This is a genomic window from Nitrosopumilus zosterae, from assembly GCF_025998175.1.
In the GTDB taxonomy this organism is placed as follows: domain Archaea; phylum Thermoproteota; class Nitrososphaeria; order Nitrososphaerales; family Nitrosopumilaceae; genus Nitrosopumilus; species Nitrosopumilus zosterae.
Map to the genome: position 1 here is coordinate 1,540,414 of NZ_AP026695.1, position 115,343 is coordinate 1,655,756.

Here is a 115,343-nt window from a genome sequence, read left to right on the forward strand (position 1 = left end):
CATAGTTCCCATACCCTCGATCTATTAGTTTAAGGTACGTAGATGGCATAACGCATGAAGGAGTACCATCATTTTTTTGGATCAAAAGATGTCCAGATTTACATAAAACAGAATCAGGATCTGCGTATTTTTTCCATTGATGGTGTGGCGACATGTTTTGCTGAGCAAAAGAATTTTCAAAAACAACAGAAATGCTAAAAACAATCAAAAGAACAAAAAATAATTTGAAATTCAACAGAAAGAGTTAGAGACATATTCATAAAAAGTAATCGTATAAAATCACAAATGTTAAAAACTTAAGCAATTTTTCGCTCAACTAATTTTCCATGACCAATCTTTCCAATAACCTCAAAATTTTCTGCAATAATTTCTCCCCTAACAATGGTCTTTACAGGCCATCCTTTTAGATTTCTTCCCTCATATACAATATAATCAGAGAATCCACCAAACAAATCTGAAGTTACTTTTTTTTCTTTTTTCAAATCAATCATGGTTATATCTGCATCAGAATTTTTTTCCAGGGTTCCTTTTTGCGGATACATTCCAAATATTTGAGCAGCGTTTTGACTAGTGAATTTTACAAACTGTTCTAGAGTTATTTTATTTTGATTAACTCCATCATTAAGTAATATTGGAAGAGACGTTCCAATTCCGGGAAACCCTGCAAGTGCATCCCACACATCAGTTCCACCTAGTTTTAGTTTGAGTTGATTTGCCACATGATCAGTGCCAATTGTATTTATGAAATTCTTTGACAATGCATTCCAAACCGCTTTAGAATCTTTTTCGGTTCGTATTGGAGGCATAACTTTTGCAAGATATCCATTTTGTTTTTCATAAGATAATGTAAGATAATGAGGGCATGTTTCAACATAAATTTTAGTTCCTAATTTTCTCTCTTCTTCAATTTGTGCTAATGCTCGCTCAGATCCAATGTGAACAAAGTAAATCACACAACCATAATCTCGTCCAAATTTTGAGACAGTTTTGATTGCTTTTGCCTCATATTCAGGAGAGCGACTCTCAGACCAGGCATGCAATCCGTCTTGGTTTTTCTCTTTTGCAGTTTTAATTCCACATCCACATGATTCATAGTCTTCAGCATGAACTAATACGGGACAACCAAGTGATGCAGCAGTCTTTACTGTTTGTTCGACGATTTTATCTGTGACATTTACCTCAGATTCAACTAGATGCGTAGAGTCTGGCAACATATCCATGTATACATGACCAATTTCACCTCCAAGATTCATGTAAATTTTAAAAGACGTGATTCCTTTATTTACACACAAGTTCATCTCATTGATTTGTTCCTGTGTAAAAATCGAAGCATGAATTGCATAATCGACATAGTGATTTTTAGATGCAGCATCAAGCTGTGCTTGCAATGACTTGCTGAACGGATCTCCCAGTCGAAGCATCCTCATCATGGTTGTTATTCCGCCTATAGCTGCTGCATGAGACTCAGTTTTTGCAGCTTCATTAATTGGAGAGTAAACACCATAATGAACATGAGGATCAATCGGACCTGGAACTGAAATCAATCCATTGCCATTAATTTTTTCATCACACGCAGGAGTATCATGAGTGAATCCAATAATTTTTCCTTCATCAATTATGATGTTTTTGTCAACCATTCCCTGAGGCAAAATAATGTGAGTGTCTGTAATCACAGTATCATACGTCATCTGAAAACATTATTCTTTGCAGTCTATTATGCGTTGAGAAAATGAATAAAAGTACAGCTCAAAGAGGTATTACGTTGGGCCGGTGATTTAGGGGTATAATGCCTCGTTCGCAACGAGGATGTCGAGGGTTCGATTCTCTCCCGGTCCACCATTACTTAATTAAATTTCTCGTGAACTAAGGTTTGTACTTAATCTGTTAAATTAGCAGGCATTGAAATTATTGGTTTTGCAAATATACGACAATAGAGAAATATTCCTAAAATCTCTACTTGTTCTACTAGTAAAATAAAATACAAATGCTCTAACCATCCTCCTGAAAACTCATTCATTATAGCATATGTAATTGAAAATGCATAATCAAATGTAGAATAAAGTCGATTATCAGAATCATAAATTATTTTAATATTTTTTAGATTATTTGGAGTTATTTGTTCAAAGTCATTTTTTAAAACAATTGCATCATAAAATAGAGCCTTGTCCTCAGAAAAAACAGATTCCCCCCGTTCCATGAAAAACATGGTACTGCCAAAATACAACAAAGATAGAACAGATATTCCAATTACAAATTTGCCAGTCTTTCCAAAAATTGTTTTTTTCATCTGTTTTTCAAAAATAATCCCAATTCTTCCCAGCTTCCCTTTTTTAATTAAAATCAGTAAAATAATACCTAACCCAGAAACAAGTCCAAAATTACCTATCCACTGATCAGAAACATATTCCACAAAAAGCAATCTTAGAGGCAAAAATACCCCTAAAAGAAATCCGATCACAATTAGCTTTTCTTTAAAGTCACCTTTGCCCATAACCCTAACCCAGATACAATAGAGACTCATTCGGTTAAAACATTTCTAATAAAGTATATTCCAGATGTCTGTCAATCGTGATTTTGGTTTTAAAATCATTTTATGATAAATAAAACTTGTCAATTCAAAATCAAAAAAAATATAGTGTGGTCATAATAATTTCATAGTCATTCATCCATAAACATAATATTAAAAAAATTTTTGAATGTACAAAAGAAATTATTTGCAACCAGTAAAAATAGAATGTCTTCATCATAGGTATAAAAACAAACGGTGTACTAGAGGAATAATTTGAGTCAACATGAAAAGAAACGAATGAGAAAAAATAACTATCTCTTATTTTTACGATACGGAATTGAAATACACTTACTACAAAGATAAGATGGATCGGTGAGGAGATTAATACTAGCTTGTAGGTTATCTTTTGATTTACAGCACATACAAAATTTTTCTTTTGTTACTTTCTTTTTTTTCACTTTCATACTTTAACTCTCTTTTCATAATAATCTGCCCTTTAGCATTCATATGAACTCATTATTCGATACTGTTACCTCATCGTATCATACTAATATTAATTGAAACTCTCACCAAGTAACTTTCCTTTATTTCTTAGTTGTCAACATTGTTAGAATAGTATCAATCTCTTTTTGATCATAATCTTTGATTTTCTTTAGTTCATAAGTATAGGTTGATGGATTTGTCTTTATTTGTTCTAACACAATTTCTTGCAATTTGTAAAGCTCTTTGCGAGTATGTTTTGATGTGGCAAGATATCTTTCATCATATTCAAATATTGGAGATTTTTGGTTTTCCATGTCTTTTCTTAATAAAAAAATAAAAAAAGGTTTTGGTCTCCTACCAAATAGATTGTAGCACAGCTACAAGCTTAACTTTATCATTACCATAGATTGGTGTGTAAGCTACTGGAGATGGATAATCTTGTTGTATTGTTGTAGAACTTACTGTTTGTTGGAATGTACCATAATTGTGTACTAACCCATCATTACTGTTAGTAATGTAAGGAGTAAAATTCACATTTGCACCATTAGCACCATTTGCTAGGTAATATTGATACCAAGTGTGTGCATAATCAGCACCCCATGAGCCTACCAAAGCTTGAGAAAATCCATTTGGGTCTGCACTGGTGATTGTATCCCAGTTACCGTTTGCAGTTCCATAGAATCCCCATAGTTTGTAGTCAAAACCTACTTTGACTTTGACAGCATCATCACAAGAAGGACAAAATGACTGAATGGATTCAGAAGTTTCTTCGGGAGTATCATATTGTCTTTCTTCCTTAATGACCTCAAACTGTTCTTCAGTGTACAATCCTACAGAATTAAGAATTACCAAAAGGCGCTCTAACTGCTTTTGCATTCTATCTATTTTGTTAGGATTTTGTTCTGTCTCTAGTTGTTCCATGAGAGCAGTAGCTTTGTTGGCTATTTTTTCTACATATTCCTTGTCGACTTCTTCTGCAACTGCATAATTCATTCCAGAGAAAGGAAGGATCATTGCAGCAATCAAAGAAGCAAACAATATTGTTTTGATTGTTTTTGTAGTCATTACTAATCCCAAGTTTGGAAATTGCTAATAAGACAAACGCACTACATGGTACGTACTGATCAGTACGTAATATTTTTAAGCTAACAAATGTGTCTGTTGTATTTTAACAGAATTGAGATCTTCACTTGCCAGAATTCTTTTTTTGCAAAATAAAATTCCCTCAGCAGAAAGATGTATTGAACTTGCATGTTTAAGATCAACACCTAATTCAAATTCAACAAAGCCCATCTTTGTGTGAAGCCATTTAAGATAACGCATGCAGCTTGTGTATTTCAGTCCAGATTTTGACGTAATCTGAGATTTCTTTAGCGAACCATTCTCATAAAAAGCAAGCATGATTCTCTCAACTACGGACCAATTTATGATATCCATTTCTTTGATATTAGAGTTGATTTTTTGATCCATTTCTTATCCTCCCAGAGTATTATTTTCATATTTTTGAGCATATAAAACATTACTGATGCGTTCTATGTACTACAATGATTTGCAAGGATCATCATATAGGAGAGGGGTAATTTTATAATCAGATAATCAGATTTTGTCCGATCTGAAATATACAATAAAATCGTATCCATAATTTTAAGATATTTATATACTCATAATGTCATATTCTAAGAATTAAATAAAAGATTTATGTGAAAATAATTGCTTTGCTGGAATTCAGATGCAAGACATGTGGCGTGACTTTGACCAGTGAGGGGTTTCTGAGAAGGCATTGCAAAGTGGTGCATAAAGAAAACAATGATTCTTGTTTTTAACAAAATAACGAGTGGTGAGAAACAAATATTTCACTTAGACATTTTTCCAATTATTTTAGGCATATACTATATCCAGAAATTAATTTAATATGATTATATTCTAAAGGATCACTTTTTATTTCAATTTGCTAATCACAGCCTATGGCTGAAGTTAGTACTACTAAAAATTTTAGAGCATTTCTCCATCATTTAGATCGAGAAATTAATGCAACAAAACCCTATAGATATTTAGTAATTGAAGCATTACTCAATTCATACCCAAATCCATTATTGAAGAAAAATATTTCAGATTATCTACGAAATAATCTAAAAACAAATGAACCATTTGAACATTATAACATTTGGTCTCAATTAACTGATAAGGATGAGTTAATAGTTGAAACTGAAAATGGATTTAAACTTAATATTGAAAACATATCAAATAATGAAAAAAATAGTTTGTTAAAAATTTGTATGAAAAGAATTTCAAATGTGGACACGGACTATAAACAAAATCTAAAACAACCTCAAGCATTTTCTACACCTAGTATAAATAATTATAATTTAACTCAACCAGATAGAAATATTTCCAGAATTGGATACTATTTAGTTCGTTTTAGAAATAACAGTATAAGATATGGTGATTTTACCAAATTAGATAAAATTCAAAAACACAGTTTGAATTTGTCCAGAAATAAAATGAAACATTTCAAAATTAATGATAATAATAGAAATCTAGCAATTCTGTACGATACCAAAGCAAGTCAAATTAGAATTTGGGGAAGGGCTGAAATGGTACAAAAGTCACAATTTTCTCATACAACACCAAATATTACATTTAAAAATTTTGAACCACTTTTACAAAAAGATGGAATAATTATTCCAAAATGGCTTTTACAACATGATAAGAGAGAATCTATGTTTGGAAATAAACCTATTCTAGTAATTAATAAAAATGATTTTGATCGAATATTAAATTCTGCTGTGGAACAAGAAGATCTTTTTCCAACAGACAATACTTCTGATTCAGATCAATCAAGAAAAACAAATATAGAAAATTCTAAAGATGGTAAAGCAGTTACTTCAGAATCACAAATGAATGATTCAACTGCAAATGTGTTTGAAGATGGAGATGGTAATGAGTTTATAGAACAAATAAAACATTTAGAAAATATACCATTAGAAATACCTAATAAAGAAGTATTAGAGAATGGTATTAAAGAAATTCAAAAAAGTCTTTTAATTGACTCAAAAACAATAAAAGAAATTGTTATTCATTTAACTAGCGGACGTAATATTTTACTTGCAGGCCCTGTAGGAACTGGAAAAACACATCTTTCTAAATTAATTCCTAAAATATTTTGGCAAAAAGAAGGAAAAGGATTCGATGTTAAAGTATACACTGCATCAAATGAATGGAATGTAAGTGATGTAATTGGAGGAATTGTGCCACGTATGCAAAACGGAAAACCAATAGTGAAAATTCAACGTGGTTGTGTTACTGATACAATTAAACGAAATTGGGACAATAAAATTTTTGGGAATCAATCTCCATTTCGTGGAACATGGTTAATAATCGATGAATTTAATCGTGCTGATATTGACAAATCATTTGGGCAATTATTTACATCGCTAGAATCAAAAGTTCTTCGTGTACTTGATGATAAAAACCCCACATTAATTGAAATGCAAATCCCTCTCGATTATAGGATAATAGGAACACTAAATACATCAGACAAGCATTATTTATTCAAATTATCTGATGCATTAAAAAGAAGATTTGCATATATTGAAGTAAAAACACCATTACGAAAGGATGCTGAACATGAAATTTATTTTGCGCTATCAAGAGCACTTGATGAACTTCCTTCTGATGTTTCATCATTAATACAATTAAATTCAAATGAAGAGAAAGTTAGCAACGAACAATCCAATAATCAATTATATTTGGCAATAAGAAGTGCATATGAAATTCTATCGTTTGTTAGAATTATAAAAGATATGGGAACAGCAATTCTAAAATCAATTTATCAATCTATGTTGATTGGAACACAAATCAGCGGATATGACAATTCCATTTTAGACATATCCTTATGTGGAATTATAATACCACAATTAGAAAAAATTGAAGCTACAAATATTGAAGTTTTGTTACAATTTTGTTTTGATGATGTACATAGTTTCTTCCATAGAAAATATGATGGTACAGATGATGAAGATCGACAAAAATATGTAGAAGAATTTGAATTTTATTTGAAATATCTTCAAATCTCAGAGATTGAAAAATTAAAACAAGGTTTTTCAAGAAAAAACCTATCAAAAGAAAATTGGGATAGGATATTAGATAAATGGAGAATACAAAAATCAAAAAATCAAATTCCAAAAGATCTACCGTTATTTAGAGATGCGTTAAAAGAACTGAAAAAAACATTTGAATTTTTATGAACAGATTAGAAATAATTAAAGAAATTCATGATTTAACAATAAAAGAAAAGAAAAAGAAAATTCGTGAACAAATTAGAGGTAGATTAATTAATAAAAATTTCATAAATTCAGAAAAATCATTTTTTGACGAGTGGGGCAAATCTGAAAACAAAGTTACAGGAGAACAATGGCATCAATTTGTAAGATTAGCAACAAATTTTGATGAATTTATGTATATGTTTCAAAGAGTGAATTGTCTTGTATCACGTTATAGAAAATCCACAGATGGGTATTTTAAAGCAAAATTTCAATCAGGGATAGCTGAATTACCGGATAGATCTTCAGAATTACAACAGATTTTTACTTTTAGTCGAGAATATTTTGAAATATATAAAAAAATTATTAATCGAATGAATTTTGGACAAAATAAAATTGATTTTACTGGAGCAATTAGAGGGAAAATAAATTGGAGTGAAACAATAAAAAATTCATATACAAATTTTCCTTCATCGTTTAAAACTTATGAATGGAAAAGAAAATTTGATGTGCCAGAGAATGTATTATTGGTTTGGATTTGTATTTGGTTAAATAAACAAATTGAAAAATTATTACAAGAAAATTTTAAAGATCCATTAGATTTTGATGAAATAAAAAAATTAAAAGAAATATCTCTTAATTGTAAAAAAATTATTAAGTTTTTTCCATTTCAAGAAGTAATACAAACGGTAAGAGATAACTTTAGTTTAGATATAAAAAGTAAAAAAATACATGTGTTAGAATTAGAAATTAAAAATAGAATTAAAGAGGGACATATAGAAAATGAATCCTATTCAAAACTTCTAAAATGGTTTAGAAAAGTTAAAGGATTTAATTTTCCAAATATAAGAAAGAAAGACAGATCAGGTAAATTTCTTCGTGAAGCAACTAAAAATATTGATGAAATGTATGAAATATGGATATTTTTTGAGATATTGCATTATTTTACTAAATATGTAGATGTGAAACTTGAATTAAATTCAATGCCTCACTTCCTTCAATTTACTCTAAATCATCAGGAAGTGAAATTATATTATGAAAAAACTTTTGTTGAAGATGAAAGTTTTGCATGGGTAAATACACATGAGCCAGATTTTACAATTCAAACAAACCAAGAAATAATTGGCGTATTAGACGCAAAGAATTATAATTTTCCAGATGAAGATGCACCAAAAAACAAAATCTTAGCATACATGACTAATTTAGGAACTGGTTATGGCGGTATAATATGGCCTAAAGATTCAATGGAGTATATTTTTCCTAGAAATAATAAATCAGATTCTACAAAATATCATAAAAATCTCAAACTTGTGTTTTATTCATTAAATCCTAATACCATTATGAATCAAACAAATATTCTAGAAACAGTTTTAGAAAAAATTTATTTGGAAATTAGAAATAGATTAGAATCTGCAACAAAATGTCCAAAATGTGGAATAGTTGCAATAGGTAATTCAGAGATAGAACGATTATTTGGATACAGAAAAATGGGTGAAATCACCAGAGTTCAGTCATGGTGTAGAGAGTGCAGAAGTTTATAATTCAAATTATTGTATAATGAGATTAAAAAAATGAAATTTCAATTAACAAGAACCTCATTACTATCTCTTCTGCAACAGATAAGGTACCACTAAAATCCAAAATTACATCTTTTATTTTCTGGAATTTTACATTTTTTTAAACTCTGCTTTTTTTCAGGTTTGATATTAGAGAGAATTTACATTCTATAAAATATTAGGTTTAGTTACGCATAATTTTTACGTTTGAGTATTTGTTGTGTAAAAAGTGTTCAAAATGAAAAAATTGGCTAAAGAAAATTGTATATAATAATCTTAAATAGAATAAAGATATAGATTATTGTTTAGAGATCACCTATTTGTTAAAACTTTATGAGAGAATCAATTCACACATAAAACTGATAGTACAAAGCAGTTACAAACCGTAAAAGATTTGTCAATAATACTAAAGGTTGTCAATTCGGAAGTTGTTCATTTTGTATATTCAAAGGAAGATCCAAGGGAGTAAGTTCATGTTTGATTGTTCTAATTTCATATATACAATTTTGTAGTATTTGTTCCAATTGTTCTAGTTTTTTGTAATGTTCTTTTCTTAATTTACGGCGTGTTTCTTCAGATTTGTAGACATTATAATCTGTGTTGAATCTATGTCCACACTTACTACATTGCCCATCACTTCGTCTACAAGGGAATATCCATGCACATACAGGACATTGAACATTTCGTTTTTGTCTATCAAGATGATACCACATTCCACCCATGATAAAGATAACAATATAATAATTAAAAAATATTACTATATAACAAAAAATGGCAAATATTAAACTAATAAAAATATTATTATCTACCTAAGAATGTTTTTCATGCCTAATTAAAGATAAAAATTTAGTTATACACCTAACAAAGCGACAAACAGAGAATTTTTAAGCAAGGAAGAAGAGTAATAGTAAAGTGAGACCGGAGGGAATTTCGCCCTCAACTAATCCTCCGTCAATGGATTGCTTTGTAATTAAGCTACGGCCTCACTTTATTCTCACTTAACTAGTATTTATGTATATAAATTAAAAGAATGATCGTATATTTTAGCAAATTAATGAATTTAGGCATAAAATTTACTTGAAAAATGAAAAACATCATAAATAATCTGATCGACAATGTTTTATGTATGAAGAATATAATATGTATTGGAGGATAAAGTAAGAATAAATTACAAACCAAGAAATGAGTGAAAAAAAAGAAAAATCAAACCCCAAAATGGGAAAACGCTCTAAAGAGCATTTATTTCCGCGTGACACGTTAAAACGATCCTTAAACGTATCACACGCAATATGGGAACAGAATGGTGGGAATCCTTTCAACATTTTAGACTTAGCACCACAAGTAGGGTACTCACCAAATAGTAGTGGATTTCGAGTATTATTAGCATCGTCATTCAGATACGGATTAACGGAAGGCAGTCACATTACTAAAATTATTTCACTTACAAATCTAGGCAAATCTATTGTAGCACCATTAGAACAAACAGATGTTGGAAGTATGTTACGACAGGCTTTGTTACATAACGATTTGTTTGCAAAAGTATACAAACATTTTGACGGAAAACCCATACCAAAAAAAGAAGTTCTTCGAAATACGCTAGTACATGATCCTTCAATGGGCGGATTTGGGATTCCAAGAGAAGATGTAGAGTCATTCATAGACATATTCATACAAAATATAATAGATTATAATTTAGAACAAGATATTCGTGGTACAAATTATTTAAGATTAGACAAACTCAGTACGTCAAACAATATAGAAAGTGAAGATAAAGACATGCAAGATGTAGAATTTGAAGAAGAAGATGAAGAAAACAAAGAACAAAAACCAATAATTAAAGAACAGAAATTATCAGAAACAGAAACACCAAAAGTATTCATCTCACATAGCAAAAACAAGAAAATTTTAGAGCAAATTAAACAAATGTTACAGTTTGGAAAATTCGAATATGAGATTGCAATAGAAACAGAAACAACAGCTATTCCAATTCCTGAAAAAATTTTTGGTTTGATGCGAGAATGCACTTGTGCAGTGATAAATGTAAGTGCTGATGAATCAGAGAGAAAAGAAGATGGGAGTTATGGAGTAAATCCAAATGTCTTAATAGAAATAGGAGCAGCATTTCTAAGATATGATAAAAGAGTAATTTTATTGGTAGATAAAAAGGTAAAACTTCCCAGCAATTTACAAGGATTGTATCAAACATATTATGAAGGTAATGAGTTAAGTTGGGACACAGCTATGAAATTACAAGAATCATTGTCAAAGTTCAGAGACAATAAAACTAATGCAAAGATTGAATGAAAAAAGTAAATCACATACGTAATCGAAAAAGAGATGCCACATACCGTATCAATTCATCATTATACCTTTAATTTTTCTTTGAAAATCTTTCTGGGTTCTTTTTCCATACCATTTCTTCAAGGTTTCAGTGCCTTCATGTGACATTTCAGCAACCAGATTGTAATTGTAATCAGTTGCAATAAGCCACATTTGGATTCCAAAATGCCTAAAACCGTAATTGGCTCTGAAATAAAGTCCAAAATCTGATTTTTTAAAACCTATCATAGACAGGATTTTTTTGAAAAACTTGTTATCCCTAGCTACCGAACTAGTCAAAATTTTATCATATGTTTTAAATTCAAATTTAGTATCATTATCTTCCCAAAACAGATATTTTTTTCCTTGTGATACTCGTGTATTGTAAAATTGTTCTAATGGTTCAACAAATTCAGGATCCAAAATGTATTTATCAAAATCATCATGGGTTTTGTTTTCATGGACTTCAATGTGACATATTCTTCTAACGTAAGTGTAGATCTTATCACCTCTAAATTTTGCATATGATATAACTTTTTCATCAGTTAATTTTACACCATCTGTGCCTTCTACATATTCAACTATCTGGTCAATGAAATCCATTTTTGCCAATTCAATCAAGTAAACTGTAGAGGGTCGAACAAAAGTCCATGTCTTGACGCCAAATTTTAGATAATCTTCAATAGAGTAATGTTTTAACAGTAATTTTTTTGCTTGTACAATTTGTTCTGGTGTGATATGCAAGTCTGAGGATTTTTCTTTTGGTTTTTGTCCACTAATTCTTAATTTGATTCCCTCATCTTTGCTAATTTCTATCCCCAATCCATATTTTAGAGCGTGTCTTATTGCCTGTCTGTTTGACCAGCTAGGTTCACCATCAACAACATCATAATTGGCAACATCTATCAATGCATTAACCATATTTGGAATGATTTCTTTCCAATTTTCTTTGGTAATGTTATCAGGATGTATTTTGAATTTGGGTGTTACAAAACCCAATACAATTCTGGCAAATCGTGTCTGATTTTTATATTCAAATTTTGAATGATTGTTTCTAGTCCAATTTTTGAATAATTCAGTCTTGAAAATTTCATATTCTGAGCGTAACTGTTTTTGAATTGTGACAATTGTGTTTTTTTGCCCTGTTAATTGGTAATAGTTGGATCCAGCAACTTTGACAATTAATCCTTCATTTCGCATTGGATATAGATGATTTCTTGAAAATGCTTCTCTTGTTTGATGAAAGTGTTTTGATAATTCAGTAGGGGTATGTGGTTTTTTTAGAATTTTTAAAATTTCATTTCTAATATCGGCTTTTGAGATTATTACTCTACTCTTTCTTGAATGAGTAAGAGGAATTTTTGTACTTAGATCACTGTACAATCATCCCAACCCCTACTAGTGGGACTGAGATTAATCTCATAATTGTATATGAAAAGATTTTGACTCTTTCCCACTTGTTTTCTCAACAAAAAATGATAATCATGCAAGTTTTAAAATCTTACTGAAAAACGGTATCAGCAAAATGATAATCAGGCATCAATATAGGTAAAATTTGTAGAAATCGGTCAACGTATTACTTGATTCAAAACTTTCATGGAATCAGTGTCCGACAGTAGGAAGCCAAAATGAATTTGTTGAGAAAACATAGGGAATCCATACCATCGGACATTATTTTCATGACTTCATTTCTATAAAAAATGATGGATCATGTCATTTGACATGAAAAAGGCAATATCATGAGGCTTTCATTTTTTGAAAATGGTTTCCATTTTCATTTTTTCAAGTGTATGAACTATTTTGTGAGTTCACATTTTTCATTTGAATGAGCGTGTAATAATAAAAAATGATTATTTTTCAAAAGTGTGGGCTCATGAAAAAAATGGTTACAAAATGGAACGTAAAATGAGATTTTTGGTACATTTAATGGAGTGAAAAAACGTGGGAATGAAATATTTCGTGAACATTCACAAATGAAATCATTTTGTTAACATCACGCTATATGTCACGTTTTATGTCACGTTTTGTGCCTAAAAGACAGCAAAAAAGTGTTTCCAGAAACTATTATACATAAATAAAAAATATAATTATCATGGAAGTTTTTGACGGCAAAAAAGCTGCACAGGATTACATGTCAAAACATACTTTGGCGTTTTCAACTCCAGAACTAACTCTAATGAGATTTGCATTTTGGTTAGGTGATTCAGTACCAGATCCAAAAAACGAAGGAAAGGGAATTCCAAGAATGATGACATATTTGACTGAACAAGATTTTCAACCAGTACTTATTGATGATGATAAATACGAACCATCTGGTGCAGTTAGAAGTTCAGCAAGTGTTGGAAATGCGTACAAGGAAGTAAAAACAGATGGAAAGTTTTGTTCAGAATGCGGTACTAGTCTATCTGCTACGGCAAAGTTCTGTCCAGAATGCGGTACAACACAATAAACAGAAAATAATTTTTTGACTAGTTTTATGCTTTAGTTCCACACTTTGTGCAAAACTTTGCATTTGGTCTTAGATCAGCACCACATGAAGAACATCCATTCTCACTATGAGGAGTAGTTCGTCTTGGCATTAAAGATGGATCAGGTGAAGGCAAGGTTCCAACATCTCCAAACGCCTCTTTTGCAGAAACAATTCCTGGTGGACCACCACCTACTGGGTTTTGTGCAGTTCCTGCTCTTGGTGGCACCCCCATTCCTCCTGCCATCATACCAGGATTTCCCATGCCAGGCATCAAACCGGGAGACTGTGTAGTTCCAGAACCAGAACCCATTGATTTTTTCATTTCAAATATTACTTTGATTGCAAGAAATTCTAATGCAGAATATGCAACAGTGTAATCACCTAATTTTTGAAAGAATTCTTTGTCGCTGAGTTGTCCTTTTTTGTACATGTTGTTTGTATCTAGAAATGATTCGTAATAGCCCTGTGATTCATCAAACAGACTCTGCAGTTTATCAAACAGCATGTTTAGCGTATCGACTTCACCAAATGACATATTCTCACTTCATTTTTGGAATATTAATTACTTTAGGATCAAAAAAGAGGAAAACGTGTTTGAGTTTATGCAAGTGCTCTATCAATCATATTTTTGTATGATTCTTTAGAAGCTGCACCTACTTGTTGGCTTACTATTTCACCTTTGTTAAGGAGGATTAAGGTTGGAATACTAAAGACATTGTATTTAGATGCCAATTCATTGGCCTCATCAACATTAACCTTGACAAATTTAACTTTGCCATCATAGTCATTAGCCAATTCTTCAACTACTGGACCTACCATTCTACATGGACCACACCATTCGGCCCAAAAGTCTACAAATACAGGAATGTCAGAGTTTATCACATCGACTTCCCATGATTTTGCATCTGAAATTTGAGTAATTCCCATTGTAATGTTGGTGGGTCAAACGTACCTAAAAATGTTCACCAGAATTAACACCATATTTTTTGTTGTACAATAAAATTTCATATATACTTAAATGACGTTTTGGTAAAATCCAGATATGAGTTCAGAACAAAGATTAAAGAAATTACGAGGTTCTGGAGGCTATGTTATGGCCACAGTTACAGATGAACAGCAGATGAAAGGCAATCTAGGCGGTCCTGATCTGTTTTTAGCTCCAATCGGAAGATTAGAAGCTGAAAGAATTACTAAACATTTTTGCAATACTTGTGAAAAAGAATTTGAAGGTTCTCCAAAAATAGAATTTGAAAATCCTAATGAAGAAGTTGCAGAAAATCTTGTTCTATATGAAAAAGGACAATACATTTGCAATGCATGTAATGCATCAATTGCAGAATATAGAGAATTTAGAAAACAGGATGAGTCAGGTGAAGTCGGAGTTGCAAAACCAATTGAGCCATCTACTCAAAACATTCCACAACAAGTTGCAGAACCAACAATTCAAACTCCACAAGAAACAGTAACGCAACCAGGTCCAACAACTTCAGTTAGCTCAATTGAAGGAAGAGTAGTATATGATGAAAATGCAAACAAGATTGGTAATGCAAAACAGGTGGGAATTGACTCTACACAATCGATGGTTCTAGTAATTACAAAAAATGATGGTACTGAAGGAAGTATTCCATGGAGCAATATCAAAAAAGTTGGAGAGATTATTTTATTAGGAAATCCAGAAGAGAAATCACAGCCTGGAAAGTGTTCTAATTGTGGGTTTGGCAACAAAGAAGGGTCTAAGTTTTGTGAAGAATGTGGAACAAAGATCTAGTTAGTAAATGTAATCAATGATATTAAGGAGATAATGGAATTGGCAAAAAAATCCATTTCAAAAGGAATCATCAAGGATATCATCATTGTAGGCGTTGGAGTTTTAGTTATTTGGATAGGGCTTCAAGTCGCATTTGGAACACAAAATCCATTTTATGTGGTTGCAAGCGGAAGCATGATTCCAGTTTTACAAGTATATGATGTGTTAATTGTACAAGGACATGAACCATTTGAAGACATCGAGGTAGGCGATATCATTGTGTTTAATCGGCCATCTGATCACAATCGAGTTATTGTTCATAGAGTTGCATCAATAATTGATGATGATCCTAAAACAGTTAGAACTAAAGGTGATGCAAATCCTGCATCGATTCCAGGTACAGATTTTCCAATTACAGAAGAAGAATACATAGGAAAGGTTGCATACACAATCCCCCAAGTAGGATATGTAACACAATTACTAAAACCACCTATTAACTATGTCATAATTGCAGTCGTAATTGGAATAATGGTTGTAAAACAGATGACAAAGAAAAAAAGTGAAAAAGAGTTTACATTTACTGATCCGTTAGATTCAGAAAAAACAGATACCATTGAAGAATTATCAGACATTGATAAAATAGAAAAAGATTCGGAAAATTCTAAACACATGGAAAAATCTAAAGATGTAGAAAGATTGGAAGATTCTGAATATTTAGAAGAAATGGAAGAGGTAGAAAAAGAAATGAAAGACATAGATGAATCCATTGAGGATTCAGTTGAAAAAAAGAAAGACAGGGAATAGAAAAGATCTATTAGAAATCAGGCAAACAGGTTCACATATGCTTTTGAAAAGCAATAGATCGTCCTGTCTGCTTGGTGATATTATTACGTAAAATTTACTAAAAAAGGATCCTCAGAAATCATCAGTTTCAAGAGTAGAATCATTTATGAATTAGCACAAAAAAAATTGCTCATTGAAATACCTAGCTGTTTTTTCAATATTGCTTTTATTTGGTTCAGCATTTGCACAGACCCCTTTTCGTGATACAGCAGGATTGACAAAGAATGGAATAGAATGGTGTGAAGAAAACTATCAATTGTACAAGATTATGGGAAAAGATTTTTTTGAACATCATAAACATTCAATTGAATCAAGATTATGTGGAAATCTTTACAATGATGACTTGTGGGCATATTCCGAACATGATAGGTATCAAAAATTAATTGAACAAAGTAGAATGTACTACAATTTAGAAATCCAAGAAAGTGTTGAAGAGTCTAAAGAGGGAATTGTAGATACAAATCCTGTAAATGTAAAAGAGATCCCACAAGAGATAGAGCAACAAAAAAAGGAGCAACAGCAAAAAGAACTAAATGAATCAAACATAGAATCAAAATCAGAGGAAGTAATTATTGAATCGCCACAAATTGAAGAGGTGAATTCCGAAGGCGGCGGTTGCCTTATTGCAACTGCAACATATGGGACTGAATTAGCGCCACAAGTTCAATTACTCAGAGAAATTAGAGACAATCAATTGATGAATACCCACTCAGGCGCATCATTTATGGCAGGATTCAACCAATTCTACTATTCATTCTCACCAATAGTTGCAGACATGGAAAGAGAGAATCCAGTGTTCAAAGAAGCAGTGAAGATTGGAATCACCCCATTGCTGTCATCACTAGTTATTTTATCACATGCTGAGTCTGAATCAGAGGTCTTGGGATATGGGATAGACGTGATTTTGATGAACGTGGGAATGTATTTTGTAGCACCGGCCTTATTGTTTTATGGATTTCAAAAAAGAAAAGATCAGATTTAAAATAATTTTCTAAAGAACAGAGTCTTTAGTTTTGAATACTCGCTTAAAGTATTCAGATGGTTCATGTGGTTCTTCAACGTCATTTTTAATTCCTGCCAAATTCTTTGCAAGATTCTTTTTGTATCCTATTTGCATCTGTCTCTGAATTTGGATTCTTTGGGCTTGAGGAGAACCCGCACCATGCATGGATTCTGTAAGATATCCAACTGCATTTCTACCAAGAGTCATATTCTCAATTAATCTAAGTATTCTCATTCTATTTTCAACATCAACACCTTTTCTTCCTGCTAGGTATTTTTTGAGTAATGGTCCTGCTTCTGGATGTCTAAAGTCTTTTTCAGATGGAAGAGTAACTACTAAGCCACCTGCAATATCTTGTGCAAGTCTACTAATTTCGTATGGGAATCTAGTAACATTATGTTTACAAACTTGTGCAAGCATATCGTCATTAAGGTAAACGCCAGATTTCATCTTATATCCTTGATGAGAAGATGCAATTCCGGCAGCAAAGATTGTCTCATTTAGATGAGTCATCTCAATAATTTTGTCTTTGATATGAGATACTTTTGGAACTCCATTATAATCTGCAATTGTGGCTGCAGCACCAATTAGTACATCGCCAAGTCCTGTTTTACACACATAACTACGTCTATGATAACAAGTAAAACGCTCTATAAGCATGGATGCAAATTCAAATTCTCCATTCATGAAAACTTTATCCCATGGAATAAAGACTCTATCTAAAATGATTAATGCTTCTTGTCCACCAAATTTTGAGTTACCATCATCAATATCACCTTCTTCCATACTTCTAGTGTCACAAGATTGTCTACCATAGATGTAAGTAACTCCTTTTGCGTCTGCCGGAATTGCGCCTACAATTGCCCAATCTTTATCATTTTCTGTCAATCTAATTGTCGGCATCAAAATAATCCAGTGTGAGTTAATACAACCAGTTTGGTGTGCTTTTGCACCAGACACATAAACTCCTTTTTCATCACTATCTACAATTCTTGTGAATAGATCAGGATCATCTTGTTCTGCAGGTCCTTTGCTTCTATCACCTTTAGGATCAGTCATAGCACCACCGATTACAAGATTTTCTTTTTGAACCATCTTTACAAATTCTAAAAATCTTTCATGATAATTTGTTCCGTGTTTTTCATCAATTTCAAATGTAGTAGAGTGTAAAGAATTCAATGCATCCATTCCAACGCATCTCTGGAAACATGTTCCAGTGTTTTGTCCAAGTTTTCTTTGCATTTTATTTTGTAAAACTAAATCTTGTGCACTTTCTGCAATGTGTAAAAATCGGTTAACTCTCAATCCAGTAAGAGATGAATCAGCAGATGCCAATTCTTCTTCACGTACTGCAAGGTCATAAGTTTCTGCAACCGCATTAATTGATGGCCTAATCATGGGATGGTCTACTGGTTCTTTTACCAGTTCTCCAAAAAGGTAAATTTTGAGATCACGGCCTCTAAGACTTTCGATGTAATCATCGCCCGTTCTAATAGTCTTCAAGACGTTTGCCATCTAAGATTATTCAGTCCTATGTTGTATAAATATTCTAAAATGTAAGAATAATTTTTAGGAATGACTGCGATCAGAGTCCTATTCGGACATCAAGAATACGGCAACCCTTTCCTTTTTCCATGACTAAAACAGGATTCATGTCTAATTCTTTGATCTCTTTAAAGTCGGAAACGAGTTGGGATAATCTCTGAATGCATTCAGAGAGTTTTGCGATATCAGATGGTTTTTCACCTCTAACACCTTGCAGAAGTTTTTGAGTCTTAATTGACGCTATCATATCATCTGCTTCTAAATCAGTAACTGGTGCAAGTTTGAATGTAACATCTTTCAGAACTTCAACATAGATTCCTCCCATTCCAAGCATAATTACTGGACCAAAGCCAGGTTCTAGTTTTGAGCCTATGATTAGTTCTTTGCCGCCTTTTACCATCTCTACTATCAAAACACCTTTGATCTCGGCATTCTTGTTGTATTTTTTAGCATTTTTGATAATTGTTTTGAATGCATCTTTAATTTCTTCATCATTTGTGAGATTTATCTGAACACCACCAGCATCAGACTTGTGAATGATCTGTGGTGATGCAATTTTCATAACAACAGGATAGCCAATCTTCTTTGCAATTCTTACTGCTTCTGTTTCATTTTTAGCTAATGCACTTTGAGGTAAAGGTAAGCCATATGCTTTGAGAACTTCCTGTCCTTCTTCTTCTAGAAGATTAGGCCTCTTTTCTTTTTTTACCTTGTCAAAGATCTTTTTTGCTTTATCTTTGTTTACTTTGAATTTAGTAATTTTTCCATTTGGAGACTTGATCCAATTAGAAAACCTAATCATTGCAGAAAGTGTTCTTATTGCACCTTCTGCATACGTGTAATATGGAACATTGCCCTCAGCTAGAATTTCTCTATTAGTAATTCCTTCATCCAGTCCCATTAAACTTGCAAGCATTGTTTTTTTGTATTTCTTTGACATTTCAACAATGACTTCGGCAAGCTTGTCATAGTTGAGAGTGCCAGAAGGAGTACACATTGAGATAACAGAACCAACTTTTGGGTGTTTTAGTACACGATCCAAAACATTACGGAATCGATTAAAATCTGCATCTCCAACAATGTCAACAGGATTTCTTGAGCTTCCCCAAGGCGGAATTACCTCATCAATTTTTTTTCTAACACTAGTAATATCTGCCATCTTAATTTTCATTTTAGAGCATGCATCAGTTGAAATTATTGCAGGGCCACCTGCATTTGATACTATGACAAGATCACCTCTTGCTGGCAGGGGTTGTTTAGAAAACGCAGTGGCATAATCAAAGAGTTCTTCCATGGTGTCAACTCTGAGAGCACCAGATTGTTTTAGTAAAGCATCATAGATCTCATCTGAACCCATCAAGGCTCCAGTATGAGACATTGCAGCCTTTGCACCTTCTGGACTACGTCCAGATTTGAGCACAAGCACTGGTTTTTTGAGTTTTTTAGTGATATTTTTACAAACTTTAAGGAATTCCTGACCATCCCCCATATCTTCAAGATACATAACTATGACTTCGGTTTGTTTGTGGTTTGCGAGAATTTTTAGAACATCAACTTCGCTCATTGCAGCTTTATTTCCAAGGCTTACAACGGCCGAAAAACCAATTCCCTGAGCACTAGCATCTTCAACTAGTGCTGCACATATTGCTCCACTTTGAGATACAAGTGCAATTTTTCCAGACTTTGGTGTAACTTTAAGAAATGTAGAATTCATCATTGTCTTTGGATCAAGATTCATCACACCAAGACAGTTAGGTCCAATGACATGAATGTCATATTTTTTAGCAATATCTTTTAGTTCCTGTTCTCGTTTTGCCCCTTCTTCATCGACTTCTTTGAAACCTGCCGTGATGATAATTACTCCTTTGATTTTCTTTTTACCACATTCTTCTAACACCGGTGCTACCAATGTATTTTTAATTACAATTACTGCAAGATCAATTGGTTTAGGAACATCTAAGACACTTTTGTATGCTTTTTTGTAAAATACTGTTTCTCTTGTTGGACTAATTGGATAAACTGAACCTTTGAAACCATTCATAATATTAGATGTGATTGTAGCACCTACACTTCCTCTTTTGTCAGATGCCCCTATGACGGCAATTGATTTTGGTGATAAAATTACAGATTCTACCATGATTAATTGAGTCTAAGGATTTTCCATAATAAAGTTATTCATGGATATTGCTGATCTCTATGTTTTTAGCTTCCCAACATCTTTCCAGCTAGATTCTCTTTTCGTGGAACCCATTGAATTGAAAGATTAGAGAATTTTCCCATGACACTCCAAGCTTCACGTGCAAGATCCCGTAGTTGTTCGTTATTTATTGCAAATTCATGGTTTAATTGATTAACGGTATTTTTAGAATCACTAAAAATTTTAATTTCTTCATCAGAATCTACAAATTTGTTTAATGCAGATATTATTGCCATATATTCAGCCTGATTATTTGTAATTTCTGGTTTTTTTTCATAAAATGATTCTCCAGTTTCTTTAACAAAAAATCCAAAGCCACCATTTGGACCTCCAGATCCATCTACATAAACACTAATTCCCATCTTTGTACAACCTCGTTATCTTCACACTTAGATTAACTACTAACATGTAAATTATTGTTGATATTCCTTGGGATGTAAATGAGGCCAAGTAAGGATCATAGTTAATCGTCAGAAAATAATATTGCAGAACCCACCTAACAACAGTATAAACAACTTCTGCAATTCCAAGTGATGTCACTAGTTTTTTGAGATCATGTTTTAATTTTGCAGTGTCAGTCCTGCCAGACGCTAAACGATATTTTTTTCGATTATCAAAATAAAATAACATGCTAAAAACTGAAAAATAAATAACATAATCTGTAATTGTGGTAAAGGTTGTGTTAAGGTAAGCAGTTTGTTCAGACAAAATTTGTGCAATTATTGCAGAAATTATGATTGACGCTGCAAACGCAATTAGAATATTTTTATTAAGTTTGAGATATTCGTGTAACACATTTTTGTATTTTGGTTGTTACAATTAAACTCAATCTAAAGTAATCTTGAGAAATATCAATAATCCTGCAAGTTCTGCAATTCCCACTCCTAACATGTATGGAAATATATCATGAGAGAAAATTTCTTCCATTGAAAAATATGCCAAAGAACCAATTACATTATGTAAAAATAACATCCCTGCAACTACAATCATTCCTAAAGGAAGTTGTGCCCGTGTCTTACTGTACATATTTCCAAATATTGCAATTAAAATTCCCAATATCCCCATATTTGCAATTGAAACAATAGATAAGATTAGAGAAGTTGTTTCCATTTAGACAAAAACACCTCTTGAGCTTTTATTTACTTTTGTCCAATTTTGCTTCAATTTCTTCAAATGTTTCCATGTTTACTTCAAGAAAATTAGAGATAAAGTAGGCAACTCCATATTTTTCTCCAACTTTACTAATCATATTATTTTTTTCAAGAACCTTAATGTGATGCTGAATTGCTTTATAATCCAAATTCATCTCTTTTGCCAGCTGATTTGTATTGAATGGTTTTTCTTTTAATTTTGAAATAATTTTTAATCTATTTAATCCTCCACGTGAACCTGCAAAAACAAACCAAAGCAGTCTTTTTGCATCAGGATCATTTGCCATAACTTGTGAATTTCTTCTTGTTTACTACTAAAAGGTATTTTGAGATTAAATCAAAATAGAAACTATAAAAAACATAATCAAGCAAATTTCAGTGAGATACATGATGTTAAATTATGATGCACCGTTATACAGGCCCCCATCAGAAGCTAGATCATTAATTTTTCAAGTAACGTTAGGCTGTTCATTTAACGAATGTTCTTTTTGTGATATGTATAGATCAAAAGAGTATTCTGAAAGACCATGGGATGATGTCAAAGCTGAAATTGACATGATGGCAAAATACCTTCCAGACACTAGACGGGTATTTCTTGCAGATGGTGATGCATTAAATCTTGATTCTGGATATATGGTAAAAATTGTAAGATACATTAGAGAGAAATTTGCAAACATTGAAAGAATTTCTTGTTATGCAATGCCAATGAATATTCTAAAGAAAACATCAGAAGAACTAAAGAAAATGAATGAAGCTGGATTAGATATGTTCTACTTGGGAATTGAAAGCGGATCAGATATTGTTTTAAAAAAAGTAACAAAGGGAGCTGTTGCAAAAACAATCATCAAGTCTGTTAATAAAGCAAAAGAAGCAGGATATGTAATGTCATGCATGGTAATTTTGGGGTTAGGAGGAAAAAAATACTCAAAAGAACACATCAAAGGAACTGCAGAAGTAATTAGTGCATGCTCACCCAATTATGTAGGCGCACTTACACTTTATTTAGAAAATGGAATAAAACAAGAATTTCTTGACAAGTATAATGGAGAATTTATAAGAATTAATGATGATGAATCGTTAGATGAGCTTCATGACTTGATCAGTCAGATAGAAACAAAAGATGAAATTATTTTCAGAGCAAATCATGGTTCAAACGCATATACAATCAAAGGCACTTTTCCCCAAGACAAACAAGAAATGATGGATAAAGTAGAATGGATGAAGCAACATCCAGAAATTATGCGTCCACAAGGTTTACGTGGATTCTAAATTAAATTCTCTTGATTAAGATAAACAACTTTGAATATCTTTACGGAATAATCTCCTTCAAATATTTTAGTTGTATGGCCTTTATCAGAATTTAGAACTCTGAATTTGTATTCATAAATACCATCATCTCCAATATCAGTCTGTGCAAAATGAACTGCATGATTATTCTTGAAGATTTGAATTATTACAGGATAGCCTTCAACATGATTTGCAACTTTTCCTTCAACAAATCCCCAAGGCAGTTTATTTGCTTGAGGAGCATGAAAGAATATGGTTGATTTTTCAAGTCCTATCATTGAATTAATTGGAATTATTTCAGTTTGTGGTTCATGTGTATGATTATTTATCATGATTTGACCAGAATGGGGATGAGCAAAAGCTGAATCTGCTGAAAATGACAAAAGAATGCTCAAAGTCAAAATGCTTAAAAAAATAACAAACTTGTTCATAGCAAATCTACCATTAAAGTGATTTAAGAATTTTTAGATTAAAGATCTTCAATGATAGATTTTAGATGTTCTGGAAGTTCTGGAAGTTCTGTGTGACTCTCATTGTTTTGGAGATTTTCAGGACCTATTCTTCTAACTCGTTGGGTTCCAATAAGAGTGTCAATATTTCTTTGAATATCTTTTTCAGGTAGGATATTCTTTAGTTTTTCAAGTACGATTTCCTCATTTTCAAATTTTTTAATTACATATTGTACAAGAATGGTTTTTTCTTCTGAGGAGAATTCAGTCATGTTTTTGCCATGTGTATTATGGCTAAGAATCTTTGGTTGGTAAAAGATAGTTAAAATACGATGGGCTGTAAATTAACCTGATTGGTAAGTAAGTTACAACTAATTTCAAATGTGCTCACTTTGAAACGATATGCCGCAATTGCAATAATTAGTGGCACAGGATTAGGAATAATCTATTATTTTTTGACAATGTCAATGTTACCATCTCATCTAGACATTACAATGGAGATAATGCCATCTTATATCATAACATCAGTTGGATTAACCATTACAATTTCTGCTTTGGCTGGAATTAATTTTGCAATGATGGCATTTAAGATGAAAAGAATGAAGATGATGAATTCGGTAAAAGGCAATTCTTCATCGATTGTAGGCGGAGTATTTGCAGCATTTACACCTGGTTGTCCTGCATGTACTGCGCCACTGGCAGTTGTTTTAGGTGCAATAGGAGGATTATCACTATTTCCAATGCAAGGATTAGAATTGAAATTTGTTTCAGTAGGGGTTTTAATTTTCTCGATCTTTTGGATTGCAAGAGGACTTCAAAGTAAAAGTTGTTGCAAGATAGGATGAATGAACATAGTTATTTTGCATCATTGAAGAACAAAGAATTTTTGATTCTAGAAAAATTGTGTGATGAATCAATATCTCCGACTGAAAAGGAGAGAATGGAAAAAGAGATTAGACACATTCGCTTAGAGATTAAGAAATTAGAATGAATGTTTTTGAAAAATACTTATCATAACAATTATTCTAAAGAATTTAGTTAAATATGGACAAACTCTAAAACGTGCATGAAAAAATCACTCTACATGAATATTTTAGTTCCTCTTGATGGCTCAAAGTATTCGGAAAAAGCCCTTATCCATGCATGTGAAATGGCAAAGAATTACCAATCTCGTTTGATACTTGTGTATGTTGTTGAGAAATCAATTCCAATTAATCTTTTAGATAGAAAAGAATATCTTGAAATTCTAAGAAAGTTTGGAAATAAAGTTTTGACTAAAGGAAAAGAAACAGCCACTAAACGTGGTGTTGATTCAAAAATTGTTATGAAAGAAGGGAATGTTTCATCCGAGATCATAAAACTTGCAAAAAAAGAACAGTGCAATATGATAATTGTTGGAAGTAAAGGGCTTGGTTCAGCAGCAAGATTATTTCTTGGGAGTGTTTCAAACAAACTTGCAAATAATTCTACTTGTTCTATCCTAATTGTGAAATAGGTAGTTTTTAAAAAATTATTTTACTATCATTACAGGCACAGATGATTTGTGAACAACGTAATTTGATACACTGCCGAAAAATTTTTCCTTGATACCACTCATCCCCCTTGTTCCAAGGATTATAATGTCAAAATTCAAGGATTCGGCAAATTTGACGATTTTAGATCCAGGATCGCCAAAATCTATCTTTCTCTCAAATAAAATTCCATTTTTCGCACAAAGTATCTTAGCAGATTCCATCATATTGTCTGCAGCTAGCAAAACAGGTTTTTCTGGATAACTCAAATGATGATATTTTTTTGGAATATTTGATATTACATTCATTCCTACTAGTTTAGTATCACAATTTCTTGCCAAGGAAATTGCCATTGAAAGTGCTCGTTGGGAATTTTGGGATCCATCCAAGGCAACTAAAATTTTCTTAATTTGTTTCTTTATCATTTATTTTTACCAAATGCACCCTGATGATCACTTAGGCAACACGTACATTGTTTTGTATAGCACTCATCAGTTTTTTCATGTCCACAAGAACCACAGTGACAGAACATATCATCTCGCATAATTTCATATTATTTTCTTGATAGTTAAACTAATTCCAAGTTATCATTATTGAAAATTAACGTATTTATGATAATTTTACTGAAATCATGTAACAAACTGAAATCGATCTTCTTTGTAGCCTTTTTGTAGTTTTCCTTCGATAGGAATTTTATTTCCACAAAACTGACAACAGTTGTTTTTATCAAGATGCCAACCTCTTATGCTAAACCCATAACGATTTACGACTATTTTATTACATTCAGAACAATACGTATGTTCCCACTTGTGTCCGGGAACATTTCCAAGATAGACATATTTCAATCCTTGATCTTTTGCAATTTGATAATGTTTTTCCAAAGTTTCTACAGGTGTGCTAGGATATTCCATCATTTTGTAGTCAGGATGAAATCGTAAAAAGTGAATTGGCATCTCTGGTCCAAACTCATCATAGATGAATTTTGAGAGTTTTTTTGCATGCGTTAAATCATCGCCAACTTTGGGAACAATTAGATCAGTTATTTCAATGTGGATTTTTGTCTTATCGCGAATTTCTAACAATGTATCAAAAATGGGCTGAGGATCAGGAATGCCAATGAATTTTCGTGTGAATTCTTTCTCTGCACTTCCTTTAAAATCAACAGTGATTCCATCAAGAAATTCATTCATCATGGATACTGATTCAGGAGTATCATATCCATTTGAGACAAAAACGTTGAAGAGTCCCTTTTTTCTTGCAGCAATACCACAATCACGTGCAAATTCAATGAATATTGACGGTTCATTATACGTATATGCAATTCCATGAGCACCATATTTTACAGCAGTATTTGCAACATCTTGAGGGGTCATATCAATTCCCTCAACTTTGCGTCGTTGACTGATATCAGAATTTTGGCAATATCTGCAGAGCCAATTGCATCCGGTTGTTGCAATAGAGTATACTTTGCTACCAGGGAAATAATGTATCAATGGTTTCTTTTCAATAGGATCAACATGACCTGAAATTACTTTTCCATATGCATATAGATGTAGTTTTCCATTTTCATTTCCTCGTATTCCACATAAACCGATTTGTCCCTTTCCAATTTCACAGTATCTAGCACAAGCAGTGCACTTTACCTTATCATTTGGAAGTTTTTCATATAGTTCAGCTTCTTTTCCGAGTATTGTCGTCATGTTTTTTATTGTGTTTTTACGTATTTAACAAGTATGAAGAATATCAGAAATTTTACAGATGAGGATGGAAAAGAGTTAGTCAAAACTGCCAGAAAAGCAGTTGCTGAATATTTGAAAAATAAATCAAAGATTGCTGATTCGGATTTTCATTCAAGGTTTAATTTTGAATCAGGAGTTTTTGTGACAATTAACAAAAAAGATTCTTTACGGGGCTGTATTGGTTATCCTATTCCAATCAAAAAATTATCTTATGGATTAATTGATGCTGCAATTTCTGCCGCAACGCAAGATCCTCGTTTTACACCAGTAAGCACTGATGAATTAGACAAAATTGTTTTTGAGGTAACAGTGCTTACTCCCCCAGTTGAAATCAAGGTAGATGATCCTTTGGAGTACCTATCCATCATCAAAGTAGGAAGAGACGGACTGATAGTAGAAAATTCATACTCTTCGGGTTTACTTTTACCTCAGGTTCCAACAGAATATGGTTGGGATGTAGAAGAATTTCTACAACATACATGTGAAAAAGCTGGCATAAACAAAGACTCATGGAAAGAAGGCTCAACTAAGATATCCATATTTGAAGGCGTGATATTCAAAGAAGAGTCGCCTAATGGAAAAATAGTTCGAGAATCAACTAACAATTTTTTATAAAATAAGGCATAAGTCCTAACATGATAAGAGAACCAGTTGTTGCTGGACAGTTTTACCCAGATACAAAAAAGGAGTTAGAAAAGATGATAGAATATTGTATTGAACACAAGTTTGGCCCTGGAAAACAAATCAAAGAATCAGCTGAGAAAATATTTGGGATTGTTTGTCCCCATGCAGGATATGTGTATTCTGGTCCCACAGCATGTCATTCCTACAAAGCAATATCATCACAAAAACCAGAGCTTGCAATAATTATCGGACCAAATCATTTTGGGATAGGAAAAAATGCTGCCACAATGATAGATGCAAAATGGGAGACTCCATTAGGTTTGATAGAAGTAGATTCACAGGCATCTCAAGAAGCTGTAAAAAACTCCAATGTCATCGAGATAGACAATTACTCTCATTCACAAGATCACAGCTTAGAAGTACAGGTTCCAATGTTACAATCAATTCTTACTAATGAGTTTAAGATTCTCCCAATAATTTTACTTGAACAAAATCTGCAAACAGCTACAGATGTAGGAAACGTAGTATCAGAAATTGCAAAAAAAAGAAATACAATAATTGTTGCATCATCAGATTTTACTCATTATGAGGAAAATTCTTTTGCACATCGTCAAGATAAAGCCCTAATTGAGCCAATTTTAGATTTGGATGTCGATAGGTTTTATCAAGTGTTAATGGAGAAAAGAGTGTCTGCGTGTGGATATGGGGCTATCGCGTCTGCAATGATTGCATGTAAAAATTTAGGTGCAACCAGAGGAGAACTTCTTAGTTATGCAACAAGTGGAGATGTTTCTGGAGATACAGACTCTGTTGTTGGGTATGGTGCCATAAAATTTGTTTAACAAAAATAACTAGAATCCAATGAGATAAAATCAGAAAATGTTTTTAATTCAAATTTTTTGTAAATGATAAACCAGATTGTTCGAATCCTAATTTCTTGTAGAATTTATGGGATTCCTTACGTTTATTGCCAGATTCGAGCCTAATTCTATGACATTTTTTCTCTTTTGCAATAGATATACAAGAATTGATTAGTTTTTTTCCAATTCCTTGATTTTGAAATTTCTCTCGAACGATTAATTCTGGAATGTATAATTCTCTGCTAGTTTGGTTAAGTCTTGATAGTAATACAATACTCACCATACCAATAATTTCAACACCATCAAATTCTGCTACGAGTATTTTTTTATCAGTGTCATCTATGTATTGCTTTACTAATTTTCTAAATGACTCTATTTCAGAATCTTTTTGTGGTCTTGGACGTCCAAGCTCATATAACAATCCAAGAATAACAGGTATGTCTTTAGCCATAGATTCTCGGATAACTACATTTTCCACGAATAGTTTTTCTCACCATACTTTAAGAATAGTTTGATTCTAAAGATAAAGTTGGAGAACAATGGATGAAATTACATCACATACAATTTTAGCAATATTAATTATTGCCGCAGTTGGAATCTTTGTCGGCTCTAGAATTTGGATGCTTTTTAGGAAATAAAATACATAGTTAGAATTAGGACAACATACCAATCATTAAGTCGATAGATTTAACGACATATTTTAGTTTGAAAATTAATAATTTCAGTATTAAACTAATTTAGTTTTTAATTTAAATAACTATGTACTAATTTTAGCTTCAGTATATTGTTCAGCTAGAGAAAGTAACTCATCTACCCCAAGTGGTTTTGAAATTACTTTGATCAGTCCTTCTTTTACTGCCTGTTGATTCTTTGGTTCAAGTTGAGAGTATCCTGTAACAATTACTACTTTGGCGTTTTTATCAATCTCTTTGATTTGTTTGAAGGCTTCATATCCATCAAGTATAGGCATATCCCCATCCATTATTACTAGAGAGGGATTTGTATCTTTGAATTTTTCAACTGCTTCTTGCCCATTATTTGCTGTTTGAAGATCATATCCATGTAATTCTAAAATTTCTTTATAGATTGAAATCAAATCTGTATCATCTTCTACCAACAAAATAATACTATTCATGCTAAAATAATATGCTCATACTTTGCTATTAAAGACTACGTTTGTTATAATAATCACAAACAATTTTCGGTTATTTTAAATAAAAAATTGAGCCTAAATGAGATTAGCATTTTATGCAAAATACAACTTTATACATTCACATAGTAGGTAATTTCCAGAGGATTGGACTTGAGCAATAGTAATTTTTTATCAAAATCAACAATAAACTATAGAAGAACTTTATTTGTTTTAATTACAATTTTAGTTGCAATTACTATCATATATCAATCAAGATCATTTCTTAATGATTCTCAATTCAGTTGGATTTCAATTCCAACATATGTTATTCTTCCAGGAATACTTACTGTATATTCTACAGTTCTTGCAATAAAATTATTCAAGCAAAGACATTTTCAGGCAAAAGCATTTTTTTTCTTTGCATTAGGTGCAGCATCATGGTTTATAGCTGAGCAAATTTGGCAAGCTTATGATCATATTTGGGAAGGCGAGCCATTTCCATCTGAAGCAGATATTTTTTATGTTGCATCATATCCGTTTATCACTGCATTTTTGTTTCTTTCAATTAAGCCGATAATCAGTTCAATAAGCAGAAACGTTTGGTTGTTTGCAATTGCTTTGTCTTTCTCTTTTTTGATTCCATCTCTCTTAGTATCATATAATGATATTTCAGGAGAAGATTCTTTTGCAGTATCAATTGCTCTTACATATCCAATATTAGCATCAATTAAATTAGTTCCAGCAATTATTGGCATACTATTTCTTACCAAAAAAGGTGCAAATTTTTCTTGGATGCTTCTTTTATTTGGACTAATAACTTATAGTGTATCAGACACATTTTTTCTTTTTGCAGAGCTTGATGGGTCCTATTTTGATGGGCATACAGTGGATTTGATGTATGTCTATAGTTTTCTCTTGTTAATTTTTGCTCTTCATGTACGTTTAAGGATTGCAAAATTACCTGAAAATGAAAAACAGGCAATGTTTTTTTCAGAAAACATACAATTTGAAACTATCAAACAATTTGTAATTCCCTTAACGTTGGCTATTGTTTGTTTGGTTACCATCATATCACTAATCAATGTAGTGTTCATTCAAGAAAATAAGGAGATATCAACCCAAAATCTAATGCTTGGTATTGTTGCAATGTTGGGTGTTTTTGTTATAATTGTTTTAACTATCAACAAAAATCTTTCACAATTAGTTAAAATGAGAACCGATGAACTTGTAAAGCAAAAAAATAATCTTGAGAATATAGTAGAAGAAAAAACCCACAAGTTGTTAAAATCTGAGCGTCTTTCTGCAATTGGGGAGCTATCAGGGCGCCTGGCACATGATTTGAGGAACCCATTATCGGTCATGAAAATGTCTGTAGATTTGATAAATCAAAGTCCGCATGATACAAAAATTTCAGATTCCAAGGTAATAGAGCGATTAGATTTGATTAAGAAGAGTATTGACAGGATATCTCATCAGGTTGATGAAGTTCTAGGTTTTGTTAGAAATTCTCCAATAAAATTAAGTTCCATTTCTCTATCAGAACTTGTTGAAAATTCAACAACAAAAATTAATGTTCCAAAAGATATAGAAATTAAATTTAATAAGAATAATTTAAAAATTAAATGTGATCCAATCAAACTAGAAGCTGTTGTCATCAATCTTATTGTAAATGCGATTCAAGAGATGCCTAAAGGAGGAAGCGTTGAGATAAAAACATATGAAGAAAAAGACAATGTGATTTTAGAATTTATTGATTCAGGTAAAGGAATACCAGATAAATATCTGGATAAAGTCTTTGAACCGTTATTTACAACAAAACAAAAAGGAACCGGTTTGGGATTGGCAAGCTGTAAAAATATTGTAGAGCAACATCTGGGTAAAATTTCTGTAAAAAATGATCCTACAACATTTACCGTAATAATACCAAAGGGATTAGTTGAAGAAACTTCTAAAATTAAAAATAAATTACAATTTTCTTAAAAGAGTAAATCGAGATTTATCAGGTTCTATGTCTTCATGCATATCAACATTGCTTACAACTCGGACATTATAGTTCAGCCATCTTTTATACACATTTCTAAATTTCTGATTTTCATCTATCTGTTTTTCTGTTTCTTCAAATTTCTCACAATTCATAATGTATTTTCTTGCGACTCTGTACATTTCTGCAATTCCCTTATCCAAGGTATCATCATCTAAATAATTCAATAATTGATGCGTAAAAACAAAATCGATTGAGGAGTCCTCAAAGGGCAAATCAGTAATGCTTGCTTTCTTAAAACTTGCAAATGAGATTTTTGATTTTGCCATTTTCAATGCATTGTCATTTAGATCAACTCCGTGAATTTGAAAACTTTTAGGAAACAATCTCAAATCAATTCCAGTACCGCATCCAATCTCAAGGACACTTGTACAATTCAAGGAAGTGACCAAATCTCTAGTGTATTTTGCAAATTCTTCATTGAATTTTGCTTCATTTTCATCGGCGTACTTGTCCCAAAATTCCTTATTGTAACTCATAAATTCATTCAAACAAAAGCCGTATTTGTTACTAATTGTTCAGTGCTGACATTTGCACGGGACAAGTTGTGTGTCAAAAGTACAATCATGCGGACCATCTGATCTTCCTTGTGTGGGGATTTCTTTCATACAATCATCATGACGACCCTTTCTGCAAAACCAACAGATTTCAGGAGTGTCACCATTATCGCACGAATCCATGGTTTCTACTCATTTTTGCTGGTAAAAAACTTCATGGAAAATTAAATAAATGTTAACCAAGGCAAGAATCTCTCATCTTTTCCCATTACCACATCAGAGAAGGATTTTTGAAGTGCTTTTGTGATGTTACCCATCTTCCCGTTTCCTATCTTTACTTGATCTATTTGAGTTACTGATTTTACTTCAGCTGCAGTGCCTGTCATGAAAATTTCATCAGCTGTATAAAGATCATCTCTTTCAAGATCTCTCTCAATTACAAATCCACTATTTTCTTCAATAATTTGAATAACACTGTCTCTTGTAATTCCTTCTAATCCTCCTGCTGAAAGTGGAGGTGTTTGAATGATATCATCTTTTACAACAAATATGTTTTCAGCACTTCCTTCAGCAACTTTCCCATGTGAGTTTAACATTATTGCTTCATCATAACCATTATCCAATGCTTCCATTCTTGCAAGTGCAGCATTTGCATAATTTGATGCAGCTTTTGCTTGCATTGGTTGAGATCTAGAATCAATTTTCACCCAGCTTGACATTTTACATTTTGCTCCAGAGAATTTACCTGCTTTTGATTCACCCATTTTCCATTCCCAACAAGCAATAGAGACATCTACTTTGTTCTCAGTAGGAGTTAACCCCATTGTTCCATATCCATAGTATGCTAATGGTCGAATGTATGATTCTTTGAGTCCACTAGCTTTCACAGTTTTAATTATTGCATCAGAAATTTCTTTTTTTGTAAATTGCATTTTCATTGAATATAGTTTTGCAGATTTGAATAGTCTGTCAACATGTTCAGGTAATCGAAATATTGCAGAACCACTAGGTGTATCATAACATCGGATTCCCTCAAATATCGAGGTGGAATAGTGCAATGCATGAGTCAATACATGGACTTTGGCATCTTTGAAGGGCACTAATTTTCCATTCATCCATATTTTGCCAACCTCTTTCATAGGAGTCGAAAAAAACACTGCTAATTTAAAGAATTAACTTTCGACAAAGATTTTGGTCAAATCTGCAAACTAAATATCTAGCAAAAGACAAATTATACCATGGAATGGATGTTAGGTTTTGTCGCTATCGCTCTTTTAGTGATAGGATTGGTGGGTCAGGCTTTTGAGATGAGAAAAATCAGATTAACAACATACAAAGATGAAGATTTAGGCTCGACAAATATTTTCATGAATAAAAAAAATCTAAAATGGTATATCGTTTTGGGCATAGGAATTGTTTTGTGGTACGTAGCTGAGCGTATGTAAATTATCTATATAGATCAGCTCTATATACTAGAAATTGTAACATATAGTATCGCGTGTTTAGGGTAACGCCCGGACTGAATCTAGATAATGGTCCAAGAACAAACCCTCGATGGCGCTTACAGGTGTAAAAACCCGTACGCCACACTTTCACTAAATAAAATTAATTTTTGAAATCTCTTGATGAATTGCTTTTATTGCTTTTCTTATGTTGTCATCAGCATCTTCTACAACAATTATAATTCGTGAAGTTTCTTCTTGTGCATCCATATTCAAAATATTTAATCCTGCATCACCAATCTTTGCACTAGTTCTTGATGCAACTTGTTGAACTCGCCACATTTCATCACCAATCAATGTAATCACTCCTCGATTGTATGTAATGGTTGCAAGAGAATCAAATCCTAACAAGTATTTTTCATTTCTTTTTACATAATCACCATCCAAGAATAAAATTCTAGAGAACTCTATTCCGTCTTTGGTAAATGGGGACAGCATTACAAATTCACTGTAACGCTTATCTTTTTCCAGAGATGTCAATAACTTTTGGATTAAATTAGTTTCAATTCGAAAGATTGCGCAATTTTCTTTTCCTGTAACTATTTTGATCGGATGTCCTTTTTGTTCATCTAATATCCTCTTTATTGTAGTGGTTTTTTCGGGATCATTCATGTTTGTAATAATTATTGGAATGTCCACCCCATTTTCTACAATCTCTTTAATTGCTATAGGATCTAAAATTTTCATTCCAAACATACCTGCTAGTCTTGCTTCATTGTATGACAATTGTAGAACTTGGGACAGATTAGACTCTACAATTTTTGGATCTGCAGAAACCACTGCGCTATCTTTCTCAAAATCTATACTAGTTTCGTATATTTTATGAAATAATATTCCAAGATCTGCTGCAGTCCTATCTGAACCGCCACGCTCGTATGTAGTTGTAACGTTTTTAATTGTTTTTCCAATAAATCCTCCCATAGTAACTACTTCGTTTTGTTCTACTAATAGCGCAATTTTATCCATATTTTCTCTGGATTTTGAGGCAAGAAAATTGGTAGATTCTATGTTGTTATCTGTAATTATTGGCCAGTCATCAAAATCTACAGAATCAGATTTGATGCCATTGCTTTTTAGAACATAGTTCATTACATGAGACATCAATATTTCACCTGAAAATGCCAGAGCCCTAGAACGAACTTCATCTACAAATTCTTTAGCATTTAGTGCATCATCAAGTGCTTTGCTGGCCTTTTTTAGATTCAAATCAATAGTATTTTTGCAAGCATCCATATTTTCAGGATTTACCAATTGAAGGATTTTGTCATAAGTAGATTTCACAATATCTAAAGAAGGACTTTGTCCATTTTCTGCATTTTTTCCCTGCTCCAAAATTACATCGGTAAGCGAGCGTGTTTTTCCATTATGTGTTGTTAGCGGTGCTGAAAAAACTGCAATTACCTTTGAATCTTTTTTCAAATTGTTGATGCGGTTGATTATTTCTGGAATCAGCATACCATCAGGACCAATTGCACTCCCACCAAATTTGGCAACGACTAGTTTAGTCATGGTACTTTATCAAAAATCAGGGGCCTTCTATTAAGCATTTGATTGTTTGATTAATTTTTCAATGATATTTGATGCAGTTTTTGCACCATTTGTGTTTGTTTGTTTTCTCTTTGCTTCTAGTTTTTCTAAAATTAATGTGTCTAATCTTTGGAGATCATCAAAAACATATCCTTGTTCTAGAGCATTATCTTCTTGTTCAAAATGACCTTTAATTGGAATAAATATTGCAGGTGTGCCGTAAGCATTTGCCTCATCTATTGTGGATTTACCAGCTAGTGAGATTAAAAGATCTGCTGCAAAAATTATTTCATGCAAGTTATCTACAAATCCTAAATTTCGGACATTTTCAAATTTTTTAGTAACTGCAGGACCAGAGACTAGAACAATTTTGATGTCTTGATTTATTTTTGAAATAGACTCTAATGCTTTTTCAATTAGAAATATCCCAGCATCTGTTCCTCCAATGGAAACAACAATTGTTTTTTTCTCAAATAGGAATTTTTCTCGTAATTTCTCTCTTGAAAAAGCGGTGGTTCTAACTATGGGTCCTACTCTTTTGATATTATCAGAATCATCTCCATTTTCAGGAAGAATCACTAAATCGCATTTTTTACTTATTTCTTGCATTGATTTGTTCATTTTTTTCTCAATTAGTGATGCTAATCCTTTTGTAAAATGAGTCTCCAAGATATCGGTGACCAGTATGGTAGGGATTTTCATTGTTTGAGCAACGGTCAATGATGCAAAATCCTCATCACTGATGACCAAAGTTGGATTGTCATCTTGCAGAATCTTCTGTGAAATATTTTTACATTCTTTGTAATAATTGTAATAACTCCACAACCATTTTGCTGGATTCTTTAGAGTTCCATTTTCAACAATAAATGAAGGTGGATTGTATACATCTTGAACTTTAAAATTCAAATTTTTTAGAATTTCAGCTGCTACACCGCCTGTAACAAAATTTGTGGAAATGTTTTCAAAATTATTTACAATTGCAATATCTCTAGTCACATGACCTAATCCAATAGGGCTAGAAAAAAAATTGCAGACATTCATGAGATTCTTATTTTTTCATCAAATTTGTAGATTCTCACATGTCTCAAAGTTTAAATGGTTTTTAACAAGGTAGGTTTCTGGGCTCATAGTCCAGGTCGGTTATGACGTCGCCCTTACACGGCGAAGATCCGGGGTTCAAATCCCCGTGGGCCCATTTTTGTCCCCAAAATGATGGTTGTCCCATATGGATCTATTTAATTCACAGAACATCAGGCTTAAAATCATTATAATTATTCTCAATCATAGCTAAATCTAATATAGTATAATGATATGAATGTCATACTATGGATATGATAAATTACAAGGTACTGATAGCAGATGATTCAGCGTTTATGAGAACATTACTGTCAAAAATTTTTCAACATACAACAGGAGTGGGAGAAATCGTTCAGGTAAACAATGGTGAAGAGGCTCTAAAAGCATACAAGGTACAAAAACCAGATCTGGTGACAATGGATATAGACATGCCAGAGATGGATGGAATTGAGGCTGCAAAACTGATTAAACAGTATGATTCAAAAGCAAAGATAGTGATAGTTTCATCATCAGATAAGAAGAATACAAGAGATGAAGCAGAAAAAATCGGAGTTTTTGGATACATAAGAAAACCGTTTGATCGCTTAGAGATAAAGAGAATAATTGATGATTTATCAAAAGAATAGAACTCATCGAATTTTAGTATATTAGAAATGATTACACATGATAATCTAATCTTTGAATATATTTTCAATATATTGTAAAATGAAAATTATGATTAGTGATTCACGAGAAATGAATTCATCAGATAGTGGGGCAGTATTACAAAAAATTATGCTATACTAAGAGATCTTAAAACTTGATCCAGTTTGATCAGCGAACAAGGTTTTTCCATTATTTTAGATACATTAAATGGTTTAATTTTTTGTCTATTTTTTTCAGTATAATGTCCAGTCAATATGATGACTTTGGCATCAGGATTAATTTTTTTGATGTTTTCGAGACCATAAATTCCATCATAGTTAGGCATCGATAGATCCAATAAAACTACGTCTGGGCGGTATTCTTCATACAATTGAACTGCTTCTAATCCATTATGACCGCATCCTAAAATATTGAATCCCTTCATTTGAAGAAAGTCAGTTAGTGAATCAAGTAAATCATCATTGTCATCCACTACTACAACCGAATTATTCATTATAATTGAAAGAAATCAAAATTTCATATAGGTATGAGTATGTATTTTTTAAGACACATTTTTGGCAAATGAGATAATATAAGTATCAGATTAACAATTACTATAAGAAATGGAAGACGAGGTAGATTTTGAGAAATGTGCGGATCCATTGATGATCATACTAAATTCATTAGAATTGATTAAACTCCAATATGATGGAGTGATGGATGATGGAATCAAGGCTTATCTTAATCGCATAGATAAATCTGCACAAAAAATTGAACGTTTACTGCAAGAATTGAAAACAAAACACAAAATTTACAATTAAAAAAGTACAAAAATTTTCTAAAATTAATCTAAAATATTGAGAATTCAAGATGGGATGTATTGCAATCATAATCCAGGTAACAACTCCCTCAAAACTATGATGACTTTTATTTGGTAATGAGGTAATCCTTTCATGGAAACTAATATTGGGATTTCCTCTGATAATGCAAAAAACATCGTTGATATTTTGAACAGACTTTTAGCCGATGAGTACGTGTTGTATACCAAAACAAGAAACTATCATTGGAATGTCGTAGGAATGCAATTCAATGATCTTCACAAGTTCTTTGAATCGCAATACGGTGAACTAGATGGAATTATTGACGAGGTTGCTGAGAGAGGCAGGTCTTTGGGTGGAAAGACAAAAGCAACTCTTTCTGAGTTTATTGGAAATAGCAGAATCAAGGAACAACCAGACACATTCCCAGAAGCACAAACAATGCTGAGAAATCTTCTAGTTGATCACGAATCAGTCATTCAAACATTAAGAAAAGATCTTGAGACATGTACAAAATTGGGTGACGCAGGAACTTCTGATTTTCTCACAGGGCTTATGGAACAACATGAAAAGATGGCTTGGATGTTAAGATCATTCCTTGAATAATCTTTTTTTATTTTTTAACCATCAGCAAAACGGCATCCAATTACACATAACATTTCTGGCAATGTATGTTACATCAATGTTTTATGATTTGAACACAAGCATCCCACCTGGATTAGATTTAATTTTTATTTCAGAATAATGAAACGCAGAGCAAAATAGTTTTAAAAACAGCTTCTGAATGCACTTATTTCAATAAAAAAATAGAAAAAAAGAGTTAGACTCTTAGATTGATTCTAGATTTTGCAGTAATTGCAATAATGCTTGTGATTGCAACAACTAGTACCATCATAGCTATTGTTCCAAATTCTGGTACAACAGTTCCAATGGTTTTCATTTTAGCTTGAATTGCATCAATCTGGGCATTAACTTCTGATATTGGTTCACCATTTCGAATCATACCTCGGAGTTCTTCACGCAACATTACTTCAACTTCTTCCATCAACTCTCGCTGACCAAGTTCAATCAAAGGTGCCTCAAGAAACTCATAGTTATCAAGATATGCCTTTGTGGCAAGACTTAATGCCAAATCAGTATCTCCTTTTGCATATTCTTGTTTTGTTTGATCAAGCAATTCTTCAATGGTTTCTACATATTCTAACAAATCATTGCCTTCATCCTCAACTCCCAAGACTTCATCAATTTCATGGATAACGCCTCCAGCTAAAGTTTCAACTTGTAAAGGATTGGCTCTTGCATCATATGCATTCCACAAGTCTTCATAGGATTCATCAATCTCTTCTGCAATATGAGCATCAATGTCAGATTCTATTTCAGCAAAGATTTGCTGTGACCTCCATACAAATGCAGAACCGTCTTGGAATTCAGCCATTTCTCCAATTACGCCATCAGAGACTGCTTCACCATATTCTGCTATTGATGTATCAAGTAAAACCTTCATCAAAATCAATTTTGTATCAACTGAGTTGCTTAGATAATCACCTACAATAGTAGAGCGTGCAATTGCAACAACACCTTTTGCATCGTCAATTGCCTGCTGAGCTTGTGCTCGTGATATAGTGGTATTTGCCTTGTCTTTCAAATCCATCAATGTCTTCTGAACTTGTGCATCAAGTGCAGGATCTGCTGCCTTTAGCTGTGGTTTCATGGAGTCATACAATTCTGAAATTGGATGTGTAGCATGAATCAATGCCAGTTCAGCATTTTTATCATCTAGGTTTTGCTCAAGTGCCCAAAAGTGACCTAATGTTTCCTCAAGAGAGGAAGCAAACTCTATTTTTGCTTCTTGTGATTCATCTAGTTCATGAATAATTCTATTTGCAATAGTTTGAATTTCTAATGGATCAGCTTTAGCATCATATGCATTCCACAAGTCTTCATAGGATTCATCAATCTCTTCTGCAATATGAGCATCAATGTCAGATTCTATTTCAGCAAAGATTTGCTGTGACCTCCATACAAATGCAGAACCGTCTTGGAATTCAGCCATTTCTCCAATTACGCCATCAGAGACTGCTTCACCATATTCTGCTATTGATGTATCAAGTAGAACCTTCATCAATTGTACCTTAAAGGCAGAATCATTACTCAATTCATCACCTACAATAGTAGAGCGTGCAATTGCAACAACACCTTTTGCATTGTCAATTGCCTGCTGAGCTTGTGCTCGTGATATAGTGGTATTTGCCTTGTCTTTCAAATCCATCAATGTCTTCTGAACTTGTGCATCAAGTGCAGGATCTGCTGCCTTTAGCTGTGGTTTCATGGAGTCATACAATTCTGAAATTGGATGTGTAGCATGAATCAATGCCAGTTCAGCATTTTTATCATCTAGGTTTTGCTCAAGTGCCCAAAAGTGACCTAATGTTTCCTCAAGAGAGGAAGCAAACTCAGATTTTTCTTGAACTGATTCAGCAAAAGCAAAAGACGGACTTGACAAAATTATCGAAGTCATCAAAAGCGCCAATGTAGTTATTTTTCTCATTAAGAAAGTGGTCTTGAAAATTATCATTTAAATGCATTACACATTATTTGGAAATATTCCAAGTTTGTAGAACAATATTTTGAATGAATCAAATTTCAATTATCACTGCGGCTTTATCATTTTCACTGATTTCCTGTCGTACGGCATCAATAATATGAGAATTAGACGTGAGACTGGAATAATCAATGAGTTTGAGATCTGTTAAAAGATATACTTGTGGTGCAATATCACTGCTTCGAGATTCTAAGAAATCATCAATATCTTCTAACATGCTAAGCTTGCCTCCTTGAAAGATCTTTCCATTTTTGATTGAAAGTTTTAGTCTTCCAAATCTATCCAGAATTATTATATGATGTCTGTTGTGTTTGCTAAACATTCTCTTTTTTTCAATATGACCTGTAAACACAAAGTAATGCTCAGTTTCAAAACTTAACTCAATAAGAGATTCAGGAAGTTTAATTATTTCAGAACATCGTGTTAGGGCTTCATCTAATGTAAAAATAGTCTTTGAAGTAGTGGAACTATCAAGTTCCACATTTCCAGTTGCAATAACACGAAGAATTGATTTTTCAGGGATATACTCGCTACTTATCGTTATCGATTCAGATAATGCCCCTCTATCAATCATAATGTTGTGAATTTTTTTATGGGCCACAGATATTTTATCAGGTGTTGGCTCTGCCATAGTAATTTCCAATTCTTCTTGAAGCATGGATGAGGCCACTCCGATAGAAGATATTATTTCAGAATGTTTGCACTTTGAGTATTTTATTCCTAGTTGCTTTGCAACAAAAGGCACCAATACTGATGCCCCTCCCCCACCTCCAACAATCTGAGTTGTGGAAGGAGATATTTGAAATTCTTTTAGAATCTTACTGATTTCTTTCGTGATGGTAAATGACGCAGTTTGAATTATCGACATTGCCACCTCAGAATACGACATTCCAAGATGTTTAGACAGTATCTTTAAAGCAATCTTGGCAGAGTCGGGAGCAGCATACGCATAGTCATCACTATCAACCATACCCAAAGCGTTTGCAGCACATGTATTGGTAATTGCAAAGATTTTACCTTTTGATGAAATTGCAACATATTCATCATTATCGTTTTCAGTTGGCTTTATTGAGATGATTTTGCCCCCTTCAAGTTCAGAGGGATCCGCAAAACAAGAATATTTCAAACCAGCAATATGAGCACTCCTAGGACCCACACCAAGTATCCTGTTATCCTTAATTTGACACATACTGCCTCCTGCAACCCCCAGTATCCTAACATCAATGGATCTAACACATGTGGGATGATCTTTGATTGTAACATAACGAATTTCCGGCTTTCCATTTTTGATAACACAAATGTTTGTACTAGTTCCACCAACTTCAACAAAAATACCGTTAGTAATTCTCTGATAAAGCAAAGCTCCGGCTACACTGGCAGCTGGTCCTGAGAGTATGGTAAGTATTGGTTTTGTTCTAAAGGTGTTCATATTTGTAACACCTCCATCGCCTTTCATTATCATCAGGGGGGAGTTTATGCCAAAATCTCTTATTGCATCCTCGACATAGTTTGCAACTTGAAATGTTTTTGGCAAAACACTGGCATTAACTGCAGAAGTTAAGGTTCTAATTTCTAGCCCATAAATTCCAGAGATTTCATGTGAGGCAGTAGACGGAAGCCCCAGTTTAGAACATACATTCATTACAAATTTTTCATTTGACGGATCATCAACTCCAAATGCCTCAGTAGCGATTATAACTTTCGCACCATCATTTTTTAATTTTTTAATTGCTGTTGTAACCTCTTCTTCCGAAATCAAATGTGAGGTATCAAGAAAACAATGACATGTGTTTATATCATGTTCAGAATTGATCTTGTTATCTGAGAGTTTTGTGCGTTTAATTATATTTTTTTTCTCCGGACCAACGCCCATTGCAACAATACCAACTTTGAAAGTATCTTTTTCTAATAAGGCATTGATTGCTTGTGTTGTACTGTGAGATATTAATTCAATATCATCGATAGAAATTCTCGATGTTTCTAGAATATTAGATAGTGCATTTACAATTCCTGCAGAGACACCTCTTTCATTAGTATGAGTGGTCATCACAGTTGATTTACCCAAGATAGTTCCAGTTTTGATGTCAATAGCTACAGCTTTGGTAAAGGTACCTCCCACATCAATTCCAACTCTAATTCGATTTTTTTCAGTCATCAACAGTACTTCTTGACTTACGCATCATAGCTATTTGTTTTTCACGTTTTGGTCTAACTACCAAGACATATGATGAGGCAGCAAGATAGACGCCCAATAGGATGATTTGTGATACAACAGTTTCAAGAGTTGGATAGATTCCTGTCATCGTGGCCAAATTGATGTCAAGACGGGGTATGACTCCGATCATTCCAGTATAAGGAACAATATCTAAAACTTGTAATTCCCTTACTGCATTTCCCAAAAATGCTATTGAAAGATATGCACCAACACCCATCGTCAACCCAAACAATGCACGCAAGGGTAATTTTCTTCCTAATCTACGCATTCCGTAATAGATTGCTATCAACGATACAATTCCAAGTACAAACCCAAGACCAACTTGTAATTCCATATACTTTGCAAATCCAGACATTGCCTGATAAAATAAGACAGTTTCAAATCCTTCTCTATATACGGTAAAGAAAGCCAACATAACAAATACCATCACACTACCAGTTGCAGAAGCTTGCCAAACTTTTGCCTTTACAAACTCCATCCATTTTTTATGTTCAATTTTATTTAAAACCCAAAAACTAACATAAAACAAAACAGCAGTTGCAGACAATGCAGCAATCGCTTCTATAAGTTCCCGATTTGCACCAGAGATTTCAATAACATATGATGCAATCACCCAAGTGATTGCAGTTGCACCAAATGCAGCAAGCACACCATAGTACACATATTTTTTGAATTGGTTATTTCGTGATGCTTCAAGATAAGACAGTACTGCACCTAAAATCAACACAGATTCCAAACCTTCTCTAAAAATAATTGCAAATGACGATGTAAAGGCAATCATAGGTGCAAGTGTGCCAACACCACTAACGAGTCTTTCTGACTCGTCAAGATTTCGTTTTATTGCAATTACAACTTCTTGTATGTCTTCAGAAGGAGCTTGATTTTGTATCATGTTTCGTAGCTCTGCAAATTGAAATTCCACCTCAAGGGTGAAATCAGGATCAATTGCACGTAGCGGGATTTCAACAAATTCATAGCTGTCAAGATATGCAGTTCTTGCAGATGTGTAAGCTGACTGAAAATCACCCTCATCATACTGAACTAACAAAGCCTGAAGAGTGTCTCTAATGAAATCAATTTCGTTCCTGACACTTTCTTTTGCACCTTCAGATGCATCACCCATATCTTTTAGTTCTTTTTCTAAAACAATATCAGACAATCCAGTATTCCCAAGAACTTTCACCTGTTCTTCTGCGTTTGCAAGATCAGGCAAAATAGAATCACTGATGAATGTTTTAATTCCCTCTACGTCTTGTTTGTTTTGAATCATTTCTCGAAGTTTTTCACGCATGTCTATCTCCAACTCATAAAGTAACTTTGGGTCTACTTTTTCAATGTCAGCTTCCAGATACTCAAAATTTTCCAAATATGCCTCAATTCCTAACTCTTCTGCTTTAGCGTAATCTCCTTGGTCTAACGCTGCAAATAATTTTTCATATAGAGACCTGATGTTTTCATAGAATTTCTGTTTGTCATACACTACAGTTTCAGTTCCAACAAAATCTCGATTTATGACCGAGATTAGTGTTCCAACGGAATGAAAATCATCTTTATTTTCAATTTTTATTTTTAACTCATCAAGAAAAGAACTAATCTCAAGAGTTAATCGTTCATCATAATTTGTATTTCCAAACAATTCAATTGACAGATCCACAAGTTTCACAGATAGTTGATATGATGACGGAACATCATTTTGAATAGAAAATTGGTATTGTTCATCAACTAGGGTCAATATTTGCGCAATAGTTTTTCCAAAGTCTGGAGAATCATGTTTGTATCTCTCCAGCAACGTTTGAACAGTGTTAATTTCAGAAAGTATCTTTTGGTTATCTGATTTTCCTATATTGCTGTGTATGTCTAACAGCAACAGATGGATTTCATCAGAAGTTTCAGGATCGTGTTGTCTCAAAGTCTGCAAATGTAAGGGAAAATATGTTGTAATAGTCATTGAGATATTTTTTGCACTTTCCACATCTCCTTGTTCAACATAATTTGCAAGCATGTCAAGGGAGAGTGAAGTCACACTTTTGATAAAAAGTAGAGCAGTATCAGGATTATTTGACTGTCCATGAACAGAAAAATTAGGTACAAGCAATGTAGAGAAAAGAAAAACCACCATGAAAAAAACCCATTTAGAAACCAAGATATTTTGAAAATCAATGTGTTCAGTATTTAAAAGAGAGACTCATTTCAAGAGTTTAGAATAGAATACTTTGAACAAATTTTTCAGACTTGGTCTAGATTTTAAGGATTAGTAATACAACAGATAGAAGTGGTTTGCCTTCAAAAGTTCCTTCAAAATATTCTATTGAATAAAGGAACTCTTTGTGTAAGCGGTTTTTGTTTCCTGTGATTTTATTCCACTAAATTTCAAAGGATCGTCTTGTGCAGATAATTCTAGTTTAGCAAGTGAGAAGAGTTGTTTTGGGCTAGACATTGTTACACCTATAAAAAATAAAATAGTAAATTCTGGTAGTTAGATTCCCGAGCTTTTGTTCGTAAAAAAATCATTTTGTAAAATATTCTAAGATTCAAGATAGCGGGTCTAAAGGGATTCGGACCCTTGACAACCGGATTAAGAGTCCGGTGCGCTACCTGGCTGCGCCATAGACCCACCAAAATGGATAAAGCCCAGAGTTGTTATTAATCTTAAGATTTTAAAATAAATGAAAATTTAGTTTTGGGTTTTTGCTTCAATTTCATTGTACTTTTCAATAATTGCAGTAAGTGCAGTTGAAACTGGAACATCGTTCATCTTTTTCTTTTCGGCAAGAAGTTTTTGGTATGCATCTAATGTGATGTAAACCGGAATTGAACCATTTCCTTCTAGTAAACCTCTAACGTTGTAAAGAGCAGTTTCCATTCCTTTCTCAGCAGATTTTGCAAATTTTGCTTTATCCAAAATTGCTCCTAACGGACCAAATGGCATTTCGTAATCTACGGACATGGTTACTCTAGTGAGATTATTTCCCAAGGCTTTGAATTCATTCGTGATTTGCCATCTCTTAAATGGGCCTTCAATTTGTTTTGCTGCAATCTTTTCATTTCTGATAAATTCAGTTGTTTCACAATCCCATTCTAGACGTTTACCGCTAAAGTCACCGATAATTCTAAAGGTTGTACCTACACCCATTCCTTCTTTGATATCCATAGGAACCACTGTCATGCCTACCGTGTCATTTTTGATTTGGTCAGAAACGTGTTCTGGTCTTGCAAAGTAGGTAAAAACATTCTCTACAGGTGTTTTAATATCGATTGATTTTGTAACGAGGGTCAACGATTGGGTTTCTTGCCAATAAGGATTTAAAGGTTTTGAAGATTTTCTCACGTTCATTGATTTACAATATATTCATGTAAAGTTAGATTTCATTTAATGAGTAAAAAGCGATCAGTTTTTCTGATCTTTGTTTTGATGTTTTCATCAAGTATGTTATTTCAAGAAGCATATGGCCATTCCATGTTTAATTCAGCAGAGCAGTTTGAGGCAGGTTATAGGGTTCAAGTAGCCACATTGCCTGAATTTCCGCAAATTGGAGAACCATCTCAATTTTTAGTCAAAGTGACTAAGGGGTTTGAATATGAAGATGTTGATAGATTTACAATGGGAATTCGAGTTTTTTTTAATGGCCAACAAGTAGATGCAATCCCTCCCACATCCATTGAAGGGAATCATTGGGATTTTGATTATGTCTGGAGACAACAAGGGAATCATATTGTAAAAATTGACTTGTATGATATGTCAGAAAACGGAGTAATAACGTATACGTTTAACATGGGAACTCAAAGCCCATTCGGGATGATTTTCTTTGGTGCGATAATTGTTGGTGCCCTAGTTTTCACAGGGGTAATGATTTACATCTATATGCCAAAAATTTTCAAAAAATCTAAGCTGTAGGTTTCACAGTTATTCTAGAAATTCTAAATGCAAACAATGTTGTCAATAACACCATAGCAAAAAGCCAGATTCCAATGCCCAAGTGAATTGCAACTAGGACTGCATGAAGTTTTGTATCAATTACCAGTGCACCTAAGGTAATTTGAGTAATTACCAATCCGGTTGCAAGTGAACTTGTGATTTTTATTTTCAAGTTAGAATTCTTGTTAATCAGACTTGCAATCATGGTTGAAATTACTAGTAATCCGGTGGTTGCAGCAGTTGTTCTATGAATCCATTCAATTAGATATTCCTCAGAAGGCATCACTCCGTTAGGGCACAGAGGCCATTCAGGACAAGTCAGGCCAAGTCCTGCAGCTGAAATATAGCCACCAATAAACATCAAAGAATACAAAACAACCAATGTCGTTAATGCAAGATATTGTATAGCCAAAATTTCTCGTTTCTAGTTTACTGTAACTATACCGACCATCCAAGGATGAACCATACAAAAGTATGGATATTCACCTGCTTCATCTAGTGTTACTGAGAATGTATTTCCTGCCATAAACAAACTACTATCAAAGTTTCCGTCAGGGCCACCTGAAGGCGTTCCACTTGTAACAGTGTGAGCTGCTGAGTCATCATTTGACCAAGTGATTTCATCACCTGCTGAAACTGTAACATGATATGGAATATAGCATTCATTTGTTTCATCACATCCTGGAATGGATGAACCATCTGGGATGGATATTACTCCATCATATGCTACAGGTTCTGGTTCTGCAACTTCTTCCATTACCTCTGGTTCTGCAACTTCTTCCATTACCTCTGGTTCGGGTGCTGTTTCCATAACTTCTTCAACTGGAACATCACCTACAATGATTTTACCAACCATTCCTTGTTCTCTATGACCTGGAACAGTACAAATGTAATAGTAAGTTCCTTCTTCACCTGCGATAAATGTGGATTCTCCACCTTCTCCTGGTTTTAATGGATTAGATGCTGCTGCAACTTCACTTCCTGGAATAATTCCTCCAAATCCTTCATCTGCTGCTGTAACACCAAAAGAATGAAATGACTTGCCATGATTAACTACAGAGAAATTAATTTCATCTCCAACATTCATTGTAATTGTTGGATTATGATTTGGATCACCAGGTAATGCATTAAACGCTAAAGTTCTAAAGTCAGGAGATTCTATAAATGAAAGTTCAACTGGAATATGAACTCCGGTAAAAGCAGCTTGCACATCATGTTCAATAGTTTCACTCATCATACCCACAACAGGAGCTGGTTGTGAAATCCAATAGTCCCACATTGAAAAGAAGATTGCTCCGCCGACAATACAGATACCTAACATGATTATCATCATTTTTCCAGTTCTAGCTGGGGTTGTTCTGTAAACTTGGGAATTATCGTGACTCAACTTCATTTATCTCCTAGTGTGATGGGTTCTTTGCCTCAAATGGATAGTAATACTTGCCACCTACTCCGAATGGGTCTTCGGTATTTGCAAGTTTTCCTTTTCCTGAACTGTAAATCATGTTTGCCAAAAAGATTGCCATGCTGACACCAATAATCATTGCACCTACTGTAGCAATCTGGTTCATTGCAATCCATTCTGGGATTGGCGGATAATCGAAAATTCTTCTTGGCATTCCGTACAAGCCAAGTACGTGTTGTGTAAAGAATACCAAAACAGTTCCAATAAATGACATGACAAAATGAACCTTACCCATTGTTTCATTGTACATTCTTCCTGTTACATATGGGAACATGTAGTAGAGAAAACCAATTGAACCAAATGCAATGGTACCCATCACAAAGAGATGGAAGTGACCGACTACCCAGTATGTGTCGTGTGTTGTAAAGTCTAATGGCATTGCAGCGTTTGCAACACCGCCTGCACCTGCTGAAAAGAATAATGCAATGCCTCCAACTGCCCACATCATTGGGGTTGCAAATTTAATTCTGCCATTCCACATTGTTGCAATAAAGTTGAACACATGCATGGCAGATGCTGGAACTGCTGCAAGTGTTCCCACCATAAAGACTGTTTTTTCGGTAAATGACATTCCAGTTGCATACATGTGGTGTGCCCATGATGAAAAGCCGACAATAGATAACAAAACAAATGCAAAGACGCCAGAGTTGTAGCTGTAGATTGGTTTTCTTGAGAATCTTGGAATAATTTCATACATCATACCGATTGCTGGAATTACCAACACATACACCTCAGGATGGAACGTAAACCAGAACAAGTGTGCATATGCTATTGGATCCCCTCCCATTGCAGGATTGAAGAACCCACTTACACCAAGTCTGTCAGTTAGCAACATCAAAAGTGCTGCTGCAAATGTTGGAATTGCAACTAGAATAATCAAAGATGATGACAAAAATGACCATGCTAAAAGTGGGACTTGTCCAATTGACATGTCGGGGTGTTTACATTTGAGAATTGTAACAATAAAGTTGATTGCCCCTAATACGGATGAGATGCCAAGAATCTTTAATCCAAAAATCCACATGTCAGCAGCTGGGCCTGGTGCACTGATAATAGAGTATGGCGGAGTTGCATACCAAGTAAAGTCTGCAAATCCCAACCAGATGAGTGCGCCAGCTGGCGGAATCATCCAGAATGCAATTGCGTTGAGTTTTGGATATGCCATGTCTTTGTATCTAACCATGATTGGAACGTAGTAGTTGCCAACTGCAGATGCAAATGGAATGATGAACAAGAAGATTAGCGTTGTACCATGAACTGTAAAGATTCTGTTAAAGGTCATTGAATCACCAATAATTTGTGCACCTGGCAAGAACAACTCTGCTCTAATTGCAAGAGCCAAGGTTCCGCCTAAGAATAAGAATGCCAGTGATGAAATAAGATAAAGTAAACCTACATCAGTATGATGTGTTGAAAACATAATTTGCCAAATTGGACGTGGTTTTTGCAGTTCTAGAACCATTAGCTAAGTCCTCCAAGTGGTTGTGATAAAAGCGTTATCAAGATGAAGGCTCCTCCACAATTAACTTGCCTCTCATATTATAGTGAATCAATCCACAATACTCCCTGCATTGAATATCATGTTCTCCCACATCAGTTGGTGCAAACCATACAGTGTTAACTCTACCAGGGATCGCATCCATCAAAACAACGTAATCATGAATATTAAAAGAGTGATTGACATCTTTGGATTCTATTTCAAATTTGTAGGCTTTGCCTTTTTCAACATGTAACTCGCCAATTTCTTTTGTACCGTCTTCATGTTCAAAAGACCAGAACCATTGCTGTCCAGTAACTTTGATAATTTCTGCATCAGCAGGAACATGCTCTACTAGTCTTTCAGCCTCCCAAGCTTCTGCTCCTACCCAAACCATCAGTGCAGTTACGACTCCAATGTAAACCCATTCAGGCCAGTTAGAGTGTCCGCCCAATTCTACCAGTCCGTCCCCTCATATGGAGTTGGTTTTGCTTTGGGATGAGATTCTCTGAATCTCCAAACTTGCCAAATTATAGTACCGGATACAACAGCGCCAACAACAAATGCGATAGTCATCATTCTAAAAAATAAATTCCAAATAATTGCTCTACGATCAAGATATTCTCCAGGCTCATCACCTGCAGCAAACGCTGACTCTATAGCTGGAATAACCACTATAACTGCCAATACCAAGAATAATCCGACCAATTTCTTCATTAGCGATTGAATGACGTGGCCAATAATTTCTATTTAAGGGTTTTCAAGATTACTAGTTATATTCTAAGATCGAATCTTGATGGATGCATTACGTTAAGTCCTGAAAGTGAAAACTTTCGATCTTTTTCTCTAAAGAGATTAAGAGATGCATTCTCTATAATTAGCTCAAATAAATTAGTAGGAGACAAATCAACTATAGTAGACAGCATTGCTTTGATTGGATCCATATGAGTTACAAGAACTACATTTTCATCCGGATGTTTTTCAATGACGTGATCAACTATTCCCAAAACTCTTTTTTTGACTTCGGCAAAAGTTTCCACACCGTTATGAGCTATTTCTAGTTCACCATTATAAAATTTCATAAAGACATTACCATGACTGGTAAAAATTTCATCATATGGAACACCAGTGAATTTTCCCATATCAAGCTCAATCAATCTATCATCAATTGTAACATCAAGAGAGTTGTGTCCTCCGACAATTTCTGCAGTATGTTTTGCTCTCTCAATTGGACTAGAGTAAATTGCTGAAACATTCATGTGTTTTAGTAGTTCAGCGGTGTGTTCTGCTTGTTTAATTCCAACATCAGTTAATGGGACACCTTCTGTTCTTCCTGCTAGAATTCTCTCAACATTATTTTTTGCCTGACCGTGTCTTAGGAAAATGATATGTCCCAATCTGAACGGAATTCAAATAAAGATAATAATAAGATTGTCAGACGAATAATAATGAAGGTGGGAATTATTGGTGGTACTGGTGGCATGGGCAAAGGTTTTGCTCTGAGATGGTCACAAAATCATGATGTCATAGTTGGCTCTAGAGATGCTGCACGAGCGGCAGAGTCAGCAGTTGAATATACAAATCTTGCAAAAGAAGCATTTGGCGAAATTAAGGGATCAATTTCTGGAGGCGACAATGTTACTGTTGCAAAAGAAAGTGATGTTTTGATTTTATCAATTCCCTATGAGAATATTGATTCAGTGTGTTCTGGGATTTTACCTGAAATAAGAGACAGTTGTGTTGTAGTATCCCCAATTGTTCCAATGACAAAGACGGATGTTGGATTTGAGTGTGTTTCAATTAAGGAGAACAAGCCATTTTCATACAAACTTGTGTTAAATCATATGAAAGACAAATCAAAACTAGTTTCTGCATTTCATGTCATATCAGAGAAGAAACTAATCAATCCCACACTGGAATTAGATTACGACATATTTGTCTGCGGAGATGATGAATCAGTCAAAGTTGTCAATACTTTGATTGATGAAATAAAAGGATTGAGATCAATTTACTTGGGACCAATTGAGCTATCATATCTTGCTGAAATGTCAACACCGTTACTACTTAATGCAATGATTAGAAACAAGATAAAGAATCCTGGAATCAAAATCATCTAAATTTGATTTTCATTAATCATGAGTTACGAATACTACAGACGCGGTAGAAATTGGTTTACCGCAATCGGGGTATTATTTTGTGTGATGGGCGGAATTGTCCTGATTCAGCAGTTATTGATTTGGGGTCCGGAATTTGTTGAAGAGTTTCTGATAAATTCTGATTTTACCAACGAAAAAGTATCTGCTGCAATGATTGCCTTTGGGATTTTTATGATAGTATTGGGATTTAGAAAGCATGGGCAAAAGAGATGAATTCTTACAATCTCAGAAAATATTACGATTATCAACTATTGACAAAAAAACTCCGCACATAGTTCCTGTCTGGTACAGGTATAGTGGAAAAAAATTCTACATTGGAACAAACACTAAAACTGAAAAAGCAAAGAATGTAAAAAGAAACAAACATGTTGCATTTTGTGTGGATGTGGGAATAAAGTCACCTGATATTTATGGAGTAATGGGACAGGGAGAAGCCAGTCTGATTTTGGAAAATACCAAAGTAAAATTAATTGCAAAGAAAATTCTCTTACGATACTTTGATGATATCGAGAACAAATCTGCAAAAGAATTGCTAGATGATACTGATTGCATCATAGAGATAATTCCAAAAAAGTTTTCAGTTTGGAGTTACTGACTAACAAAGTCTTGGATTTTGTTCATTGCAGAATCCAGTATCTCAAGACTTGGAAGATACACCAGTCTGAAATGTCCACTGCCATATTGTTCTCCAAATCCTGAACCGTGGACTGTTAGCACACCTTTAGTTTCAAGTAACTTTGTTACAAATTCTTTGTCAGTTCCAAATCTATTGTCTTCAATTTTTGGAAATGCATAAAATGCACCTTTTGGATTGGGGCAAGAAAGTCCTGGCATTTCATTTAGCCGCTTTACAACCAAGTCTCTTCTTTTTTTGATTTCAGATACAAACTCGCTAATGTAATTTTGAGGACCGCGAAGCGATTCCAAAGCTGCATGTTGCACTGGAAGACTGGTTGCAATTCTTACTCTTGCTAATTTTGGCAAGTGTTCTCGTAGATTATCTAATTTGGATGATTGGTTAAATGCAATGTATCCAATTCTCCATCCAGACATCAGATGTACCTTGGAGAAACCATTAAGAACAATTACAGGCGAGTCTCCTGCGACTTTGCCAATCCCAACAAATTCATCATCAAAAATTATTTGATCATAAATTTCATCGCAGATAATGTATAGATTGTTTTGGTTTGCAATGTTTACTAGTTCTTTGAGGGATTTTTCGTTGAATACCACACCGGTTGGATTGTTTGGACTGATTAAACAAATAGCTACTGTCTTTGAGGTAATTTTGGATTTGATATCTTCAATGTCAGGTGTAGAGTTTTCCAAGTCTACTGCAAACTCTATTGGAACTCCGCCATGCAATCTAACATAGGAGGCATATGGAGGATAATACGGTCCAGGTAACAGCACTTCGTCACCTTCTTCGACAATTGATGATATCACCATGTCCAGTCCTTCAGAGACGCCGTTAGTGATTAGAATTTCATCAGATGATATGGATAGTCCTTTGGTATTTTCTTTTTTTGCTATCTCCTCTCTTAGTTCCAAGAGACCTTCAGATGTGGAATAGTAATTTTCACCTCTGTTAATTGCATCAATTAGAGCTTGTTTTACATTGTCAGGTGGCTGAAAGCCAAACTGCACAGGATCACCAATGTTCAGATAATCAACATTCATTCCTTTTTGTTGTACTTTGCGTGCAGCAACTACAATGTCTCTAATTGCATATTCCACTCCTACAACTTTTTTTGATACCTTCAAAGTATCTAGACAGATATTTAGGCCCGTTAAAATCTTACTTGTTTGGACTCGTTGCACAGTCTGGATAGTGCGAGCGGCTTCGAACCGCTAGGTCGAGGGATCGAAGCCCTCCGAGCCCTTTAGATTATCTTATAAAGTAAATTAATTGTAATTATGATGAAATGAAATTATCGTTATTCAAACTGGGATTGAGTTTAGTGATAATAGGAATGGTTTGGTGCTCATTTATTTTTGCAGAATCTGAAAAAACTAGTGATTCAATAATTCTAAAGCAGTCAAACTCTTTTGAATTAAAATCAGAGTTTATGGGAGAAGACATTGGATTTTACAAATTATTCATGCCAGAGTTTTCAGGCGAAGAGATTTTTGTGCAGATATTGGATTCTCAAGACAACGTAATTCAAGAGGAAAGAATTCAGACAAAAATGTCAGTTGGGTATTTTGACTTTGAAGACGGCACATTTACAATCAAAGTGACAAACATTTCAAAAACTCCAGTCGATTTGCAAATAGAATTTGGGGATACAAATTCTCATGAGATGGTTCCTGCAGGCATTTTGGTTCTTGCAGGAGCTGTTGCAATGATAATAATATCATATTTTAAAATTCAAAACTACAAGATAGAGCATCCAGAGGAGAATATCTCATAAACTTGAATGCATTGAATGGTATGGCCAAAAATCAGCACCAGATTAAAGATCAGCCAGGTTGTAAAAAACAAAAATGTAATTATTGAGAATGGAAGTAATAGTTTGAGTTTAGTGTGTTCTCTGTTTTTTAGGATTAGCACTCCGCCTAATGATGCAAGAACTAGACCCAGTTCCAGAGGCTGGTGAGACCAAGAGATCAAACCGTCAATACCAAAGAGATCATGAGATATTGAATCTCCAAATCCTGCAATTATTTGAACTATGGATCCTGCAATAACTAATTTAATTCCGGTTTTAAGAGAACCATGAACTGATCTTCTTAAAATCAACATGCTGCCCATGATTGCAGCACACGCAGTCATTGAGACTCCAGTGTACACTACCATGTGAGAAGGGCTCCAGAAAAATTCTGGTTCTTTTTGCAGATGAGATATTGCATCCCAGAATCCTGCTGAAACTACCACGACAGGGCCTAGTACTGCAAGAATTGAAACAAGAAAAACCAGAGTGCTAGATTTTGTAAGAGTGGAATTTGATAATCTTTGAATTAGTTTCATTTGTATTATTTAATGAAAGTGGGTTATTTGTAATATTGTAAGAATATTAGAAAAATTCGACATTATGGGTAATTTTGTGAATTAACTATATTAGATGATAAAATCAAGTTACTTTATGAGTCCTGGAATAGGATTAATGAAAAGGAGATTGGAAAAGGAAAAGGAGGCCATAGCTTTGGCAGTATCAGGTGTTGCAAAAAAATATGATGTAAAGCCTGACGATATCCAAACTTTGGAGACAAAATATCATGATGACGCAGGTGATTGGTATGTTGCATTAGGTTGGGGTGAGAAAAAGGCTGTTATTCAGATGGATTCTGTATTAGGTACAATTACAGAAATTAAGGAAATCTAAAAAATTCTCATTAATCTGGTTTTTAATTTTCATCTAACTCAGGTCATGATCCGTGCTAGTTATTTTATATTCATATGTGTCGCCAGTGAAACTGAAACAAAATTCAGAAGATTGAAAAACTCTAGAGTTACAAGAGATTTAATTATCTTGAATCGTTTTGAAAATATATGACCAGCGCAATTATTCTTGGCGGCTCCAGGGGAATAGGAAAGGCAATTGTCGAATCACTAAAATCCATAGATATTGACGTCTTTGCAGCCTCTAAAAACGACATAGATACATCAGATTTGGATAGTGTCAGGAAATTTTTGGGCAGTCATGGTAAAACGGACATACTGGTATTGAACACTGGCGGTCCCACACCAAAACCGTTCCATACCATTACTGAAGATGATTGGAAATTATATCACAATCAGTTGTTTTTGGGATTTTGTATGATATTACAAAACATCAAGATTAATGATAATGGGTATATCTTTTTGATCAGTTCAAGTGTAATCAAGGAACCGAACATGAAATTGATAATCTCTTCGGCTTATCGTGCTGCATTCAGCGAGGTTTTCAAAGTATTAAGCAAAGAATACGCTCAAAGAAACATCAGTTGTGTAAATATTGCTCCCGGACCAATCAATACGGATAGAACTCGAGAGTTAATTGAAAATATAGAGGAATACAAAAAATCATTACCCATGAGAAGACTAGGAGAGCCTGAAGAGATTGGAAATTTTGTCAAATCAATTATTGAAAACAAGATAAAGTATCTGTCAGGTGTAACAATTAATTTTGATGGTGCAAATTCAAACTATATTTACTAGAATTATTTTTTAAATTCAACATTTGGTGTGTCTGGTTGTCCTGCAATTGCAATCAATCCGCCTTCTCGTAGCTGTTGCAATAACTGCATGACTTCTTTTTCTACTTGGTTTCTCTGTAGGCCGGTTTGTTGAGCAAACACCTCAACTAGTTCTGTGACTTTGCGTTGTCCGTTACATGATTTCCAAAAATCAACTATTGCCTGATTCACCATGAATCCTTGATCATGCTCGTTGGCCAATACCATGGAGCCGTCTTCTTGTTGTACTAGTTTTCCAACTCCTTGAGGTAGGGCAGTTTCATAGTTTATTGGCGCAGGAGTATTCATTGCAGCGCCCATGTTTTTTAGTTTCATTTTTCCCTCATCAGTCATTTTATCCATTGACCATGCAGGTTCCCATACGATGTCAATTTTTACATTGTTCACTCCAGGAACTTTTTTTGCGTATCTTGTTGCATCCTGGACCAAAGTCTCATGTAAGGGGCATCCTTGAGTAGTCATTGTCATTTTTATGTTGACATCATTATTTTCTGCAACATCAATTCCATAGATTAATCCCATCTCCACTATGTTTAGAGGAACTTCGGGATCCATGCATTGTTTTAGAGATTCTTCAATGGCTTGTGGAGAAACGGTACTCATATTGTATATGGGACTTTGAAAAACAATAAAAACTTTCTATTAATTAGCTTGAAATAATTTTGGGATTGATTCTTCATATGGTGCTCTTGCAACGCCTTTTTCTGTGATAATTCCCGAAATTAGTTCAGGCGGAGTCATGTCAAATGCCGGATTTATGACATTAATATCATCAGGTGCCGTCTTTTTATCACCAATTCCAGTGACTTCGTTTCCTTTGCGCATCTCAATGATTACATCTTCTGCTTTGGTTTCCAAATCAATTGTGGATAACGGTGCTGCAACATAGAACGGGATTCCGTGCTGTTTGGCCATTGTTGCCACCTGATATGTTCCAATCTTGTTAAAGACATGGCCAGTCTTTACAATTCTGTCAGCCCCTACGACTACTTTGTTTACAAGTCCGTTTGCCATAGAGTAACCAACTGCAGTGTCTGGAATTAGACTTACATCAAATCCATCATGCTTTAGTTCAAAGGCTGTTAATCTTGAGCCCTGCTGGATTGGTCTAGTTTCCGTTGCTATGACTTTGATATTCTTTCCACTCTCTCTGGTTGCTCTAATTACACCTAGTGCAGTACCATATGCTACGGTAGCTAAAGCTCCTGCATTGCAATGAGTCATTATAGTATCATTATCATCAAAAAGAATAGAACCATTCTTTCCCATTGCCTTGTTGATTTCAATATCATCTTCGGCCATTTTTTTAGCAGTTTCAATTACTAGTTTTTTAATTTGCTCAACTGTTTCTCCTGTTTTTGCAATCTTCATGATTTTGTCCAATCCCCAACCCAAGTTTACTGCGGTAGGTCTTGTAGAATAGAGAATTTTTCTTGCTATTTCTAAATCTGAAATTAGTTCATCTTTTGTAGTTGCTTTGCTTTGCAAAACTGCTAGTGCCAATCCAAATGCACCGGACACTCCTATAGCTGGAGCACCTCTGACTATCAGAGTTTTGATGGCATCTGCAACTTGGTTAAAATCATCATATTCCACAAAGACAAGTTGGTTTGGAAGTTTGGTTTGATCTATCATTATTACTTTGTTGTTTTTCCACTCTACCGTTCGTAAGGAGGAATCAACTGCAGTATTGTCCATTATTCATATCAAAATTAGGCTTTTTAAAAATCAATTGGAAAAATGCTTTGTTAAATAATTCTCATTAATCTGAAAAATAATCACATCTGGAAACTAAAATAGAAATTGAATATACAATTAAAATTAGTCATTAAATTTCTTTCAAGAATTACTCAAGATAACACGCCAAAGTACAGGTGCGTATCAGATTTGATGGAACTTGAAAACACTAGAATTAGTATCACGCGCTTACTCTCGCGGCAGGAGAGAATACGATAAAGAGTACAAGTTTAAAGTAGATTCTAGTATTGTTGGTCCTTCGATGAGTGGGGAGTTTTATGATTCGTAGGTTCAGAGAAGGGCAGAAATAGATAGTCTCAAAAAATATCAGAAATCTATGAAATCATTAGGCAGAAGCAACCTTGCAAACATGTACTCTAATCTTCTCAAGGATTCTTAGATTTACAAATATCAAAACTATAAAAAGTGAATATTATTCATTGGTAAAAAATAACAGGTTGATGTATAGATAAATTTGCTGAAGAAGAAATGTAATTTGATCTTATATAAGCACCCATCTAATCACATCAGTACGCTAATGAAACACAAAAATATTTTAGCCATGATAAAGAAATAGACTTGTCAATTTGTATGAAAAATATTTATAAATCAATTAGTTTGATTGATTTTTTGGGTTTTGAGAGATAATTTTCTATCAAGCCATTTTCCAAATTATTTTTATATTTCAATAAAATTTCTTCGTTAAAATCAATTGTTTTATAGTATTTTTCATCAATACTCCATTGTTTAATACGATTCAATTTTTTACCTTCTTTGATCATTTCCATTATTTGTATCAAAGAATCAACACTTGATTGAATCACCTTGCATCCTACTGTGTGAACGTTATCTCCTAATTTGATTTTGGGTCTTGTATGACATATTATGTCGCCAGTATCAATACCAGAATCAAGATGTAAAATAGTTGAGCCGACATATTCCAATTCATTATTTACAAAAGGCCAAAAATTTGTTCCACTTCCTCTATAATATGGAGACAATCCCAAGTGAAGATTGATTGTACGATCAGGGGGCATTAAGGATAACAGTGGTTCTCGTATAATATATGAACCAAAAATAAACATCACATCAGGCTGAAATTTTTTGATTGTTTGATAAACATATTCAAGATTAACTTCTTTGTAAAGTATGGGTAAAGTTTTTGCAGTAAAGAAGTCATTGTTTGGAAAGAAAATTTTTTCAGTTTCATTTCGTAGTCTGAAATGTTCGCTTATTGTGGATTGATCTTCTAATCCAGTGCTTACGGAATCATTTTGTTTACATTCTGAGATAATTAATGTATCATCAGCTTTTGAGGCCAAAGAATTTGCCAAGAATTTGTGTCGAAGTCCGTTGCTAGTCAAAATGACAATTTTCATTCTTATTTTCCTATGATAATCTCTTTTATGATATTATTTAGTTTAAACGAAGTGTCACTGCTAGTAGGCTGATATCGACCTAATTCATACGGCGATGTATTTTTTGTATTAAGAATTTCTTTAACTGTAAAAGCAAGCTTGTATTCATTAGTTTTTTTGATTAATTCAGATGAAGATAAGCAATCATCTTTTCCGCCAAACGGATAACTGAATGAATTAACTTGTGTGTTAAATTTTTGTTCCAAATAATTTTTTGGAAATATGATTTCTTTTGCAAAATCGGCAAGATTTAATTCAGTTGCAGCAACAGAAATGTGTGAATGTGTGTGAGTTCCTATATAGTGACCCATTTCAAGTATTTTTCTAATTTGGCTTTCTGTTAGATGAATAATATCAAGTGGGTTTTTGTATTGAGTACAGAATAAATTTTTGTAAATATCTAAAAGAATTTTTCTAGAGTTATAGAATCCTAGTTTATACTTGAAAGTTGATTTTATTTTAGATATTGTATCCCAAACATTATCTGTATCTTTTGAATACTGTATATCAAATAATTTTTTATCAAGTTTATTATTTTCCAAAATTGTTCTAAATTCTTTTAAGAATTTTTCTACACCAAAAACTGCGATAGTGTAGTGAATTATTATTGGATTCGCAGGTAATTTTTCTTGCAATATACATGTAGGTATAAAGAAAATTGCAGATATGTTTAGTTCATATAGAATTTTTGCAGCAGTAAAGTGATCAGATAATCCGTCATCAAATGTTATAAGAACTCCCGAGCTTTTTTCATGAAAACCAGTGCCACCATAAGAAATATTCATGGCATCTTCAAGAGAAATTATTTGATAATTTTTTTGCAACATTGATAGATGATTTTGAAATTCATCAATATTTGTTCCAAGAATTCGTGGAAATGGGTCGGTTTGTTTACTTTGACGTATATAATGATAACATAGTCCAACATAACTCGAATTGATTTTTTCTAGATTATTTGATTGCAAATTATCCCTATTATTTTATTCAAATGCTGTGTTGCTTAATATTTGTTGAAAATTGTTTTAGATGATTTGGAGTAGGATAATTTCATCTCAATATAGAAAGAATCAGAAATTTTCTTCCAAAAAATATTTTGGGGTAATTTTATAGTCATAGAAAAATACGTCATATATTATAAAAGACAGATAGTCATAGTTGAACAACAGGGATTTATTTTGTGCAGCTAGATAAATACAAATTAGTAAAACAATTGTAAGTTTGTTGTGTTTTTTGGATGTATTTAAATAATCTTTAGAAAATATTAACACAAATTGAAAACAAATTTCCGAAAAAATGAAAGCACACCATCACAATCTGAAGATAGCAATGAGGATTCAGGAAAAAAAGATCTCACTCAGAAAGAATTTGAAGAATATATTGCTAAATCAGGTGCCAAAGGCTCATTCATGGTTTATAGATCGACTAAAAAAGATGAAGAATTAGGGTTAGATGAATTATAATATCATTATAGGTAAAAATGTCTAGAAATTTGTCTTCATCAAAGGAATTACAAAAAAGTATAGAAGATATAATGAAGAAAAAACAATATGAAAATTTTAATGAGTGGGTTACAAATTTTGCATCAAATTTACCTGATATTTGGAATGAAAAATCCGCCAAAGAATTAAATTCATTAGCAAATCAAAGTGAAAAACATTCTGCAATAGTTATTGGACGAGGACCGTCAATCAACAAACATGAACATCTAAAATTGCTTGCTGCAAGTGACTATCAAGGTACAATAGTATGCTGTGACGGAAAATTAGCTGATGCACTAAATGCAGGAGTCACTCCAGATAAATTTCCAAAATATTTTGTTGCAACAATTGATCCCTATCCCACCATCAAAAAACATTATGAACATGAAATTATCGATTCATATGGTTCTAAAATTAAAGGAATTTTTACGATCATTACAAATCCTAATGTAGTTGAACGTGCACGACAATCTGGGATACAAATACATTGGATTCATTCTCTTTTTGATTATAACGAAGGCATAAAATCATTCAATAATTTGTCTGCCCTAATGATTAGAGCAAAAAATAATTTGCATGGTTTACCAGGAATTCAAACTGGAGGTAATGTTGGTACGGCATCTTGGTTTATCGCTTGGCAAATTCTAAAGTGTACTACAGTGGCATTAATTGGAATTAATCATGGTTGGGAGGAGGAAGATTCTTGGGAGACTATTATTTATCATAACAACAAAGATGAAATTTCTAAAGGGGTAGATAGAAACAGTCCTTCATTTAATAGATTATTTAAAAAAATCTACAATCCGGATTTTAATTGTAATTGTATTTTAGATCCTCTCTTCCAATTTTATAGTGAGGCTTTAAAAGAATTTATTGCACGTTCTCCAGAATGGGTGACAACCATTAATGCAACTGAAGGAGGCTCTATTTTTGGTGAACGGATATTATCTATGAAATTCAGTAATTTTCTAGAAAAGTATAATTCTTAATGAAATATCTAATTGCAAACTACACTGATTTAAATATTGAATTGTCGTCTTTTTAATATTGAAAGTCTTATTTGTGGTACCTGAAATTAGGCTAGATAGTTCACCTAATCATTTTCCATTCTGGGCAGGAATTTTAGCAGCAATTGTTGAACAAAAAGGTGGAGAAGTAGGAATTTTAGATCTTAATGCTCTGAGAGTTAAATATGGCGGTAATCAGGTTCCATCAAAAATTATTGCTGATGAGATTTCATCAGAAAAGTGGGATATTATAGGGATTGGAGGTTTAACCACAACCTATGCCAGAATTAAACAGCTTGCACCACTAATTAGAAAATTTGCCCCTGATTCGTTATTTGTTGGAGGCGGAGGTTGGAGTTCATACAATCCTACAGAGATTCTTGAACTGATTCATGAACTAGATGTAATTGTTATTGGAGAAGGAGAAGAGACATTTGGAGAACTTTATGATCAAGTCAAAAATGGTTCAAGAGATTTTGAAAATGTTAATGGATTGTGTATAAGAAATTCAATTTCAAAATATGAATTTACATCTCCTAGAGCTCTCATTTCAGATTTAAATACAATTCCTTTTCCGGCTTATGATTTGATGGAAACTGAGATTTATTTCAGATTTTCATCAATTCCGTTATCTGCAGATAGTTTTAATTCAAAAAGACGTGTCTCAACAGTTTGGGAAAGGGGTTGCCCTAGAGGATGTACATTCTGTTCGCATAATGGAATGTCTAGAATAGATTTACAAAATATTTATGGTGAAGGAGATAGAAAACAAGGAGAAAAACTAGTAAGAATTTCTGATAAAGAGAACGATACCTTTCAATTACCAGCAAGATGGCCTTCACCAGAATATGCCGTAAATAATGTAAAATTGTTAAAAGAAAAATTTGATATTGATTTTGTTTCAATTTTGGATGAAAATATGACTAGTAATCTTAAATGGACAAAAGAATTTTGTGATTTGTATGTAAAAGAAGGATTGAATGAGACTGTAAAGTGGGGCACTTTAGGGGATGCTCCCAGTGTAGCTGTAAAACCTGAAATAATTACAATTATGAGGGATTCAGGTTGTTCATACATTTCATTTGGATTTGAATCTGCATCAGACAAAGTATTAAATCAAGACATACAGAAAGGACAATTACGTACACATTTACAAAAAACAGTGGAGACATTAAAAGCTGCAAAAATGACACCGATTACAACTTTTATGATTGGTAATATGCATGAAAATATCAATGATTTGATGGAAACGGTAGATTTTTGGATTGAAAATGGAGCTGAAATTGATCCATTTATTTGTACACCATATGTAGGAAGTCCAATATTTTATGATAACAAAGACTATTTGTTACAACAATACGATACCAAACTAAAACTTGTAGCAGAAGGACATGCTAAAGTTGATGATAAAACTTTACAAAAATGGAAATTATCAGCGTTAGATAAATTTATGACCGAATGTGGAGATGCGACAAAATATACAGCTACAGTAAGCCAATACTTTACAATTCCAGAATTATTTGCATTAAAAGAATTTATGTATAAACACGATACAACAAGAATGTTACAAATGGCACATCAAAAATTTGATGAAACAGGATTAGAACAATGGAAACATGACGACAAATGGAATAAATATTGTGAAGTGTGCAAGGCCAAAGAGGAATTATCTCTAAAAATTTCTTCATAAATTAAGGAAATATTTTTTGAGAGTTAATTGTTTGTAACATTTTTACTATATCATAATTTGAAACAATTTTGGGATTGTAATCAAGATGTTTTCTATCAAACTGTATAAGGTTTGCAGCTTCACTCAAATTTTGAGTTAATTGAATTGGTTCAAAATCCAATTTAAAAACCAAATCTTTAAACCGTTTATAAAATTGAGAGTTATTGAATTGGTGAGCAATAGTAGTGGTAAATGCTAATGCATGACCATGTGAATAACCTTCATTTGAAAAAACGTATGATAGTGCATGACCCAATGTTGTTGATGAATTTCCAAATCCTAAACCTGAAAGCATGGAACCATATGCTAAATTTGATAAGTTATTGCTAAGTATTGCATTTTCTAAAATATTAAATGCTTTTAAACACAAAAATTTTGTGAATGTATTTGCAAGTTTACTGTCATATGCTTCTGAACATTGTGCACATGCATCTATTGCAGAATTTTTGATTACTTTGTCTGATGCAGAATTTAAAAAGAAAGGATCTACAATTGCAACATCAGCTAATAATTCATCAGCATGAAAACTTATTTTTTTACCATCTATTTTTAAAACTGAAATTCTTGTTACTTCACTTCCACTTCCAAAAGTAGTAGGAATTAAAATTTTAGGTTTTTTTAATTTAAATGCAACATATTTTGCCACATCTAAAGAGCTGCCTCCCCCAATTCCTATTATTGAAGAATAATTATGAGTAAATTTTGAGAGAATTTTAGTTACTGTGTTCATTGAAGGGTTTGATTCAACCGAATCAAAAACTTCATAATTTTTGATTTTTAAATAATCAATCCATCCACGTGATATTGCTCCTGATGAGGTTATAACTAACGTGTTTTCTGGATAAGAAAATTGACAGCAGGAATTTTTTCCAAAAATAATTTTTTTAGGTTGACGTATAGTATACAATTAACGATACATATTTTCGAATATGCTTTATAAGTAAAACAATCGAGACTTGATAATATCTATGACAAATTGTAAAATTTTGAAAAGAATGGTTCAATCAAAACCGATTGTTAAGATTGGGGGGGCATTTGATGCATTATCTGCAAAATTAGTTGAAACCTCGGGATTCGATGCAATTTGGGCAGGAAGTTTTGCAATTTCAGCAACTCATGCTCTTCCAGATGCAAGTATTCTAACAATGACAGATTTTTTGAGATCTGCTGAAAATATGGTTGATGCATGTAATATTCCCGTTATTGCTGATTGTGATACAGGTTTTGGGGGTCCACCAAATGTAAGTCATGCAGTAAAAAAATATGAAAAAGCCGGTATTGCGGGAATTAGCATAGAAGATAAAATTTTTCCAAAACAAAACAGTCTTTTAAAAAATTCAAGACATGAATTGTTACCAGAAAAAGATTTTGTTGCAAAAATTATTGCAGCAAGAGAATCAAAAAAAGAGGATGATTTTATGATAATTGCCAGAACTGAAGCATTAATAGCTGAAAAAGGGATGGATGAAGCTCTGAAAAGGGCAAATGCATATGAAAACGCTGGAGCAGATGCAATATTAATTCATTCAAAAGAAAATACACCAGAAGAGATTTTTGAATTTTCTAAAAAATGGAATAGTGAAATTCCATTAGTTGTAGTTCCTACGTCATATCCATCTGTAAAACTAGAGGAATTGATTACTCATAAAATAAAAATGGTAATATATGCAAACCAATCATTACGTGCAGCACATAACGTAATGTCAAAAGTATTAAAAGATATTATTCAGAAAGAAAGTATAGATAAAATAAACATCGAATTATCAAGTATGGAAGAGATTTTTAAACTTCAAGAAATGTATAAGATAAATGATCAAGAAAAAATTATTGAAAGTAATTTAAAAAAAATGGGTTATATTAATTGAAAGAAAAAACACAGAGAGATATTTTTAAAATATTAATGAAGAAAGGTATTGAAAATTTTATTGGTGTTCCAGATTCAACAATAAAATATTTTATTGATGAAGGGTTAAAGGAAAAAAAGATTTTGATTACAACGAGAGAAGAAGAGGCAATAGGTATTGCATCAGGAATGAGTCTAGCTGAAAGTGCATCGTTAGTATTTATGCAAAATGCAGGTTTTGCAAATTCACTTAGTACAATTACTTCACTTATTCAACTTTATGAAATTCCAATGATATTATTAATTGGCTGGAGAGGATTTTTGAAAAATGATGCTCCAGAACATGAAAAAATTGGAAGAATACAACAAAAGTTGATCAAAACGATGGAAATAGAATCAAAGATAATTGATGATAAAAATTATAGAGATGTTTGTGATTGGGCCATAATAAAACTGAAAAAAGGAGAATTGGTGGGTTTAATAATTAAGAGGGATTTTCTTGATTAGAAAAGAAGCTGTACGACTTATTGCTAAAGAAATTGGTGATCAACCAATAATTTCATCAAATGGTTTTATGAGTAGGGATGTATTTGAGACAAATGAAAAAGAGAATAATTTTTACATGATTGGTTCAATGGGTTTAGCTTCGTCAATAGGATTGGGAATTGCATTAAAAAAACCCAAGCAAAAAATTCATGTTTTCGATGGAGATGGAAATATTTTAATGAATTTAGGTTCTTTAGTGACAATAGGATCATTAAAACCAAAAAATTTAGTTCATTTTATTTTTGATAATAAATCACATGAATCTACTGGAGGTCAGCCAACTAGTTCTGATAAAATAGAATTAAAAAAAATTGCCCAGGCTGCAAAATTTAAAACATTTGAAATTATTAATAAAAAACAAATAAAAAAAATAATGTCTAAAGTTAAGAAAGAATCAGGACCAATATTTGTCATTGTTAGAATTGACAAAGGAGGAGAAAAAAGTATCAGAGTAGGTATTGCACCTCCAAACATTAAAAATAGATTTATGAAGTCATTAAAATAAAAATGAATGCAATTATAATAGCTGCAGGTTCGGGTAAGAGAATAAGTAATGAGGTAAAAGATATTCCAAAATCAATGGTAAAAGTTAATGAAAAATCAATTATAGAACATCAAATATCAGTGCTGAAACAAGCAGAAATTGATGAAATTTATGTGATTACTGGTCCTCATAGTGAAAAATTTGATTTAAATCATGTAAAGTACATTAAAGATCAGAACTATACCGAACATGATATTTTAGGAAGTTTAATGGAAGCAAAGAATTTCTTAAAAAATGATATACTGGTGTTATATTCAGATATAATTTTTGATTTACCAATTATTCAACAAATGTTAGATTCAAAAGATGATATTTCAATTGCAATTGATATGAATTGGGAAAAAATGTATGAAGGAAGAACATTACATCCTAAATCAGAAGCAGAAAATGTAGAACTTAATTATGCAAAAAAAATTATCAAAATTCAAAAAAACATACAAAATAATAATAATTGCATAGGTGAATTTTTAGGAATTGTTAAATTTTCGCCAACTGGATCAAAACTTTTTGTAAAAAAATATGAAGAATTAGCCAAAACACATATTGGAAACTTTCAGCAAGCAGATTCCATTTCAAAGGCATATCTAACAGATATGATTCAAGAATTAATTGACTCAAATATTCACGTGGAACCAATATTCATTTCTGGAAAATGGTGTGAAATAGATACCATACAAGATCTAAGAAATGCTGAAAAAATTTTTAAAAATTAATCTTTTGTTTTAATTATTTTTTCTAATTCATTCCAAAGAATTTCTTCAATATCATTTTCCTCTCCAATCAAATTATTGTTTTCGTCAGGATCATGTTCAAGATCATAGAGTTCCTTTGTTCCATCAAATTCATTAAAAATTAACTTCCACTTTGAATTTCGGATAGATTTTACGTTTGGCTCTTTAGGAGGAGCTTTTTCATGCAATGGATTGCCTGTTTCTGAAAAAGCATAAAGTTCAGGATATGAGGCTCCATTAATCAATGGAAGAAGAGAAACTCCATCTAATTTACTATACTGATCATCCAAAGGAATTTCTAAATAATCTAAAATTGTGGGCATAAAATCAATTGTTCGTATTTGTTGATTGATTTCTTTAGAATTATAATTAGGAATTAAAAAATAAGTAAATGTTTTCAACGTATAATCATAACAAAATGCACCATATGCTCTCTCACCGACTTTTTCACCAATACTAATTCCATGATCTGACATTACCAAAATAATGGAATTGTGATCAAGATCTAGTAGAAAAATTTTTTCTAGAATTTCATTTAGGTATATTTGAGCATCATTAAATAAAGAATCATATCGAAAATTATTTTTTTCTTTATTCAAAAAAAAGTCCTCACTGAAATTATCATATATTTTTAAAACTTCATTCATTATCCCAGTATGGATTTTACTATAATGTAAATAAAGAAAAAAATTCTCACAATTAGAATTAGAGGTTATCTCATCTAGCAAATTCTTATGTCGTTCAATTAAATTGTCATTTAACTCATCGTGTATCACATAGTTATCAAAACCTTGTTTTGGAACAACTAATTGGTTAATTACGTCTGCATGAGTATAGTATTTTTCATCTTTCAGATATTCTGTCAATGTTTTAAATTTATTTTTTTTAAATTTGTAAGTTGACCAATAGCTGTTAGTACCAGTTCTTGAACCATAACTTCCACTAAAAACTGCATGCATTGCAGCTATTGTATGAGGTCCATAAGTGATTGAATTTTTGAAAAAAATTGATTTTGATTGTAAGTTTTGAAAAACAGTAGAATTTTGTGCTTTATCCAGTCTTCCACCATCAATCATTATTATGATAACATTTTTTCGATTCATGATTAAAAAAGTGATAATTAGTTTTTGCCTTGTGGATCAAACCATTGCATTGTTTCTGAAATTGCTCTTTGTGCATTTTTTTTTCCAACAATAGACAATTCTCTTTGAGAATCTCCTGCTATTTTACCTCCGATCCTTAAAATCAATAATTTTCCATTACCCCTAAAATTATGACTAATGAATGGTTTTCCATAGATAGAATCACCTGGATTGATTCTTTCAGAATAATTTTTTTCGCCATATTTCCAGTTTACAGTGATAGTTGTATCTCCAACATTGTACACATATTGATGTAGACCAGATTGTAAATCATATTCAGAATTTTCAGAATTTCTTATAATAACTTCAAATGCTTTAGAAAAAGGTAATGCAGATGTACCTGCCAATTCAATAAATTCGTATGCTTTTGAATTTTCAGGGTAGAGCCATTTCCTACATTTATCATGATACTTCACAATTACTTTGTTTTCAGTCTTATCATTAGGAAGTAAATCTCGAATATTGATAGTTAGTGCATTAGCAATTTTTTGAAGATCAGACATCTGAGGAAATTCTAGTTTATTTTCAAAATTTTTTATCTTATCAACATCTAAGCCAGTTCGTTTAGATAATTCTTCAATGGAAATATTAGAAATTTCCCTATGAAATTTGAGTAATGAGCTACTTGCTGATTCTTTTGTAGAGAAATCAAGTGCAAATTTTGAACCTAATTCAACTGATAATCCAGACAACTCTTGTTGAACATCACCAGTAAGTTTTCCACCATAAGTTAGAGCAAGAATCAAACCATTTTCTTTACATCCTTTTCGTGAAGTAAATGTATGAGGCGTAAAAGGAGTAATATACATAGAATCACCAGTGTTCATTATCGCAACTTTTTTGTTTCCAGATTCATCTTTATAGTAAAAATTCACATCACCAATAAAGTAAGTAAATTGATGCATAAAATGGCCATTATTCCATTGAACATCAAGATTAGTAGGTTCATTATCATCAACATAACATAATTCAAGTATCCATTCCGGTCTAAATGGTGCTACAGTACTCATAGCAGTATCTCGGTATTCATAGTATGGTCTTCCAGCTCTGTTCATAATTCGACTAGATTTTTGAGATTCATCAGCACGCATGATTTTAATTCCCAATGGGCAATCATCTTGAACAATGTAAAAATCCCTAGCATTAATTGGCCAAATTTCTATTGCTTTATTGATTAATTCTGGAGTAAGTGGTTTTGTTCCTTCTATTATTGCTTGAATTTCTTCTAGCGTAACATTCAATTCATTTGCAGCATCTTCAGGTCTTCTTTTAATATCATTTAAAATTCCAAGGAAATTTTTTCCTGATTTAATTTGATGTAAATTAATAATACTTTCTTCTTTCTGCATAAAATTTACTACTAATTCTGATAAATAGTCTTTTCGTATTTTTTGAGTTAATTTACAAATTTTTACTTAATTATCCAGAATTAAATGATTAATCAAAGTAATAAACAAGATAATAAAAGACGAGTCATTGAAATTAATCAGAAATTTTGGTTCTATGGTGGCCGGAGATACCATTTCTGGATCTATTGGAAGTGTTTTTTGGTTATTTTTAGCCACATTGTTAACTGTTAGTGATTATGGTCAGATTCAATTTTTGATAAGTATTGCAGCTTTAGCAGCTGGTTTCTCAATGATAGCCAATAGTAATACAATAACAGTTTTTGAAGTGAAAAAGAAAGATTTGACAGGAATTTTATTTTTAATATCATTAGGAATTGGTGGAATTGTATCTTTAGTTTTAGTTATAATTTATTCTAGAATAGACATCATTTTCCTTACATTTGGAATCATAGTAGGTGAAATGGTAATTGGGTATTTTTTGGGGAAAAAATTATTTTATAAGTATGCAACATTTTTAATTTTACAAAAAATCTTAATGATATCTCTTGCATTAGGATTATATTTTTTCATGGGTTTAGATGGAATAATTTATGGAATCAGTTTATCATATATTCCTTTAGTAATAATTGTTTTAAAAAACATCAAAGAATCTGAATTTGATTTCAAATTACTTAAAAAAAATTCAGGTTTCATAATTAATAATTATGGAACAAGACTTGTAGTTTATTCAAAAAGAAATTTGGATAAAATAATTATTGCACCAATTTTAGGATTTCAAGTATTAGGGGAATTTGCTTTAGGATTTCAAGTCTATCTTGTAATGATGTTATTTTCAAGCATATCTTTCAAATTTTTGCTTTTAAAAGATTCAGAAGGATATAATTCAAAAAAATTCAAGATGTTTGTTTTTACAATTTCAGTATTAATTTCTATTCTAGGTGTTTTTATAGCACCAATTGTGATACCAACTTTATTCCCAAATTTTATTGATTCAGTTGAAATCATTCAGATTCTTAGTTTAGCTGTAATTCCAAATACAATAGTATTATTTTATTCTTCAAGTTTCCTAGGAAATGAAAATAGTAGAGTTGTATTAACAGGTGTTATTATGAGCACAGTAGTGTATTTGTCATTAATAGTGTTTTTAAGTCAAACTTTAGGATTGCAAGGAATAGGGATAAGTTTTGTATTGAGTTCCATCATTTACGCAATATTTCTATCAATCATTCATAAAAAAACCAAAAATCTAAAAATATAAAAAATATTTTACATATAACCCATTTTTTTTAATTCTTCTTCTATTGCACCTTCGTCGTCTTTAGAAATCTCATATTTAATAGGAATTGAATTTTTTTTCATGTTCACAATAATTTCTTCCATGGAAATTACTACTGATTGATTTTTCTCAGCAATGTTATTTTCTTCATTTGGATCATTTTCTAGATCATAAAGAGTAACATTTTTTGTAGAATCATTTCTAGACCGCCAGTATTTGTATTTTGGAGTTCGTAATCCTATAATGTTTCCATGTAAAGTAGGATTTTTCGCATTTTTGAAATTTCTAGCACCTGTTTCAATATACGTATAAGAATCCTTTTGAGACGGATTAGAAATTAAAGGGACTAGGCTTTGACCATCAATATTTTTTATATTGGAAGAAATTTCCACCAAATCAACAATTGTTGGAAAAATATCAACTTGTTTAACTTGGTTTGTAATTATTTTTGGATAATTTATTCCAAAACCGGTAAAAATCAAAGGTATTCTAATTAACTCATCAAAAAGATGGTTTTGGCCTCTTCCTTCTAATGCAATAAGTTCCCTATCAGAAAGTTCTTTTGAAAGTTTGGCAGACTTATATTTTCTTTTTAGAGATTGATATGCTACAAACAATCTTAAACCTAGAGGCTCCAATATAGGTAATTTTTGTTTGCCTTTTTTCAATAAAATATTTACTTTAGGAATTTTTCCCCAATCATCTACAACTGGAATATGATCACCATGATCTGCACTAATAATCAATAAAGTTTTTTTTAAATCAATTTTTTCGAAAAACTTTCCTATCCAAGAATCAATTGCCGAAATCATTCTATCATAAGGAGTTTTTCCAAATTTTTCAGAATCAAATTCTTTTGGAACGTAAAAAGGTGCATGTAAATCCATTAAATGAATATAATAAAACCAGGGTTCAGTAAGATTTTTTTCTAATCGTTTAACAATTTGTTCACCTATTCCACCTACAAGTTGAAGCCATGATTCTCGTTTATCATAAACATATGCATCAGTTTCTGTCATATTTGCTGTCATTTTAAGAAAAAATGAAGAGTCAGGTATTGTTGCATATATTTTATATCCATTGTCTTTTAAAATTTGAAAATATGTTTGTGTGTTATTATCATAACTAAAGTGTGTAATTCCTGTTTTGAAAGGATATTTAGCTGTGACTAAACTACCGATGCTTAATCCCGTAGTATCAGATGTACTAATAGCTTGAGTGAAACAAAGTCCATTTTTGATCAGATTATCAATATTTGGTGTTAAAGAGCTCTTATTTTTTCCATAAATTTTATCTGCTCGTAAAGAATCAATTGTCAATAGTAAGATATTTGGTTTCATAATTCTCACTTTTTATCTAGTATATTGAAGAGAAATCATGTAGGTATATTAAAGAATTTAAAAAAACAATAATGCATAGATAAAATTATCCGTTAAGATATTAAAATCAATGGTGTAAAATTAAGGGTTATATTTATTAAAAATATCAATAATCTGATTGATTAAATTAGAAGATTTGAGAAAAATCGATGTAAAAGGCATGTATAAAATTTATGATGAATGGCCTAAAATTGCAAGAGAAAGTTATTTTTCAAATTTATCAGAAATAAATTTTGAAAGATGTTCACATATTGTTTTTGCAGGAATGGGAGGCTCTGGGGCAATAGGAGACATATTTTCTGCGATTTTATCTAAAACAAATACTCATGTAACAGTTGTTAAAGGATACCATCTACCTAGAACTGTAGATTCAAAATCAGTTGTAGTTATCACAAGTATTTCAGGAAATACTGTTGAAACTTTAGCAATGTTAGATGATGCCAGAAGAATTGGCTCAAAGATTATTGCATTTTCAGACGGTGGAAGAATCTATGAAATTTGTTTGAAAAATAATATTGAACATAGAAACGTTTCAAAATATCATTCTCCAAGAGCATCTTTTACATCTTTTCTATATTCAATGTTGAGAGTTTTAAAACCTATCATCCCAATAGAGGAATCAGATATTTTAGAATCAATAGAAAATTTAGAAAAAATTTCAAAAACAATAAATTCTGAAAATATATCTATGAGTAATCCTGCCATACAAATTTCTGAATGGATTAATAATTCTCCAATAATATATTTCCCATTGGGTTTACAACCTGTTGCAATTAGATATAAAAATTCTCTTCAGGAAAATTCTAAAATGCATGCAATGATAGAAGATATTATTGAATCTTCTCACAATGGAATTGTAGGATGGGGGACTAAAAATAATTTTCAGCCAATATTGCTTAGAGGTCAAGATGACTATACTACTACCAAAGAAAGATGGGAGATTTTAAAAGAATTTTTTGAATCTCAAAATATTGAATATAAAGAAGTTATAAGTGAGAATGGAAATATCTTGACAAAAATCATTTGTCTAATTTATTTGCTTGATTATTCAAGTATATTTCTTGCAGTCAAACTTGGGGTAGATCCCACTCCAGTAGTTCCAATAAATTTTGTGAAAGAAAGATTACACTAAATATAATTAATAATAAAATTATTGATAACATATATGAAATATAATCATAATCAAAAAATATGAGAATTTTAGTAACAGGGGGAGCTGGATTTATTGGTAAACATTTAGTGAATTATCTTTTAAAAAAAGGAAACAAAGTAACCATTTTTGATAATTTTTCTAATTCAAATAAAAAATCAATTGAAATACTTCAAAATGAAGATGTAAAAATTATTGAGGGAGATATTAGAGAAATTGAAGACATTTTAAATGCAGCAAAAGATCAAAATATCATAATCCATCTTGCGGCAAAAATTTCTGTTGAAGAATCAATCATGAATCCTTTTGAGACATTTAATGTTAATGTAGATGGAACTAAAAACGTTCTTGAAGCTTGCAAAAAAAACAAGATAAGTAAATTGATTGTAGCATCATCTGCTGCAGTTTATGGTGATAGTTTATCAGATATTAAATTGACAGAGAATGCAAAAATTAATCCTGTTTCACCTTATGGAGAAAGTAAAGCTAGAATGGAGAAAGAAATAATAAAATTCTTGACAAAAAATGAAAATATTGATTGTATCATCTTAAGATTTTTTAATATTTTTGGGATTGGGCAAACATCAGAATATGCTGGAGTAATTACAAAATTTCTGGAAAGAATAAAACAAAATCAGGCATTACAAGTATTTGGAGATGGAACACAGACAAGAGATTTTGTTTCAGTTAATGATGTGGTGAGTTCAATTTATGATGCAATTATTTTTGGAAAATCAGGGACATATAATATTGCAAGTGGGAAAACAATCACTATTAACGAATTAGCAAAATTAATGATTTCATGGTCTAGAAAAAACCTTGAAATTCAGTATTTGCCTCAAAAAAAAGGAGATATAAAATTTAGTCAGGCAGGCATAGGTTTAGCAAAAAAAGAAATTAAATATTCTCCAAAATTTGGATTGGAAGAAATTAAGAAATTTTTATGAAAAGAAAATGAATCTTTTAAACAAATATTTGTTTAAAACAGATATTTAATATCGTAATGAGATAAAAAAACATAATTGATTTGTTGCATAATTCAGGCACGCATGGGATCATCAAGATTACCGGGAAAAGTAATGCGAAAAATAGACAATAATTTCACAGTTATTGATTATGTAATTCGACAATTAAAATCATCTAAAAAAATTGATAAAATTTTAATCGCTACCACTAACTTGAAAGAAGATGATGTAATTTGTGATCATTTATTTTCTCAAAATGTTGAATATTTTAGAGGTTCATCAGATGATGTATTAGATAGATATTTTCAATGTGCAAAAAAAAAATCTGCCGATATTATTGTAAGAATTACTGCAGATAATCCTCTAATCGATCCAAATATTGTGGATTCAGTAATTTCCGATTATGAAAATAATGATTGTGATTATGCATCAAATACATTATTAAGAACATTCCCTTATGGAACAGAAGTAGAAGTTTTTTCATTTAAAACCCTTCAAATGGCTTGGAAAAAAGCAAAAAAACCTTCTGAAAGAGAACACGTTACACCGTTTATTTATGAACCTCAAAATAACTTTAATCTTAAAAATACAAAACACTTACACAATTTATCACATTTAAGATATACAGTTGATAGAATTGAAGATCTTATATTAGTAAAAAAAATTATTAAAAATGTTCACGACAGACCAATTTTGCTAAAAGATATTCTACAATTGTATAAAACTAATCCGAATATATTCAAAATTAATGAAAAGGTTAAACATGATGGTTATATAACATCTTTAAAAAAAGATGAACAGCATCTTAAAAGACAAAAATAAAAGAAAAAAAGATATGCAAAAAATAAAGCTATTTGATCCGCATGTAAGCAACTCAGAAGAAATTGCAGTGAACAAAGTTTTGAAAAGTCATTTTTGGGCTTCGGGTTCAGGTGTAGGCTTAGTAAAAAAATTTGAAGAGGAATTTTCAAAATATATCGATACAAAAGATTGTGTTGCCGTAAATAGTGGAACTGCAGCTTTGAATCTCGCATTATCCATATTTGATGTAAAAAACAAAGAAGTCATTCTTCCGTCATTATCATTTGTATCTACTGCAAATGCAGTAATTGAAAATGGAGGCATTCCCAAATTTGCAGATATAGATGAAAAAACATTATGTATAGACACAGAAAAAATCTCCAAATTAATCTCTAAAAAAACTAGATTGATTTTACCTGTGCACTTTGCAGGGTTAGCAGTAAATCTAAATGATATTTCTAGTATATGTAAAAAATACGGATTGGACAGTGTAGAAGATGCGGCTCATGCTTCTGGAACAAAATATAAAAACAAGAAAATTGGAAGTCATGGAGATTTAGTTTGTTTTAGTTTTCATCCAGTAAAAAATTTGGCAATGCCAACTGGTGGGTTAATTGCAATCAATAGAAACAATCACAAAAAAATATCAAAAATTCTTAAAGAAAAAAGATGGTGTGGTATTAGTAATAGAAAAAACACAGATTATGATGTTAAAGAGATTGGTTGGAATTATTATATGAATGAGTTTTCTGCAGCCATCGGGTTAGAGCAATTAAAAAAACTTGACAGAATGAATGATTTCCGAAGAAAAGTTGCTAAAAAATATTCAGATGAAATAGAATTAGAACACAAAATGCCTTTTGATAATAATTGTTCATATCATTTCTATTGGATTAGAGTAAAAAATAGAGAAAAATTTAGAAAAAAATTATTTGAAAAAGGAATTGAAACAGGGATCCATTACAAACCAATTCATACTTTTAGCTTTTACAAATCTAAAATTAAACTACCCGTTACTGAAAAAATTAGCAATGAAATTGTTTCTTTGCCCACCCATCCTAATTTAACTGGTAAAGATGTTGAAAAAATAATCAATACAGTAAATAAATCATATTAGAATTTTGCTTTTTCTAGAATTCTAATATGAGAAACTAATTCGGAGAGTTGTTTTGTATCAATTGATGTCGAAGCATCAGGACCTTTAGAATTTGAAAGTTTTGTATGTTTTTCAATAAGAATTTGTTTTGTATTTTGTTGTTTTTTTAAAATTGTAAATAAGATTGGTGCAGTTATTCCCTCAGTATGATCAGAAAATCCGTCAAATTTTGTAGCTTGATTCCAATTTATTTTATTAAATTCTAATGGATATTCTGAGATACAATAGCAAAAAAGAGTCTTGTTTTTAGAAAATATTTTGTCAATTTTTTTTTTATTTCCACCCATACCCATGCTTATGATAATAGGTTTTTTAGTAATGGCTTTAGATTTTAAGGTCTCTAAAGAATATGGATCTTTAAAGAGGCAAGTTCTTGATGCTACCTTATATCGTTTAACATTTAATGATTCTAAAAATTCTACTCCTTCTGGATAAAAAACACTACACATAAACTCGATTCCAATATCATCAGAAATTTTTTTAATTTTATCTGCTTTTTTGAACGTTAATTCTGATTTTTTAATTACATTCCAATTTGGATGATCTTCAGAATAAAGATCTTTTGCTCTCCACATTTGAAATTTGACAGCATCTGCACCAGCTTTTTTACATTCTAAAATAATTTTTTTAGCTATACTAATGCTCCCTTCCCAATTAGATCCAATTTCTGCAGCAATAGTTGTTTTCAATAAACACCATCATTAAGAGAAAGATTTAACTTTTTAAAATTTTAAGTAAATGATAATTTGGAGAACCATCTTAATAATTCAATTAAATTGCGTACAGTAAAAAAATCAGATTGCCTTTTTCTTTATGAGTTATTGAAAGAAAGAGATCCTAAGTATAATATTTCACATAAAAAAATGCCTAACTATTCCCAACATGAGAAATTTGTACTTTCAAAACCATATGATAAATGGTACATTATTTTAAAATCATCTAAAGAAATAGGCTCAATTTACCTAACTAAAGAAAATGAAATTGGAATATTTATTAAAAAAAATATGCAAAAAAAAGGTATTGGATTTAATGTGTTAAAAACATTGATGGAAAAAAACCCTCGAAAAAGATATTTGGCAAATATTAATCCTATGAATAAAAAGTCAATTAGATTTTTTAAAAATAATGGTTTTAAATTAATTCAATACACATTTGAATTGGAAATTAAGTAATAATTATTTATTAAATAAATATTAGAAATACACATTATATCAATCCGGATTTGGTTAACATTTCTTGTAGTTCAGATTTTGAAATTCTATCAGAAATATCTGATGAATAGTTCTTGAGATTTTCAAGTTTTGTTATACCTTTATGAATTTCATCAGTTGATTTTCCATGAAACAGAGAATACAGTGGATTGGATATTAAATACATATTATTATATTCCCAAGTTTGTCGAATTTCATCCTCACTTATTAAAATCTCATGTAATTTTTCACCAGGTCTAATTCCAACGATTTCTTGTCCAGTATCACCTAATAGATTTTGAAGTACTTCTACTAAATCCATAATCTCGTATGCCTTCATTTTAGGTACAAATATTTCTGAACCTTCACCAGAAATTGTAGCATTAAGAATAAAATCCAAAGCTTCATTCATAGTAATGCTAAACCTAGTCATTTTAGGATCAGTTATTGTAATTTTTTGATTTTTCTTTATTTGTTCAATAAATTTAGGTATTACAGAACCGCTACTGCCAAAAACGTTTCCATACCGAACTGAAATGAATTTTGTGAAATGTTTTTCTGGGTTAATATAATTATTTGCTGTTACAAATAATTTTTCCATTAATAATTTAGTTGCACCATAAGTGTTTAATGGTGAAACTGCTTTGTCAGTACCTATTGCAATTGCTTTTTCAACATTTGTATATAGACATGCATTAATCACATTTTGAGAACCTATTACATTAGTTTTGATTGCTTCAAATGGATTGTATTCAATCTTGGGAACATGTTTTAGTGCAGCAGTATGAAAAACGATATCTATATCTTCAAATGCTCTTTTCAAACGCTCATAATCAACTATATCACCTAAAAAAAATCTCAGTCTATTATCATTAAAACTATTTTCCATCTGTACTTGTTTTTCTTCATTTCTACTCAAAATTCTAATTGTTTTTACATCATCATCTAAAAGACGTTTAGTTAATGCTTGACCTAATGAACCTGTTCCTCCAGTTATTAAGATCTTTTTATCTTCAAACATATTTTATTGATAATGACTTTTCTAAAAAACCTTACTTATTTTAATAATATCAATATGATTTTAAAATTGACGCAAATTTTTCTGAAGCATTTCCACGATTATCAAGGAATTTTCTTACAAAATGATTTGCATTAACTTTTAATTCATCTTGGAATTCTTCATCAAATAATATTTTTTTTAGTTTGTTTTCCAAATCATCATTATTTGAAACTGTTAGAACTGCATTATTTCGTACATGTTCATATTGAGGGATTTCTTCATTAAAATAAACATTCATTGTAGGTTTATCTAAAATCATTGATTCAAGAAGCATTGTTGGAGTAGCATGAATTTCAGGAGATAGAACCATTACTACATCTGCACTATTAATTGTATCAATTACTGATGTCCACAAATAAACAGGGATGGAACTATCTAATTTTGTTATTAATGATTTAATTTCTTCATTATGCGTTAATTGTATAGGATGTAGTTTTACAATGATTTTTACATTTTCAAATTTTTTAATTATTGACAATATTTCTTTGATAGATTCATTGAATTGTATTTTGAGATTTGTATTAGATTGTCCATTAGTTTCATTAATTGGATTAGGAGCTAAAAGCAAAGTTTTTTCATATTTATCTTTAGTTTCTAACTTTGAACAAAAGTAGTCATCATGTCTTGGACTTCCAGTGACTATGATTCTTGATGGATCAATATGATATTCATTTATCAACCACTTTTTCTTCATTTCGCCCCATACCGCAATTTTATCTTTAAATGAAATATATTCAGATAAAATATCAAATCGCTTTGTTTTATCAATTCTTTCAATAAATCCATGTTCAAGTAAAATGGAAGGAATTTTTTTATTATTAACTTCAAGGAAGGTTTTTTCTGTTTCGCCCATCTCATTTAGGGAAACAATGCACCTTAAATCAATTTTCTCAAAAACTTTTTTTGCACTAAGAACAAGTGATATATAAAAAGAAAGTCTTTCCGAATAGGTTTTCATGAAAACTTCTTTAATTATATTCCAAAAACTACATCCTTCAATTTGAAAGATATCATTAAAAATGTTAGAATTTTTCCATAGTTCATCAATTTTTTTTGAATAGAAATCAACTAAAAAAGGAATTTTTGCTTTTTCATCTTTATTCAAGACATCGTCTAACTTTAAAATTTTACATTTTGATTTTCTTATTACATCAACAGATTTTTTGCTCCAAATTGCTGATCTTCTTTGATTAATTAGAATTACATTTCCATCATAATTTTTCATTTCTTGAAAGAGTTTTGAAAATAATTGTGGATTAAATTCTAAAAAAACAATACTCTTTTTTTTAGAATTTTTAAGATCAAACCAAAAACTGAAGAAAAAAGCACTAAATGTTTCTAACAAATTTTTTATTTTAAGATATTTTTTTCGTGATAAAGTAAATGTTAGAGGAATTTTACCTACATTATATTTAGCAGTGATTTTGTCCCAAAGAAGATCTTTTTTGATTTTGTTTTCAAAAAATTCGGTTTCAATATTTTTTCCCTTGGTGATTGTTTCAATTAATTTTGATAATTGACTTGTCGCAACAATTTTGGTAGGTTTTTCTTTTTCAATTATTTTTTTAATTATAAGAAGATCAATTAAATTTGGCATAAGATATGATAGAAATTCATGTGAATCAAAAATTTTTAATAGATTTACTCCTTCTAAACTACAATTATCAATAGAAATTTTTGAATGCCATGACAAAAATTCTGCGATTTGATCAAATATTTTTAATCGTTCATTCAAGCTAAGAAAATCATCGGCTATTTGATGATCAATTTTTTGAGATTGGAGTTTTTGATGAACATCTATATTAAATGAAAAAATTTTTGCATCATTAATTTTTAATAAATCTTGCGGAATAACACGTAAATCTGAAATATTATTAAGAAAGATGAATTTTGTCAAGATAATTATCGTTATGATTTTTCATAATTATTTAACTATAGCTTATAATTTGTTAGGCAAAATAAATTTGAGCTATTTAAAAAATAGCCATATTCTAATAGAAAATATCCACAACATTTAGTTAATTACGATAAAATTTCTTTTAATTCTATCATTAGATAATTTATCATATGCATACTTTGTAAAACCAACAAGAGTATATCCATTAGGCTCATAAAGCAAATCTATAATTCGGAATTTTTCTTTCAAGTTTAATGATTCATAAAAGGATAATGAAAGATTAGATTTTAATTTTTGCGATACGTTAGTTTGCGGAATAGATAATTTTTTTTCAGTTTTTATACTAGAATCAAAAAGTAAACCCTGAGTACTTTCGGTGATTCCAAAAATAGAGTATCCATAAAGATTGGTTTTTTTAAATAATTTGTCTATATCATTGAAGTCATAAAGAAATTCATTTGTATGCAAAAGTGAATCAACGATCAAAGTATCTTCTTCTTTTTTATTTTTAAAATTTAGATTCCAACCATAATCAAATTTATTTAATTCAAGATCTCTAACTAATTCAATTCCTAAATCATAATTGGATTTTTCTTTACCTAATAAAATAGAAATCATCTCTTTGTTCAGCATTCTTTTATGACCACCTAATTTTCCATACAAATAAAGAAAAATTATACCATCGTCTTTCAATGTTTTAGTTAACATTTGCAACCCCTTACTTGGGTTTGAAAGATGGTGTAATACTCCCATGCACAAAACAATATCAAATTTTCCAAGATTCTCAACACCAGTCATGATATTGTGTTTTTGAAATTGAATATTTTTTGTGTTTTTTTTATTTTTTAATTCATTTGCTATTTCTAATGATTTTTCAGAAATGTCTATTCCAAGAAAATTGCATTTCTTAAAAAATTGTGCAACATTTGTAATTCGATGTCCACTGCCAGAACCAGCATCTAAAATATTTTTTTCTTCTAACTTTATTTTACTTTCCATTTCAAATATTCGTAAGAGATTCAATAATTCATTTGTTTGAGCAGCATCAGTTGAGGGAGATGGATAGGGATATTTTTTGTACATATTCTCAACTTTTTGGGTAATTGTATCATCTTTAGTCATGAAATATTTCCTCTTTGATAGTAAAAGAATTTTTTCGTCACATATTTAATTAATCATTATTGAATAATAATCAAATGGAGTTAAATGAGGAATTTCTTAAAATCAAAGATTTAGAAAAAACAACAGATAAAATTTGTGAATTTATCAAAGATGAAATTTCTAATAAATTTCAGAAAAAAGGTGCAATTGTAGGTCTAAGTGGAGGAGTTGATTCTGCTGTCACTATGGCACTTTGTGCTAAATCTTTAGGTTATGAACAAATTTTAGGTTTAATCATGCCAGAAAAAGAATCAAGTTCTTCTAGTCAATTACTTGCAAAAGAAGTTGCTAAAAAATTTAATGTTGAAACAAAAATAATAGACATTACTCAAATTTTAGAATCTTTTGGAGTTTATGATATCAAAGAGCAAATTGTAAAGGAGAAATTTCCAAAATTTAATATTGAATGTAAATATAGAGTAATTGTTCCTCCTAAATCAAAAAATATTGTTGGAATTCCGTTCTTGGAAATACTTGATGAAAACAATGAACGTCATAAATTAAAAATATCTTCTTCAGATTTTCTTACACTAACTGCTGCTACGTCAATTAAGCATAGAGTACGAATGACAATGTTATATTTTCATGCAGAAAAAAATAATTTCTCTGTAGTAGGAACCACAAATAAATCTGAATATCAACAAGGCTATTTTGTAAAATATGGTGATGGGGGTTCCGATATTGAACCTTTAGTAAATCTCTATAAATCTCAAATTTATCAATTAGGAGAGTTTTTAAAAGTTCCCAATCAAATATTGTCTAAGGAAGCATCACCAGATGTTTGGAGTTTTTCAACCACTGATGAAGAGTTTTTTTACAGTGTTCCATATCAGATAGTTGATTTAATTTTATATGCACGAGAAAATAAGTTGTCTATAAAAGATATTCAGAAAATTTCGGATTTGTCCAAAGAGGATATTGAAAGTTTAGTTAAAATTCAAAACATAAAGCAAGTAAAAAGTCAACATATGAGAGAAATTCCTCATAGTTGGATGCCTGACTTTACTTAATAGATAATAATCAGAGAATTTTTGAAAAATTAAGAAAACTAAATGATTGAAATTAATAAAGATAAGCATACTGAAAGTCACAATCCATTAGTTAGTATAATTATTCTCAATTATAATGCAGGAAATTTACTTGTGGATTGTATAAATTCTATTCAAAAATCCACTTATACTAATTTTGAAATAATATTAGTTGATAATGTTTCAAAAGACAATAGTCATATTATTTGTAAAGAAAAATTTCCCACTATAAAATTAATAGAAAATTCTGAAAATTTAGGATATTGTGAAGGCAATAATGTAGGGTTAAGAAAAGCAAATGGAGAATTCATGATGGTTTTAAATCCAGATACTATTGTAGATTCCCAATGGTTAGAAGAATTGTTAAATGCTTATCAAACTAATGGTGAGGGAATTTATCAGCCAAAATTTTTAGCTATAACGGATCATTCTATGTTGTTAAGTACTGGAAATATGATACAAATTTTTGGTTTTGGATTTTCTCGCTCTAAGGGCAATATGGATAAAAAACAATTTGAAAATATAGAAAAAATTGATTATGTGTCTGGAACATGTCTTTTTACTTCAAAAAAGGTTCTGAAAAAAATTGGATTGTTTGATCCTTTTTTATTTGCATTTCATGATGATTTAGAATTATGCTGGCGCGCTGCATTAATCAAAATAAATTCTTTCTATGTTCCAAAATCAATTGTGTATCATCCCATTGAAGGAACTAGTTTCAAATGGAGTCCATTAAAATTCAAGTTAATGGAGAGAAATAGAAAGTATTGTCTACTTACACTATATGATCGTAAAACATTGCTCAAAATGATTCCTGGATTATTTTTAGTAGACATAGCTGTATTTTTTTTCTATTTAAAGAAAGGATTAGTGAAAATGAAAATTTCAGCAGATGTTGAAATTCTTCAAAATTTTAAAATTATTAACCAAAAGTATTCCCAAAATCAAAAAATAAAAATCATTTCAGATAAAGAAATAATTCAACATCTAAAAAACAAAGTAGATGTTCCTAATTGGATAGTAGATACTAAAACTAATCATTTTTTCAATAGTTTCCTCAATAGAATATCAAAAATCACAAGAATGATAATCTAACAATTCAAAGAATTTTTTTTGGATATAACAACTGCTATGGCATTTTGTTTTTCATGGCTTACAGAAACAAGAAAATTGTAAGAAGGATCTTTTGATAAAGAAACTATAGGTTTAGAATCTAAATGATCAGTGATAATATCTAGAAAATCTATTTTTTTGTTTATTGATTTTATCACAGATTCCTTGATAGCAAATTTTACAGCAAATGATTGGGATGAATTTTTATTATTTAAACAATAGTCAATTTCAGATAAATGGAAAATTTTTTTATAAAAAATTTCATTGTCTTGATATGGTTTTTCTTTAAATCGTTCAATTTCTATTATATCTATACCAATTCCAATATTTTCAAGCATATAGAAAATATCGAGAAGGTTTATTTATTATCTATTGATGTTCGCAAATGTTATGAGTAATGATAAATTAAAGAAAATGATTAAAGAAATTTTTTTTGAAATATTTCCAAATTTAGTTGAAGATGATTTTGCCTGGGGGAAAAAGCAAAATGAATATGAAAATTGGGATTCATTTGCTCAATTAAACCTAATAACTTTTGCAGAAGCAAAATTTAACATTACATTTTCTTTAGATGAATCAATTGAAATAAAATCTGCAAATGATCTTCTAAAGTCAATACAATCACATTTAACATGAATATTATTAATTTTCTCAAAAAAAATGTAGAAAAATACCCTACAAAAATTGCTATAATTGATGAGGATGCAAGTATAACTTTTCAGAAACTTTATGAAGAAGTTCAAAAATTTTCAACATCCATTTCATTTTTAAATGAAAAAGACGTTATTAGTCTTATTTCAGATAATTCAATTTCATTTGTTATTTCATATTTAGGAATAATTAATGCAGGAAAGTTAGTTCATCTAATTCCACCTGAAATTTTTGAGAGTAATCTATCTACTCAATTAGAAGCATCCAATTCAGGAGCCATTATTTGTTCCAAATTAAATAAAAAGAGTTTTTTAGAAAATCAATCAATAAAAATTCCAATTTATGGAATAGAGGAAGTTCTATCAAACCAAGAAAAAATTTCAGATATCAAAAAAAATAATGACTTGGCATATCTGATTTACACTTCTGGAACAACATCAGATCCAAAAGGTGTTGCAGTATCTCATAAAATGATAGATTTTACTACCAAAAATATTGTAAAGGTTTTAGGATATTCGGATTCAGATATTGATCTTTTGCCCTTACCACTTCATCATTCTTTTGGATTAGGATGTGTTCATACTTCATTATATACAGGATCAACACTTGTTTTATTAAAAAATGCAAGTAATTTAGAATTTATGTTTGAGACATTAAAAAAATTTAAAGTAACAACATTTGCAGCCATTCCAGCAACTTTAACAAAAATATTAAAATTTGATAGAAATCTATTGGAGAGTTATTTTTCAAATATTCGATTAATAATTACCAATAGTACATCAATTCCTAAAAACACTGTACAAAATTTTAAACATATTTTAGTAAATGGAAATTTAGCAACATATTATGGATTAACTGAAGCATCACGTTCTTCTTTTATGATATTTGATGAAAAAAATGATAGGGATGAGTCTGTAGGAAAAGCTGCACCTAAAGTAGAGATAAAGATTGTTAATGATGAAAAAAATGAATCAAACTTGGGTGAAATTTGGATTAAAGGCGATAATGTGATTAAAAACTATTGGAGAAATTATGAAGCTGATAAAAATTTGATTGATGGATGGTTACGAACAGGAGACATTGGGTATTTTGATGAAGAGAAATATCTTTTTCTAAAAGGACGTAATGATGATATAATTAACATTGGGGGGGAGAAAGTTTCACCACTAGAAATTGAAGAAAGCGTAAAAGAAATTTTAGGGGTAGATGACGTTGCGGCATTTGGTATAATGCATGAAATTTTTGGTCAAACAATTAAGATTAATGTAGTTAAGGCAAAAGATTCCGATTTGAGCAAGTCTCAAATTTTGAGTCACTGCATAAAAAATCTTGAAAAATATAAAATCCCATCAAAAATTGATTTTGTTGAGAGAATTCCTAAAACAGACTACGGAAAAGTTAAACGTTTTATGCTAAAATAACTATAGACATCATGATTAATTCCAAGAATTTTAGAGATAATGAACAAGAATTAATGGATTATTACGGATATGTAGGATTTGGGGGAAGGATAAAAATTCGAATAAAATTTCTAAAGAGTTGGATTTTTCATTCTTTGGCTTATTCATCACCTTTACCCTCATGGTCAATTAAATTTCAAAGGATGCGAGGAGTGAAGATCGGAGAAAATTGCCATATTTCTCCATATGTCTTAATAGATCTATTACATCCAGAGTTAATCAAAATTGAAGATAATGTAACAATTAGTTCTAATTCAATGATATTTGCTCATGTAAATCCCTCAGCAAATGATTTTTTAAAAAAACATGGTTATCCCAGAACAATCAAATCTGTGATTGTTAAAAAAGGTGCAGTAATCAGTGTTGGATGTATAATAATTGCAGGAGTAACAATAGGAGAAAACGCAATAGTTGGTGCTGGGAGTGTTGTAACTCAGGATGTGCCAGATTATTGTGTCGTGGTAGGAAATCCAGCAAGAGTAGTAAAAAAAATTGATCATTAATAAATTTCATTAGTAAAAACAATTAAAATAAAACACATTTATCATATTTTATTTATTGAAATTTGTGGGTTTTACTTTTAAAAGATTATCAATTCCAGAAGTTATTCTAGTTGAACCAAAATTATATTCAGACAGCAGAGGTTTTTTCTATGAAAGTTTTAAAGAATCAGATTTTTTTTCAAATGAAATAACAAAATTTGTACAAGATAATGTCTCACATTCAATTAATGGAGTAATCAGAGGTTTGCATTATCAAATAAATCCAAAACCTCAAGCAAAATTAGTAAGTGTATTTAATGGAAAAATTTTTGATGTTGCAGTAGATATCAGAAAAAAATCTCCAACATATGGAAGATGGGTAGCTGAAATTCTTTCAGACGAGAATCACAGATCATTATATGTTCCAGAAGGATTTGCTCATGGATTTTGTGTTATGAGTAAAGAAGCAGATGTGTTTTATAAGGTAAGCAATGAACATTCACCAGAAAACGAACGTGGAATAATTTGGAATGATCCAACATTAAACATTCCATGGTCAGTAAAAAAACCAATTATTTCAGATAAAGACAGCAAGTTACCATTACTAGAAGAAACCGAAAATAATTTTATTTACTAAAAAATACATTAGAGTTAAATAATTAATTCCTAATTCGTAAATATGAAAATTTTAGTTTGTGGAGGAGCAGGATTTATTGGGAGTGCATTTATTAGAAATCATTTTAACAATCACCCAAAAGATGAAATAATAAATTTAGATTCACTTACAATAGGTTCGAATTTACTAAATCTGAAACAAATTGGACAAAATCAAAATTACCAATTTTTTAAAGAAGATATAAAAAATCAAGAAATTGTAAATAAATTAGCAAACGATGTAGATGTCATAGTTAATTTTGCAGCTGAATCTCATGTAGATAGAAGCATTGCAAATCCAAAACCATTCATAGAAACAAATATTCTTGGAACATATTCTTTATTAGAAGCTACAAAAAAATACAACAAATTATTCATTCATGTTTCAACTGATGAAGTTTATGGGGATGCAGAAGATTTAGATTCATTTACTGAGAAATCTTTGATTAAGCCTAGTAATCCTTATTCAGCTACAAAAGCATCTGCAGATCATTTAGTTGCCGCATATCATAGAACATATAACATAAAATGCATTACTACACGATGTACCAATAATTTTGGTCCTTTCCAATTCCCAGAAAAATTGATTCCTAAAACAATTATTAGAGCTAAAAAGAATCTGAAGGTTCCATTGTATGGAGACGGAAACCAAATTAGAAGTTGGATCTATGTATATGATCATGTACAAGCAATTGACGATCTAATTTTAAGAGGTGTTCATGGTCAGGAATATAATATTACTGCATGGAATGAAATTTCAAACAAAATAATCGTAGAAAAAATTCTAAAATTTCTTGGAAAATCGGATGATTTGATTGAACATGTTAAAGATAGACCAGGTCATGATAGAAGATATTCGATAGATGCCGCAAAAATTCAAAATGAAATTGGATGGAAACCAAAACATGAATTTGAGCAGGCTCTTAATGAAACAGTTGAATGGTATGAACAAAATCAGGAATGGTGGGAGCCATTAGTTGATGATAATTCTTTACATTCACAACCATGGACTCTTACCTGTAAATGACTAAAATTTTAGTGACTGGATCAACTGGGCTTGTTGGAAGACAAGTAGTAAGGGATCTTGTTAGGAAAAATTATGAAGTCTATGCTTGTTATAATAGAATAAAACCAGAATTTGGCATTCCTGTAAATCTAGATCTTTCAAAAACAGACAAAATAATCAGTGTTTTACACAGCATAAATCCAAATATAATAATTCATCTTGCAGCTATCACAGATTTAGAAAAATGTGAAATTCAAAGAGAACAAGCAGTTTTAATCAACACGGATTCAACTAGAATTCTGGCTAGAGAGTCAACAAAACTAGGTGCATTTTTTATTTATGTTTCAACAGATTATGTTTTTGATGGGACAGAAGGATATAGAAAAGAAGACGATATAACTAATCCACTAAATATTTATGGAAAATCAAAATTGGATGGCGAAATTGCTATAAGGGATTCAACATCAAAATATGCTATAATTAGAACTAGTACACCATTTGGATTACATTCAACAAAAAAAAGTTTTCCTTTATGGATTAAGGAGAATCTTGAAGGGGGAAAAGAAACATCTGTGTTAATTGATCAATTCACATCACCAACATATGTACCAAATCTTTCAAAAATGATCATAGAAGTAACACTAAAACAGATTATTGGTATCATTCATTTAGCTGGAGCTACAAGAATTTCTAGATATGAATTTGCCATAATGATTGCAGAAAAGCTTGATCTTGATAAATCATTACTAAAACCAATAAAAATTCAAGACATGAATTGGAAAGCTACAAGACCAAAAGACTCATCTCTAGATATTTCAAAAGCTAAAAAAATTTTGATGAACAAACCTGAAGAAATTGAATATGCCTTAGAAAATTTTATTTATGAAATAAAAAATCTTAAAAATTAAAAAATATTGAATATTTATTTATAAGAATTTGAAAAAGATTTTCAGTATTAATTTTGTCTGTTTTCCCTAACAACATTTACTATGGAATAAAGAATTGTAGCTGTAATTAATAAAATTGTGCCTAAGATCACCCCTCCAATACCAATAAGAGCAATATTTGTCATCACTACTCGTTCTTCAGAATAGATTTGCATAGTCCAAGCTCCAAAAATTAATCCCAAAATAAGAAAACATAATCCTGTCACTCCATAATACAAAAGAGGTCGTTCAATGGCTACATGTTTTACTGTACTCATAACAACTGAAGTTCCATGAGATATTGGTTCTTGAGAATGAGTATTATTTTCATAAGAAATAGTAATAGGAATTTCAGTTATCCTCATATTCTTTTTTGAAGCTTTAATGAGAATTTCTGTAGAAATTCCCATGCCTGATTCAGTGGGAAAAATTTGATCAATCACATTTTTTTTATATGCTCTGAAACCACTTTGTGAATCAGTTATCTTAGAACCCGTCATCACGTTAGTAAGTCCAGTGATTGTTTTAATGCCAATTTTTCTGTATGTTGGTAAACCTTTTGTTGTTCCAAGAAATCTTGAACCTATTACAATGTCTGCTTTATTATCATAGATTGGTTTTAACATTGAGTCAATTTCAGATATTTGATGTTGTCCATCTGCATCAAAAGTTACCAAAACATCACCTTCAATTTTTTTTGATTCATTAAAAATAGTTTTTATTGCAGAGCCATATCCCATGTTTTTGTCATGTTTTACAACATGAACGCCCATTAATGATGCAATTACAGATGTCATATCTGATGAACCATCATCACACACAATAATTTGGGCATATTTTTGCTTTAATTTTGCAATAATTGATCCTATATTTCTTTCTTCATTAAATGCAGGAATTCCAATTATTACTTTCAAATTATGATAGTTTCTTTTGATTGGTTATTTAAGGAGTGGCAATCTAAAATGCATAGAAACCTCATATCAAGTATTATTTTGTGGTTAATTTTTTAATATGAATATTCTCAACAAAGATGAAAATGAAATTATTATTTTGGATCAATGTATTTATGTTACATTTTGGATTATCTTATTATTTAAAGCAAAAACTTGATGCAGAATTTACTGCCATTATTGATACTCCCAATAAGCCGAAACAAATGTTTCTTAATCAAAAAATAGTTGATTTTAGAAAAACATGGTATTTTCACGATCATATTAAAAAAACAACAGTAAATCCAGATCTAGAATATTTATCAAGTTTTGAAAAAAAATATCATATTGATTTATGGAAACTGGCATTAAACGAAAGGCATTTTTATAGATTCAATAATTTTTATAAATTTACGACCAATGAAATTTTGAAATTTTTAGAACAAGAGTGTAAATTATTTGAACAAATTTTGGATGAAGTTAAACCAGATTATTTTTTGACATACGATCCACCATTTCATCATCAAAAATTATTAATGGATTTATGTAAAGCCAAAGGTATCAAGGTCTTATGTATTTTCATATCAAGATATAAAGATAAAAGCATTATTGCTGAAAGCGGTAGTACTTTTGATTTACCTCGAAATTTAGACATGATAGAATTGAATGAATCAGAGAAAAATGGACTAGATGAAATAATGAATGAATCTAGTTATAATGCGTTAACAAAAAAATGGACAAATGAAAGAAATGTTTCAACATCAAACAAACTCAAAGCTTTGACAGATTATGTACTATTTTCTGATTCCAAAAATACACAATCAAATTTTACTTATTATGGGAGAAATAAATTAAAAGTTATTCAAGATACCATTTCATTTTACATAAAGCGTGAATGGAGATCAAGATACTTGGAGAAAAATCTTAAAAAAGTAGTTGATTTAGATATTCCATTTGTGTATTATCCTCTCAATATTGATGCTGAATTAACTATTCTTCATTATGCTCCTTTTTTTACTAATCAAATTGAAATTATCAGACACATAGCAAAATCTCTTCCAGTTGATCATATGTTATATGTTAAGGAACATATTCATGCTGTCTTTAGAGGATGGAGAGAAACAAGTCAATATAAGGAATTAATTGAAATTCCGAATGTTGTTGTAATTCATCCTTCTTATTCTTCAAATGAGTTAGTTAAAAATAGTAAATTGGTGATTACTATCAGGGGAACTGCAACCATTGATGCAGCATATCAAAACAAACCTTCAATAATTTTTGGCGATATGGCACACGATATGTTACCATCAGTTTACAAAATTGAAAATCTTAGAGATTTACCTGAATTGATAAAAACCGCATTAAGGACACCAATTAATTCAGTGTATATTAACAAATATCTTAAGTTAATGAAAGAGAGAACTTTTGATTTTAATTGGTGGGATTATGAAAATAAAAGAAATAATCAATTTTATTCAGGAAATATTCTTTCTGATGTTGAATATCAAGAAAACGATGTAAAAGAATTTTTTGATAATAATAAAGAAATATTTGAAACATTAGCAAACGCGCATTTATCAAAAATCGAATGAATTAATTTACTTTAACAAGAATATTAATTATGAAAATTATTTTTCTAAAATAAATAAAAGATAGGGACTTTTTTCAAATTTAAAGGATTCTTGGCTAAAAAGTAGTGGTTTAAACAATTTAAAAAATATATCAACCCAAGGTTTTTTGATTTGTAACCGTTTTTCTGGGGATAATGCATCATTCATTTGTATTAAAAGATGAGCTATTGGTCTTAATCCAATATTCCATAAATCTAAAATGAACTCATTAGGATAGACATTTCTAGTTTCTTTAATTTTAAACCCTGCTTTTTTAAATAATTTAATCCATTCATCATAAGTTTTCAGTCCTTTGTATGAATCTCGTCGTTGCCTATCAAGAATGTCAATGGCTTCTTTGGAAAATAAATTATCTAGTTTATCTAAGGTTTCATGATGATATGGAGTCATAATTTGTAATACTAGTGTTCCATCAGGGCGAAGTATACGATACAAATCCGCAATTAAAAAATCTATAGTTTCAACCCAATATATCGAATTACTATAAATTGTTTTAAAGAAGTTATCTTCAAACGGTAGTTTCTTGTTGTTGTCATGCAGTATCAAATTTTTATAAATATTTAATGTTGCAGCTTTGTTTAGTAAAGTTTGTTTCCAATCAGTCCCATAATCAATTTGACTTTTTGGAGGAGAAATAATTTCTGGAGAATAATTTGGATCAAAGGCATCATAAATATCAACAAACGAATCATGTGAAAATTTTTCAGCTTGTGTAGATTTGAAATAATCAAAATTATCTGAAAAAGTACCTCCTAAATGAGTAAACATGTACATACCATCACCACAACTAAGATCTAAAGAAGGAGATTCAAATTTTATATCTTCCATAATGCCGCTTTTGAATGCTAGCAAAAGGCCATTTTCAGGCCTAAGCCAGAAAAGCTTAAGGAATTTTAACAATTTTTCTTCATAATTTTTATTCAATTACTCTACATCAAGATTCCAAATTAGCATGCATATTAATTCACTGTTAAGGTAAAATTGGATATAAAATCTAATAATAACAAAAGGGATAGGATATGTTTTTAGAATATCTTAATCCAAAAATATCAACATGATGAGTTTAAAATTAATTAAGAATGATATAAAAATTTCATTTTTAACCATTTTTCTAGCAGGATTAGGAATTAAATTATTTTATTTTCCTTATGATTTACCGTTGATTATTGATGGAATGGATAATTTTACATATGCTACTGCCATTAATTTTTACGGACATTTACCAACTGAATGGACTCCAATAAACAATGGATGGCCAATATTTGTTTCTTTTTGGTTTTCAATATTTGATTTAGAAAATTCGTTGCAGTATATGCAATTACAAAGAATAATTTCAGTTATTCTATCATCTATGATTACAATTCCAGTTTATTATTTATGTAAAAATTATTTTAACAAAAAAATCGCTCTAGTTGGTGCAGCGATTATTTCATTTGATCCTAGGATTATACTTAACTCGTTTTTGGGTATTACAGAACCATTATTCATATTATTAGGAATTTCATCGTTAGTAATTTTCTTAAAATATGAAAGAAAGCTAATGTTTATTTCATTTATTTTGGCATCATTTTGTACAATTGTTAGATCTGAAGGACTTTTTCTATTTTTTACATTAACTATTTTATTTTTTATTAAAAATAAAATTTCAAAGGAAATTTTAAGGACATATCTTCCATGCTTGTTGATTTTTATGATGATATTAATTCCTGTAATAAACTACAGAATTGAAGTTGTAGGATATGATGGAATATTTCAAAGAGCCATCATAGGAACAGATCAGATTATCGCAATTTCAAATAGTGATAAAAATTCAGAAATTATTGATGGAATTGGTCTTTTTATAAAATATTTAGGTTGGATAATGATTCCAAACTTTTTATTATTTTTCCCATTTGGAGTAATTCAGTATTTCAGAAATAGAACAAAAGAAACAAACTTTATCATGATTTTTTCAATAGTTTGCAGCATACCAATTATGTATGCTTATATCGTTCAGGCACAAGATACTAGATATCTCTACTTTTTGTTTCCTATTTTTTCGTTAGTATCACTTTATTCTGTTAAAACTTTTATTTCCAAGATTGCAAATAAAAATACAGCATTAGTAGTAATCATAATTGGAATTTTTATTAGTTCAATAGGGTTTTATGAATTTTTAAAGACTGACAGAGAGATTGAAAGAGAAAATTATGAGATTTCAAAAATTATTTCTGAAAAAGTCTCAGGAGTTAATTTTCATCCTTCTCAGACACAATACATAAGAGTTGGCGAATTACCAACCAAATGGCCTTTTGACTTTAATGATGATAAGCACAAAATAAAAATTATTTCTACAAATAATGAAAATGATTTAGAAGAGTATATTCTAAAAAACGATAGTGAATTAACACACTTAATTGTGGATGAAAATTCAAAACTCCCAAAATTTTTACAAGACGTGTATTATAATGAAGAAAAATTCAAGTATTTAGATAAAGTGTTTGATTCTAAAGATTTTAATTTCAATCAACATCTAAAATTATTTGAAATAAACTTTGAGAATTTTAATTCTAAGATTAATCAAGAGGAATTATCACAATAAACTGATATAATCAAGCGGTTCCTGCATCCCAAGGAAGATATTCGCCTTTCAATCTTTGTTCCCATCTGTGAATGTCTTCTTGAACCATAATCTTTACAAGATCATTAAATTTGGTTTTAGGTTTCCAGCCTAATTTTCGCTTAGCTTTAGAATAATCACCTTGGAGGTTGTTAACATCAAATGGTCTAAGATTTTTTTTACTTGTAGAAATATGTTTTTTAGAAATGTTGGCTATTTCGCAGGCTTTTTCAGCAAATTCCTTAACAGAATGGGATTCATTTGTGGCCATCACATAGTCGTCTGGATTTTTTACTTGTAAAGACTTCCAAATTCCCTCAACATATTCAGGTGCATATCCCCAATCTCTTTTGGCTGAAATATTTCCCAATTCCAGCTTTGTTGAAATTCCAAGAGAAATTTTGGCTACTTCGTTTGAAATTTTTCTCGTAACAAATTCTAATCCGCGTAAAGGTGATTCATGATTAAATAAAATTCCATTAACTGCATATAGATCATATGCTTCACGATATAGTTTTGTTTGCCAGTAAGCATATAATTTTGAAATTGCATATGGACTTGAAGGCATAAATGGTGTAGATTCGTTTTTTATTGATGATTTCTCAGAACCGAACATTTCACTAGAGGATGCCTGATAAAATTTAATTTTTTTATTGAATTTTAGAATTTCATCCAATACCCTTACTGTACCAAAACCGGTAACATCGCTAGTGTATAGAGGTTGATCAAATGAAGCGCCAACAAAACTTTGTGCAGCTAAATGATAGATTTCTGTTGGGTTTGATTCTTCGAAAGCATGATAAATTGAAGTTGAATCTAATACATCAGCTGGAATTAATTTGATTTTATTAGCGATTTTAAGATAATACAATCTCCAGAAATTACTAGAAGATTGTCTTCTAAAAGTGCCAAAAACAGTATATCCTTTTTTCAATAAGAAATGTGCTAGATATGCACCATCCTGACCGGTAATTCCAGTAATTAAAGCTCTAGTCACACATTACCACTTCATAGTTACTTTTTAAAACTATATAATAAATCAATAAAAAGAGAAATTGAAATATTGCATTAAATAAGATAAATTATAATTTTGGATGAAATACTCGTAACAGGAATTACTGGATTTATTGGCAATCATCTTGTTCCTGAACTATCTAAAAACTATAAAATTTTAGGCATATCAAAAAATAAAAAAAAATCTACAAAAAATTTCAAATTAAGAACTATGGATATTACAAAATCGGATTTTATATCACGTATTCCTTTTTCTAAAATTGTTCACATGGCAGCTTATAGTGATGTAAATTATTGCAATCTAAACCCAACAAAATGTTTTGAATTAAATGTTAAATCAACACAGAAAATGTTGGAAGTTGCAAGAAAAAATGATTCTAGTTTCATTTTTCTTAGTTCTAGTCATGTATATGGAACTCCACAAAAACTTCCACTTTCAGAAAAAGATCCTTGTTATCCTTTAACTCATTATGCTGCCAGTAAAAAAATGAGTGAAATATTGTGTGAAACATATTCACAAACTTATGATTTAGATATTAGAATTGCAAGAATTTTTTCTGTATATGGGCCAAAAAGCCCAAAATCAAATCTTGTTTTTAATATTATGAATCAAATGATTAATAATTCAAAAATAAAATTAGGAAATACTTCTCCTAAACGAGATTTTATTTTTATTAGTGATGTAATCAATGGTTTGATAAAAATTATAAATTCAAAGAGAAAAGGATTCCAGACATATAATATTGGTAGTGGTAACAGCACTTCGGTTAAAGAAATAGTTAAAACTTGTTTGAAAATACATGGTAAAAATTTAGAATTGATTTCTTCTAAAGAAAAAATTAGGAAAAATGAAATATCAGATATCTATGCCAATATTACTAAGATGAAGTCAGAATTTAATTGGAAACCTCAAGTTTCATTAAAGAGGGGTTTAGAAATTACATATAATTATTATAATTAACTAATAATATTACAAAATCATTAACCAGAAATATAGTATAATGAACTAAAAAGATAAATTGTTTAATAGAAAAATGGCTATATGAAAATTGAAAGATTACTACCTACAGCAAATCTCAATACAGTAAGAGATGGGAGAGGTGGGATTTTTACATTTATTCCTAAAGATCCAATTGTAGAATTTAATTTTAATTATATTAAAGCAGGAAAAATCCGTGGAAATCATTTTCATCCAGAATTTGACGAATATTTTCTAATTACTGAAGGGGAAGGAGTTCTTGTCACAAAAGAAGATGAATCAGAAGAAGAATTTATTTTTTTGAGTAAAGGTCAATGCACACATACACCAAAAGGTACAAAACATGTTTTCATAGCAATAACTGATTGTATAGCAGTTGCAATGTTGACAAAAAAATGGGAGAATTGTCAAAATCCCATAATTCATGTAAATATGGGAATGGGTAAAGGTGATCATGGAGATCCTTTATCTCCTTATTTTAAATCAAAAAAACTATAAAATGACTTTAAAAATTGGTTTGATTGGTTGTTCAAGAGTTGCAAAAAATAAAATCATTCCTGCAGTACACTTTTCAGATTTTATTTCCATAAATGCTGTTGGAAGTAGAACAAACTCAAAAGCAAAACAATATTCAAAAGAAATTGGTTGTAAAACATATGGAAATTATGAAGATGTAATTGCTTCAGATATTGATTGTGTATACATTTCATTACCAGATGGATTACATGAAAAATGGGCAATTAAAGCTGCAGAAGCGGGATTGCACATACTATGTGAAAAATCATCAACAACATCATATGAATCTGCAAAAAATATTATTAATGCGTGTAAATTATACAATACGCGTATTTTAGAATGTTTTTCATTTAGATTTCATCCACAACACAAAAAAGTATTACAGTTAATTGAAAAGAATGAGTTAGGAAAAATTTATAATTTTATTGGGAATTTTGGATATCCAAAACCTGATAATGAAAATATTAGATTAAAAAAGGAATTAGGTGGCGGAATATTAAATGATGCCTGTTGTTATCCTATTTGTGCAAGCAGGATTATTTTTAATGAAGAACCAATTGGAGTTATGAGTAATTTGATAATGGATCCCATAGTAGATATTGATATCAGTGCAAGCGTGTTTCTGATGTATAAAGACAAAAATGCATATGCTGAATCAGGATTTGATAGAAATTTCAAATCTAATTATGAAGTTTGGGGTTCAAAAGGAAATATCATGTTAAATCGGGCCTATGCAGTTCCAAATAATTTTGAAACACAAATCTATTTTACAAAAAATGATAATACTGAAACTATCAAAATAGATGCAGTTGATCAAACATTCTTAATGCTTAAAACATTTTATGAAGAGATATTCAAATTTAAAAAAAGTAGTTTCAATTTTGAAGAGGATTTATTAAAACAAGCTAAAATTTTAGAGGCCGCAAGATTATCGAGTAAAAAGAAAAAAATTATCTATTTGGATGAGATCGATTAGTTAAAAATTATTTTGTATAAATTGACAATTAGCTAGTTAATTCATCATAAAGTTTAATGACTTTTTGAATTTCAATTTCTGCATTGTATTTTTTAAAAATTTCATTTCTAAGTTTTTTCCCTAAATCAAGACGTACACTTTCATCTTCTAAATAATAAATTTGATTAACTAGATCTTCTTTAGTTTTACCAATACATACATAATCATTTTGAAAATCTATGTTCCCTACTGGTGTTGTAATAATTGGCATCTGACAAGCAGCAGCCTCAACAAATTTTGTTTTTGATCCAAGATAATATGCATAATCAGGATAAGGTGCTAGTAAAACGCTACAAGTTCTAAGTGTTTCAATGTAATTGTTAACTTTTCCAGTAAAAGTGGTATTTTTAAATTTTAAACCATTTCGAAAATATTTATCAGCAGGTCCAATAAACACAAAATCAATATTTTGAAATTTTTTAACTATAAATTTTATCATATCAAACCCAAAATAATTTAATTTTCCAGGTAGAAAAGGTCCTACTAAAGCAATTTTCAAGGATTTGCAATTGGTAGGAATGTAACTTTCGGGAAAAACAGCATTTCTTACGATTGTAGAATTTTGAATATTTTTTACTTTTTCATAAATATTCTCTCCAGCACAAATAATATGTTTAGAATTTTGAAATATTTTTGTCTCAAGTTTTTTATAATGATAAGATTTTGCTTTAAAAGCCCATCTGCGCCATGAATGAAAAGGATAGCCATATGACATATGTGCTGAATAAACATATTCGAGTCCATGTGCATCAACAATATATGGAATATTTTCAAGGAATCGTCCACTATGTTGTTGAGCATGAACTAGATTATTGGAGAGTTTAGAAACTTTAGTTTCATCAAAGTCATCAATTAATTCAATATCTAAAAATCCTTTTCTTTTAAGCGCTTTAATTTCCCAATGAGCCCTATTTCCACTTGCATTAATACCATCAATTTTGTGCTCAGTGATCATAGAAACTTTAGTCATTTTTCTTCATCTTTGTATTTTTAATTAAAATCTTTTTAATAACGATAAAAAAATCATATGAAAAAATGATTTTCTAAATTATGTACTATATTAAAAATAATTACCATAAATCAGTTTTTCAATCTTTATTTAGAAGACTTATTCAGAGAAGAATTAATGAAGGAAGGTTGGGCAAGACGTCGTTGGTGGGAATTCAGACAAGGGCATAGTGTATATCTAATTTTTGTATTAACGTTCATTAATTTTATTTTAATTGCATATAGATTATTAATTGAACGTGTTATATTTTTTAAAGAATTAATTCCAGAGTTATGGATTTTTGCTGTAATGTTCATAATTTTTTATATCCCAGCTGCTACATTAATTGGTTATTGGCATAGAAAAACTCAATTACGAGTTGAAACAACTCTAGTCCAACAACAAAATCCTGTATTAGCTAGAATGATTAGGACATTATTAGATGTACAAACTGGGAAGGCATCAGAAGAAGAGATTGCAGAATTTAGGAAAATGTTAAACAACATAGAAAAAAGATTGGGAAGTTAAAATGAATCTTAAGAAAAATTTCTTGAGAAAGCTTTGGTGGGATGGAAGGATGGGGCATTCAAACTACCTCATGTTTTTTTTAGCATTTGTAAATTTTATTTTAATTACATATAGCTTCTTAATTGAAGGAAATGAAATATTTGAACAATATATATCAGATTTAGGATTATTTACAGTAATTTTTCTGATATTTTATTTTCCAGTTTCCATATTAATTGGTAGATGGCATACAAAAACTCAGATTAGTGTTGAAATGACTATGAAAATGAATGAAGATCCAATAATGGCAAAAATGATTAGGACATTATTAGATGTACAAACTGGGAAGGCATCAGAAGAAGAGATTGCAGAATTTAGGAAGATAGTTGCAGAAATTGAAAAACAAGATATTAATGAATTTTGAATAGTTATTTGAGATTTGGGCGTGTTAAAAAAAATCAATATTAAGTCAATTATTTTCAGATTACTTAAATTAGAAGAAAAATCTTCATCAAGAATGAAAGGGATTATTTTACATGGAGGTCATGGAACAAGATTACGACCTCTTACACACACGGGTCCAAAACAATTGTTACCAATAGCAAATAAACCAATGTCTAATTATTGTGTAGAAACATTAATTCAAGCGGGTATACATGATATTGTCTTTATAGTTGGCGGTGTTGGTTCAGAAAAAGTAAATGAATTTTATGGTAATGGTGAAAAATTTGGTGCTAAATTTTCATACATAGAACAAGATTTCCCTAAAGGAATAGCTCATGCAATTTCACTATGTCAAGAGTTTATTGATGGAGAAAAATTTGTGGTTTTTCTAGGAGATAATATAATCAATAAAGATATTAGTAAATTTATTTCTGATTTTAAAACATCTAATTCATTTGCATCATTGTTATTATGTGAAGTTGAAAACCCCTCACAATTTGGAATTGCCGAAATAAAAAATAATAAAATAATTAACATTACAGAAAAACCAAAAAACCCTTCATCTAATCTTGCAGTTACTGGAATTTACTGTTTAACACCACATATCTTTGAAGTAATAAAAAAATTGACGCCATCCTGGAGAAATGAATTAGAAATAGCGGATGCACTTCAAATCTTAATTAAAGAAGATAAAGAGGTAACATTTGAAATGATTACAGATTTTTGGAAAGATACAGGTACTCCAAAGGACATAATTGAAGCAAATAGAAAAATTCTTGAAAATATGGAAGGGTTTCAAAAAGGAGAAAAAGAAGAGGGTGTAAAAATTACAGGAAAAGTTATGATTGATGAAGGTGTAAAAATTGAAAATGGGGTAAAAATTACAGGTCCTGTGATTATTGGAAAAAATTGTATTATTGGAGAAAATTCTGAAATTAAAGGAAATACAAGCATTGGAGAAAATTCTGAAATTAAAGGATGCGTAATTTCTGATTCCATCATCATGTCAAATTGTGTACTTGAAGGGAAATTTGAAATAAAAAATAGTATAATTGGATCAAACTCCAGAATTCAAAAAAATCAAGATAAAAAATTTCTTTTAGGAGAAGGTTCTCAAATATCAATATAGATGGAGAAATCATAAAAGGATGGTTTTGAATATAGGACTAAAGAATTGAATTTACTAGGAATAGATTTTGAAGATTGGTATCATCCTCAATTAGTAGAGCCTTTTGTACCTGATGCAAAAAAGATTCCAACAATGTTCAAAGGATTAGATAAAATTTTAGAATTATTAAGAAAGTACGATATCAAAGCAACATTTTTTCTTGTTGGGGAATTACTTAGTTCAAATCCAGAAATACTTGACAAAATTTTAGCTGATCAACATGAAATTGGATTTCATACTATGAAACATACAAGGCTAGATGTTCCAAATTTTAAACCTATTTTTAAAGAAGAAATCAAAGAATTCAATAAAATTACATCTGGAAAATCAATAGGATTCAGAGCTCCAACATTTTCCATTAATGAGAAAAGTTCTTGGGTTATTGATGAATTAGCAGATAATAACTACAAATATGATAGTAGTATAATTCCTGCTAAAACTAACTTATATGGAATTCCAAAAGCAGAAAAATCACCTTATAAAATTACTAGTGAAAATTTAGATAAAAATGATGAAAAAGGCTCTTTGATAGAATTTCCTTTATTAGTTACAAAATTCTTAGGTAAGACCATACCAGCTGCAGGAGGATTTTATTTGAGAAGTCTTCCATTAAAAATTATAAAAAATGCAATAAAATCTTATGAAAGAAATGAAATACCATCAAGTTTTTATATACATTCATGGGAATTAACTCCTGAATTTATCCCAAAAATAAAATTACCTATAAAAAATCGATTCATCACATTTCATAAAATAGAAAAAACATTTTCTAAAATGGAAAATCTTTTTAATGAATTTGATTTTACATCGTTCAATTCATATTTCAAAAAAATTTAATCATTAATTTTTATTTATTAAACTAGTTTGAATTCACAACACATATCTTGAATATATATAAAAACTCCAATATGGAAAAAAATAATCTTCAGAAGAACATTCAAAAGGAATTAGATCAAGAAAAAGATGTAATTTTAGTTTGGTTAGATTTTGGACCATATTCGTATATTAATTTGGCCATAATTTCTGAATTAAACAAACTAAAGAAATTTGATTTTATAGGAATTGTGACTACACAACAAGATCTGAGTTTTTTTCAAAATCAAAAATTCATCACATTTAAAAAATTATACTATTATCCTAAATGTTATATCGGTAAAACAACATATAATTTAGAAAATTTAAAGAGATACGAAAATGAGTTTGGATTATATCTTTGGTTAGATATTTTTTCTGAAAGAAGTTTTTACAGATTTTGGACACATTTTCATAAATTTACACGGGAAGAAATTCTAATAATCATAGAAAATTCGATTGAATTTTTTATCAATATTCTAGAAAAATATAAACCAAAAAAAATTCTCATGCAACAAGCAGGTGAAAATGTATCTAATTTACTTCTGTATAGAATTGCCAAAAAAATAGATATTGAAACTTTAATGCCTATAAATTTACATTTAAGAAATCGAATCCATATTTCGAATAATTTTACGAGTAATGAAATTTCAGAAATATTTTTGAAAGCAAAAACAAAATATGTGAATCAAGCAAAAAAATACGATAAAGAATTTTTGAAAGCAAGTGATCATACTGTTACTTTAAAAACAGTAGCTGATTTCGATTCAAGCATACCAACATTTTCTAAAAAAATCAAACATTATATCAGAAGATTATCAAATGAGTTAGAACCTACATACAACAATAGAGGTAAAACAAAATCCAATATGCTGATTTATAGAATAAAAAATTACTTTGAAATAAAGAAAAGAAAACTGTTCTTGGATAACAATTCAAGTAAAATAATTAAAGATGAGAAATTTTTCTATTTTCCACTTCAAAGTGAACCTGAAGCAACAATTCTAGCATTTTCTCCATTTTTTAGTAACCAAATTGCTTTAATTGAAACAATTGTAAAAGCTATTCCAATTGATTCAATTTTATATGTAAAAGAACATCCAACTCAAAAAGAAAAATTTTGGAGATCAGTTAAAGATTATCAGAAAATTTTAGATATTCCTAATGTAAAATTAATTCATCCAGATGTAAATTCATTAAAAGTTGTAGAAAAGAGTCAAGGGATAATATGTATTTCAGGTTCAACAGGATTTGAGGCATTATTCTATAAAAAACCTGTAATAATTTTTGGCGATGAACATTATGAAAAATTATCAATGGTAACAAAAATTAGCAACATTAGTAATTTATCTCAAGAAATTAAAAGCGCTATAGATAATTTTGAGTTTAATGAAAATGAATTGAATATTTTTATTAGAACTTTGAATGAATGTTCATTATCTATACCATATGCTTCAATAATGAAAGAAGGAGTCTTTTTATCATCAATTCAACGAAATGGTGAAAATTTCAATGTAACAAATACATATTTTCAAAAATTTGTTAAGAGGTATGAAACAGAATTTAAATTGATTTCGAAGGAAATCTTAACTAGATTTTCTGAAACCAGTCAATAATTTAATATTCTATGTAAAAAGTCATCAGTTACTTGAAAATAGCTGTTATAGGATATGGTTCTATAGGAAAGAGACATGTTCAGAATTTATTATCAATTCCAGATACAGAAATAATTATTTGCACTAAACAAAAAATAAAAAATCCGTCTACAAAAAATGTTAAAATTGTTAAATCCATTTCTGATTGTATAAAAGAAAAGCCTAAAGTTGGAATAATTGCAAATGAATCTAGTTTTCACATTCAAATAGCCATGAAACTAGCAAAATCCGGGATGGATTTATTTATTGAAAAACCATTATCAAATTCATTTTTTGGAACAAAAGAATTGGTTAGAATAATTAAAAAAAAGAAGATTATTACACAAATGGGATGTCAATTTCGCTTTCATAGATGTATAAAGGAAATTAAACATATGATATCCACCTGCAAACTGGGAAAAGTAATCTCAGTCAGTGCCGAATGTGGATCGTTTTTACCTGAGTGGCATCCTCATGAAGACTATACAAAAAGCTATGCAGCTAGAGAGGATTTAGGAGGCGGAGTAGTACTAACAAATATTCACGAAATAGATTATCTTTATTGGTTTTTTGGGGATGTATCTAAAGTATTTTCAATCACTGGTAAGTTTAGCGAGTTAAAAATTTCTGCAGATGATCTTTGTGTTGGAATATTGCAATTTAAAAATAAAGTAATTGCAGAACTACATTTAGATTATTTTCAAAAGCCAGATTTTAGAAGTTGTAAAATAATTGGAACAAAGGGAACGGTGATTTGGGATTCTGATACAAATAATGTAATGTTCTATGATAATAAAAAAAACAAATGGGTTAAAATCTTAAAATGGACAAGGTATGATAGGAACTCGATGTTTAAAGAGGAAATAATACATTTCTTACATTGTGTGAAAAAAAGAGAAACAACAATCAATCCAGTTGAGAAAGATGGAGTAAATACATTGAAAATTGCTCTTTCCATAATAAAGTCCTCAAAATCAAGGAGAGTAGTAAAGACATGAAGGAGAATTTGAGTCAAAAATTATTTGATCTTTCTAACAAAGTAATAGTTCTAACAGGAAGTGCAGGGCGTTTAGGTTCAAATTTTGCACATATTCTTGGAGATGCTGGGGCAAATCTTATCTTAGTAGATATAGATTACAAAAAGAATGAAAAAATAGAGAAAATTATATCTAAAAAATTTGGAATTAAAACAATTTGCTCTAATGCAGATATAACAAAAAAAGCAGAATTAGAAGAACTTTGTAAGTTATCCGTTAAGAAGTTTGGAAGGATAGATGGACTCGTAAATAATGCATTTTACAGCCCACGAACAAATATAAAAAATTCAGCAATGAAATTTGAAGAATATCAGTCAGATTTATGGAATGATGTGGTTTCAGTAAATTTAACAGGAGTTTTTCTTTGTTGCCAAATATTTGGAAAAATTATGTCAAAACAAAAAACTCAAAGTTCTATTGTAAATATATCATCAATATATGGAATTAATGGTGCAGATCAAAGAATTTATGGTAAAAGTAAATTAAATTCTCCACCATCTTACGCTGCAACAAAAGGAGCGATAGTAAACTTTACTAGATATTTAGCAGCGTATTGGAATAAAAAAAATATTCGTGTAAATACAATGACATTAGGTGGAGTATTAGACGAGTCATATATGGATAAAAAATTTATTAAAAATTACTCAGAAAAAACGATAATTGGAAGAATGGCAAATAGTGACGAATATAATGGAGCATTATTATTTTTGTTATCTAATGCATCGTCATATATGACTGGAGCGAATCTCGTGTTAGATGGTGGATGGAGTGCATGGTAATTAAGATGGGATTAATTTTTGTTTTATCATCATTTCAGCTAATCTAAATTCAATTTCAGTATCAATCATGTGACCACATTCAAGAGGTATTTCAAGGGGTAGAGATTTGGGCAAAATTGGATTTTTATATTTTAAAAATTGAGCAACATCATAAACAAATAATCCATTGAGTTGGTAGACAATGGGGGCTTCCTGTCTACTTTTTGGTCGATTTTTTAATTTTTTACAAAGTCGAAGAAATCCTGATAAATCTTTTTCCATCATATTGAAATATGGATTGAAATGCTGTCTGTAAACTCCATAAACAGCATTTGGTTTTTTATTTTTCAGAAGATCAATTGCCTTTTTCATATCCGATATTCTAATGAAGGGTACAGTACAGTCTCTATTTACTAAAACATCAAATTGATAATCTAGTTGTCTGAGTTGTTTAATTCCATGAAGCATTACATCTGCAAAACCAGTAGAATCAGATGCGAGATTTTTTGGACGCTTAAATGGAACTTCAGCGCCATATTTTTTTGAAATTTTTGCAATTTCAGGATCTTCAGTAGATACAATCACATGATTGAAAAGTCTAGATTCAAGAGCAGATTCAATAGCATAAGCAATTAGAGGTTTTTTATTTAATAAACGAATATTTTTCCTAGGGACACCCTTTGAACCTCCTCTAGCACCTATAAAGCAAATAGTTTTCAAAATTTCTATTTCACTAAACTTTTGTGTGTTAAATAAATTACTAGTTAGAGAAATCAAGGAAAAAAGGCATGAAAGTAATCATTAAAAATTAATGAACTTTACACAAATATGAAGATTAATCAGATAAGATTAAAAATGGAATTTCTTTCTATGAAATATTTATGGATAAAATTCAAAAACGGGCTCTTACCAAAGAGTTAAAGAATAAATCAGTTCTTGTAACTGGTGGAGCTGGAAGTATAGGTTCAGTATTAGTTGAAACACTTCTTGAATTTCCAGTTCAATCTGTAAGAGTTTTAGATATTGATGAATATGCTTTGGCAAAATTAGGTAAAAAATTAAAGGATTCCAGATTAAGGATTTTGCTTGGAAGTATTTTGGATCAAGATAGAGTAGACATGGCAGCAGACGGAATCGATATTGTATTTCATCTTGCTGCAATCAAGAATATCGAAATTTCGGAATTTAATCCAATTGAGACAATTGATACTAACGTAAACGGAACTGCAAATATAATTAAAATGCTGATCAAAAAAAGACCTTCAAAATTTATTAATATCAGTACGGATAAAGCAGCCGATGCTTCTACTCTTTATGGAAATACAAAACAACTTGGAGAAAGACTTGCAAGTTGGGCTGGTGTTCATATCAAAGGAACGAAATCAGCAACGGTTAGATTTGGAAATGTAATTGAATCAAGAGGAAATGTTTTTGAAGTTTGGAACGAAGAAAAGAAAAACAACAAGCCTTTATCTATAACAGAGCCTTCAATGAAAAGATATTTTATCCATTCAGATGAAGTGATAGATTTTATTCTAAAATGTCTGTTAATGGCAAAAGCAGGCGAAGTTTTTATCCCAAAAATGCAATCTTTTAATATAAAAAAATTAGCAGATGATATTTCAAAATCTCAAAAAGTTATTGGACTTAGACGGGGGGAAAAATTAGAAGAGATTTTGTTGAACAATGAAGAAAAATCCAGAGCTGTGGAAAAAAGTAACATGTGGATTATCAAACCATATGAAAAAATAGTAAAAAATAAGATGGACTAGATTAAATTAATACATAACAAGAATGGTAACCAAATATTGAAAGATATTAAAATTGGAAATCGAATAATAGGTGAACATCATCCAGTTTTTGTAATTGCCGAAGCAGGAATAAACCACAATGGTTCACTTTTAATTGCTAAAAAATTAGTGGATATGGCAAAAAAAGCAGGTGCTGACTGCATTAAATTTCAAACTCACATAACAGAAGAAGAAATGACAAAGACAAAAATTTTACCAGGAAAGATTTCAAAAAAACCGCTATGGGACATAATTAAGAGTTGTGAATTGAATGTAGATGAAGAAAAGAAATTAAATGAGTATTGCAAAAAAAGAAAAATTATTTTTTTATCTACACCATTTTCTATTCCTGCAATAGATAGACTAGAAAAAATTAAAATGCCAGCATATAAAATTGGTTCAGGTGAATTAACAAATTTGCCATTTTTAAAAGCTATTGCACAAACTAAGAAACCAGTAATTCTTTCAACAGGAATGTCTGAATTAAGTGAAATTAAAGAAACAGTGAAATTATTTAAAAAATCAAAAATACCATTAGCTATTCTTCAAACAACATCAGAATATCCATGTGATTATAAAGATGTTAATTTACTAGTTATAGATAATTATAAAAAATTATTTAATTTACCGGTTGGAATTTCAGATCATTCATTGGGAATTTATACGGTTTTAGGAGCTGTAGCCAGAGGAGCATGTATAGTTGAAAAACACATAACACTAGATAAAAAAATGCCGGGTCCGGATCAGAAAATATCATTGGAATTTAATGAATTAAAAGAATTAGTTAAAGGATGTAGAGCAATTAAACTTGCATTAGGAAGCACTAAAAAAATTCTTAAAGGCGAATTAGAAGTTTTAAACTTTGCAAGAGAATCAGTAGTAACTAAAGAAAAAATATCCAAGGGGGAAATATTCACTGAGGCAAATTTGATAACAAAAAGGCCTAACACTGGAGAAATTCCTGCAAAAAATTTCTACATGATTCTTGGAAAAAAGGCTAAAAAAGACATTCAAAAAAATAAACAGCTGAAATTTAGTGATATAGTTTGAGGAAAAAAATTTTATTTGTAACTGAACGTAGAGCAGATTATTCAAAACTACGTCCAGTTATTAATGAAATAAAAAAATCAAAAAAATTTGATTACTATTTAGTTGTAACAGGAAGTCATCTATTAAAAAAACACGGCTACACAATTAATGAGATCAAGAATGATGGATTTCATATATACAAAAAATTCAAAATGTTTGAAGAAAATGATGATGATTCCCCAGCAACAATGACCATGGCTTTTGGCAAAGCAGTTATCAATTTAACCAAAATAATAAAATCGTTAAAACCAGATTTAATTTTCTCAGGTTTTGATATTGGCGCTAATTTTGCAGCTGCAATTATAGGCGCACACATGAATATTCACGTTGCTCATTTAGAAGGAGGAGAGATAACAGGAACAATAGACGAATCAATAAGACATGCAATTTCTAAATTTGCTCATATTCATTTTACAAGTAATACGCAAGCAACAAAAAGACTAATCAAAATGGGGGAATTGCCAAAAAATATTTTTACAGTAGGAAATCCATCATTAGACGTAATAAAATCTATAAAATTTATTCCCAAGAAAAAATTGGAAGATGAGTTTAACATTAATTTGGAAAAACCGTTATTATTGGTTGTTCAACATACTGTAACAACAGAAATTAATAAAATTGACAAGTATTTCTCAGAGACAATAAATGCAATTAAAGATACAAACATTCAAACCATAATTATTTCAGGAAATGTAGATGCAGGTTCACAAAAAATTAAAAAAATTATCAAAAATTCAAATATATCAAATTATGAAAACTTACCATTCATCAAATACATTAGTTTACTGTACTATTCTTCAGCAATAATAGGTAATTCTAGTAGTGGAATAATGGAAGCGCCATTTTTACATATTCCTTCTATCAATATTGGTACACGTCAAGAAGGGAGAGGAAAAACAAAAAGTATCATAAATGTAAAATATGATAAAAATAAAATCAAAATGGCAATCAATAAGGTATTAACAGACAAAAAATTCTTAAATTCAATTAAAAAACAAAAAAATCAACACGGTAATGGAATAGCATCTAAGAAAATAATTCAAATTTTAGAAAAATTAAATTTTGAAAATATATCAATTCAAAAAAAATTAGCATATTAAAATAACCATATTCACAACAAATTTTATGACTAAAATACTTGTTACAGGTTCTAAAGGATTTATTGGAAAACAAGTTGTTGAGCACTTGAAATCAAGTGATATTATTTCCGATTCAATTGATTCAAAACGAGTTGATTTAAAAAATATTGAAGAGGTGATGAAACTTAACAAATCAGATATAGTCATACATTTAGGTGGAAAAACAATAAAAGGATTAGAATGGAACGAATATTTTTACAATAATGTTATTGGGACATTAAATATTTTAGAATATTGTATTAAAAAAAATATTAAAAAAATGATTTTTGTAAGTAGTTATGTTTATGGAAATCCTAAATATTCTCCAATTGATGAAAAACATCCGATATTACCACATAATGCATATACAAGAAGCAAATATCTTGCAGAACAATTATGTGAATTTTTTGCCAAAAATTCTGATCTTAATGTAATTATTTTAAGACCATTCAATATTTTTGGTAAAACATTACCAAAAGGTTTTCTTATTTCGAATTTGTTAAAATCAATTAAAACTAATGAGAAAATTACAATTGTCAATAAAAATAGTAGAAGAGATTTTTTACATGTTGATGATCTAACAGATGTGATTTTAAAGATAAAAGATTATGACTGTAAATTTGAGATTTTCAATATTGGTTCAGGAAAATCATATTCATTTAATGAAATTATTGAAAAAATAGAGAAAATAAAGAAAATTAAACTCAATGTACAATATGAAGAGGACAAAGAAAATTTTATTGAAGATATTGTAGCAGATATATCTAAACTCAAAAATAAAATAAAATGGAATCCAATGATATCATTTGATGAAGGTTTACAAAAATGCAAATAATTAAAAAACGATCATATTCATGAATGTAATAATTTTTCATACAAACTTAGATATTTTTTACCAATATTTGGCCAATCATACTTTTGGACTTGTTTAAAAGCAGACTCAGAAATTTGTTCTAGTTTAATTGGATTGTTCAAGATAGACACTATTTCTCTTAATAATTTTGCAGGATTTTCCGGTTCAATTAAAATCCCTGTTTTATTATTTTCAAACAATTCTACATTTCCACCAATATTTGTAGCGATAACTGGAGTTTGGCATGCCATTGCTTCAAGTAATGTAGCACTAATTCCTTCAGCAAGAGAAGGCTGAATCAATAATTTAGATCCACGAATCAAAGGAATTGTTTTTTCTTTAGGCTGATAACCTAAATAATGAATATTTGCATGATTTTTGGTAACTTCTACTACAGATTCTTTTTCGGGTCCGTTTCCTATTATCAATAAATTAATATCATCAGGTAATTCATCTGCCATTTTAAGAATTGTCAATATTCCTTTTTCTTTTGATAAACGTCCTGCAAAAATTATTTGTTTTTCATATCTAGTATCAATCCCAGGTGGTAATGAAGAAATATCTATTGCATTTGGGATAAAAGATACCTTTGAACCTAATTTACTATAATATTCAAATGCTTCTTTAGAACCTGCAGTAACAGCATCTGCCCATTCAAAAGCATTTCTTTCATATTTCGTAGAAAAAGTTGAACTAGTTTTACCATGTAACATTCCAATTTGCTGACTGTAAATTCCATGTATGGTTAAGATTTTTTTTCCAGAAACATTTTTCATTGCTAATGCTCCAATTGGATGTTGTGCATGAACGATATCATAATTTTTCATTAGTTTTGCTTTAAAAAAAGACGATATCAAAAAACTAGGATTTCTTAATTTTTTGATTGGAATTATAGGAGTATTTTCTGAAGAAAGTACATCTACACAATGGCCATTTTCTTTAAGAAATTTTATTAAATCTCTAACATGTTGTGCTACTCCGCCAATTCCTTTTAGTGTAGGCGAGATGATGAGAATTTTCACAAAACAAAATTAGTTGTGGACCTTTTAAGGTCTTGGATTAAAAATCAGAATTTTACATAGTTGCTTGTGCAGCATCATGGAACATCTGGCTCTTTGCACAGCCAGCAGCAAGTTCATCACCTGCTCCACGTCTCATAAGACCACGATAAAGACCGTCTTCCAGTTTGACGCCTTCGCGTTCTTCCCATTCCTCTACAGTAATGGAATATTTCTTTTGGATTCTATCTCGATACCATTCTGGAATTACATTGAATGCACAAAATGGAACGATTCTGAGATCTGGAGTTAGATAGTGAATATCACATCTTTGCAGTCTTTCCAAATCTTCGTTGTATTTGTCTTGAAAGTGCATCATACCAAGGAATAATCCCTTGACGTGCCAAGATCCTACTGAATCAAATGATCTCTTCATCAAAATATTACCGAACATCTTTGCCAAATCCAGTCCAGCTGGCTGTTTCTTTGTATCAACAAAACCTTTGAGTTTTCTTACAACTTCAAGCATTGTAAAGTACTTGTTTTTGCCAGAGCGAATCTCTTCTGCTTTGTCTTCAAATAGTTCTAGCATTCCCTGAATGTCACAGAATTTGGTTAATGGGACAAACTTCTTTGTGTCTGCATCTTCAAAGATGTATGTTCCTGCACCACATGCGAAGTGGATTGATAATTCGTATTTTGGTTTGCTAGAGAATGCTTCAATTACGTTAGTCAGTGGCATGCAACTTGGAACTGGGAACCAGTCATCTACAGTTACCTCGCCGTTTGTTTGCTCTTCAATTCTTTGAACACAGTCAGGAACTGTGATTCGATATTTTTCACGTTCGGATTTACCCATTCTTCCAGTTAGGGAGACAGGTTGGAAATTAACAGCGTGGACTACATCCATGTTCTTTTGAGCATATCTGATAATTCCTCCTAGTTCATGATCATTAATTGATTTGATTACTGTTGGAACAAATACTACAGTAGTACCTGTCTTTCTGCAACTATCTAGTGCATATGGAATCTCCCAGTGGTTTTTAGGATTTGTTCTTGCAGTTACACCATCAAAGGAAAGATACAAGTTGTTACAACCAGCTAGTCTTACTTCTCTTGCTGCTTCTGGATCCATTGCATGTCTAATTCCATTAGTGTTCATCTGGATATGGTCAACGCCTTCCTCTTTCATAATTTTGATAACATCAGCGATATCTTCTCTGAGCATTGGTTCACCACCAGTGATTTGCATAGAGTTTCCTGGAATTGGTCTTTCAGCTCGCAAAGTCTTCATCATTGCTCTGACTTGGGTATGATCTGGCTCGTACATGTAAGCGCCTTCAAGACCTTTCTTTACATAAAAGAAGCAATACCAACATGTTAAATCACATCTGTTAGTTACAATCATGTTTGCAAGTCCACTGTGAGATAGGTGGTTTGAGCATAATCCGCAGTTATTTGGACAGGAACATTTGTCAATCATTACGTTTGGAGAATGAGCGCCTTTTCCATCCATCCAGTATGTACTGAATTTCTTGTACATTTCATAAGAGCCAAAGTACAATTCCTCACATTCACCGTGAGTTGGACAGACTTTGGACATGAAGACCTTGTTATCTCGCTCAAAGACTTCGGCATCCAGAATCATGTTACAGTCTGGACAGATACTTTGAGTGAATCTAATTGTGGATTTTTTACCTAAATTTTTACTTGATTGATTGGATATCTGAATTAGTGCCATACCTGTTATCGGAATTCTTCTGAAATACTATATAATGCATTTCATACTAGCCCCCGTGTGGAATTTAGTAATCACGCATACCTGATTTAAATACCAAAACGAGTCGACTAGATCGCATATGAGCATATCTGATAAAACAAGAAAGGCATTAGAAAAAATCGGTCTTACAAGTTACGAGATCAGAACATTTTCAGCATTACTCAAAGCTGGAGAGTTAACGGCATCCGACCTTAGTCAGAAATCAGGAGTGCCATATTCGAAAATTTACGAAGTACTAGGAACTCTGGAAGATAAAGGTTGGATTGGATCAGACGATTCTAGACCAACGAAATATTTTGCAAAGTCGCCATCTACGGGACTGGAAACAACAAAACAGAAAATGGAGACAGATTTTTCGCAGAACCAAAGTGTGATTTTAAATGAATTAGTTCCATTGTATGAAAAAAGTGGCACAAGTGAAAGACCAGACATTTGGGTATTGTCAGGTGCAATAAACATTGCAGCAAAAATTCTAGAGATGGTAGATACGTGCAGAAATGAGGTGATGATTGCATTGCCAGAAGCTGGAGTAGAACTAGTAAAGCAGGCATTGCCAAAACTTAGATCATTACATGATAAAGGAGTAGAAATTACAATTCTCACCTCAGATAAAATGGATAAAGAATCAATCAAGGCAATCAAAAGAGTTGCAACTGTAAAAATTAAGAAGGGTTTGTTTGGAGGGGGAATAATTTCTGATAAAAGATATGTTGTTATTTTATTGGGTCCAGAAATTGGTGGTGCAAACACTTCAGATGTTGTAGCAATTTGGGCAGATCATGCGGGATTGGCAGGATTTGCGCGTCAATACTTTGAATATTTATTAAAAGATTCCAAGGTGATATAGTATGGATGCATTAAGTGATGACGAAGAGACTCTCTTTGTAGGAACTGCAGAAGCAGAACATGTAGAGATGTATCTCAAGGCAATCTGGCATATCAAGGAAAGAGGAGAGGATGTCAAGATTAGCACCATTGCTAAAATGCTCAATGTCAGGCAACCAAGTGTTGTTCAGATGCTCAAGAAATTAAACAGCAAGAATCTTGTAAATTACAACAAGGCAGGTGTGAAACTTACAGAGGATGGCGAAAGAATAGGTGCAAGCATGATGAGAAATAGCAGATTACTAGAGGTACTAATGGACAGTGCATTAAAAGTTGAAATTGATGAGGAGATGGTTTGCGGTATTGAACACCACATGAAAAAACAATTCACAGATGCATTGTGTACCATGTTAAACCACCCAAGGAAATGCCCACATGATCATGAAATTCCTATGGGCGAATGTTGTAAAGCAGCATAAGTGAAATCATATCCCAAAAGATATATCATCTTAGAAATTGAATTGAATCATGGCATGTTTTTGCGGTTGTGAAACATATGAAAAGTATGAGGATGGATTCAAGATTGCATGTGTAAAATGTGGACACGGTCCTCAAAATCACGATGAAGAATTCAGAGCTGCTGCAAGAAAGAATGAATCACAAAGCCAGAAACGTGATGTAGATTTCGGATAGTTATTCGCCAATAATTTTAACTAATACTCGCTTTGGTCTTTTACCGTCAAATTCTCCATAGAAAATTTCTTCCCACGGTCCAAAATCCAATTTTCCGTTAGTTATTGCAATTACAACTTCTCTTCCCATAACTTGTCTTTTTAGATGAGCATCTGCATTGTCTTCTCCTGTTTTGTTGTGATCATAATGGTTTGTTGGCTCGTGTGGAGCTAATCCTTCCAACCATTTTTCATAATCATGGAGCAAACCACCTTCATTGTCATTAATAAAAACACTAGCAGTGATATGCATGGCATTTACAAGGCACAGTCCTTCCTTGACTTTGCTTTTTACAACAAGATCTCTAACGTCATTTGTAATGTTTACAAATGCTCTACGTGTTTTAACTTCAAACGTGAGATATTCTGTTAGAGATTTCATATTTTTTGACACAGATTAAACATTAAAAACCTAAGGCAGGCTCAGAACTCAAGATCCTCATCATCAATCAAAGGGATAGGTTCATCACTGCCTGCATGCATATTTTAGGCAGATTCCTATTGAGTCTTTCAAGAAGCTTGGTGAACTACCACACAAAAATTGTGTGACTTCTTCCTGCTTCCTTGACCTCATTAAGATCTCTGCAGGCGTTACTTTCCGCAGTTCCTGCGGTAGTTTATCTTGTTTAAATATTTTCAACCCTTTTTGCAAGATGTTGATACTTGCATTATAGTCTCTGTTCAAGATCAAATTGCATTTGTTGCATCTGTGAATTCTCACAGCTAAACTTTTTGGCACTTTATTGCCGCATCTTGAACAGTCTACGGTTGTATTTTTAGATGATACTTCAACTAACAGTTTGCATTTGTATTCCAATTTTTGCAAAAATAATCCCCAACTTGAATCCATTATACTTCTGGCTAATCTGTGATTTTTTACCATGTTTAGCTTTTCTAATTTTTCAACAAATACGACGTCATTGTTTTTTGCATATTGTGCAGAGAGTTTGTGTTGAAAATCTTTTCTTTGATTTACTATCTTTTCATGAATCTTTTGCATTCTGAGAATTGCTTTTAGCCTGTTGTTTGATCCCTTCTTTCTTCTGGACACCTTTCTCTGCACTCTTGCAAGCGGCTTTAGCATCTTTTTGAGGTTTAATGGATTTGGTGTGGAGTAACCATCTGAATCATATGTGAATGACTTTATGCCGACATCAATCCCAACAGCTTTCGCAAATGAGATTTTTGGAATATAGATCAGTGATTCTTCAACATCAACAGTTATGCAAACATGCCATTTTCCTGATTTTGATTTTGTAATTATAACTTGTTTTATGTTTGTATTATCTGGAAATTCCCTATGTTTTCTGATTTCTACATACCCAATCTTTGAGAGATACAATAATGTTTTATCCCCATGTGTCTCTATCTTGTAACCTGACTGGTTGTATGTGAATGTTTTAAATTCATTATATCTTGCAAATTT

Annotated in this window: 125 protein-coding genes, 4 tRNA genes and 1 pseudogene (2 of these 130 only partly in view); 68 read left to right on the top strand and 62 right to left on the bottom strand. The window is 31.2% G+C overall.

Going from position 1 to position 115,343, the window contains the following annotated elements; all coding sequences use genetic code 11:
* Together OO712_RS09400 and OO712_RS09405 are read right to left on the bottom strand one after the other, a co-directional pair.
* Window positions 1-235, bottom strand: the 5' portion of a protein-coding gene (locus tag OO712_RS09400; protein ID WP_225866936.1) for a WING-49 domain-containing protein. The gene continues 635 nt to the left of window position 1, outside the view; the window shows 235 of its 870 coding nt (coding positions 1-235); its start codon is at window positions 233-235; its stop codon lies beyond the left edge, outside the window.
* A gap of 61 nt (window positions 236-296) precedes the next feature.
* Window positions 297-1,688 (bottom strand): dihydroorotase, encoded by a 1,392-nt coding sequence (locus OO712_RS09405; protein ID WP_109877684.1) that lies wholly within the window; start codon window positions 1,686-1,688, stop codon window positions 297-299.
* A 76-nt stretch (window positions 1,689-1,764) separates the two neighbouring features.
* On the opposite strand from OO712_RS09405, the gene OO712_RS09410 reads away from it, so the two are divergent.
* Window positions 1,765-1,839 (top strand) — tRNA-Ala (locus tag OO712_RS09410).
* Between the two features lie 37 nt (window positions 1,840-1,876).
* Here the strand turns inward: OO712_RS09410 and OO712_RS09415 are convergent.
* From OO712_RS09415 to OO712_RS09430, 4 genes are all read right to left on the bottom strand, one after another.
* Window positions 1,877-2,491, bottom strand: a complete 615-nt coding sequence (locus OO712_RS09415) for a hypothetical protein (RefSeq protein WP_109877685.1) — start codon at window positions 2,489-2,491, stop codon at window positions 1,877-1,879.
* 602 nt (window positions 2,492-3,093) lie between these two features.
* Window positions 3,094-3,306 (bottom strand): hypothetical protein, encoded by a 213-nt coding sequence (locus OO712_RS09420; RefSeq protein ID WP_109877686.1) that lies wholly within the window; start codon window positions 3,304-3,306, stop codon window positions 3,094-3,096.
* A 40-nt stretch (window positions 3,307-3,346) separates the two neighbouring features.
* Window positions 3,347-4,057 (bottom strand): hypothetical protein, encoded by a 711-nt coding sequence (locus OO712_RS09425; protein ID WP_146196010.1) that lies wholly within the window; start codon window positions 4,055-4,057, stop codon window positions 3,347-3,349.
* 75 nt (window positions 4,058-4,132) lie between these two features.
* Window positions 4,133-4,462 (bottom strand): hypothetical protein, encoded by a 330-nt coding sequence (locus tag OO712_RS09430; protein ID WP_109877688.1) that lies wholly within the window; start codon window positions 4,460-4,462, stop codon window positions 4,133-4,135.
* A 494-nt stretch (window positions 4,463-4,956) separates the two neighbouring features.
* On the opposite strand from OO712_RS09430, the gene OO712_RS09435 reads away from it, so the two are divergent.
* The 3 genes from OO712_RS09435 to OO712_RS09445 all read left to right on the top strand — a co-directional run bounded on the left by OO712_RS09435 (window position 4,957) and on the right by OO712_RS09445 (window position 11,114).
* Window positions 4,957-7,239, top strand: coding sequence for an AAA family ATPase (locus OO712_RS09435; RefSeq protein ID WP_109877690.1), 2,283 nt, complete (start codon window positions 4,957-4,959; stop codon window positions 7,237-7,239).
* Window positions 7,236-8,795 carry a hypothetical protein gene (locus tag OO712_RS09440; protein ID WP_109877691.1) on the top strand — a complete coding sequence of 520 codons (1,560 nt, stop codon included), beginning with the start codon at window positions 7,236-7,238 and terminating at the stop codon, window positions 8,793-8,795. Before OO712_RS09435 ends, OO712_RS09440 begins: the two co-directional genes overlap by 4 nt.
* Before the next feature lie 1,197 nt (window positions 8,796-9,992).
* Window positions 9,993-11,114 carry a TIR domain-containing protein gene (locus OO712_RS09445; protein WP_109877693.1) on the top strand — a complete coding sequence of 374 codons (1,122 nt, stop codon included), beginning with the start codon at window positions 9,993-9,995 and terminating at the stop codon, window positions 11,112-11,114.
* A gap of 48 nt (window positions 11,115-11,162) precedes the next feature.
* Here the strand turns inward: OO712_RS09445 and OO712_RS09450 are convergent, their stop codons facing one another.
* Entirely contained in the window at window positions 11,163-12,512 is a 1,350-nt protein-coding gene (locus OO712_RS09450; RefSeq protein WP_109877694.1) for a hypothetical protein, read from the bottom strand.
* Between the two features lie 709 nt (window positions 12,513-13,221).
* On the opposite strand from OO712_RS09450, the gene OO712_RS09455 reads away from it, so the two are divergent.
* Complete coding sequence (locus OO712_RS09455) at window positions 13,222-13,578, top strand: zinc ribbon domain-containing protein (protein ID WP_109877695.1); 357 nt, start codon at window positions 13,222-13,224, stop codon at window positions 13,576-13,578.
* Window positions 13,579-13,603: 25 nt separating this feature from the next.
* On the opposite strand, the gene OO712_RS09460 is transcribed toward OO712_RS09455, so the two are convergent.
* Window positions 13,604-14,134: a zinc ribbon domain-containing protein gene (locus OO712_RS09460; protein WP_109877696.1), complete on the bottom strand. Its 531-nt coding sequence runs from the start codon at window positions 14,132-14,134 to the stop codon at window positions 13,604-13,606.
* Window positions 14,135-14,199: 65 nt separating this feature from the next.
* Window positions 14,200-14,526: a thioredoxin gene (gene trxA / locus OO712_RS09465; RefSeq protein WP_008297771.1), complete on the bottom strand. Its 327-nt coding sequence runs from the start codon at window positions 14,524-14,526 to the stop codon at window positions 14,200-14,202.
* Window positions 14,527-14,641: 115 nt separating this feature from the next.
* On the opposite strand from trxA, the gene OO712_RS09470 reads away from it, so the two are divergent.
* The 3 genes and pseudogenes from OO712_RS09470 to OO712_RS09480 form a co-directional block, all read left to right on the top strand.
* Window positions 14,642-15,367 carry a PRC-barrel domain-containing protein gene (locus OO712_RS09470; RefSeq protein WP_109877697.1) on the top strand — a complete coding sequence of 242 codons (726 nt, stop codon included), beginning with the start codon at window positions 14,642-14,644 and terminating at the stop codon, window positions 15,365-15,367.
* A gap of 39 nt (window positions 15,368-15,406) precedes the next feature.
* The gene (locus OO712_RS09475) at window positions 15,407-16,150 is read left to right on the top strand and encodes a signal peptidase I (RefSeq protein ID WP_109877859.1); all 744 of its coding nucleotides are present in this window, start codon (window positions 15,407-15,409) and stop codon (window positions 16,148-16,150) included.
* 637 nt (window positions 16,151-16,787) lie between these two features.
* A pseudogene (locus tag OO712_RS09480) lies at window positions 16,788-17,171 on the top strand (CFI-box extended C-terminal domain-containing protein); the annotation flags it as partial.
* A 9-nt stretch (window positions 17,172-17,180) separates the two neighbouring features.
* On the opposite strand, the gene OO712_RS09485 reads toward OO712_RS09480, so the two are convergent.
* The 6 genes from OO712_RS09485 to OO712_RS09510 all read right to left on the bottom strand — a co-directional run bounded on the left by OO712_RS09485 (window position 17,181) and on the right by OO712_RS09510 (window position 22,372).
* Window positions 17,181-18,707: a 4-hydroxyphenylacetate 3-hydroxylase family protein gene (locus tag OO712_RS09485; protein ID WP_109877699.1), complete on the bottom strand. Its 1,527-nt coding sequence runs from the start codon at window positions 18,705-18,707 to the stop codon at window positions 17,181-17,183.
* 70 nt (window positions 18,708-18,777) lie between these two features.
* Window positions 18,778-20,874, bottom strand: coding sequence for a 4-hydroxybutyrate--CoA ligase (locus tag OO712_RS09490; protein ID WP_109877700.1), 2,097 nt, complete (start codon window positions 20,872-20,874; stop codon window positions 18,778-18,780).
* A 65-nt stretch (window positions 20,875-20,939) separates the two neighbouring features.
* Entirely contained in the window at window positions 20,940-21,296 is a 357-nt protein-coding gene (locus OO712_RS09495; protein ID WP_109877701.1) for a reverse transcriptase-like protein, read from the bottom strand.
* A complete protein-coding gene (locus OO712_RS09500) occupies window positions 21,286-21,729 on the bottom strand; it encodes a hypothetical protein (RefSeq protein WP_109877702.1) in 444 nt (147 codons plus the stop codon). Before OO712_RS09500 ends, OO712_RS09495 begins: the two co-directional genes overlap by 11 nt.
* Before the next feature lie 30 nt (window positions 21,730-21,759).
* Window positions 21,760-22,044, bottom strand: coding sequence for a DUF8036 family membrane protein (locus OO712_RS09505; RefSeq protein ID WP_109877703.1), 285 nt, complete (start codon window positions 22,042-22,044; stop codon window positions 21,760-21,762).
* A 25-nt stretch (window positions 22,045-22,069) separates the two neighbouring features.
* Window positions 22,070-22,372, bottom strand: a complete 303-nt coding sequence (locus tag OO712_RS09510) for an ArsR/SmtB family transcription factor (RefSeq protein WP_109877704.1) — start codon at window positions 22,370-22,372, stop codon at window positions 22,070-22,072.
* Between the two features lie 100 nt (window positions 22,373-22,472).
* On the opposite strand from OO712_RS09510, the gene OO712_RS09515 reads away from it, so the two are divergent.
* Complete coding sequence (locus OO712_RS09515) at window positions 22,473-23,354, top strand: radical SAM protein (RefSeq protein ID WP_109877705.1); 882 nt, start codon at window positions 22,473-22,475, stop codon at window positions 23,352-23,354.
* On the opposite strand, the gene OO712_RS09520 is transcribed toward OO712_RS09515, so the two are convergent.
* Both OO712_RS09520 and OO712_RS09525 read right to left on the bottom strand, forming a co-directional pair.
* Window positions 23,351-23,803 (bottom strand): hypothetical protein, encoded by a 453-nt coding sequence (locus OO712_RS09520; RefSeq protein ID WP_109877706.1) that lies wholly within the window; start codon window positions 23,801-23,803, stop codon window positions 23,351-23,353. The genes OO712_RS09515 and OO712_RS09520 overlap by 4 nt on opposite strands.
* 38 nt (window positions 23,804-23,841) lie before the next feature.
* Complete coding sequence (locus tag OO712_RS09525; RefSeq protein ID WP_109877707.1) at window positions 23,842-24,093, bottom strand: hypothetical protein; 252 nt, start codon at window positions 24,091-24,093, stop codon at window positions 23,842-23,844.
* Between the two features lie 81 nt (window positions 24,094-24,174).
* Between OO712_RS09525 and OO712_RS09530 the strand changes: the two genes are divergently transcribed.
* The 3 genes from OO712_RS09530 (at window position 24,175) to OO712_RS09540 (ending at window position 25,316) form a co-directional block, all read left to right on the top strand.
* The gene (locus tag OO712_RS09530; RefSeq protein ID WP_109877708.1) at window positions 24,175-24,666 is read left to right on the top strand and encodes a hypothetical protein; all 492 of its coding nucleotides are present in this window, start codon (window positions 24,175-24,177) and stop codon (window positions 24,664-24,666) included.
* On the top strand, window positions 24,663-24,812 hold the full coding sequence (locus OO712_RS09535) for a hypothetical protein (protein WP_160049227.1): 150 nt from the start codon (window positions 24,663-24,665) through the stop codon (window positions 24,810-24,812). Before OO712_RS09530 ends, OO712_RS09535 begins: the two co-directional genes overlap by 4 nt.
* Window positions 24,813-24,887: 75 nt before the next feature.
* The gene (locus tag OO712_RS09540) at window positions 24,888-25,316 is read left to right on the top strand and encodes a universal stress protein (protein ID WP_109877709.1); all 429 of its coding nucleotides are present in this window, start codon (window positions 24,888-24,890) and stop codon (window positions 25,314-25,316) included.
* Between the two features lie 15 nt (window positions 25,317-25,331).
* Here OO712_RS09540 and OO712_RS09545 read toward each other — a convergent pair whose 3' ends face one another.
* Both OO712_RS09545 and amrS read right to left on the bottom strand, forming a co-directional pair.
* Window positions 25,332-25,757, bottom strand: a complete 426-nt coding sequence (locus tag OO712_RS09545) for a universal stress protein (RefSeq protein ID WP_109877710.1) — start codon at window positions 25,755-25,757, stop codon at window positions 25,332-25,334.
* A 204-nt stretch (window positions 25,758-25,961) separates the two neighbouring features.
* Entirely contained in the window at window positions 25,962-27,032 is a 1,071-nt protein-coding gene (amrS, locus tag OO712_RS09550; RefSeq protein WP_109877711.1) for an AmmeMemoRadiSam system radical SAM enzyme, read from the bottom strand.
* Window positions 27,033-27,065: 33 nt separating this feature from the next.
* On the opposite strand from amrS, the gene OO712_RS09555 reads away from it, so the two are divergent.
* Both OO712_RS09555 and amrB read left to right on the top strand, forming a co-directional pair.
* Complete coding sequence (locus OO712_RS09555; RefSeq protein WP_109877712.1) at window positions 27,066-27,686, top strand: TIGR00296 family protein; 621 nt, start codon at window positions 27,066-27,068, stop codon at window positions 27,684-27,686.
* Between the two features lie 20 nt (window positions 27,687-27,706).
* The gene (gene amrB, locus OO712_RS09560; protein WP_109877713.1) at window positions 27,707-28,537 is read left to right on the top strand and encodes an AmmeMemoRadiSam system protein B; all 831 of its coding nucleotides are present in this window, start codon (window positions 27,707-27,709) and stop codon (window positions 28,535-28,537) included.
* A 43-nt stretch (window positions 28,538-28,580) separates the two neighbouring features.
* Here amrB and OO712_RS09565 read toward each other — a convergent pair whose 3' ends face one another.
* Together OO712_RS09565 and OO712_RS09570 are read right to left on the bottom strand one after the other, a co-directional pair.
* Complete coding sequence (locus OO712_RS09565) at window positions 28,581-29,033, bottom strand: GNAT family N-acetyltransferase (RefSeq protein WP_225866937.1); 453 nt, start codon at window positions 29,031-29,033, stop codon at window positions 28,581-28,583.
* Window positions 29,034-29,312: 279 nt separating this feature from the next.
* Window positions 29,313-29,690, bottom strand: coding sequence for a response regulator (locus OO712_RS09570; protein WP_109877714.1), 378 nt, complete (start codon window positions 29,688-29,690; stop codon window positions 29,313-29,315).
* 168 nt (window positions 29,691-29,858) lie between these two features.
* On the opposite strand from OO712_RS09570, the gene OO712_RS09575 reads away from it, so the two are divergent.
* On the top strand, window positions 29,859-31,667 hold the full coding sequence (locus tag OO712_RS09575; protein WP_109877715.1) for a sensor histidine kinase: 1,809 nt from the start codon (window positions 29,859-29,861) through the stop codon (window positions 31,665-31,667).
* Here OO712_RS09575 and OO712_RS09580 read toward each other — a convergent pair.
* Both OO712_RS09580 and OO712_RS09585 read right to left on the bottom strand, forming a co-directional pair.
* A complete protein-coding gene (locus OO712_RS09580) occupies window positions 31,653-32,207 on the bottom strand; it encodes a class I SAM-dependent methyltransferase (RefSeq protein ID WP_109877863.1) in 555 nt (184 codons plus the stop codon). The two genes, OO712_RS09575 and OO712_RS09580, sit on opposite strands and share 15 nt — an antisense overlap.
* A gap of 242 nt (window positions 32,208-32,449) precedes the next feature.
* Complete coding sequence (locus tag OO712_RS09585) at window positions 32,450-33,364, bottom strand: branched-chain amino acid transaminase (RefSeq protein ID WP_109877865.1); 915 nt, start codon at window positions 33,362-33,364, stop codon at window positions 32,450-32,452.
* Window positions 33,365-33,463: 99 nt separating this feature from the next.
* Here OO712_RS09585 and OO712_RS09590 point away from each other — a divergent pair, with 99 nt between their 5' ends.
* Window positions 33,464-33,670: a hypothetical protein gene (locus OO712_RS09590; protein ID WP_109877716.1), complete on the top strand. Its 207-nt coding sequence runs from the start codon at window positions 33,464-33,466 to the stop codon at window positions 33,668-33,670.
* A 150-nt stretch (window positions 33,671-33,820) separates the two neighbouring features.
* Here OO712_RS09590 and OO712_RS09595 read toward each other — a convergent pair whose 3' ends face one another.
* Window positions 33,821-35,236 (bottom strand): amino acid kinase family protein, encoded by a 1,416-nt coding sequence (locus OO712_RS09595; protein ID WP_109877717.1) that lies wholly within the window; start codon window positions 35,234-35,236, stop codon window positions 33,821-33,823.
* Window positions 35,237-35,266: 30 nt separating this feature from the next.
* Window positions 35,267-36,295, bottom strand: a complete 1,029-nt coding sequence (locus OO712_RS09600) for a glycosyltransferase (protein WP_109877718.1) — start codon at window positions 36,293-36,295, stop codon at window positions 35,267-35,269.
* A 79-nt stretch (window positions 36,296-36,374) separates the two neighbouring features.
* Between OO712_RS09600 and OO712_RS09605 the strand changes: the two genes are divergently transcribed.
* Together OO712_RS09605 and OO712_RS09610 are read left to right on the top strand one after the other, a co-directional pair.
* Window positions 36,375-36,449 (top strand) — tRNA-Val (locus OO712_RS09605).
* A 136-nt stretch (window positions 36,450-36,585) separates the two neighbouring features.
* A complete protein-coding gene (locus OO712_RS09610; RefSeq protein ID WP_160049228.1) occupies window positions 36,586-36,957 on the top strand; it encodes a response regulator transcription factor in 372 nt (123 codons plus the stop codon).
* 146 nt (window positions 36,958-37,103) lie between these two features.
* Here OO712_RS09610 and OO712_RS09615 read toward each other — a convergent pair whose 3' ends face one another.
* Window positions 37,104-37,469, bottom strand: a complete 366-nt coding sequence (locus tag OO712_RS09615; RefSeq protein ID WP_109877720.1) for a response regulator transcription factor — start codon at window positions 37,467-37,469, stop codon at window positions 37,104-37,106.
* Between the two features lie 109 nt (window positions 37,470-37,578).
* Here OO712_RS09615 and OO712_RS09620 point away from each other — a divergent pair, with 109 nt between their 5' ends.
* Both OO712_RS09620 and OO712_RS09625 read left to right on the top strand, forming a co-directional pair.
* On the top strand, window positions 37,579-37,776 hold the full coding sequence (locus tag OO712_RS09620) for a hypothetical protein (RefSeq protein WP_109877721.1): 198 nt from the start codon (window positions 37,579-37,581) through the stop codon (window positions 37,774-37,776).
* A gap of 132 nt (window positions 37,777-37,908) precedes the next feature.
* The gene (locus OO712_RS09625; RefSeq protein ID WP_109877722.1) at window positions 37,909-38,379 is read left to right on the top strand and encodes a Dps family protein; all 471 of its coding nucleotides are present in this window, start codon (window positions 37,909-37,911) and stop codon (window positions 38,377-38,379) included.
* 214 nt (window positions 38,380-38,593) lie between these two features.
* Here the strand turns inward: OO712_RS09625 and OO712_RS09630 are convergent, their stop codons facing one another.
* The 6 genes from OO712_RS09630 to OO712_RS09655 form a co-directional block, all read right to left on the bottom strand.
* The gene (locus tag OO712_RS09630; protein ID WP_200829117.1) at window positions 38,594-40,321 is read right to left on the bottom strand and encodes a 4-helix bundle domain-containing protein; all 1,728 of its coding nucleotides are present in this window, start codon (window positions 40,319-40,321) and stop codon (window positions 38,594-38,596) included.
* An 88-nt stretch (window positions 40,322-40,409) separates the two neighbouring features.
* The gene (locus OO712_RS09635) at window positions 40,410-42,530 is read right to left on the bottom strand and encodes a hydantoinase/oxoprolinase family protein (protein WP_109877723.1); all 2,121 of its coding nucleotides are present in this window, start codon (window positions 42,528-42,530) and stop codon (window positions 40,410-40,412) included.
* Entirely contained in the window at window positions 42,523-44,709 is a 2,187-nt protein-coding gene (locus OO712_RS09640) for an FTR1 family iron permease (RefSeq protein WP_109877869.1), read from the bottom strand. The genes OO712_RS09635 and OO712_RS09640 overlap by 8 nt, the downstream gene beginning before the upstream one ends.
* Before the next feature lie 186 nt (window positions 44,710-44,895).
* Window positions 44,896-45,027 carry a hypothetical protein gene (locus tag OO712_RS09645; protein WP_263970087.1) on the bottom strand — a complete coding sequence of 44 codons (132 nt, stop codon included), beginning with the start codon at window positions 45,025-45,027 and terminating at the stop codon, window positions 44,896-44,898.
* Between the two features lie 103 nt (window positions 45,028-45,130).
* Window positions 45,131-45,204: transfer RNA gene (locus OO712_RS09650), tRNA-Lys, on the bottom strand.
* Between the two features lie 60 nt (window positions 45,205-45,264).
* Window positions 45,265-45,867, bottom strand: a complete 603-nt coding sequence (locus tag OO712_RS09655; RefSeq protein ID WP_109877871.1) for an SRPBCC family protein — start codon at window positions 45,865-45,867, stop codon at window positions 45,265-45,267.
* 96 nt (window positions 45,868-45,963) lie between these two features.
* Between OO712_RS09655 and OO712_RS09660 the strand changes: the two genes are divergently transcribed.
* Window positions 45,964-46,485 (top strand): hypothetical protein, encoded by a 522-nt coding sequence (locus tag OO712_RS09660; RefSeq protein ID WP_200829118.1) that lies wholly within the window; start codon window positions 45,964-45,966, stop codon window positions 46,483-46,485.
* Here the strand turns inward: OO712_RS09660 and OO712_RS09665 are convergent.
* From OO712_RS09665 to OO712_RS09690, 6 genes are read right to left on the bottom strand one after another with little or no spacing between them, the layout of a single operon-like run.
* Window positions 46,475-46,918: a COX15/CtaA family protein gene (locus tag OO712_RS09665; protein WP_109877725.1), complete on the bottom strand. Its 444-nt coding sequence runs from the start codon at window positions 46,916-46,918 to the stop codon at window positions 46,475-46,477. The two genes, OO712_RS09660 and OO712_RS09665, sit on opposite strands and share 11 nt — an antisense overlap.
* Before the next feature lie 12 nt (window positions 46,919-46,930).
* Window positions 46,931-47,899 carry a plastocyanin/azurin family copper-binding protein gene (locus OO712_RS09670; RefSeq protein ID WP_146196011.1) on the bottom strand — a complete coding sequence of 323 codons (969 nt, stop codon included), beginning with the start codon at window positions 47,897-47,899 and terminating at the stop codon, window positions 46,931-46,933.
* 7 nt (window positions 47,900-47,906) lie between these two features.
* A complete protein-coding gene (locus tag OO712_RS09675) occupies window positions 47,907-49,433 on the bottom strand; it encodes a cytochrome c oxidase subunit I (protein ID WP_109877726.1) in 1,527 nt (508 codons plus the stop codon).
* A 37-nt stretch (window positions 49,434-49,470) separates the two neighbouring features.
* Window positions 49,471-49,902: a cupredoxin domain-containing protein gene (locus tag OO712_RS09680; RefSeq protein ID WP_109877727.1), complete on the bottom strand. Its 432-nt coding sequence runs from the start codon at window positions 49,900-49,902 to the stop codon at window positions 49,471-49,473.
* 2 nt (window positions 49,903-49,904) lie between these two features.
* A complete protein-coding gene (locus OO712_RS09685; RefSeq protein WP_109877728.1) occupies window positions 49,905-50,165 on the bottom strand; it encodes a cytochrome c oxidase subunit II in 261 nt (86 codons plus the stop codon).
* Between the two features lie 56 nt (window positions 50,166-50,221).
* Window positions 50,222-50,845, bottom strand: a complete 624-nt coding sequence (locus OO712_RS09690) for a histidine phosphatase family protein (protein WP_109877729.1) — start codon at window positions 50,843-50,845, stop codon at window positions 50,222-50,224.
* Window positions 50,846-50,896: 51 nt separating this feature from the next.
* On the opposite strand from OO712_RS09690, the gene npdG reads away from it, so the two are divergent.
* Genes npdG through OO712_RS09705 form a run of 3 tightly spaced genes read left to right on the top strand, consistent with a single transcriptional unit; the run spans window position 50,897 to window position 52,199 of the window.
* A complete protein-coding gene (gene npdG / locus OO712_RS09695) occupies window positions 50,897-51,565 on the top strand; it encodes an NADPH-dependent F420 reductase (protein WP_109877875.1) in 669 nt (222 codons plus the stop codon).
* Between the two features lie 18 nt (window positions 51,566-51,583).
* A complete protein-coding gene (locus OO712_RS09700) occupies window positions 51,584-51,817 on the top strand; it encodes a hypothetical protein (protein WP_109877730.1) in 234 nt (77 codons plus the stop codon).
* A complete protein-coding gene (locus tag OO712_RS09705; protein WP_109877731.1) occupies window positions 51,801-52,199 on the top strand; it encodes a pyridoxamine 5'-phosphate oxidase family protein in 399 nt (132 codons plus the stop codon). Before OO712_RS09700 ends, OO712_RS09705 begins: the two co-directional genes overlap by 17 nt.
* Here the strand turns inward: OO712_RS09705 and OO712_RS09710 are convergent.
* Window positions 52,193-53,368 carry an aminotransferase class I/II-fold pyridoxal phosphate-dependent enzyme gene (locus OO712_RS09710; RefSeq protein WP_109877732.1) on the bottom strand — a complete coding sequence of 392 codons (1,176 nt, stop codon included), beginning with the start codon at window positions 53,366-53,368 and terminating at the stop codon, window positions 52,193-52,195. The two genes, OO712_RS09705 and OO712_RS09710, sit on opposite strands and share 7 nt — an antisense overlap.
* Before the next feature lie 44 nt (window positions 53,369-53,412).
* Here OO712_RS09710 and OO712_RS09715 point away from each other — a divergent pair.
* A tRNA-Arg gene (locus OO712_RS09715) sits at window positions 53,413-53,487 on the top strand.
* A 42-nt stretch (window positions 53,488-53,529) separates the two neighbouring features.
* Window positions 53,530-54,018 (top strand): hypothetical protein, encoded by a 489-nt coding sequence (locus tag OO712_RS09720; protein WP_109877733.1) that lies wholly within the window; start codon window positions 53,530-53,532, stop codon window positions 54,016-54,018.
* On the opposite strand, the gene OO712_RS09725 is transcribed toward OO712_RS09720, so the two are convergent.
* Window positions 53,982-54,575, bottom strand: a complete 594-nt coding sequence (locus tag OO712_RS09725) for a hypothetical protein (RefSeq protein ID WP_109877734.1) — start codon at window positions 54,573-54,575, stop codon at window positions 53,982-53,984. The genes OO712_RS09720 and OO712_RS09725 overlap by 37 nt on opposite strands.
* Window positions 54,576-54,690: 115 nt before the next feature.
* Between OO712_RS09725 and OO712_RS09730 the strand changes: the two genes are divergently transcribed.
* Together OO712_RS09730 and OO712_RS09735 are read left to right on the top strand one after the other, a co-directional pair.
* Window positions 54,691-54,930: a hypothetical protein gene (locus OO712_RS09730; RefSeq protein WP_109877735.1), complete on the top strand. Its 240-nt coding sequence runs from the start codon at window positions 54,691-54,693 to the stop codon at window positions 54,928-54,930.
* Between the two features lie 167 nt (window positions 54,931-55,097).
* Window positions 55,098-55,745: an SDR family oxidoreductase gene (locus tag OO712_RS09735; RefSeq protein ID WP_109877736.1), complete on the top strand. Its 648-nt coding sequence runs from the start codon at window positions 55,098-55,100 to the stop codon at window positions 55,743-55,745.
* 2 nt (window positions 55,746-55,747) lie between these two features.
* Here the strand turns inward: OO712_RS09735 and OO712_RS09740 are convergent, their stop codons facing one another.
* The 4 genes from OO712_RS09740 to OO712_RS09755 form a co-directional block, all read right to left on the bottom strand.
* The gene (locus OO712_RS09740; RefSeq protein ID WP_109877737.1) at window positions 55,748-56,386 is read right to left on the bottom strand and encodes a PqqD family peptide modification chaperone; all 639 of its coding nucleotides are present in this window, start codon (window positions 56,384-56,386) and stop codon (window positions 55,748-55,750) included.
* Window positions 56,387-56,425: 39 nt separating this feature from the next.
* Window positions 56,426-57,481 (bottom strand): S-methyl-5-thioribose-1-phosphate isomerase, encoded by a 1,056-nt coding sequence (gene mtnA, locus OO712_RS09745; protein WP_109877738.1) that lies wholly within the window; start codon window positions 57,479-57,481, stop codon window positions 56,426-56,428.
* A 641-nt stretch (window positions 57,482-58,122) separates the two neighbouring features.
* Window positions 58,123-58,899 (bottom strand): formyl transferase, encoded by a 777-nt coding sequence (locus tag OO712_RS09750; protein ID WP_109877739.1) that lies wholly within the window; start codon window positions 58,897-58,899, stop codon window positions 58,123-58,125.
* A 2-nt stretch (window positions 58,900-58,901) separates the two neighbouring features.
* Entirely contained in the window at window positions 58,902-59,765 is an 864-nt protein-coding gene (locus tag OO712_RS09755) for a polysaccharide deacetylase family protein (RefSeq protein WP_146196012.1), read from the bottom strand.
* A 444-nt stretch (window positions 59,766-60,209) separates the two neighbouring features.
* Between OO712_RS09755 and OO712_RS09760 the strand changes: the two genes are divergently transcribed.
* From OO712_RS09760 to OO712_RS09770, 3 genes are read left to right on the top strand one after another with little or no spacing between them, the layout of a single operon-like run.
* The gene (locus tag OO712_RS09760) at window positions 60,210-60,398 is read left to right on the top strand and encodes a hypothetical protein (protein WP_109877741.1); all 189 of its coding nucleotides are present in this window, start codon (window positions 60,210-60,212) and stop codon (window positions 60,396-60,398) included.
* Between the two features lie 17 nt (window positions 60,399-60,415).
* A complete protein-coding gene (locus tag OO712_RS09765; protein ID WP_225866939.1) occupies window positions 60,416-61,405 on the top strand; it encodes a 6-hydroxymethylpterin diphosphokinase MptE-like protein in 990 nt (329 codons plus the stop codon).
* Window positions 61,406-61,463: 58 nt separating this feature from the next.
* Window positions 61,464-63,113: a B12-binding domain-containing radical SAM protein gene (locus tag OO712_RS09770; RefSeq protein WP_109877742.1), complete on the top strand. Its 1,650-nt coding sequence runs from the start codon at window positions 61,464-61,466 to the stop codon at window positions 63,111-63,113.
* A gap of 1 nt (window position 63,114) precedes the next feature.
* Here the strand turns inward: OO712_RS09770 and OO712_RS09775 are convergent, their stop codons facing one another.
* Entirely contained in the window at window positions 63,115-64,059 is a 945-nt protein-coding gene (locus OO712_RS09775; protein WP_109877743.1) for an iron-containing alcohol dehydrogenase, read from the bottom strand.
* A gap of 61 nt (window positions 64,060-64,120) precedes the next feature.
* On the opposite strand from OO712_RS09775, the gene OO712_RS09780 reads away from it, so the two are divergent.
* From OO712_RS09780 to OO712_RS09795, 4 genes are read left to right on the top strand one after another with little or no spacing between them, the layout of a single operon-like run.
* On the top strand, window positions 64,121-65,017 hold the full coding sequence (locus OO712_RS09780) for an isocitrate lyase/phosphoenolpyruvate mutase family protein (protein WP_109877744.1): 897 nt from the start codon (window positions 64,121-64,123) through the stop codon (window positions 65,015-65,017).
* Window positions 65,014-65,502, top strand: coding sequence for a thiamine pyrophosphate-binding protein (locus OO712_RS09785; RefSeq protein ID WP_109877745.1), 489 nt, complete (start codon window positions 65,014-65,016; stop codon window positions 65,500-65,502). Before OO712_RS09780 ends, OO712_RS09785 begins: the two co-directional genes overlap by 4 nt.
* Window positions 65,495-66,046: a thiamine pyrophosphate-dependent enzyme gene (locus OO712_RS09790; protein ID WP_109877746.1), complete on the top strand. Its 552-nt coding sequence runs from the start codon at window positions 65,495-65,497 to the stop codon at window positions 66,044-66,046. The genes OO712_RS09785 and OO712_RS09790 overlap by 8 nt, the downstream gene beginning before the upstream one ends.
* A gap of 2 nt (window positions 66,047-66,048) precedes the next feature.
* Window positions 66,049-66,798, top strand: a complete 750-nt coding sequence (locus OO712_RS09795; protein ID WP_109877747.1) for a phosphocholine cytidylyltransferase family protein — start codon at window positions 66,049-66,051, stop codon at window positions 66,796-66,798.
* Here the strand turns inward: OO712_RS09795 and OO712_RS09800 are convergent.
* Window positions 66,795-67,919 (bottom strand): sulfatase family protein, encoded by a 1,125-nt coding sequence (locus OO712_RS09800; RefSeq protein WP_109877748.1) that lies wholly within the window; start codon window positions 67,917-67,919, stop codon window positions 66,795-66,797. The genes OO712_RS09795 and OO712_RS09800 overlap by 4 nt on opposite strands.
* A gap of 17 nt (window positions 67,920-67,936) precedes the next feature.
* Window positions 67,937-69,307, bottom strand: a complete 1,371-nt coding sequence (locus OO712_RS09805) for a helix-turn-helix domain-containing protein (protein WP_109877749.1) — start codon at window positions 69,305-69,307, stop codon at window positions 67,937-67,939.
* A gap of 127 nt (window positions 69,308-69,434) precedes the next feature.
* Between OO712_RS09805 and OO712_RS09810 the strand changes: the two genes are divergently transcribed.
* On the top strand, window positions 69,435-70,565 hold the full coding sequence (locus tag OO712_RS09810; protein ID WP_109877750.1) for a lipopolysaccharide biosynthesis protein: 1,131 nt from the start codon (window positions 69,435-69,437) through the stop codon (window positions 70,563-70,565).
* 8 nt (window positions 70,566-70,573) lie between these two features.
* On the opposite strand, the gene OO712_RS09815 is transcribed toward OO712_RS09810, so the two are convergent.
* Complete coding sequence (locus tag OO712_RS09815; RefSeq protein WP_109877751.1) at window positions 70,574-71,923, bottom strand: sulfatase family protein; 1,350 nt, start codon at window positions 71,921-71,923, stop codon at window positions 70,574-70,576.
* 157 nt (window positions 71,924-72,080) lie between these two features.
* Here OO712_RS09815 and OO712_RS09820 point away from each other — a divergent pair, with 157 nt between their 5' ends.
* The 4 genes from OO712_RS09820 (at window position 72,081) to OO712_RS09835 (ending at window position 75,995) form a co-directional block, all read left to right on the top strand.
* A complete protein-coding gene (locus OO712_RS09820) occupies window positions 72,081-73,094 on the top strand; it encodes an SIS domain-containing protein (protein ID WP_306307579.1) in 1,014 nt (337 codons plus the stop codon).
* A gap of 59 nt (window positions 73,095-73,153) precedes the next feature.
* Window positions 73,154-74,059 (top strand): NAD-dependent epimerase/dehydratase family protein, encoded by a 906-nt coding sequence (locus tag OO712_RS09825; RefSeq protein ID WP_109877752.1) that lies wholly within the window; start codon window positions 73,154-73,156, stop codon window positions 74,057-74,059.
* A 132-nt stretch (window positions 74,060-74,191) separates the two neighbouring features.
* A complete protein-coding gene (locus OO712_RS09830; protein WP_264953691.1) occupies window positions 74,192-74,899 on the top strand; it encodes a cytidylyltransferase domain-containing protein in 708 nt (235 codons plus the stop codon).
* A 13-nt stretch (window positions 74,900-74,912) separates the two neighbouring features.
* Window positions 74,913-75,995 carry a DegT/DnrJ/EryC1/StrS family aminotransferase gene (locus OO712_RS09835; RefSeq protein ID WP_109877881.1) on the top strand — a complete coding sequence of 361 codons (1,083 nt, stop codon included), beginning with the start codon at window positions 74,913-74,915 and terminating at the stop codon, window positions 75,993-75,995.
* On the opposite strand, the gene OO712_RS09840 is transcribed toward OO712_RS09835, so the two are convergent.
* On the bottom strand, window positions 75,992-76,723 hold the full coding sequence (locus tag OO712_RS09840; RefSeq protein WP_109877754.1) for an N-acetylneuraminate synthase family protein: 732 nt from the start codon (window positions 76,721-76,723) through the stop codon (window positions 75,992-75,994). The two genes, OO712_RS09835 and OO712_RS09840, sit on opposite strands and share 4 nt — an antisense overlap.
* Before the next feature lie 132 nt (window positions 76,724-76,855).
* Here OO712_RS09840 and OO712_RS09845 point away from each other — a divergent pair, with 132 nt between their 5' ends.
* On the top strand, window positions 76,856-77,206 hold the full coding sequence (locus OO712_RS09845; RefSeq protein WP_264953692.1) for a GNAT family N-acetyltransferase: 351 nt from the start codon (window positions 76,856-76,858) through the stop codon (window positions 77,204-77,206).
* A gap of 34 nt (window positions 77,207-77,240) precedes the next feature.
* Here OO712_RS09845 and OO712_RS09850 read toward each other — a convergent pair whose 3' ends face one another.
* From OO712_RS09850 to OO712_RS09860, 3 genes are all read right to left on the bottom strand, one after another.
* Window positions 77,241-78,245 carry an SDR family NAD(P)-dependent oxidoreductase gene (locus tag OO712_RS09850; RefSeq protein WP_109877756.1) on the bottom strand — a complete coding sequence of 335 codons (1,005 nt, stop codon included), beginning with the start codon at window positions 78,243-78,245 and terminating at the stop codon, window positions 77,241-77,243.
* A gap of 49 nt (window positions 78,246-78,294) precedes the next feature.
* The gene (locus OO712_RS09855; protein WP_109877757.1) at window positions 78,295-80,181 is read right to left on the bottom strand and encodes a glycosyltransferase family protein; all 1,887 of its coding nucleotides are present in this window, start codon (window positions 80,179-80,181) and stop codon (window positions 78,295-78,297) included.
* A 117-nt stretch (window positions 80,182-80,298) separates the two neighbouring features.
* The gene (locus OO712_RS09860; RefSeq protein WP_109877758.1) at window positions 80,299-81,303 is read right to left on the bottom strand and encodes a class I SAM-dependent methyltransferase; all 1,005 of its coding nucleotides are present in this window, start codon (window positions 81,301-81,303) and stop codon (window positions 80,299-80,301) included.
* A 74-nt stretch (window positions 81,304-81,377) separates the two neighbouring features.
* Between OO712_RS09860 and nadE the strand changes: the two genes are divergently transcribed.
* Entirely contained in the window at window positions 81,378-82,352 is a 975-nt protein-coding gene (gene nadE / locus OO712_RS09865; protein WP_109877759.1) for an NAD(+) synthase, read from the top strand.
* A gap of 42 nt (window positions 82,353-82,394) precedes the next feature.
* Entirely contained in the window at window positions 82,395-83,465 is a 1,071-nt protein-coding gene (locus tag OO712_RS09870) for a glycosyltransferase family 2 protein (RefSeq protein ID WP_109877760.1), read from the top strand.
* On the opposite strand, the gene OO712_RS09875 is transcribed toward OO712_RS09870, so the two are convergent.
* On the bottom strand, window positions 83,462-83,821 hold the full coding sequence (locus OO712_RS09875) for a holo-ACP synthase (RefSeq protein ID WP_109877761.1): 360 nt from the start codon (window positions 83,819-83,821) through the stop codon (window positions 83,462-83,464). The two genes, OO712_RS09870 and OO712_RS09875, sit on opposite strands and share 4 nt — an antisense overlap.
* 52 nt (window positions 83,822-83,873) lie before the next feature.
* On the opposite strand from OO712_RS09875, the gene OO712_RS09880 reads away from it, so the two are divergent.
* From OO712_RS09880 to rfbD, 6 genes are all read left to right on the top strand, one after another.
* Complete coding sequence (locus OO712_RS09880) at window positions 83,874-84,119, top strand: hypothetical protein (protein ID WP_146196014.1); 246 nt, start codon at window positions 83,874-83,876, stop codon at window positions 84,117-84,119.
* Entirely contained in the window at window positions 84,116-85,555 is a 1,440-nt protein-coding gene (locus OO712_RS09885) for a class I adenylate-forming enzyme family protein (RefSeq protein ID WP_109877763.1), read from the top strand. The genes OO712_RS09880 and OO712_RS09885 overlap by 4 nt, the downstream gene beginning before the upstream one ends.
* Before the next feature lie 11 nt (window positions 85,556-85,566).
* Entirely contained in the window at window positions 85,567-86,097 is a 531-nt protein-coding gene (locus OO712_RS09890; RefSeq protein ID WP_109877764.1) for an acyltransferase, read from the top strand.
* A 64-nt stretch (window positions 86,098-86,161) separates the two neighbouring features.
* Entirely contained in the window at window positions 86,162-86,713 is a 552-nt protein-coding gene (gene rfbC / locus OO712_RS09895; protein ID WP_109877765.1) for a dTDP-4-dehydrorhamnose 3,5-epimerase, read from the top strand.
* Window positions 86,714-86,755: 42 nt separating this feature from the next.
* Complete coding sequence (rfbB, locus tag OO712_RS09900; protein WP_109877766.1) at window positions 86,756-87,757, top strand: dTDP-glucose 4,6-dehydratase; 1,002 nt, start codon at window positions 86,756-86,758, stop codon at window positions 87,755-87,757.
* A gap of 11 nt (window positions 87,758-87,768) precedes the next feature.
* Window positions 87,769-88,644 (top strand): dTDP-4-dehydrorhamnose reductase, encoded by an 876-nt coding sequence (gene rfbD / locus OO712_RS09905; protein WP_263970088.1) that lies wholly within the window; start codon window positions 87,769-87,771, stop codon window positions 88,642-88,644.
* A 47-nt stretch (window positions 88,645-88,691) separates the two neighbouring features.
* Here rfbD and OO712_RS09910 read toward each other — a convergent pair whose 3' ends face one another.
* Window positions 88,692-89,576: a glycosyltransferase family 2 protein gene (locus tag OO712_RS09910; protein WP_109877768.1), complete on the bottom strand. Its 885-nt coding sequence runs from the start codon at window positions 89,574-89,576 to the stop codon at window positions 88,692-88,694.
* A gap of 122 nt (window positions 89,577-89,698) precedes the next feature.
* Between OO712_RS09910 and OO712_RS09915 the strand changes: the two genes are divergently transcribed.
* A complete protein-coding gene (locus OO712_RS09915) occupies window positions 89,699-91,183 on the top strand; it encodes a capsular polysaccharide export protein, LipB/KpsS family (RefSeq protein WP_160049229.1) in 1,485 nt (494 codons plus the stop codon).
* Between the two features lie 36 nt (window positions 91,184-91,219).
* Here the strand turns inward: OO712_RS09915 and OO712_RS09920 are convergent, their stop codons facing one another.
* Window positions 91,220-92,146, bottom strand: a complete 927-nt coding sequence (locus OO712_RS09920) for a methyltransferase domain-containing protein (RefSeq protein ID WP_146196015.1) — start codon at window positions 92,144-92,146, stop codon at window positions 91,220-91,222.
* Between the two features lie 130 nt (window positions 92,147-92,276).
* Here OO712_RS09920 and OO712_RS09925 point away from each other — a divergent pair, with 130 nt between their 5' ends.
* The gene (locus tag OO712_RS09925) at window positions 92,277-93,803 is read left to right on the top strand and encodes a glycosyltransferase family 39 protein (protein WP_109877771.1); all 1,527 of its coding nucleotides are present in this window, start codon (window positions 92,277-92,279) and stop codon (window positions 93,801-93,803) included.
* A 10-nt stretch (window positions 93,804-93,813) separates the two neighbouring features.
* On the opposite strand, the gene OO712_RS09930 is transcribed toward OO712_RS09925, so the two are convergent.
* Window positions 93,814-94,818, bottom strand: a complete 1,005-nt coding sequence (locus OO712_RS09930; RefSeq protein WP_109877772.1) for a GDP-mannose 4,6-dehydratase — start codon at window positions 94,816-94,818, stop codon at window positions 93,814-93,816.
* 93 nt (window positions 94,819-94,911) lie between these two features.
* On the opposite strand from OO712_RS09930, the gene OO712_RS09935 reads away from it, so the two are divergent.
* The 3 genes from OO712_RS09935 to OO712_RS09945 all read left to right on the top strand — a co-directional run bounded on the left by OO712_RS09935 (window position 94,912) and on the right by OO712_RS09945 (window position 97,306).
* Window positions 94,912-95,796 carry an NAD-dependent epimerase/dehydratase family protein gene (locus tag OO712_RS09935; RefSeq protein WP_160049230.1) on the top strand — a complete coding sequence of 295 codons (885 nt, stop codon included), beginning with the start codon at window positions 94,912-94,914 and terminating at the stop codon, window positions 95,794-95,796.
* An 81-nt stretch (window positions 95,797-95,877) separates the two neighbouring features.
* Window positions 95,878-96,312 (top strand): cupin domain-containing protein, encoded by a 435-nt coding sequence (locus OO712_RS09940; protein ID WP_109877774.1) that lies wholly within the window; start codon window positions 95,878-95,880, stop codon window positions 96,310-96,312.
* A gap of 1 nt (window position 96,313) precedes the next feature.
* A complete protein-coding gene (locus OO712_RS09945) occupies window positions 96,314-97,306 on the top strand; it encodes a Gfo/Idh/MocA family protein (protein WP_109877775.1) in 993 nt (330 codons plus the stop codon).
* 28 nt (window positions 97,307-97,334) lie between these two features.
* Here the strand turns inward: OO712_RS09945 and OO712_RS09950 are convergent, their stop codons facing one another.
* Window positions 97,335-98,315: a glycosyltransferase gene (locus OO712_RS09950; protein WP_109877776.1), complete on the bottom strand. Its 981-nt coding sequence runs from the start codon at window positions 98,313-98,315 to the stop codon at window positions 97,335-97,337.
* A gap of 156 nt (window positions 98,316-98,471) precedes the next feature.
* Here OO712_RS09950 and OO712_RS09955 point away from each other — a divergent pair, with 156 nt between their 5' ends.
* From OO712_RS09955 to OO712_RS09985, 7 genes are all read left to right on the top strand, one after another.
* A complete protein-coding gene (locus OO712_RS09955; protein ID WP_109877777.1) occupies window positions 98,472-98,861 on the top strand; it encodes a hypothetical protein in 390 nt (129 codons plus the stop codon).
* Between the two features lies 1 nt (window position 98,862).
* Window positions 98,863-99,264 (top strand): hypothetical protein, encoded by a 402-nt coding sequence (locus OO712_RS09960; RefSeq protein WP_109877778.1) that lies wholly within the window; start codon window positions 98,863-98,865, stop codon window positions 99,262-99,264.
* 93 nt (window positions 99,265-99,357) lie between these two features.
* Complete coding sequence (locus OO712_RS09965; protein ID WP_109877883.1) at window positions 99,358-100,413, top strand: glucose-1-phosphate thymidylyltransferase; 1,056 nt, start codon at window positions 99,358-99,360, stop codon at window positions 100,411-100,413.
* Between the two features lie 45 nt (window positions 100,414-100,458).
* Window positions 100,459-101,289 (top strand): polysaccharide deacetylase family protein, encoded by an 831-nt coding sequence (locus OO712_RS09970; protein WP_109877779.1) that lies wholly within the window; start codon window positions 100,459-100,461, stop codon window positions 101,287-101,289.
* Between the two features lie 71 nt (window positions 101,290-101,360).
* The gene (locus tag OO712_RS09975) at window positions 101,361-102,920 is read left to right on the top strand and encodes a capsular polysaccharide export protein, LipB/KpsS family (protein WP_109877780.1); all 1,560 of its coding nucleotides are present in this window, start codon (window positions 101,361-101,363) and stop codon (window positions 102,918-102,920) included.
* A gap of 32 nt (window positions 102,921-102,952) precedes the next feature.
* Window positions 102,953-103,936, top strand: coding sequence for a Gfo/Idh/MocA family protein (locus OO712_RS09980; protein WP_109877781.1), 984 nt, complete (start codon window positions 102,953-102,955; stop codon window positions 103,934-103,936).
* A gap of 8 nt (window positions 103,937-103,944) precedes the next feature.
* A complete protein-coding gene (locus OO712_RS09985) occupies window positions 103,945-104,754 on the top strand; it encodes an SDR family oxidoreductase (protein ID WP_160049231.1) in 810 nt (269 codons plus the stop codon).
* On the opposite strand, the gene OO712_RS09990 is transcribed toward OO712_RS09985, so the two are convergent.
* The gene (locus tag OO712_RS09990; protein WP_160049232.1) at window positions 104,755-105,453 is read right to left on the bottom strand and encodes an acylneuraminate cytidylyltransferase family protein; all 699 of its coding nucleotides are present in this window, start codon (window positions 105,451-105,453) and stop codon (window positions 104,755-104,757) included.
* A gap of 161 nt (window positions 105,454-105,614) precedes the next feature.
* Here OO712_RS09990 and OO712_RS09995 point away from each other — a divergent pair, with 161 nt between their 5' ends.
* The 4 genes from OO712_RS09995 to OO712_RS10010 all read left to right on the top strand — a co-directional run bounded on the left by OO712_RS09995 (window position 105,615) and on the right by OO712_RS10010 (window position 109,565).
* Window positions 105,615-106,505, top strand: coding sequence for a polysaccharide biosynthesis protein (locus OO712_RS09995; protein ID WP_109877784.1), 891 nt, complete (start codon window positions 105,615-105,617; stop codon window positions 106,503-106,505).
* A gap of 153 nt (window positions 106,506-106,658) precedes the next feature.
* The gene (locus OO712_RS10000) at window positions 106,659-107,573 is read left to right on the top strand and encodes an N-acetylneuraminate synthase family protein (protein ID WP_225866946.1); all 915 of its coding nucleotides are present in this window, start codon (window positions 106,659-106,661) and stop codon (window positions 107,571-107,573) included.
* Window positions 107,570-108,712, top strand: a complete 1,143-nt coding sequence (gene neuC / locus OO712_RS10005) for a UDP-N-acetylglucosamine 2-epimerase (protein ID WP_109877786.1) — start codon at window positions 107,570-107,572, stop codon at window positions 108,710-108,712. Before OO712_RS10000 ends, neuC begins: the two co-directional genes overlap by 4 nt.
* 25 nt (window positions 108,713-108,737) lie before the next feature.
* The gene (locus tag OO712_RS10010; RefSeq protein ID WP_109877787.1) at window positions 108,738-109,565 is read left to right on the top strand and encodes an NAD-dependent epimerase/dehydratase family protein; all 828 of its coding nucleotides are present in this window, start codon (window positions 108,738-108,740) and stop codon (window positions 109,563-109,565) included.
* Window positions 109,566-109,582: 17 nt separating this feature from the next.
* On the opposite strand, the gene OO712_RS10015 is transcribed toward OO712_RS10010, so the two are convergent.
* On the bottom strand, window positions 109,583-110,605 hold the full coding sequence (locus tag OO712_RS10015; RefSeq protein WP_109877788.1) for a glycosyltransferase family 4 protein: 1,023 nt from the start codon (window positions 110,603-110,605) through the stop codon (window positions 109,583-109,585).
* Between the two features lie 52 nt (window positions 110,606-110,657).
* On the bottom strand, window positions 110,658-112,322 hold the full coding sequence (gene tes, locus OO712_RS10020; RefSeq protein WP_200829119.1) for a tetraether lipid synthase Tes: 1,665 nt from the start codon (window positions 112,320-112,322) through the stop codon (window positions 110,658-110,660).
* A gap of 118 nt (window positions 112,323-112,440) precedes the next feature.
* Here tes and OO712_RS10025 point away from each other — a divergent pair, with 118 nt between their 5' ends.
* Genes OO712_RS10025 through OO712_RS10035 form a run of 3 tightly spaced genes read left to right on the top strand, consistent with a single transcriptional unit; the run spans window position 112,441 to window position 113,879 of the window.
* Complete coding sequence (locus OO712_RS10025; RefSeq protein ID WP_109877789.1) at window positions 112,441-113,208, top strand: TrmB family transcriptional regulator; 768 nt, start codon at window positions 112,441-112,443, stop codon at window positions 113,206-113,208.
* 1 nt (window position 113,209) lies between these two features.
* Window positions 113,210-113,665, top strand: a complete 456-nt coding sequence (locus OO712_RS10030; protein ID WP_109877790.1) for a metal-dependent transcriptional regulator — start codon at window positions 113,210-113,212, stop codon at window positions 113,663-113,665.
* A 49-nt stretch (window positions 113,666-113,714) separates the two neighbouring features.
* Complete coding sequence (locus OO712_RS10035; RefSeq protein ID WP_200829120.1) at window positions 113,715-113,879, top strand: hypothetical protein; 165 nt, start codon at window positions 113,715-113,717, stop codon at window positions 113,877-113,879.
* On the opposite strand, the gene OO712_RS10040 is transcribed toward OO712_RS10035, so the two are convergent.
* Together OO712_RS10040 and OO712_RS10045 are read right to left on the bottom strand one after the other, a co-directional pair.
* Entirely contained in the window at window positions 113,880-114,299 is a 420-nt protein-coding gene (locus OO712_RS10040; protein ID WP_109877791.1) for a secondary thiamine-phosphate synthase enzyme YjbQ, read from the bottom strand.
* 84 nt (window positions 114,300-114,383) lie between these two features.
* Window positions 114,384-115,343, bottom strand: partial view of an RNA-guided endonuclease InsQ/TnpB family protein gene (locus tag OO712_RS10045; protein ID WP_109877792.1) — the 3' portion only. It continues 291 nt past the right edge of the window; the window shows 960 of its 1,251 coding nt (coding positions 292-1,251); its start codon lies off the right edge, out of view — the gene reads right to left on this strand; it ends in the stop codon at window positions 114,384-114,386.

What these genes read in the sequence shown, in the direction of transcription:
- OO712_RS09405 (WP_109877684.1), bottom strand. Translation starts at nt 1,688, where the DNA reads ATGACGTATGATACTGTGATTACAGACACTCACATTATTTTGCCTCAG.
- OO712_RS09415 (WP_109877685.1), bottom strand. Translation starts at nt 2,491, where the DNA reads ATGGGCAAAGGTGACTTTAAAGAAAAGCTAATTGTGATCGGATTTCTT.
- OO712_RS09420 (WP_109877686.1), bottom strand. Translation starts at nt 3,306, where the DNA reads ATGGAAAACCAAAAATCTCCAATATTTGAATATGATGAAAGATATCTT.
- OO712_RS09425 (WP_146196010.1), bottom strand. Translation starts at nt 4,057, where the DNA reads ATGACTACAAAAACAATCAAAACAATATTGTTTGCTTCTTTGATTGCT.
- OO712_RS09430 (WP_109877688.1), bottom strand. Translation starts at nt 4,462, where the DNA reads ATGGATCAAAAAATCAACTCTAATATCAAAGAAATGGATATCATAAAT.
- OO712_RS09435 (WP_109877690.1), top strand. Translation starts at nt 4,957, where the DNA reads ATGGCTGAAGTTAGTACTACTAAAAATTTTAGAGCATTTCTCCATCAT.
- OO712_RS09440 (WP_109877691.1), top strand. Translation starts at nt 7,236, where the DNA reads ATGAACAGATTAGAAATAATTAAAGAAATTCATGATTTAACAATAAAA.
- OO712_RS09445 (WP_109877693.1), top strand. Translation starts at nt 9,993, where the DNA reads ATGAGTGAAAAAAAAGAAAAATCAAACCCCAAAATGGGAAAACGCTCT.
- OO712_RS09455 (WP_109877695.1), top strand. Translation starts at nt 13,222, where the DNA reads ATGGAAGTTTTTGACGGCAAAAAAGCTGCACAGGATTACATGTCAAAA.
- OO712_RS09460 (WP_109877696.1), bottom strand. Translation starts at nt 14,134, where the DNA reads ATGTCATTTGGTGAAGTCGATACGCTAAACATGCTGTTTGATAAACTG.
- trxA (WP_008297771.1), bottom strand. Translation starts at nt 14,526, where the DNA reads ATGGGAATTACTCAAATTTCAGATGCAAAATCATGGGAAGTCGATGTG.
- OO712_RS09470 (WP_109877697.1), top strand. Translation starts at nt 14,642, where the DNA reads ATGAGTTCAGAACAAAGATTAAAGAAATTACGAGGTTCTGGAGGCTAT.
- OO712_RS09485 (WP_109877699.1), bottom strand. Translation starts at nt 18,707, where the DNA reads ATGGCAAACGTCTTGAAGACTATTAGAACGGGCGATGATTACATCGAA.
- OO712_RS09490 (WP_109877700.1), bottom strand. Translation starts at nt 20,874, where the DNA reads ATGGTAGAATCTGTAATTTTATCACCAAAATCAATTGCCGTCATAGGG.
- OO712_RS09495 (WP_109877701.1), bottom strand. Translation starts at nt 21,296, where the DNA reads ATGGGAATTAGTGTTTATGTAGATGGATCTGGAGGTCCAAATGGTGGC.
- OO712_RS09505 (WP_109877703.1), bottom strand. Translation starts at nt 22,044, where the DNA reads ATGGAAACAACTTCTCTAATCTTATCTATTGTTTCAATTGCAAATATG.
- OO712_RS09510 (WP_109877704.1), bottom strand. Translation starts at nt 22,372, where the DNA reads ATGGCAAATGATCCTGATGCAAAAAGACTGCTTTGGTTTGTTTTTGCA.
- OO712_RS09515 (WP_109877705.1), top strand. Translation starts at nt 22,473, where the DNA reads ATGATGTTAAATTATGATGCACCGTTATACAGGCCCCCATCAGAAGCT.
- OO712_RS09520 (WP_109877706.1), bottom strand. Translation starts at nt 23,803, where the DNA reads ATGAACAAGTTTGTTATTTTTTTAAGCATTTTGACTTTGAGCATTCTT.
- OO712_RS09525 (WP_109877707.1), bottom strand. Translation starts at nt 24,093, where the DNA reads ATGACTGAATTCTCCTCAGAAGAAAAAACCATTCTTGTACAATATGTA.
- OO712_RS09535 (WP_160049227.1), top strand. Translation starts at nt 24,663, where the DNA reads ATGAATGAACATAGTTATTTTGCATCATTGAAGAACAAAGAATTTTTG.
- OO712_RS09540 (WP_109877709.1), top strand. Translation starts at nt 24,888, where the DNA reads ATGAAAAAATCACTCTACATGAATATTTTAGTTCCTCTTGATGGCTCA.
- OO712_RS09545 (WP_109877710.1), bottom strand. Translation starts at nt 25,757, where the DNA reads ATGATAAAGAAACAAATTAAGAAAATTTTAGTTGCCTTGGATGGATCC.
- amrS (WP_109877711.1), bottom strand. Translation starts at nt 27,032, where the DNA reads ATGACGACAATACTCGGAAAAGAAGCTGAACTATATGAAAAACTTCCA.
- OO712_RS09555 (WP_109877712.1), top strand. Translation starts at nt 27,066, where the DNA reads ATGAAGAATATCAGAAATTTTACAGATGAGGATGGAAAAGAGTTAGTC.
- amrB (WP_109877713.1), top strand. Translation starts at nt 27,707, where the DNA reads ATGATAAGAGAACCAGTTGTTGCTGGACAGTTTTACCCAGATACAAAA.
- OO712_RS09570 (WP_109877714.1), bottom strand. Translation starts at nt 29,690, where the DNA reads ATGAATAGTATTATTTTGTTGGTAGAAGATGATACAGATTTGATTTCA.
- OO712_RS09580 (WP_109877863.1), bottom strand. Translation starts at nt 32,207, where the DNA reads ATGAGTTACAATAAGGAATTTTGGGACAAGTACGCCGATGAAAATGAA.
- OO712_RS09585 (WP_109877865.1), bottom strand. Translation starts at nt 33,364, where the DNA reads ATGAAAGAGGTTGGCAAAATATGGATGAATGGAAAATTAGTGCCCTTC.
- OO712_RS09590 (WP_109877716.1), top strand. Translation starts at nt 33,464, where the DNA reads ATGGAATGGATGTTAGGTTTTGTCGCTATCGCTCTTTTAGTGATAGGA.
- OO712_RS09595 (WP_109877717.1), bottom strand. Translation starts at nt 35,236, where the DNA reads ATGACTAAACTAGTCGTTGCCAAATTTGGTGGGAGTGCAATTGGTCCT.
- OO712_RS09600 (WP_109877718.1), bottom strand. Translation starts at nt 36,295, where the DNA reads ATGAATGTCTGCAATTTTTTTTCTAGCCCTATTGGATTAGGTCATGTG.
- OO712_RS09610 (WP_160049228.1), top strand. Translation starts at nt 36,586, where the DNA reads ATGATAAATTACAAGGTACTGATAGCAGATGATTCAGCGTTTATGAGA.
- OO712_RS09615 (WP_109877720.1), bottom strand. Translation starts at nt 37,469, where the DNA reads ATGAATAATTCGGTTGTAGTAGTGGATGACAATGATGATTTACTTGAT.
- OO712_RS09620 (WP_109877721.1), top strand. Translation starts at nt 37,579, where the DNA reads ATGGAAGACGAGGTAGATTTTGAGAAATGTGCGGATCCATTGATGATC.
- OO712_RS09625 (WP_109877722.1), top strand. Translation starts at nt 37,909, where the DNA reads ATGGAAACTAATATTGGGATTTCCTCTGATAATGCAAAAAACATCGTT.
- OO712_RS09630 (WP_200829117.1), bottom strand. Translation starts at nt 40,321, where the DNA reads ATGAGAAAAATAACTACATTGGCGCTTTTGATGACTTCGATAATTTTG.
- OO712_RS09635 (WP_109877723.1), bottom strand. Translation starts at nt 42,530, where the DNA reads ATGACTGAAAAAAATCGAATTAGAGTTGGAATTGATGTGGGAGGTACC.
- OO712_RS09640 (WP_109877869.1), bottom strand. Translation starts at nt 44,709, where the DNA reads ATGGTGGTTTTTCTTTTCTCTACATTGCTTGTACCTAATTTTTCTGTT.
- OO712_RS09645 (WP_263970087.1), bottom strand. Translation starts at nt 45,027, where the DNA reads ATGTCTAGCCCAAAACAACTCTTCTCACTTGCTAAACTAGAATTATCT.
- OO712_RS09660 (WP_200829118.1), top strand. Translation starts at nt 45,964, where the DNA reads ATGAGTAAAAAGCGATCAGTTTTTCTGATCTTTGTTTTGATGTTTTCA.
- OO712_RS09670 (WP_146196011.1), bottom strand. Translation starts at nt 47,899, where the DNA reads ATGAAGTTGAGTCACGATAATTCCCAAGTTTACAGAACAACCCCAGCT.
- OO712_RS09675 (WP_109877726.1), bottom strand. Translation starts at nt 49,433, where the DNA reads ATGGTTCTAGAACTGCAAAAACCACGTCCAATTTGGCAAATTATGTTT.
- OO712_RS09685 (WP_109877728.1), bottom strand. Translation starts at nt 50,165, where the DNA reads ATGAAGAAATTGGTCGGATTATTCTTGGTATTGGCAGTTATAGTGGTT.
- npdG (WP_109877875.1), top strand. Translation starts at nt 50,897, where the DNA reads ATGAAGGTGGGAATTATTGGTGGTACTGGTGGCATGGGCAAAGGTTTT.
- OO712_RS09700 (WP_109877730.1), top strand. Translation starts at nt 51,584, where the DNA reads ATGAGTTACGAATACTACAGACGCGGTAGAAATTGGTTTACCGCAATC.
- OO712_RS09705 (WP_109877731.1), top strand. Translation starts at nt 51,801, where the DNA reads ATGGGCAAAAGAGATGAATTCTTACAATCTCAGAAAATATTACGATTA.
- OO712_RS09720 (WP_109877733.1), top strand. Translation starts at nt 53,530, where the DNA reads ATGAAATTATCGTTATTCAAACTGGGATTGAGTTTAGTGATAATAGGA.
- OO712_RS09725 (WP_109877734.1), bottom strand. Translation starts at nt 54,575, where the DNA reads ATGAAACTAATTCAAAGATTATCAAATTCCACTCTTACAAAATCTAGC.
- OO712_RS09730 (WP_109877735.1), top strand. Translation starts at nt 54,691, where the DNA reads ATGAGTCCTGGAATAGGATTAATGAAAAGGAGATTGGAAAAGGAAAAG.
- OO712_RS09735 (WP_109877736.1), top strand. Translation starts at nt 55,098, where the DNA reads ATGACCAGCGCAATTATTCTTGGCGGCTCCAGGGGAATAGGAAAGGCA.
- OO712_RS09740 (WP_109877737.1), bottom strand. Translation starts at nt 56,386, where the DNA reads ATGAGTACCGTTTCTCCACAAGCCATTGAAGAATCTCTAAAACAATGC.
- mtnA (WP_109877738.1), bottom strand. Translation starts at nt 57,481, where the DNA reads ATGGACAATACTGCAGTTGATTCCTCCTTACGAACGGTAGAGTGGAAA.
- OO712_RS09750 (WP_109877739.1), bottom strand. Translation starts at nt 58,899, where the DNA reads ATGAAAATTGTCATTTTGACTAGCAACGGACTTCGACACAAATTCTTG.
- OO712_RS09755 (WP_146196012.1), bottom strand. Translation starts at nt 59,765, where the DNA reads ATGTTGCAAAAAAATTATCAAATAATTTCTCTTGAAGATGCCATGAAT.
- OO712_RS09765 (WP_225866939.1), top strand. Translation starts at nt 60,416, where the DNA reads ATGTCTAGAAATTTGTCTTCATCAAAGGAATTACAAAAAAGTATAGAA.
- OO712_RS09780 (WP_109877744.1), top strand. Translation starts at nt 64,121, where the DNA reads ATGACAAATTGTAAAATTTTGAAAAGAATGGTTCAATCAAAACCGATT.
- OO712_RS09795 (WP_109877747.1), top strand. Translation starts at nt 66,049, where the DNA reads ATGAATGCAATTATAATAGCTGCAGGTTCGGGTAAGAGAATAAGTAAT.
- OO712_RS09800 (WP_109877748.1), bottom strand. Translation starts at nt 67,919, where the DNA reads ATGAATCGAAAAAATGTTATCATAATAATGATTGATGGTGGAAGACTG.
- OO712_RS09805 (WP_109877749.1), bottom strand. Translation starts at nt 69,307, where the DNA reads ATGCAGAAAGAAGAAAGTATTATTAATTTACATCAAATTAAATCAGGA.
- OO712_RS09815 (WP_109877751.1), bottom strand. Translation starts at nt 71,923, where the DNA reads ATGAAACCAAATATCTTACTATTGACAATTGATTCTTTACGAGCAGAT.
- OO712_RS09825 (WP_109877752.1), top strand. Translation starts at nt 73,154, where the DNA reads ATGAGAATTTTAGTAACAGGGGGAGCTGGATTTATTGGTAAACATTTA.
- OO712_RS09830 (WP_264953691.1), top strand. Translation starts at nt 74,192, where the DNA reads ATGCGAAAAATAGACAATAATTTCACAGTTATTGATTATGTAATTCGA.
- OO712_RS09835 (WP_109877881.1), top strand. Translation starts at nt 74,913, where the DNA reads ATGCAAAAAATAAAGCTATTTGATCCGCATGTAAGCAACTCAGAAGAA.
- OO712_RS09850 (WP_109877756.1), bottom strand. Translation starts at nt 78,245, where the DNA reads ATGTTTGAAGATAAAAAGATCTTAATAACTGGAGGAACAGGTTCATTA.
- OO712_RS09860 (WP_109877758.1), bottom strand. Translation starts at nt 81,303, where the DNA reads ATGACTAAAGATGATACAATTACCCAAAAAGTTGAGAATATGTACAAA.
- nadE (WP_109877759.1), top strand. Translation starts at nt 81,378, where the DNA reads ATGGAGTTAAATGAGGAATTTCTTAAAATCAAAGATTTAGAAAAAACA.
- OO712_RS09870 (WP_109877760.1), top strand. Translation starts at nt 82,395, where the DNA reads ATGATTGAAATTAATAAAGATAAGCATACTGAAAGTCACAATCCATTA.
- OO712_RS09875 (WP_109877761.1), bottom strand. Translation starts at nt 83,821, where the DNA reads ATGCTTGAAAATATTGGAATTGGTATAGATATAATAGAAATTGAACGA.
- OO712_RS09880 (WP_146196014.1), top strand. Translation starts at nt 83,874, where the DNA reads ATGAGTAATGATAAATTAAAGAAAATGATTAAAGAAATTTTTTTTGAA.
- OO712_RS09885 (WP_109877763.1), top strand. Translation starts at nt 84,116, where the DNA reads ATGAATATTATTAATTTTCTCAAAAAAAATGTAGAAAAATACCCTACA.
- OO712_RS09890 (WP_109877764.1), top strand. Translation starts at nt 85,567, where the DNA reads ATGATTAATTCCAAGAATTTTAGAGATAATGAACAAGAATTAATGGAT.
- rfbB (WP_109877766.1), top strand. Translation starts at nt 86,756, where the DNA reads ATGAAAATTTTAGTTTGTGGAGGAGCAGGATTTATTGGGAGTGCATTT.
- OO712_RS09915 (WP_160049229.1), top strand. Translation starts at nt 89,699, where the DNA reads ATGAAATTATTATTTTGGATCAATGTATTTATGTTACATTTTGGATTA.
- OO712_RS09925 (WP_109877771.1), top strand. Translation starts at nt 92,277, where the DNA reads ATGATGAGTTTAAAATTAATTAAGAATGATATAAAAATTTCATTTTTA.
- OO712_RS09940 (WP_109877774.1), top strand. Translation starts at nt 95,878, where the DNA reads ATGAAAATTGAAAGATTACTACCTACAGCAAATCTCAATACAGTAAGA.
- OO712_RS09945 (WP_109877775.1), top strand. Translation starts at nt 96,314, where the DNA reads ATGACTTTAAAAATTGGTTTGATTGGTTGTTCAAGAGTTGCAAAAAAT.
- OO712_RS09950 (WP_109877776.1), bottom strand. Translation starts at nt 98,315, where the DNA reads ATGACTAAAGTTTCTATGATCACTGAGCACAAAATTGATGGTATTAAT.
- OO712_RS09955 (WP_109877777.1), top strand. Translation starts at nt 98,472, where the DNA reads ATGAAGGAAGGTTGGGCAAGACGTCGTTGGTGGGAATTCAGACAAGGG.
- OO712_RS09960 (WP_109877778.1), top strand. Translation starts at nt 98,863, where the DNA reads ATGAATCTTAAGAAAAATTTCTTGAGAAAGCTTTGGTGGGATGGAAGG.
- OO712_RS09965 (WP_109877883.1), top strand. Translation starts at nt 99,358, where the DNA reads ATGAAAGGGATTATTTTACATGGAGGTCATGGAACAAGATTACGACCT.
- OO712_RS09975 (WP_109877780.1), top strand. Translation starts at nt 101,361, where the DNA reads ATGGAAAAAAATAATCTTCAGAAGAACATTCAAAAGGAATTAGATCAA.
- OO712_RS09995 (WP_109877784.1), top strand. Translation starts at nt 105,615, where the DNA reads ATGGATAAAATTCAAAAACGGGCTCTTACCAAAGAGTTAAAGAATAAA.
- OO712_RS10000 (WP_225866946.1), top strand. Translation starts at nt 106,659, where the DNA reads ATGGCAAAAAAAGCAGGTGCTGACTGCATTAAATTTCAAACTCACATA.
- OO712_RS10010 (WP_109877787.1), top strand. Translation starts at nt 108,738, where the DNA reads ATGACTAAAATACTTGTTACAGGTTCTAAAGGATTTATTGGAAAACAA.
- tes (WP_200829119.1), bottom strand. Translation starts at nt 112,322, where the DNA reads ATGGCACTAATTCAGATATCCAATCAATCAAGTAAAAATTTAGGTAAA.
- OO712_RS10025 (WP_109877789.1), top strand. Translation starts at nt 112,441, where the DNA reads ATGAGCATATCTGATAAAACAAGAAAGGCATTAGAAAAAATCGGTCTT.
- OO712_RS10030 (WP_109877790.1), top strand. Translation starts at nt 113,210, where the DNA reads ATGGATGCATTAAGTGATGACGAAGAGACTCTCTTTGTAGGAACTGCA.
- OO712_RS10035 (WP_200829120.1), top strand. Translation starts at nt 113,715, where the DNA reads ATGGCATGTTTTTGCGGTTGTGAAACATATGAAAAGTATGAGGATGGA.
- OO712_RS10040 (WP_109877791.1), bottom strand. Translation starts at nt 114,299, where the DNA reads ATGAAATCTCTAACAGAATATCTCACGTTTGAAGTTAAAACACGTAGA.